The following is a 111,377-nucleotide window of genomic DNA, read 5'->3' as shown; positions in this document are numbered from 1 at the left end:
GGAGACGTGGCACCGATCTTAGAAACATACGAGCAGTTCGTGGGGGCTGTATGAAACGACAACATCTCTTCCGTCTTTCTCACCGACTGTACCGTAAAAGTCCGATGATTCTATTGACCTCAATCGGAAGCGTCATGATTTCGATTGGTCTCGTCTTAACGATGGTCATTTTTTTACTACATAATCAAGCCGCAATCGAAGCGGATCGTGAACAAAGATACGGTCAAGTCGATCTGACGGTCAAATATACACCTGAAGATGAGCAGGCGGATCAGTCCGTGTTTGAGCAACTTAAAAAGGATCACGATGTCTTGGACGCAGAGTCGATCTTACAGACGACAGCGCGCGTCGCTGGTCAAACGATGGCCGACGTGGAGACGATAGGAGTTCATTCGGATGCCCTGGCGAAAAGTCGGTATCATTTCACGAACGATTTGAAACAGGGAGAAGCGATCGTGTCAGCTCGACTCGCGACGTCGCTTGATCGTAGTGTCGGACAAACGCTTCGCGTTGGAGAAGCGATGTATCGAATCCGTGAGATTTTACCAAATACAAAAACATCTGAAGCTTCGCACGATCAAGTCTTGCTTTCGTATGCTGATCTGAAGAAGTATCATCCGATCGAAACGAAAGCCGTCTTGCTCAATCTAAAAAAAGAGGTGGATTTCGTCCACTATGCCGATACACTCGTCAAAGCGAATCCGAAGCTCCGGGTTGAACTTGCGGAGGGGCAAGCGCTCTCACCGGCGCTGAACGGCTACATCGGAATCTTTTCAGTACTGATCCTTGTCGTCTCCGGCTTCATCTTGATGGCGAACTTCGACTTGTATTTACGCAAACATGCTGTCCAATTTGCGATCATGCGGACGCTTGGAGCGACAACACGACAACTGTTCCAGCTGTTCTTCGTTCAATCTGGGTTGATTGTCTTAGCCGGAATGATGCTTACGATTCTAGGCAGTATTTGCTTACCGTTACTTGGTCAACTCGTATGGCCGACAGAGGGTAAAATGATCGTCTCCCTCATGATTGATCAGGGAGCGTTCTTGATGCTCGTAACGTTCGGTAGTGCCTTGTTAATTCTGCTGTTGCTCGCGAGTACGGCTTATCGAAAACGGGATGTGTTACCACTCCACGTTTTGCGAGAAAATCTGAAAACGGCGTCACGACCGACCCGGCGAAAACGTCTCGTCCTGTTCAGCAGTGGATTGACCGGCAGCTTAGTATTATTCGCTGAAGTGATTGCCAGTACGGGTGGGTCACGGGCGATCGCCTGGCTCGGTGCGACCGTCGCTTTTTTACTGACGATGTATCTCGCGACGCCGCTCCTCTTGAAAGGAGTGCTCCATCGAGCGGAACCGATCGTTCGTCGGTTAGCGGGACCGACGAGTTTCGTCGCCTTCCGGGGCGTGTTGCCGCAACTTCGGAAAAATGCCTGGTTGATGCTGATCGTTCAAGTCTTAATGATCATCGTCGTCATCGGATCGACGTTCCTTGAGACGGTGCAACAAAACGAGCGGAAGTACATCATCAGCCAATATCCGACGGAGGTCGTCTTAAAGAGTCGTTTAGATGAAGGATCGCAAGGAGACCCGCTACAATTGATTCGACGGATTGAAACCGAGTTACCTGGCGCAAAAGCGACCTTCCTATCGTCTCGAAGCTCCTTTGAATACCAGTTGCTTCAGGAAGATGTCTCAATCGAGTACGAAGTGACGGACTATCGTCGTCTTGACGTCTTAGAGGGAGAACAGACGAGTGACACAGACGGAATCATCATCTCACGTACCTTCGCTAAAAAACATAGTCTCCAAAAAGGCGATACGTTGCCGCTCGGCCGATGGGATGGGGAACAAGAGCGAAGCGTTTCGCTCGGTCAATTCCGAATCGTTGGAATCGAAAAGAAGATAGCACCAGACATCCTCGTGGATTGGCGGAATGAGGAGCTACGGCAACCAAGTGATCACATCTTGAATGTCTTTATCGACGTTCCATCCGAGTTAAAGAAGGCGCAAGTGACAAAAAAATTATCAGAGATCACGCAAAGTTATCCGACATTGCAAATGAATCGACTATCTGACGCGCTTCATGATGCGGAGCAACAAACGACGGAACGTTGGTTCGTCTTCATCATTGCGCTTGTCGTCATGAGTGGATCCGTCTGGTTCGGACTTGCAAACGCCTTACTCAGTTTCGTGAGTGGAAAACGAGGCGAGTATGCCTTGCTACGAACGATTGCGCTGACTCGAAACAGGCTGCGTCAATTGACACTCATTCAAATGCTCTTGTTCATTGGGAGCGGCATCATCTTTGGACTGATCAGTGGTCTTGGTGCGACAATCTTCGTGACACGGATTGATGATACAGGATCATTCTATCTCAACGTCCCGACGATTGCTGGAACTATTGCCGGTTTGGTGGTGCTTGTCCTAGCCATCGCTTGGTTCGTCACCCGACGGAAGCAGGAAAACCTCGTTCACGAATTGAAACAATAAGTATGGGCAAGTGAACCGGGGGGATCGAATTGCGAAAAACGATCGGGGCGATTTTATTACTTATAGTGATTGGCGGTGTTGGTTGGTGGATGATCGCAGATGAACGGGATGCAACCTATGAGCAGATTGTTGAAGTGCAAGTCGTTCGGCACGTAACGAAGCAGTTCGGGCGCGACAATATCGCGTCAGTCAAACCTTATTTCGTAGCGTCCGAATCATCAAAATCACGACGTCACCAGATTGCCGTTCAATTGAAATCGGCACCGACTGGAGAATACCGGATGTACCGCGTATTTCAGAATAAGGTCGAATACATCGGTCGATCACGAACCGTTCGATCAGATTAAACAGGTACGTTGAATCAGTTGGGGGATTTAAATGAAAACGAAAGCCGAACGTATCGCGTTCATTCAAGAAGAAAAACGTCAACTCGCTAAATCACGTTTGTACAGCTCGTTACTGTACGGCTTTAGCATCCTGTTGGTCGTCGCCAATCGGGACATGTACTGGCCACTATTTTTATTATTTGTAGCACTAGTCTGGATTGCGCGGATCCACTCGCAAGAAGTCGAACGTGATATGGCTTTAACGATAGAACCACAGATGAAGAAAATCATTCAATGGCAGTATGTAACGGATTTTCTGTTCGTCATTTTAATGGGATTATTCTTTCCAATACTAATCGTATTCGATTTACCATTTTTCCTAAGTTTTGCCGTCTACGTCGTGTTTGCTATCGCTTTGCTCGTATCAGATATGCTACTTGAACGAAACGGAAAACGTCTCGATGTCGAGCATCCGACGAAGAAGGAATTGCGGACGCATCCGAAGTCGTGGAAAAAGATTTAATTCGTGGAGCCGGTCGTTGAACCGGCTCCTTTTTGAGCATTCCGGTCGCTTCAGCGTGCGAGACTGCCGTATGATGAAAGGGCACATGAATAAGGAGGTCCTCGTATGCTTGCAATCATCATTGGATTTATCATCGGTTTGCTCGTACCGGTTCAAACGAGTGTCAATACGCGATTGCGGGGCGTCGTCGGTTCGCCATTCCTCGCTTCGCTGATTTCCTTTTCGATTGGCTCATTATTCTTATTAATTCTTGTGTTGCTGTTCGACGGGAACCTCACAGGTCTCACAGCTGCTGCCGATGAACCGTACTGGATCTGGGCTGGAGGGGTACTCGGTGTCATCTATTTGACCGGGAACATCTTGTTGTTTCCGCGACTCGGAGGCGTCCAAACGGTCATCATGCCGATTTTTGGTCAGGTCATCATGGGACTGTTGATTGATCATTTCGGATTGTTTGAAGCGAACGTCACGACACTTTCGTTAACGCGGATCATCGGTGCAACGCTTGTGTTACTCGGTGTCGTCGGAACGGTCGCGCTCGGTGACTATTTAGCACGGCGCCACAAGCAACAGATGGCATCAACAGAAAAATCGTTGTTTCTCTGGCGTGTGTTCGGGATTCTGACTGGTACGTTGGGTGCTGCTCAAACGGCTATCAATGGTCATCTTGGAAGTGTTCTCGGTTCAGCTGTGAAAGGTGCCTTGATTTCGTTCGTCATCGGAACGATCGCTTTGTTGTTGCTGAATCTGATTTTACGAACGAAGTGGCAAATTGATCGCTCGCAACCATTCCCCGCCTGGATTTGGATCGGTGGATTGATTGGTGCATTATTCGTTGCCGGCAATGCCTTCATCGTTCCGCTCGTCGGTACAGGTCTCGCTGTCGTGATCGTCACGATTGGTTTACTGACTGGCAGTCTGTTGATTGATCGTTTCGGCTGGTTCGGTGCAAAGAAACAACCGGTCACGGGTGTTCAAATCGTCAGTCTGCTTGTCATGCTTGGAGGTATCGTATTGATTCGGCTGTAAATCAAAGACATCTGCAATCCGTCGGTTGCAGATGTCTATTTTTATGTTGTTAAATGGAAATATGAGGTAAAATGAAAGGGTGATAAGGAGGAATAAGATGAGACGTATCATACAACATACATACGGAGAGGCTAACGTGCTTCAACAAGATGAATGTTTGGATTCAGTACTTAACCCTGGAGAGGTCTTGATTCGAGTTGCTTGGGCGGGTGTGAATTTTGCTGATATAAAACAACGCCTAGGAGGAAAAGCAACGGGTACATTTCCGGTCGTACTTGGTTTAGACGTAACCGGCATTGTAATAGCTTCTAACCCAAATTCGGCATTTCAAATAGGCGATCGTGTCATGGCATTTGCAAAAACCGGATCATATGCCGAAATCGTTCGAGCGGACGAGCGACTCGTATATCGAGTCCCACTATCGATCTCGTTGCGGGAAGCAATCTTATTTACTACAGTAGGAATTCTGAGCGAGATGTTATTGACTGAAATTGGTCAAGTGAAGCCGACGGACACAATCATTATTCATAGTGTAGCAGGTGGAGTAGGCACTGCATTGATTCAGCTTGCGTTACATAGAGGTGTGAAGCAACTCATCGCAACAGTAGGAAATCTTGAGAAAATAAAATACGTACAATCGTTTGGTGTGGAACATGTATTCACATATGATGATTTTGCCGAAAACGTCCTTTTGTTGACGAATGGGAAGGGAGCAGATGTCATTTTTGATTCTGTCGCAGGTCACGTAACGCGAAAAAGTCTTTATTGTCTCGCTAATTACGGGACACTCGTACAATTTGGTAACAGTAGCGGATCAGCAGGTGAACTCTCGACGACTGATGTCCATGCCAGTTGCCGGACGATTCGTGGATTTAGCCTTGGAACGACGCGTCAATTGGATCCAAATCGGATTAAACGGGCTGCATCCCATATCCTGCTTCTACTCGAAAATAAGAAATTGAAGATGCCGATGATTCACGAGTTTCAACTATCAGAAGTGCAAGAGGCACATCAGTTGATGGAATCCCGACAGTATCAAGGGAAAATAGTTCTACGAATCGGAGGAGATGAGTGTGGATCATAAAGAAATTGAACATCGATTACGAAACGATCATGAGTTACAAGAGATGCTAGCGTTGGTAGCGACACTCCACTTGCCTGATTGGTGGATCTGTGCCGGTGTCTTACGTTCGAAAATTTGGAACGTTGAACGACAGGCGACATCGGACATCGATATCGTCTATTTCGATCCTACTGATCTTTCGGAAGCCACGGAAAAACGTCATGAAGAACAGTTACGAAAATTATTGGATTTGCCGTGGTCTGTTAAAAATCAAACGCGAATGCATCTCGTCAATGGATTACCACCTTATCAGTCCGCAAAGGATGCGATTTCACAGTTTCCTGAGACCGTCACAGCAATCGGCGTGACGAGACGACCGGACTTTGAACTCTATCTTCCGTACGGGGCAGGTGACTTTAGGGATCGAATCATTCGCCCGACACCCCATTTTCAAATCGATACCGAGCGTCATTTGATTTTTCAGCGACGGGTGATCGAAAAAAGATGGCAAGACAACACAGGTCTACATATTTGTATATGAAACAGGAAGGAGCTTATGCCATGAAACGAATCAAACCTATAAAACAGATCACTCTATTCTTATTAGGACTTCTTTTTATCAGCGGATGCGCACCGGAAAAGAGTGTCGAGGTGAAAGAAAAAGTTCAAGTGGATGGCACGAGTTTGTTCGATGGTGGATCCTATCCGACTGCTGCAGAGACGGCCGAGCATCAATTTAAGTATGACTTGAGTGACAAGTCAACCTATACCTTAAAGAAAGACGATTTCCGAGTGAACGCGCGATTCGGCGACTATAGTCTACTGCTAGCAAGCGTGGTTGAAGGGCAATATGATTCGATGATGATCTACGAAAAAAAGTCGAACTGGATGTTAAGCAGTTCGATGGATCTCATTCGGGATCAATCCACGAAAGGCGAGTCGATCGAAGGGAGTCTAGCGTGGGAAGGAAACAAGAAAAAAATGACGACGAAACTTATCACGAGTCGTCATTACACGGTGATTGAGACACGACTGAAAAGTGAGCAGATTCCAACACGATTCGGAGAACGAACACGCACAATCAACGGGTTGAAAGTACATATTCAAAAGCAAGGGAAACAGCTCAATCTTGCCTACCAAAACGGAACGGACGTGATGTGGATCGTCAGTGATCGACCAGAAAAAGTTCTGCTTCGACTCATCACGGCATCTCCAGACAGTCCGATTTCGGAGCTATCCGATGACTTTTAGATCCGCCACGGTGGATCTTTTTTTTTAGGACCCAGTTGGAAATTGTACATGGTTGAGGTCGAGGGGCGTTTATCTGTGAAGCATAGCGGGAATCTTAATCATGCAATCATATGTTGAAAATAATGAAACGATCGATGGTCGTACAGGTGAGGTGAGTTGTTAATCGTAACGCATTCATAGAAAAGGAAGTGAGAACTTCATGCGATTCAGAAGGGAACATGTCAATGTCGTTGATCCGGCGCAAACGAAAAAGAGTGTCTATGCGACCGGAATCGGCAATGCGATGGAATGGTTTGATTTTGGGTTGTACTCCTACCTCGCCGTCATCATCAGTCAAAATTTCTTTAGTGGTGTAGAAAATGATGAACTGAAGCTGGTCTTTACGTTTGCGACGTTTGCGATCGCCTTTTTGATGCGACCACTCGGCGGATTGATCTTTGGACGAATGGGCGATCGTCTGGGACGAAAAGTCGTCTTGACGACGACGATCGTCATGATGGCATTTTCGACCTTGTTGATTGGTCTGCTGCCGACTTACGATCAAATCGGTGTCTGGGCACCGATTCTTTTACTGTTGGCAAGGATCTTGCAAGGCTTTTCGACTGGTGGTGAATATGCTGGTGCGATGGTCTATATCGCCGAGTCTTCACCCGATAAACACCGGAGCGCGTACGGTAGTGGTCTTGAAATTGGAACATTAGCTGGGTATATTCTTGCTTCCGTGTTAGCGACGATCTTGTTCGTCTCTCTATCAGACGATCAAATGTCATCTTGGGGATGGCGTATTCCCTTCATCTTAGGCGCACCACTCGGATTATTTGGTCTTTATCTTCGGCGACACTTGGATGAGTCACCGATTTTCGAGAATGAGATCGATGAGAGTGAACAGGAACAAGCGACGTTTCGGACGATCATCCAAGAACACCGGAAAGACATCATCGTCTGCTTTATCGCCGTTGCTTTCTATAACATCACGAACTATATGTTGTTATCCTATATGCCGTCTTATCTGGATGAAATCATCGGTCTACCGAGTGCAACGAGTACGATGTTAATCACCGGTGTCATGATCATCATGATTCCGCTCGCTTTCTCGTTCGGTCGCTTGAGCGATCGACGCGGCAATCGACGATTGGTACTGCTTGGATTGACGGGGTTAGCCTTAACATCGATCCTCTCATTCTTCCTAATCGGGCAAGACTGGTTGTTATTCGTCGGCATCGGGATCTTCGTTATTGGTTTCTTTTTGTCAATTTTCGAGGGAACAATGCCAAGTCTGTTGCCAAGTATTTTTTATTCAGATGTGCGGTACCGGACGCTTTCCGTTACCTTTAATATCGCAGTGTCGATCTTTGGTGGGACGACCCCACTCGTCTCGACCTGGCTTGTGCACACGACAGAAGATCCACTCGCTCCAGCCTATTACCTGACAGCCGTCAGCGTCATTGGCTTCATCACTTTCTTCTTTTTCTTTGAGAACACAGCAGGTAAGGCGCTCAAAGGATCACATCCGACGGTTGCTTCGGAACAGGAAGTACATGAAGTCGCAAAAAATCCGGAAGATGCGCTGTGGTGGAAAGAAGACGACAAAAAAGAATGACGATAATACGAACAGTCCTTTACTCGACGGAGTGAGGGACTGTTGCTTTTCATGAATTTGTGATGCAACGTTACGAACGTTTAGCGGACTGAAAGACATGTCTAAGAAAATCAGCAATCCGTTGCCACGCCTGAAGCGCCGCGTCGATGTCACCGTGGTGTGTAAAGGCATGAGCTTGACCGGCGAATTCCTGGTGCTCCACAGCGACACCTGCCGCTTGAAGACGTTTCGCATACTGCCGCGCTTCCTGCGCCAGCGAGTCGAGCTCCGCCGTCAGGACGAGCGTCTGCGGTAATGCTTCGAGTTGAGCCGCATAAAGTGGTGAAGCGAGATGATGGTACGCGTCTTCCGCGCGAGCGATGTACATCGCATTGAACTGACGTGCCAGTTCAGCTGGTATCGCTTCTTCGAAGAACGGTTTGTCCGCTGGGTCCGTTGCGAGATCGAGTGGAGGGTAGTCAAGGATTTGAGCGATGAGCGGAACCGGATGTGTCTGCTCGGCGTTCCATAACGATATGGCAGTCGCAAGATTCCCGCCGGCACTATGCCCTCCGATCGCAATGCGCGGCGCATCGAGATGTAGCGTCTCAGCATGTTGGAAAATCCATTGAACGACTTCGAAGGTGACGTGGACCGGAACAGGAAACGGATGCTCCGGTGCTAACGGGTACTCGACATTGAGAACATGACAGTTGGCGGTTTCAGCGAGAAACAGATTCCATGGTTCATCCATCTCTGGCGTTCCGGTGATGAAACCACCACCATGGAAACTGATGAATCCAGGTAACGGTTCTACTGCATCAATCGGTGAGTGGCGCAACACTCGGATATCTCCGACTGAAGTCGGCACTTGTAGCGTAGTCGTGGTCGCTTGCGGTGGATGAGGAGGTGTGACTTGAGGACGTTCCTCATCTGAGCGGATTTGTTTGGCAAGGTCAATCATCTCTTGGCGATTCATCGAATTCCTCCTTTAGGTCTATCTTCATCATACCGAACGGATTGGTGAATTTCTCTTCTGGATTCGTTTTCTCTAGTTGCAGGAAAAAGCAGCCAGAGTTTGATACACTTTTGAAAGAAACTAGAAATCGAAAGGATGGAACAGATGCCAACACTTTACATTACGCGTCATGGCGAGACGGAATGGAACTTAGAAAAACGAATGCAAGGCTGGGAAGACTCTCCCTTGACAGCAAAGGGCAGACAGAATGCGCGGGACCTTGGTCACCGCTTACGTGAAATTCATCTGGATCATCTCTATATCAGTCCGATTGGTCGCGTCCGAGAAACAGTTCGAATGATGGATCTTGATCCAGCGATTCCAGTCACCATCGACGATCGATTGCGTGAAATGCACATGGGAACCTGGGAAGGACGGACGGCGGCGGAAATTGAAGTCGCGCATCCGCTTGCTCATGCTGCATTTTGGCAAACGCCGCATACCTACATACCGGAGAGTGGAGAATCCTTTGACGCGGTCCGCGAGCGCATCCTATCGTTTTTGGAACGACTGGCAGACCATGAAGAAGACGAAAACATCTTAATCGTCACCCACGGCATCTTCCTTAACATCTTGCTGACATATCTTCAACGTAAGCCGTTCGCGACATTATGGGATCCGCCGTTCATTCATGGAACGAGTTTGACGATCGTCGAATACAGGGATGGGGAAGCCGTGATTCGATTAGAAGCTGACATGTCGCATGTCATAGCGGACTAAAAAAACGGCGGACTTTTTCTCGGTCCGCCGTTCTCCTTATCGTGATTTCATCAAATAGATCAAAATTGCGCCTTCTTGTTTTCTGACCTTTAGGTGAGGAGAGGATAACGTGTCGATCGAGCGACCGATGATCGATTCTCCTGTCGTATAGCGTTTGAGGAGTAAGGGATAGAACGAAGCATTCGTCTGTTTCTGATCATTGAATTGACCGCTGTCAGTCTGGACGTTTTGAGGTAAGGTATAGACCGTTTTCGTCTCAGGAATACCATTCTTCGTATCAAGCGAATAGGTGAAGGCATGCGAATCGTTGAGCAGGTTCAAATCATACGTCAATTGGAACGGTGTGCGATCATATGTACCGGCAGGAATCGATTTGTCGATCAGCACCTTTGGTGGTTCTGTATCGTCAAATTGGACCGCTTTGAGCTCGAGCGGGCGATCGAGTGCACCAGTTAAGAAAAATGTCCGCTGTTGCTGCGACTCGTCCTTTGCGGTAGAGGGTGTGATCGAAAAGGAAGACTTCTTGATCTTGACGGTCTCTTTTGGAAGGACGGTTGCTTCCGTTGTGCAACCAGCAAGCAAGAAGGGAAGGGTGAATAAGAGCGCGTATTTCATGACGTGTTCCTCTTTTCCATAGTCATAGTGAATCGGGATGAAATTGAAATATTCAAAAAATTAGAAATGATACCTAGATTATACCAACAATGTTCTTGCTAAATAAAGGAGGAAATCATGAAAGGCAAATGGTTATTAGCAACCGTCCTGCTCGTCGGTTGTACATCGACAGGGGAAGAGGCCGAATCGACGGCAAAATCGTTATACGTCGCACCGAACGGCAGTGATAAAAATACCGGCACGTTGAAGCATCCGTTTAAAACGATCCGACAGGCGACACTAAAAGCGACTGCGGGTACGACAGTCTACTTGCGAAAAGGAACGTATCACGAGAAGCTGAACGTTAGGCAAAGTGGAACGAAACAACATCCAATCGTCTTTCGGAATTATAAACAAGAACGAGTCGTCTTAAATGGGGAAAACATTAAAGATCGAGACGCAACCTTACCGATCATCCAGATTAAGGATCAAAAATATGTGACAATCCAAGGACTGACGATCGAAGCCGTTCAGTCGAAACGGTCGGACGCGACACCGATCGGCATTTTGGTCACGGGATCAGGATCACACATCACGTTGAAGGATAATACGGTTCGCCACATCAAGACGCTCGCGAAAGACGGAAATGCACACGGCATCGCCGTCTACGGAACGAGAGCGATTCGTCACCTGACGATCACCGGCAACCGAGTCGAGCAGAATCGTCTCGGTTTCAGTGAAGCCCTCGTCTTAAACGGGAACGTCAAACATTTCCGGGTGACGAAGAACGTCGTACGGGATAACGACAACATCGGTATTGATTTGATCGGACACGAAGGGATTGCTCAGTCGAAAAAAGACGACTACGTCCGTGAGGGCGTCGTGTCGGAAAATCGTGTCTACCGGACGTCGAGCTACGGCAATCCTGCTTACGGGAAGGAATACAGCGCAGCCGGTATCTATGTCGATGGTGGGAAGAATTTGACGATTGAGAAAAATCTCGTCGAAGCGAGTGATATCGGGATTGAAGTGACGAGTGAACATGCCGGACGGTACGCAGAAGATGTCATCCTCCGCCAGAATGATGTACGGCAAAATGTCTACACCGGAATTGCGATTGGTGGGTATGACACGAAGCGAGGCGGTACAAAACGTGTTCGGATCGAGCAAAATCAGCTGATCGGGAATGATACGAAAGGGCTCGAGGGTGGTCAATTGCTCGTCCAGCATGATGTCCATGACAACAAGATCATCAAAAACACATTCGATGGTACGTTAAGTGTCGCCCATTACTTCAAGACGAGTTCGGGAAATCAGTTTGAGAAAAATACGTTCAAGCATACAAAACGTTTCATGTGGCGCGACGCCTCCTATAAAACGGAAAAAAGCTTTCTGAAAGCGGTCCGAAAGGTGGAAGGAAGATGAAGTTATCGGAGCGACTCCTCGCTTACTGGATCCGGGTTCCGAAACGCTGGCGGCTTGCAGCATTGACCGCCTGTATGTTAACGATTTGGACGGTTGAAGGCGTTCGGTTTTTAACAAGTCCCGCGTTACGACTGCCGACCGTTACCGATGCAATCATCTGTCTCATTCCGGCGATTCTATTGTTCATGGTATGGAAAACAAAGCGTTCAAATTAACACCTGAATTAATCGAAAATAACAAGGAATTCATTTAATCGTCCTCGAAATAGGGAGGGAACTTCAATTAGTAAGGAGGAAAAAAGATGACGAAACTAACGATTCAAGCTGTGATTGACCGTCCAGTCGAGACGGTGTGGGAGATCTGGAACGCACCGGAAGACATCAAACGCTGGAACGCAGCGTCTGACGATTGGCATACGACGGCGTCAACGAATGATTTGACGGTCGGTGGTCAATTCACGAATCGAATGGAAGCAAAAGACGGTAGCATGGGATTTGATTTCACAGGTACATATGAAGCAATCGTTCCTTATGAACGCATTGCGTATGTCCTCGAGGATGGTCGTCAGGTGACGATCGACTTCACTCGAAACGGGGAACAGACCGAAGTCGTCGAATCGTTTGATGCCGAAACAATCAACCCGCCTGAGATGCAACAAGCGGGCTGGCAGGCGATCCTTGATCGGTTCAAGGCGTATGCTGAGTCGAAGTAAATCGTTCGCTTCGTAACTTCCGACCACGGCGATCCGTCAGGGCAGGAATACCGCCGCTCTCATAGCGCCGGACCCAGTTATACAATTGTTGATACGACACATCATGCCGTCCGGCGATGCGTTGGTAGTCCTTTGCGGCCGCCAAACAATCGAGGACGGCATTCATGCGTTGTTCAAGAGTGTTGGTGGACATGAACGTTTTCCTCCTCATTGAATCGCCCTGGATTCGTCCACGGCATTAAACTAGTGCACATACAATCGGTGGAAGCCATTGGATCAAAGAAAAATTGATGCGTCTCCTGTTGATTCGTTTTGACGATCAGTCGTTTTTCTAGCGTTGGTAAATGCACGAGAAACGAAATCTGATATTCCAAAGGCTGCGAGAGAATGGTGGTAGATCGTTTTTGTAAGTGGATCGTTGCTGAATTCGCAGTGATGTATAAGACGTGTCGATTCCATTCCTCTTCGTTGAAAAGTGAATCCATCATCGTGATAAATGCTTGACCGGAAATGAAGTTCATCGGACGACCTCCTTTCTTATAATGTGTATATCCTGTACATGTTTTTCGAAAACCTACATTTCAAATATTACAAAAAAACCACCTCCAAAAGAGAGGTGGTTAACGTTACCCTGCTAGTTCAAGCATTTGGACGAACGCGACGTCCGGATCCGTCGTCTCGAATCGGTTCAACCAATCCTTAAAGTCGCCTTCGTACAAAATACGACCTTGATGAAGGAAGATGACATGGGCATCGGTATGCAATAGATCGTGTAATTGATGCGTCGAGAAGAGGCACGTTTGACCGTTTGCTGTCATCTGCTCGAAGCGTCGCATGATATGAAGCCGTGTAGCCGGGTCGACCCCGCTCGTCGGCTCGTCAAAGATGTAGAGCGAACGTGGTACTGTCGTCAATAGGGTGACGAACAACCATTTCTTTTCGCCAGCGGACATCTTACCGATTTTCATCTCCCACAGATGAGCGAATAAATCGAGCTCTCGTGGCTGTTTCAGATGACGCGTATAGGTTTCTTGTTTGCGATATGCTTTCAAACGAGCGAGCCGACCGACGAAGACGGCGACATCCTTGCCCTTTAATTCATCCGAGTAATAGATGAATTGCGTCAAATAGAGAATGTCCGAGATATCGGGTAAGTCCAGTTCTCCGGACGTGATCGGTAAGGCACCGGTCATGCAATCAAACAGTGTCGTTTTCCCGGCACCGTTCATCCCGATCAAGACGTTCAGTTTCCCGGGAACAAGCGAAAAGGAGACATCGTGTAACAGATCAGGTGATTTCGGATAGTTGAAGCGTACGTGTTGAACGTGCATCTGAATCCTCCTATCGGGTCAGTAATGACATGAGATTAAAACGTTTGACAGAGAATAGACCAAGTAACAGATAAACGACGAGTACGACGGTCAAAATAAGGAACGATGCTCCCGTAACGTGCTCAGAGACAGCGAGACCAAGTGTTTTCATGACATAAAAAGGATTCAAGTAACTGTACCAGCGATCCGGTTGGCTATTCGCGAACAAGAACAGAGGATACATGACGATGTTGATTAATGTCGACATACTCGAAATCTTTGCCGGCAGCATCGTCAAAGCGATGCTCGCGAAGGCAAGCGGGATGCTGAGCACCAAGACGAGATAAGCGAGTAACAACGTCAAAGGTGAGAAGAGGCCGAATACGAGCATCAGGACTGTCGTAAAGACCGTCAAACTAACGGCTGCAAACACGAGCTGAACGAGAACGAGTGCGAGAATACAACCGATCTTGCTACCGGAAATCATGATATACGTCTTCATCAAACCATGCTCCCGCATCCGGGCAAGTTGAAGTCCGATACCGTTGACGTAAATCGAGAGCAAGATATAGCCCCAAAAGAGCGCGAGGAACGAGAGGAAACTGTTCTCGGTGAAGTCGAGTCGTGATTCGAAGACGAACGCGAGAATCAATGGGAAGATCAACGACCAAAAGACCGGAATCTTATCCGTCAGCATGATTTTTAAGTAAAGTATGAAGTAGCTAGGAATCGAATACATATGTGCCTCCCGTTCATAAAAATATGATGCTGTCTATTTTTATACGAATAAAATTGGATAAAAGTTCCTTAATAAAAGTGATTTGTTAATAAAAGTAAGCATATCAAAAACGCTTAAATATTGTAAACTGAAGCAAAGAACAGGAGGTGTCATGATGAAGTATCTATTAACTTCAGGTGGGATACAAAATGCATCGATTCATCAAGCGTTACTGGAGATGCTCGGAAAACCGATTGAAGAATGTCATGCAATTGCAATCACGACAGCGTCTTACGCACTAAAAAGGGGGATGGACCTCGCTGTCAACTTCATTCAAGGAAAAGATGAGGCACCAATGGTCGATGTAGGATGGAAGTCAGTCGGTCTGTTGGAATTATCAGCGGTTTCAGTGGTTGATCCAGAAATTTGGCAACCAGCGGTCGAACAAGCGGATGTCATCCTCGTCAATGGTGGGGATCCGCTATTTCTACATCACTGGTTCGTCGAATCGGGCTTTGATCGACTATTACCGCAACTGACCGGTGTTTATGTCGGGATGAGTGCCGGTAGCATGGTGCTCACTCCCCGTATCGGAACGGAGTTCGTCGAATGGCAAAAGACCCCGGAGCAATCGGACGCAACACTCGGTCTCGTTGATTTTTCGATCTTCCCGCATCTCGATCACCCGCAGTTACCAGATAATCATATGCAAGCAGCAAAAGAGTGGGCAAAGAGGCTGACGAATCCAGCGTACGCGATCGACGACGCGACAGCGATCCGTGTCATCGGTTCAAACGTCGAAGTGATATCTGAAGGAAATTGGGTCAAATTGCAATGACAACGATTTATTTCGTCTGACATTGTGAATCGGTCAAAACGGGGAGTGATCGTGAACGAGGTTTAACCGATGCAGGTCAACAGCAAGCGCAGAAACTAGTGGTGTTCTTTAGAACGATAACGATTGACGCCATTTATTCGAGTCCAATGCGACGGGCGATGGATTCCGTTCGCCCGCTTGCTGAGCAACGAGGTTTGCGAATCTACGAGGCAGCGTTTCAGGAACGGCGTTTTCAGGAAACAGACGAACGTTTATCGCCTGAACGGTTAGAAGAACTGTTGAAGCGATCATTTCAAAATGATGATTACGCGCAAAGTGGTGGAGAGTCGAATCAAATAGCACGTAATCGTGCTCTAACAGTCATCGATCAGCTACGTAAAACCCACCCGCACCACCGAGTGGTCGTCGCGACGCATGGTCTCGTGTTGGCGTTAGTGCTCGAACACTACACTGAACGACCGGCAAATGAGTGGCTGGGCGCGATGGGGAGTCCAGCAATCCATCAGCTGACATTCGATACAGGCGGGAAAACGTCTCATGAACAACTATTGTAAAATGATTAAATCTGCCCACTGAAGATGAAACCGAGAAAGAGCAGTAGTAACACACCAAGCGGAATGGCACAGGCGAGACTGACATATTTAAGAATCCCGGGCTCCCGTCGTCTGAAGGCGACGATCCCGAGACCGATTCCGAACAGATAAATGGCAAGTCCGATCGGAATCGTAATCATCGAGTTTGGACCGAATGGCCAGTTAATCGGTGGGAAAATCATATAAGCAATGAACAAGCCGAGTAGACTGAAGAAGATAGAGGCTTTAGCATATGTCATGTGAGAACTCCTTTTAGTTAAGTCTGTAAACAAGGAATTCGAATCACAGACACAAAATCCTGCTCTCACCAGTAAATTTCCAGTTTTTCTTTTGAATGAACGAGAACTATATCTAAAAGATAGTATTTTTTAGATATAGGAGGGACCGATGCCAAAAGAAAACATGACCCGTTATGCGATTCTCGGACTTCTTGCAAGCGGATGTACGTCTGGTTATGAGATGAAGCATACGATTGATACGAGCTTGAACCACTTTTGGAAAATCAGCTTCGAACAAGTATACCCGACGCTGAAACGGTTAGAAGCGGAAGGATTAATCGTGGAAGAGGTCACGGATGGGGAACGAAAACAATTCGCCCTGACGGAAAACGGACATGTGGAGCTCGAGCGTTGGGTCGCTGAACCATCCGTCGAGCTGCCGGTGCAACGAAACGACTTATTGTTGAAGCTTTATTTTGCCCGCCATGTTTCAAAAGACGTCACGATGTAGAAGATTCAGGAGCATGCACGCTTGCTCGAAGAGCGGCTCGAGACGTATCAAGCAATTGATGCGATGATTCGTTCTTATCCTGACTCAAACGACGCCGTTTATTGGTTGCTGACGCTTGATTATGGCATTCGGAAGACACGTGCGTTACTCGACTGGTGTGACGCTTCCCTTGAGGCCATTGAAGGAGGAAATTGACATGAAACGGATCATTGCGACTCCGAACAAAGACGTCGTCGTGTTCATCATCGGGTTACGGATCAATCGCCTACGTTCTGTCCGACAATGGTTACCGACGGTCCAAGCGATGGGACCGATGCTGCAAGAGTGTTATGCGAACGATGTCGGACTGATTTCGCATGAATCGCTTGTCGGTTGGCGTTCCTTGACGTTGATCCAGTATTGGCGTTCAACGGAAGAGTTGATGGCATATGCCCATGGTTCGCGCCATTTGACGGCGTGGAAACGATTCAATCAGAAGGTACGGGCATCAGAAGCGGTCGGGATCTTTCACGAGACGTTCGAAGTCAGCAATTATGAGTCGATGTATGTCAATCTTCCGACCCGGGGGCTTGCAAAAGCACTTGGCGAGTCGGCGATCAGATCGCATCAAGAACAAGCGAAAGGGCGCTTAGCCGAGCGGCAATCACAAGAGACGATCTGAATAGACAAAAGACGGGTGCCGAGGCATCCGTCTTTTTATGTAGTGACTGGCGTGGCGGGTTCGAGCAGCTCCCCACAGTTTTGGCAAATATGATCGAGTGTTTTTGTACACGGTTCGCAAAACGTACAAGCATGTGAACATTGATAGACCGTCGTTTCAATTGTTTCTTGGCACCGGACACAGGTTGGTTCCATGCGTATCACCTCCTATTAGTAGTATAAGAAATACTACTCGATGAACACAGCAGCAAAACAAAGTAAAAGGCTATATTTTCCTTTGATTCCATGTTAATTTGAAGAAAGTGGTTTTGAATCAGAAGGAGGATGGAATATGGACCAGATTGATCAACAAATCGTTCGGATATTGCAGAACGATGCCCGAATCCCATGGTCGGAACTCGGACGTCAGATCGGATTATCAGCTCCAGCCGTCATCGAACGGGTCCGAAAAATGGAGGACGCGGGAATCATCGAAGGATTTCGCGCTGTCATTAATCCAGAAGCACTCGCACAAGGGTTACTCGCGATCGTCATGTTTGAAGAGACGCGGTGTGCGGGTTTGATTGAATTTTGCAAAGGGCATCCGGAAGTCGTCGAGTGTCACCGACTGACCGGTAGCTATAACTTCATGGTCAAGTTGCAAACGGAGTCTGTTGCAACACTAGAACGTTTTCTCGATGACGCATCTGTCTTTGGTAAACCATCGACTTGGATTCGATTGTCGACACCGGTTCCGTTCACGGGATATACGGTATGACGGAGGAGACCCGTCTAAGCATCGAGCAAATGACGGGAACAATCGAGGACGTCGAAAAACTCGATGAGCAAGGGGGACATCGACGGTCTACCAGGTTAAAACGAAAACAGGAAAATACCTACTCAAGACTGCTACAAGAGCAAGATACCAAGAATGGCTCGCAGAAGAAGCAATCGTCTTAGAAGAATGGATGCAACGAGAATCAGGGTTCCTACCTGAGTACGTCGGCTTTTTCAAAGACAGAACAGCACCGCACAGTCATCTCTTGATGGGGTGGCGAGACGGGATGACGCTGACGACAGCGTTAAGACAGGCTACAAGCGAACAACGGATTCAGTTGTGGCAAGCGTTTGGAAACTATCTCTTCCATTTTCATCAGCGAGCGACAGTAGGAATGTCGGATGTTTGGTTAACGGAACGGTTCATGACGGCAGAACGTTATGTCGCGTCTGGTTGGGCGTCCGGAACGATGGATTTACTCGATCGTCTAAAAGAGACTCGTCCACAACCGATCGATGTATGCTGGATTCATGGTGACTGTACGACGGACAACCTGTTGGTCGCGACGAACGGAACGATGTCGTTCATCGATGTCGGAGCGATGAGACCAGGCGATCGACGGTATGATATCGCACTCGCCATCAGTCCGATCATCAATGATAGAAAAGCCCTTAATGCCTTTTATGAAGGCTATCGCTTTGAGCAACTGCCCAGATCAGAATTTGATTATTATGAACATGGACTGTACACCTTTTTCTAAAAAGACACTGCAAAGGAGAAATAAGATGAACCTCATGCTAATCGGTGGCGGACAACTGATTGCGCCGTCTCATCAAGTCATCAATCGTCATGTCTTTCAACTGACGTCACACGTACCGCATATCGTCTTCCTGCCGACGGCAAGTCGGGACGAGCGATTGTACCAACAACAATTTCGAGATACATATGAAGCGCTTGGAGCGACTGTCTCGATCGTCACATTGTTTGACGATAACCAAACGATTGATACACAACGACAACTATTACAGCATGCCGACATCATCTATGTCGGCGGAGGTAATTATCCGTTACTCGCTAAGACTCTTGAAGACACTGGAATGGATGTACTCCTCAAGCAAGCCATCGATCGCGGCGCCTGGTTTGTAGGTGTCAGTGCAGGCGCAATCTATCCGATGGAATCCGGGATTCGCACGACAGAAAGTGGTAACGATTACTGTCTTGATACAGGACAAAGCTGGCTGAGCGGTTGTCTCTGTCCTCATTTGAATCAGGAAAAACGAGCAGCTCGTTTTCAGGAATACCTGCCTCAAATGAATTATGCGATCGGATTACCTGACAATACGGCGTATATTCAATCTGAGACCGATCACTATCGATTAGGCGAAGGGTACGTGCTTTGTTTTAAATGATGATGAACGCTTCGAAAATCCGTTGTGTTTATCATCATGATATAAAGTAAATCAAAACAGTTGACGAAAAAAAATTGAGATGGTATATTTATCTCGAATTAAAGATATATGAATTAAAGATACAAAAGAGGTGAACGAAATGACACGACCGAACCCGAACTTGAAAGCATTAACGGTCATGGTGCGCGCAGTCGACGCGTTACATGAAGTCATCAAGAAGGACGTTGCGCAGTGGGGACTGAACCCGACGGATTTTTCGGTTCTTGAGTTGCTGTTTCACAGGGGCAGGCAACCGATTCAATTGATTGGGAAAAAAGTCTTGATTACGAGCAGTAGCATCACCTATGTCATTGATAAGCTCGAAAAAAAGAATTATGTCTTCCGTAAAGCATGTCCAGAAGATCGGCGCGTGACATTTGCGGAACTGACCTCTGAAGGGCAACAACTGATGGAAACGATTTTTCCGGAGCACGAGCAAGCGATTAATCAAGTATTTCAAGGGATAGACCCGTCTGATCTTGAAGCTTTCATCGAGACAGCCAAAACAATCGGTTATCAAGCAAAAGGTAAATAAATTTTTTTGGACTGATATCTCGAATTCGAGATAATAACGATTAGAGGAGCGATTATTCATGAATGAACTAAAAGGAATCCACCACGTGACGGCGATTACGAGCAGTGCCGAGAAAAACTATGACTTCTTTACCAATGTCTTAGGGATGCGATTGGTCAAAAAGACCGTCAATCAGGATGACATTCAGACGTATCACTTATTCTTCGCCGATGATAAAGGATCTGCCGGAACGGATATGACGTTTTTTGATTTCCCTGGTATCCAAAAAGGATCACACGGGACGAATGAAATCTTCAAGACGGCGTTCCGTGTCCCGACGGATGCCGCACTCGAGTACTGGATTAAACGGTTTGACAAATACGACGTCAAGCACCGTGGTATCAAAGAACAATTCGGCAAGCAGACGCTCTCGTTCGTCGATTTCGATGAGCAACAATACATGTTGATCTCTGACGAGCATAATCAAGGTGTCGCTTCCGGCACACCGTGGCAAAACGGTCCGGTGCCACTCGAGTTCGCAATCACGGGACTCGGTCCAATTCACATCCGGATCGCGGAATTCGACAATTTAAAAGCGGTACTCGAACAAGCGATGTTGATGCGCGAAGTCGATCAAGCTGGTTCCCTACACTTGTTCGAGATGGGTGAAGGCGGAAATGGTGCCCAAGTCATCGTCGAGCATAACGTCGTTCTACCAAGCGGACGTCAAGGATTCGGAACAGTGCACCACGTCGCCTTCCGCGTCGAAGATACGGCTGCCTTACAGGAATGGATCGAGCGGATGCAACAGCTACGCTTCAACACGTCCGGTTACGTCGATCGCTTCTTCTTCGAATCGCTCTACGCTCGTGTCGCGCGCGGCGTCTTGTTCGAATGGGCAACAGATGGTCCTGGTTTCATGGGTGATGAGCCATACGAAACGGTCGGCGAGAAATTGTCATTACCACCATTCCTCGAGCCACAACGAGCACAGATCGAACAAATGGTCCGTCCAATCGATACGGTCCGGAGTACGCGCAACATCGAAAAAGAATATCTTTAATAGGAAAGTGAACTGACAGCATCTAAATAAGAGGAGGAAATAAAAATGGAGAAATTAAACATTGGGATCATCTTAGGATCTACACGTGAAGGACGTCTCAGCCCACAAGTCGGGAACTGGGTCAAACAACTCGCGGATCAACGGGGGGATGCAAACTACACGATTCTTGATATCGCCGACTACAAATTACCGCTTCTAGGTGAAAAAGACGCGGATGCATCAGGTGCTGCTGCTTGGTCGAAGGATGTCGCAGCACAAGACGGATTCGTCTTCATCGTTCAGGAATACAACCACTCAATCGCAGCGTCACTCAAGAACGCGCTCGATTATCTACGGGTCGAATGGAACAATAAAGCAGCAGGGATCGTCTCTTACGGTTCTGTCGGTGGAGCTCGGGCGGCAGAACACTTGCGTGGCATCCTCGGTGAGTTATTGATTGCCGATGTCCGGGTGCATCCAGCGTTATCCTTGTTCACTGATTTCGAGAATGGATCGGTTTTAAAAGCGGCAGCCGTTCAAGAAACATCGGTCAACCAGATGCTCGATCAAGTCATTCCGTGGGCAACGGCATTAAAAACGATTCGCTAATTCGTGATTGATCAGAAAACCCCCTCATTTCGCTGAAATGAGGGGGTTTTCTATCGTTGTCATGTACAACACGACGTGACGCGGCGCAGATCCTTTTCTTGAATGTAAAGCGTGTGTTGGCGGACTTTATAAGGAATGTCAGCCGCTTGAAGACGTTCGAGATAGTGACCCGTCGGAGCGACCGTCCATTTCACATATGTTGTTGCGGCATTCGGTGAAGCAAGACAGATGAGTAGCAAAAGCGGAAGAATCCATTTTCGAATCTTCAATCGTATACCTCCTTCATTATTTCAAATACTGTATTAATGATTTTATTGTTTAAATCAAAAACTAAAAATCACGACTCACGTCAACAAAAAATAACTGACCATCAAGCCAACCAACAGACCACTAAAAGCAAGTCGATAGACGGGTGAACGATGGGTTCCTTTATTTCGTTTGACTTGATAGACGATGAAATAGGTCACACTGGTCACCATGACGAGGATCGCCAGTGTACTGAGTAAAGTAGACATCAGCATTCCTCCTTATTGTAAGATTTTAGCTAACGCTTTTCCTTTCGCCAACTCATCGACGAGTTTGTCGAGAATCCGGATGTTACGAATGTGCGGATCCGTTAGATTTTCCACACGAATCCCGCAGATGACGCCAGTGACTAAAAATCGGCGTTCGTTCAGGTCGGGTGCGTGCTCGAAAAAGGCTGCGACAGTTTGGGTTTGTATGGCTTGTTCAAGAGTTGATTGCGTGTGTCCGGTCAACCAGAACATAACTTCATCGAGCTCCTCTTGCGTCCGTTGCTTGCGCTCTACTTTTTGAAGGTATACGTTGTACAGCTGCTGCATCGGCATTTGAAATACTTTTTCGTAACTCATCTGAATCGCCTCCTTTCATGGTAACATATGGGAAAAGGTCTTGTGTCAAGGATTTTAAGTCGGTTTGGAGGTGCAGGATGAAATGAGACGTCGAATCATTGGAATGACTTTCATGACGTGCCTAGTACTATTTTTAGGCGTCGTAGGTGTTAAACTATCGTATCAGGCATTGATCGATCCACCGATTGATCAATCGACAGGAAACTGGGTACGTGTTCCGAGTACGATTTTACCGACTAAAAAGGTCATCTATGCGAAAAAAGAGCAAATCATCAAACAACTGGATTCTTCAAAAAGCGGGCACGAAGGATATCGGAAGGAACCTAAAAAGAAAAAACCGATTGAGCTTGGACGAGGTTTCTTGACGGATGCGATCAATCAAATCGTTCGTGTGATTCCTTGGATTGTCGCTTTAGTGATCATCTTCTATCTGTATCGTCGACAACGATTCAACCGCATGCAGTGGTCATTTCCACCAAGGCATCAACCAAAACGAACCGCTCTATCGCTAACGCTAACGCCTGAAGTCCAGTCCTCATCAGAAGACAGTATTCTTGATTCAAAAATTCGTGAAGCAGTGCGCGCGTTCAATCGGTCACTTGCTCCAGCGCAACAGCGACGGACACATGAGACGCTGACGGAGTGGTTAACACGTTTAGAGGTCACGGTTCCGTATGAGATTTATCAGCTCGTTCGGTATGCCGACGTGGCAGAACAGACACTAGATCCTTCTCGACGGACTGTTTTCCTTGAACAGCTTAAGCAAAATCAGACACGGCTCGTGTAATCAGCCGTGTCTTTTTTGGTGTCCGCGATATTTATTGAGAGCGAGCATGTTCAACAGGAACAACACTGCACCATAGAGGAATAATCCAAGCCAGTACGGCCAGATGCTTGACCAACCGTTGCCGTAGACGAGCACCTCCTTGATCGCGCTCGCTCCGTAGAAAATCGGGGTGATATATCCGATGTTACCGAGTCCATACGGGATTAAATCAAGAGGAATCAAGCCCGAGAAGAAAATCTGAGGAATGATCGTAAAGGGAATCAATTGAACGACTTGTAATTCAGACTGAGCAAAGATTGAAATCGTTGCGCCGAACAAGACTGCGACGACGGCAAGTCCAAGCATCGTCAGAAAGACCCAGATGATCGAGCCTTCAGATGGTAAGTCAAGAACGGTCGTCGCGTACAGGACGACAAGAATTGCCTGGATGGAAGCGAAGACGCTATAGCCGAGCGTATAGCCGAAGATGACGTCGGTTTGGCGAATTGGTGTCATCATCAATCGCTCGAGCGTGCCGCCACTGCGTTCCTTGACGAGTGCCATTGCCGATAAGATAAAGACGAAAAAGAAGGAGAACAAGGATAAAAAGACGAAACCAAGCGCATCAAAGGTCGATTGATCGACATTTCCGTACAGATAGTTCGTCTCGAGTTGCATCGTCGGCTGCAGGGTCGCCAGTCCAGCTTGAATCTCACGTAACGCTTTTGAACTTTTCGTTGAAGGTTCGCGGAGGTTCAAAGCTAGTTGGTCGTTTTTCATGTCTAAGACGACGTCAACCGTTTCATGATCTTTGAGATAGGCGTCCGCATCACTGCCGTTATACGTTTTAAGCGACAGATCCTGTTTTTCGATCGCTTGTGATACTGGAGTCGGTACATCTTGACTGATGGCGACGACAGGTGTGTAGTCATCGTTTCCAAGTAGGAAATAGATTAAGGTGAAGATTAACAATGGAGCAAGCAAAATCAGTCCGACGCTTCGTTTATCGTTCAACGTTTGACGGATGACCCGTCGTGCGAGATGCCACATTATGTCACGTCCTTTCCAGCGAGCAGGAATAGTTCCTCGACCTGACCGTTTTCAGTCTGTGCGAGCAAACGGTCGAGCGGATCGTAGGCGATGATTCGACCGTTATAGATCAATGCTGCCCGGTCACATTCATTGATTTCGTCCATGACATGGGTCGAGACGACAATCGTCGTGCCTTGCGCACGAATCGCTTGGAATTGATTCCAAATCTGGCGGCGTAACACGGGATCAATCCCGACGGTCGGTTCATCCAGGAATAGGACGCTCGGACGATGCAAGATTGAGATGGCGAGGGACAATCGTTTCTTCATCCCGCCGGAATAATGGCGAACGAGCTTTTTTTGATCATTCGTCAAATCGACGAGTGTCAAGACCTCCTCGATGCGTTTTGCTAAATCCTGACGGGACATGTTGTATAAGGAACCGAAAAATTGCAGGTTCGCAAGCCCCGATAAATCCTCATACAAAGCATCGTTTTGTGGCATGAAACCAATCTGCGATAACATCTTGAAGCTTGGCATCGAAGTGTCACCAATCTGAATCGAACCTGCGTCTGCCTGGATCGCGCCGATCATCAAGCGAATCAACGTCGTCTTACCGGAACCTGACGGACCAAGCAAACCACAAATCTCACCAGACGGAATCAAAAGATCAATTTTTTGGAGGACGTCCTGTTGATGAAACGATTTCGATACACCGTGTAGTTGTAAATCCATCGTATTCTCCCTCCTTTTTATAAAATAATTATTGAACAACGTGTTGATTAATTTCATTATAAAAGGGAGAGAAACTGGGAGCAATGACCAATTGAAGTCCATCTGTTGCTTAAGCGACACATCCCAACAAACTGTTGAAGAAAGAGGCGATTTCGATGAAAAAACAGGATTTACGCATCATTCGGACTGACCGCAGAATACGCGAAACGTTCCTTCAGTTGATCGACGAAGTCGGCTTTGACACCGTGACGATCAAGTTGTTGACGGAACGGGCGGAAGTCAATCGCGGGACGTTCTACCATCATTACGCGGATAAATACGAACTGCTCGAGCGGATGACGAATGAGGTTTTTGAAAAGATCGAAGCGACGTTCGAACGCGAGATTCCATTCGTCCTGATCAACAAAACGGAGGACTCACCATACCGACGAATCATCCCGTTTCTAACGTTTCTTTATGAACACCGGACGCTGATGCGGATCTTACTCAGTCCGACGAGTGACGGGATGTTTCGGAAGCGGGTCCGTGATTACATGCAACAGATTCTGTTCTCGGGACTACCGGAACAAGGAGAACGGCTCGTTCCAGAAAATTATCTCATTGCCTATCTCTCAGCCGCCCATCTTGGTGTCATCGAATCCTGGTTGAGCCACCCAAACGAGACATCACCGGATGAAATTGCGCGAATCATCTTTACGATTTCGATGGAAGGACCGTTTCGAGCAGCGGGGTTCCGGCGATGAGTCTTGAGCAAGTCTTAGAAAAAGTCGTCGCGTGTTTGCAGCAAGAACGGATTCATTTTGGTATCGGTGGTTCATTATTGTTGGCGCAGCATGGACTACCAGTTGTACCGCGCGACATCGATCTCGTCGTCGCGTTAGAGGACGCCGAACGAGCAGTCCAACTGTTAGCGGACATGGGGACTGTCGTCGAACAAGACAAGACGTCACTTTACGCGACGGAAGTGTTCCAGGAATTTATCATTGAAGGAATCGATATCGATTTGATGAGCGGACTGCAGATTCGTCATTGCGAGGGCGTGTTCATCTATCCGTTTGATGAACAATCAATCGATTCAGCTGGACGTCCGTTCATGTCACTCGTTGATTGGTATGTCATTTATCAACTGATTCCAGGACGAGAACAAAAGGTCACGATGATTGAAGACGTATTTACAAAACAGGAAGTGGACCGTAAGCGTCTCGAACAGCTGAGAAGCCTCGTTCTTCCGCAAATAGTAAAGAAGCGAATCAATCAGTGGCTGAAATGACATACAGGTCTTCGAGTAAGACGACCTCATTTGTTGCCGGTAAGTAAGCGTGGTTCGAGTCAAGCAAACCACAGAGAACATAGTGGTCAAGTGCCCGGTCGAAAACATAATACGGTTTCAATGTCAGGTAAGGCATGAGTGCGTGACGTATGACTTCTTCCGGAACGCTATCAGGCAATCCTTGTGTCGAGTCATGATAGAGGTCAATAAATGCTTCATTATCAACGATTAGGCTGACTTCAAAAGTATCTTCGATCAAAAGAATCGTTAAACGACGTTTGTAAGCGAGATTTATGTCGTGACGAGTCCGGCGTACTACTACGTTAATGAATGGAAAATTCCGATGGATTTCTTGAATCGTCCACGCTCCGGACTCCTCCGGATATTCGGCAGCGATGAGATCTACAGCAATCGACTGACATGTTTCCAGCATCTCGTCAGTCAACGGTCGGTAATCCGGATGTGGCGTTTGAGCTTCGGCATCCAGTGCCGTGACAGCGTCTCGCCGCTTAATCAATTTGCGCGTATAGGAGAAGGTGGACGGTTTGTCCCATGTCACGATCTCGTTCATGGCAACGGACGAAGTTTCGGGATTACTTAGAAGATACGTGCGCAAGCCGTCTTGAGAAACAAAGATTTCTTCAATTGCATGCGCTTGTATTGGTTGTTGCTCATCAGGTGCAAAAAAGAACCGTATTTGTTCTGATATGATTGGTGCGATTTGTATAGGTGACAATGTGAACGGTTCAGTCGAATACTTGTTACTCAGCGCGGGGGTTCCATAGACACTGAAAGAATCGAGCGCTCCTTCACTCGTTAGCTCAAGCGATATGAACAGACCAGGGGAGAGGCGAATTCCGTGATGACAGCTGACATACTGATACAGGGAATCTTGATGCGTAAGGAACATGAATTGCTGGTCGAATGTCATTCCTAATTCTTGCTCAAGCCAATCAATCCGGATGTCTGAATCACGTAAATCATTTGGAACCGAATGAATCGTGACATCACCATGTTTGTTGATTGATGTCGTTCGTCGTGTAGCTGTATCGACTTCGATCTCAATCGTACCGTCTGGATAACTCTCGTCTTCAGACCATGGACCGTGCAGAATTGGGAACCAACATGTCTCAAACGAATACTGAGTTTCTCCATGAATTTTTTCGCGGTGATAGAAGGATTCATGTAGGACATAATCGTTCAGTTGATATTTATTTTGGATATGGGAGATTAAATCTTTCGTTAATGGATGCAATGTGTTCACTCCTTTGTTATATGAATTCACTTTAAAGATCTCGTAATAAAATGACCTTATTTGTTGCGGGTAAGAAAACATGATTCGAGTTGAGCAAGCCACAAAGAACATAGTGACCTTTTGAAGCGTCAAATACATAACGCGGTGTGAGAGACAAGTACGGATGTAGTGCGTTGAAAATGATGTCTTGCTGATGATCTTCGAGCTCCGGTACGGTAACGGAATCAAACACGGTTTGGAGTTCCTGATTGTCGACCAAGTCAATCCAGTGAAGTGTTTTTGCGTCAAGGAGAATCGTGATGCGTCGATGCTGATCAACATAGGATGTCGGATGCGCGTGTGACAACGTGACAGCAAGGTAAGGGTGTTGCCGGTAGATATGACGAATCATCCATTGTCCGGATTCACTAGGGTAAACGTTTTGGACGATTTCTTGAATCGCGTTTCGACAGGCGTTCACCGTCTCTTGCTGGATCGGACGAAAATCAGGATGTTCGGTCTGCATGATCACATCCTCTGCTGTCACACTTGCTGCTGATTGGAAAGGATGGCGTTTGAGAATTGAAGTTGACGGATTTGCCCACGTTAAGATGTCATTTCGATCGAGTGATGACGTGAAATCCAGTTTACTAGGCAAAAGGATAGATCCTTCTTGCGTCACGATCGTCTCGACGACAGTATGCGCGTATTGATTTCCTGTTTTAGGGTAGGAAAACCATTTTATTTGTTGTTTGGTTAGCGATTCAATTTCCTCAAGTGTTAAGGTTAAAGATTTTGATTCCACTCGGTGATCAAGCGGATGAGGACCGTATATGAACAACTCGTCGAGTTGACCATTTTCCGTTAACGTCAGATGGATGAAGCAACCGGGAGACAGCCGGACTCCGTCGTAACAACTCACATAACTGAAAAAAGTTTCGTCGTCTTTTTCGAGTATGAAATGTGTACCATGGATCATGCTGGTTTCTGACTCGAGCCAAGCGATACGAGTGCTGATATCACGTAAGTCGTTCGGTACGGAATGAACCAGGATCTGACCGTGTAAGGATAACGTTGTCATTCGTTTCGTGACAGGATTTATCGCAATCTGCACCGTTCCTTCAGGAAGCATGGTGCCATCCTCTTCCTCGATGACCGATGTACCACGCGGAATCCAGAACGTTTCGAAAGAGTAACCGGTTTGGTCGTTCATTTTGTTTTGCGTGTAGGACGATTCATAGAGCACATAATCAGTTAAATGATATTTCTCGAGCATATAATCAGTCAGCTGTTTCGTTAAAGCATGCAACATATTCACCTCTATTTCGTACGTTCAGTGTAACGTGAATCTCCTTGTGATGAAGCGGAATTGAAAATTATTACATAATTGTAAGGCTTAGAATATAGATTAATGTATTATTATAGTAAAATAAATATAAGGACCATTGAAACGTAGGAGGAAACAAAAGTGTCAGATTTTAGTCTAGCAATGAATCTTTTATTTGGGAGTGTCCATCTCATTCTTATGGCGACGGCGATCCCATCGATCATCTATGCACTCTATCTATTACGAAAAATCGCTAACAAATGATTGCAGGAACTTTTTGGTAAGAACAAGAAGACAGTTTAAGTACCCTCGCATCATCAAAAGGAGGCGGTAGCATGTCATTTTGGACATGGTTTGCAATCTTATTTGTGTTAGCGAACAGTATCTTCCTAGCTTCTCAATCGAAACGTTCCAAGAAATAACAAAAGGCGCGACTTCCGTTTACGGAATTGCGCCTTTTCGTTTATTCAGTTTTGCTTGTCGAGCCAAGCGATTGCCTCTGCCAAGTCGTCGGCGATATAGTCGACGTTTGCTTGCTCTAATCGGTCGGCGTAATCGCGGATTGAGCTCTCTCCGGCACCTGTCCGGACTAAGATTTTGATACATCCGGCACGAGCAGCTGCCATCATATCACTCCATCGGTCCCCAATGACGACACATTGATCGAGTCGGAGATCGTGTTTTACTTGAGCTTGCCATAATAAATCTGGTGATGGTTTGCGACAGGAACAATGATCTTCCGCTGCATGCGGACAAATCAGTATGTCATCAATGCCGAAGTCCTGTAATTCTGTCCGGAACTCCTCTTCACGCGCGAGTCCTTTTGAAATACCAGGCTGATTCGTAAACGCAATCAATAACATACCTTGGTTACGTAAGCGTTCCATTAGTGAAGCGACGTGAGGGAATAACGTAAATGTTCCGGGATAGTGGACGGTGTTATCTCCACCAATCGTTCCGTCTCGGTCAAAAAATATTGCTTGAATAGAATTCATGTGTACAACTCCTTAGTTTACGAAGCATCTTTCAGTTCTTGGTACGGTTGAACACGTGCTGCCAATTGTGCTGGGATGAAGGCGGCGATGACACCGAACAAAATCGGTAAGGCAAGCGACACGCCTATCAATAACGGTTCATTCCATGGAACAAGATCGTACAAGACATAAATTGTCGTGTAGGCGACAATCAGCCCAATCACTCCAGAAATCAGACCAACAAGGAAACCTTCAAGGACAATCAATTGACGGATCGCACCGTTCGTCCAGCCGAGTGCTTTTAGGACGGCGAGTGAGGCGCGGCGATCGGTGACGTTTTGCCACATGATCTCACCCGTCGTCAAAATGGCGATTGTGATGGCAACACCCATCGTCACGTAATGCATCGGACCGACTTGCAGGGCAACGAATTGACCGAGCCATGACGTGTAAAGAACACCTTGTAGATGGAACGTCACGAACAAGAAGAACGTTAGTAGTGCCGTTGGTAGAGCGATCGAGAGGACGGACAAACTATTGCGTTTCCATTTCCCGATCAGTTCCTTTAGTGCGAGTGTCACCGTCGAACGAAGTTTCAGTCCGACACGAGCGGCTTTCGCGTATTCACCGGTCTTGATCGCTTCGTACGGTGAGATGCGGCGAATCGTCCACGCCGACCAGGCGGCGCCGGCGAGGTAGATGACAAGACTGAACAGTGCGATCCAGAGAAGGCTCCAGCCGTTCATCGCTTCATTACGGACATATGAGAAGATGCTTTCGACGATCAAGGCGATTGTTGAAACGAATCCAGCGAGTATCGCCGCCTCGATCAAAACGATTTTATAGAGATCCTTCGTCCGCCAGCCAAGTGCTAGTAAGACAGCGAATTCTTTCCGGCGAGCGAGCATCGAGACATAACTCGTCGCGAGGACATAGACAATCGCGACGGCAAGCATCGCGAAGATGACGCCTGAGAAACCGACACTCGTCTCGCGGAAGATTGTCATCGCAGCACCGATGTGGATCCATGGTTGTTCAATCCAACCGAGCGTCTTGCCGTCATCGACAACCTTCGTGACGACCGGTTGAGGAGAGGAACCCTTGGTGATCGTAGCGATAAGACCAGTCTCTTGTTCGATTTCCGACTTGATACGTTGTAAGGTTTTATCTGACTGTTCACCGACAGAAGAAGCACCCTTTACTTTTAACCGGATCGATGAAATCGATTGGTCGCCCATCACCTTTTGGACACTATCGATTGTCGTGAGAACGTTTGGAGAGTTCGTTAACAGACCAATTGGATTCCCGGTCGTGTTGATCGGTTGAGCAGGATTGACCGGTTCATTTTTTGAGTCAAGTACGATACTCGCAGCCGATGGTCGATAGGTCTCCATCGGTAATTCGTTCAATGGATCTTTGGACACATTGATCTTGTTCGGATCATACAAACCGACGACATTGAACGTCAGATAAGGATTCATTGACTTAAAATCAGATTGATCCGATTTTTTCATTTTTATTTCATAAGAATCTACGGTCCGGAAGCCGCGCTTCGGAAGATAAGTGGATGGTAATATAGCGTTTTTGAATGCAGTAGGTGCTGTATGCACTTCATAAGCATCCTTCCATCGTGTAGGGAACGGACTCTTCACCGTTTGATATGTCAAAGAGCCTGTCTGGGCGACGAGTTGAGCGTTAGTATATGCTTCTGCTTGCGGAAGTACCTTAGTTTTTTGACCGAGTAGAGAATCGAAATAAACGCTCTCGACTTTAGAGGCATCGACTTTAATGTCTTGGATGATCTTGCGTTTTTCTTGATCGAGAGGTTGAGGATCGTTCGATTTAGCTAGTCGTTGATAGAATGTATCACGTGCTTGTTTCGTTTTCAGATCGACGTTAACTTGTTCTAACTTGAATTGACTATATCCCGTATTGAAGGATTTTGGATTGATCAATACCGGAATGTTGAATGCGTTAGAACTCTCCTTGCTGGCTGAGGGAACATCCTCTTGATTGAAGTAACGAAACTTCTTCTGATTCAGGATGCTCTTATCCAAACCGACGAGTTGCGCTTCCGCCTCCGGATCGATTCCGACGATAAGACTATAGGTAAAGGGTTGTACGGATGAAAAATCTTGCGGATCTTGAAGACTGATCAATCGCGTGTTTGGAGGAACGAGCGGTTCTTCAATAGTTGAAAAGTAGGCACTATCCTGTGCAATGAGTTCTTTTGAAAATCCACCAGCACCATAATGTGAATTACTCAGTCGATAAATACCAGGCTTGTCCGGAAAGTGGATTTGATTTGGAATTGAGATGCCGATATTAGCGTATCCCATGACAGCAACCGGGGCTGCGATATCAATCGCATTCATTTGTTTGATTTGTTGGTATTGTTTAAACGAAATTCCACCATTGATCCCATTGAGATAATTCGGTTCGAGTAACTTATTTGATTCCGTTGTCATCTGACTGCCTTTCGGTCGCACTACGATATCATACGCAGACGACCATTTCTTTTGTAACGTCTGTTCGACCGTTCCTTGACTGGAGTCCGTCAAGTTGAACATTAAACTGAGCCCGGCACTGATGATCAGTGCACCGACAAGCGTCAGGATGAATTTCCCGCGCTGCCGGCGCCATTGATTTAAGACAAAACGGAGCATCGTCATTCCTCCTTTTATGGGGTAAAGGCTACGAAAAATGGATGAGATTGTTCATCTAAGATATGTAAGATTCGTTCGCTGAAGTTCGACCACGTCACGCGTCGTAACACTTCTTCGAGCGGGAAAAAACCGACTGCTAAACTTTCACTGCTCGTCTGCGGTTGACCACCAATCGCTTTTGCAAGCCAACAGGTTGCACAGACATTCGCCTCGAGGTTTTGATAGATGCCACAAAACTTCACGATTTCAATCTCAATTCCAGACTCTTCTTTGACTTCGCGAATGATACCGTCAGCTGCACTTTCTCCAGGCTCAACGATGCCACCCGGAAACTCCCAACCGCGATCGGGTCCTTGGATTAAAAGAATCTCGTTTTGGTCATTCAAGACGACCGCTCCTGCTGATAACGAATAAATCGATTTCGGTAACATAGACTTCCTCCTGTGAAGAGAGGGACAACGTCTGTTGCCCCTCCGCCAAATATTAAGATGCATCTTTCAGTTCTTGATACGGTTGAACACGTGCTGCCAGTTGAGCTGGGATGAAGGCCGCGATGACACCGAACAGAATCGGTAAGGCGAGCGATACGCCAATCAACAACGGCTCATTCCAGGGAACAAGATCGTATAGAACGTAAATCGTCGAGTAGGCAACAATCAGTCCAATGATTCCGGAAATCAGACCGACCAGGAAGCCTTCAAGGACAATCAACTGTCGGATCGCACCGTTCGTCCAGCCGAGCGCTTTCAAGACGGCGAGAGATGCACGGCGATCGGTGACGTTTTGCCACATGATTTCACCTGTCGTCAAAATAGCGATTGTGATTGCAACACCCATCGTCACGTAATGCATCGGACCGACTTGCAGGGCGACGAATTGACCGAGCCACGACGTGTAAAGGACACCCTGTAAATGGAATGTCACGAACAGGAAGAAGGTTAAGAGAGCAGTCGGTAAAGCAATCGAGAGGACGGACAGGCTATTGCGCTTCCATTTCCCGATCAGTTCCTTCAGTGCGAGTGTCACGGTCGAACGAAGTTTCAGTCCGACGCGAGCTGCTTTCGCGTATTCACCGGTCTTAATCGCTTCATAAGGTGAGATGCGACGGATCGTCCACGCCGACCAGGTCGCACCAGCCAGGTAAATAACGAGACTGAACAGCGCGATCCAAAGAAGACTCCAGCCGTTCATCGCTTCATTACGAACATATGAGAAGATCCCTTCGACAATTAAGGCAACCGTCGAGACAAATCCAGCGAGGATCGCAGCCTCGATCAAGACGATTTTATAAAGATCCTTCGTCCGCCAGCCGAGTGCGAGTAAAACAGCGAACTCTTTTCTGCGCGCGAGCATGGAGACATAGCTTGTCGCGAGGACATAGACGACGGCGACGGCGAGCATTGCGAAGATGACGCCTGAGAAACCGACGCTCGTCTCGCGGAAGATTGTTATCGCAGCACCGATGTGAATCCATGGTTGTTCGATCCAACCGAGCGTCTTACCTTCATCGACGACTTTTGTGACAACCGGTTGAGGAGATGAACCTTTTGTGATTGTAGCGATGAGACCGGTTTCTCGCTCGATTTGTTGTTTCACATCTTGGAGCAGTTGTTCTGATTCTTCGCTGACGGTCGTTGCACCTTTCACTTTCAGACGAATTGAGGAAATCGATTGTTCGCCATTGATTGCTCGTGCACTATCAATCGTCGTTAGGATGTTTGGAGAACTTGTCAACAATCCGACGGGATTACCAGATGTATCAATTGATTTTGCAGGATTGACAGGTTCGCTCTTCGCATCTAAAACAAGATCAGCAGACGAGGGACGATATGTTTCCATGGGTAACTCATTCAGTGGATCTTTTGAGACCTTGATGTTATTTGGATCGTATAGTCCGACGACATTGAATGCAAGGTATGGGAAGACGGTATCCAACTCACCTGGTTTTGGTTTTTTGATCTTACGTCCGACGGATTCAAGGGAACGGAAACCTTTTTTAGGGAAAAACTGTTTTCCGTATGTCCAATTTTTGATCTCAGTTGGCGAAGCCGATACTTCATAGGCAGTCTTCCAGCGACTTGGATATGGACTATTGGCTGGCTTAAACGAGAGTGGTCCAGATTTATATAGTAGTTGGGCTCCTTCAGCGCTTGTCATATCAACATACGTAGAATTTGTCTTTTCTATAAGTGTTTGAAGGTAGTTTTCTTCCACTTTAGATGCTGGAATTTCGAGATGCTGTATTTTTTTTGCAGGATACGTAGTTAACGCTGAACGAAGAACTGAACGCTTCGGTTGTTTTTTTACTAGACTATCAATCAGCTTCTGTTGATCCTGCTCTGTTTTAAAGGGGGCATCTAATTTTTCGATTGTATATTCATAGCTTCCTCTATTAAAGGAGTTTGGATTTATTAAGACAGGTATGATGTGTTCGTCCGAATAATTACCGGATTGATGTTGATCTGTGCTGTTGAAATATCGAGACTTTTTATTTAAGCGAACACTTTTATCTAATCCGACAAGTCGAGCTTCCTCGACAGGGTCGATTCCAACAATCAATACTGGGTTTCTTGCAATTGCATTTTTAAACGTTTCAATGGGTTCATTGAAAAAAGAAGCATTTTTCGGAACATTTACTTTCGTACCTTGAGAGATATGGATGACGCTATGCGATTGACGTTCTCTCGTAAAACCATTTTCGATAAAATTCGTTTCTGTTAGACGATACATACCGGGTTCGCTTGGAAACTTCAATACATTTTTAAACGAAGTAACAGCGTTTACATATCCCATAACAGCAACCGGAGCTGCAATATCAATCGCATTCATTTGTTTGATTTGTTGGTATTGTTCAAAGGAAATTCCACCATTGATACCATTTAAATAGTTCGGTTCGAGTAAATCATTCGACTCACTTGCAAGCTGACTGCCTTTCGGTCGTACGACGATGTCATACGCAGACGACCATTTCTTTTGTAATGTTTGTTCGACCGTTCCCTGACTGGAGTCGGTCAAGTTGAACATCAGACTGAGACCAGCGCTTATGATGAGCGCACCGACGAGCGTAAGGATGAATTTCCCGCGCTGCCGGCGCCATTGATTGATGACGAAACGAAGCATATGTAGTCTCCTTTGCTTGTTATTGGGAGATTTGCGTCTTTAAATAATGTGCAAGATCTTGTTCGAAATGGTGAATCGCTTGTGCATCGAGTGCTTCTACTTCTGCTTGCGCTGCGTAGCGGGTGACGAAGTAAGGAGAGAGTGGCGTCACCAGATGAATGCGCTCCGTCCAGTCTGTCAACGTCTCATGACTTCGCCGCTTGAGGGCACGTGGTAATCGTTGGTTAAAATCAAATAGCATCAGGCGTAATGATTCAATAGGAGGAGTAGGCATAGACTGAGTTGTTGTAGACGAAGTTTTATTCTTGAAAGAAAGATTTGATTGATCTTCCATAGTCTCCGTAATGTCTAAAGTATGTTTTCCTGTGAGTCGCTTTCGTTTTTTGATTACAAAATAAATGATGAAACTTCCGACGAGAAGCAACAAGAGAAGGATGATCGAAAAACTAGAGCCTGCCTTTTCTTCGGCTGATTCCAAAAAGCCTGGCGACTTGGTAGCATTGGCTTCTCCACGTGCTGTTCCATCCACTTTTTCCGTTTTACCTGTACTTATACCTAAAATTTCACCTTCAGAATTTTCGTCGATTGTGTTATCGAGTGTACAACTATTTTTTTTGAAAATAAGTTTTGATAAGTCATCATGATTACAATCTCGTACGATCGTCGTCTCCTGTTCCGAGAAGTCCGCATTCCGAAACGCTTTATATGCGGATTGCGTCGATACCGATAGCAACAGAAAAACGACAATCGAGCCGATGAAGCTCGTGATTAATTTGGCACGAAACGATTGCAACGCGGAACACCTCCCTATAAACAGTACTTAGACACTTTGCACCGTATGCTTCCGGCGATCTTCGACGATTCGTCCATCCTGCATGAAGAGAATCCGGTCAGCACGTTCGGCGAGTTCTAGGTCGTGTGTGACAAATAAAACGCCACATTTAGCTTCACGATGCAGCTCTAGTAACAACTCGAAGATTGCGTCACCGGTCACGGAATCGAGATTACCGGTCGGCTCGTCCGCGAGAATCCACTGCGGATGGTGAAGCAGGGCACGGGCGATCGCGACCCGTTGTTGTTGTCCACCGGATAATTGAGCAGGTAGAGCATTCCGTTTATCGTTGAGTCCAACCCGTTCGAGAAGCTCGAGAATCCGCTCCTCTTGATTGAAGGATGTCTTTTGCTTTAACAAGGCGACCTTTAAGTTCTCGGACACCGTCAGTGCCGGTAATAAGTGAAACTGCTGGAAGATGAAGCCGATCTCTTGCGAGCGGAATTGCGATAACCGTTTGTTCTTCCAAGACGTGATGTCCTGCCCGTCATAGAGGATTTGACCGGACGTCGGACGATCAAGCGAACCAAGGAGACTCAGGAACGTTGATTTTCCGGACCCGGACGGACCGACGAATGCCGTTACTTCCGATCGAAAAAATTGTCCGTTTAGTTGATGCAAGACATCGGTCCGGACACCGCTTCGCTCGAACGAGTGCGAAACATCTTGAAAGGTAATATTCATGTGACCACTCCTTTTACATAATTTGGTTAAATATAGTGTATTATTTTTAGAAAATTTTGTCTATTGTGTTTTTATTTTCGAAATCCTTACTCATTTATGTTTTTCTTATAACTTCTCTCTAAGATTGGATTAACCCCAATCTAGGGAGATATTTAAAATGAAACGAAGACGTAAGAAATGGCTATGCATTAGTAGAAGAATCATGCTGAAGCTCCTGTGAATTGATACCACCATCTTTATAGGACGATGAGAGGCGTAAGGAACGAAAAGAGTAGTGGAGTCGAAGACATTAAAAATATTCTTCTACTTCTCAGGAACGACAGTGGACGAAGAAATTACTTCGACTTGTCCTTGATTTACTTGGCGTGTCCGTCGATCTTCAAACGAATTATCGCTTCACCTGAAGATGAGGTAACGATTGAAAATCATCCGGATCAAGGAACTAGCATGACAATTATGTTGATGATGCACGAGCTTCAAGCATGATGACATAAAAAAGAAGCACGAACTCACACGAGTCATCGTGAAAAGCGGCGCTCCTTTTTTATGTTTCTAGTCTGATATGAATTGCTCGTAATTGTTTTTTCAAAGCCGTTCTCGCTAAAGGTTCACCCTTTCCTGTACCAGGCTCAAAGGCATAAGGGCTAAAGACTTTAGCACCTTCTTTGAGCCAGTTTGAGCGATACAAGTCATGTGTCTCACTTCTCGATAAAAAGATACCGTCCTCGATTTCGACATCATCCTCTACTCCGAACTGAAAGCCGCAGACGGAACATGTGTATTGCATGAAAGCACCTCATTGTTCAAGAATCTTTTGATACGTGTATCCTTTTAAGATATCTGCTTGATCCGTATAGGTCCAGTCAGCAATGGACTGATCTGGATGCGACTCAAAATAGTGATTGAGGATATCACGCCCTAACATGTAGTTACTCCAACGAGGAATCTCTTTTTGTTCGTTACCTACGACGAAGTCGAGTTGTGATACTTCATTGCTGTTGACCAGATGTATGACATGTTTCTTCGTTGCTTCATCCATTTCGACATTCCATGGAGGGGAGACGCCTTTGACGATTCGGTCGGCAAAGGCATCTGCCTTTCCTTCGACGATGACGGAATTAAGAGTCGTATTTAAACTAAAATCAGGTGTATCCTTGAGGACTAAGTGATGATATTCGTGTGCCGTCGAATATGCCAGGATGTCTTGATCGTAGTTTGTATCCAGGTAGAGAATGAATGCATCTTTATAGGCTGCTCCTGTAACACCTTTCATCGACTGAAGATCGAAAGAGGATTCAGGATTAACCGGAGCGACGATAATGGTACTTTTCTTTTTGGGAAGAATCTTATGAGAAGCGATGTAATTTTTTTTGATGATTTTTGTAATGCCATCTTGTTGTTTCATCAAGTTTTCGATTTTATCGAGTAGCTCTTGTTCGTACACGGTTGATTGCAACATCGGGAAACCTTTCAAGTCGGCTGTCGCAAACTGCTCCTTTTCCCCGATTTTGTCGATATAGCTTAAGACATATTTCGCATAATTCTTTTTATCTACTTCAAGATCATTGTTTTTTAAGGACGATTGTAGATATTGTTTATATGGTTCATAAAGAAAAACAATGTTCAATGTACTTTCGGCATCGATTTTTACAGATTCGGATTTTACTTTTGTACTCTTTGATAACATTTTAGTAGTGGGTTGTGTTGTCTTTTGCTCTTCTGTACAAGCAGATAAAAGCAGAAGGGGAGCAGTTAAAAGTAATATTAGTGTTTTTTTCAAGCTACGTTCATCCTCCTTTTTTTATGATGTAACAACTGCTGTTCAATCAATCCTCTTTCGCCACATGATCAATGACGATCGGATCGCTGTAGGACAAAATGTAAAAATCCTGTTCATGTGTCCTGATGGCAAATAAGTTCAAGTCTCCCCGTTCAGTATAGATTTCGTCCGTTTTCGTAAACTTCGCAGCAAAATCACCGAACATCGATTCTTTTGACTTCACGACTGGATACGGCTTCCGAAGTTTCTCGTCGATGATGCCATGCTCTTGTAACGTTCCTAGGAAGACGGCGTACTTTTCAAAACGCATCAAAAAGTAATCACGCGAAGGATCGTTGATTATAAGCTTGAACGCTTCGTCAGCCCCATAAAAATAGAAATCAATCGCATAATGATCATTTACCTTTAGCGACATCTTATCCAGTTCAAGTTCGTATTCTTCAGTCGTCAGTAAAAAATCAAGATCAATCGTTTTCACGGGAAATCACTCCTCTATGAAGATCACGGACATCTAACGTGAAAGATAAACTGTTATTTTTCTGATGAATCTTTATCGATGAACCATTTCGGACCATGTTCCGCGATGAAACGGTATTCCGCGCGGTAATGTGTGTCGTGACCTTCTTCTTTCATCTTGATGAATGCAGCATCACCGTCCGCAGCTCTTTGATCAATCAACAGATAGAGGGCTTCGACGCGTAACAATAATATGGATAGGAGTTCGGAACGCGGTCCTTCATAGCCATACGCATCAAGGAACCGACTCACTCGCTTGGCGAAACGTGTGTCATCTTGCTCTGGTGAATAAGCAAGAAAGGATCCGTCAGGTGCTTGTCGTCTGCTGCTAAGCGGAACGAACGTATAGAGCGTATAGACGATATCCCAAGCACGTGGACCGGGTGCCGCGAGGTCAAAGTCAATCACGCCACTCAGTTTTTGATCCTGAAAAATCGTATTGTAGACGGCAAAATCGTTGTGGCAGATGACTTCGTGTGGAGTCGGGGTATTGAGCAACGGTGCCCAGTCCGGTGAGACGTCGAAGTCGACTGTCGCGTCATGATACTGGCGCATCAGACGTGCGACATCGTCTAATACGTCGTCATGCCACATGTATGCTTTTAGGGGATAATCGGCCGTTTCACCAGGGAGGAAGGTCAGGATCTCTCGATTTTGTTCGTCGATACCGACGAAACGGGGAACACCGGATAGGCGTTTAGTCTCTAAGTGGCGCAATAACCGTTGGACGTTGTTGCTGTTCTCTTTTTGTGAGCGATAGACATGCTCACCTTTTTGATAGACAGCGGAGACATTTCCGCCAGTCAATCGTTGTTCTTCAGACATGAGTGTTCCTTCTTTCTTTTGTAATCGGTTACATATCGGCTAATCTTTTTTGTATGCGTTGATGAAGAAGCGGGTGCTTTACGCACGATTGTCATGTTCTTCAATCAGTCGACACCGCATCGAAGAGAGCATCAAGCGTCGGATTCGTGACATGATCGAGGAATGTGTCAATGTCTTCCGTCGAACGAAGACGAACGATTTGGTCCGCTTCACCTGTAACTGGAGGCTCGATTCGTTGCCGCTGATAGATGTCGTGGTACGACAAGTCGCCACGAATCTCTCGTCCATCGCGTTTGGAGTGAGTCAGTCGGTTTAAAAAAGTGGCTTCGGGTAAATCGAACCAGACGAGGATCGAGCGGAACGTCGAACGGGAGAATGGATCTAATAATTGTTTCCGACCAATCCGCGTGGTGTTGGCGTTACATAAGATGATCGTCTCGACGGAAGACGTGATTGCCTGTTCGATCAACCATCCCGTCAAGTCATGTTTGATCTGATTCGGTCCTTCTGTTGGAACGAGGTCCGAATAATGTTCGAGCAAAAAACGTGCTTGAAGATCCTGATCGATGACAAGGCTTGCTGGTAGACGTTGAGCAAGCTGTCGTGCGAACGTCGTTTTCCCGGCATGGGTCGGTCCAATCGTCAACAGGACGGTCCTCATGACGTCAGTTGTTCTTCCGGTAAGCGATCGGCGAGAATCTGCGCGAGCCAGTCTTCTTTCGTTCCGAAGCAAGGAGTCGTCCGTCCGATATGATAAAACGTACTGGCCAATGGTCCGGTGAAGTAGGTCGCATCCGGCATACATAAGTAAATCGGGCGATTCGTTGCGAGCGCAATCCCGAGTTCGACGTGACTACTTTTTCCTGCTGGTAACACGAGGACGAAGGCGTCCGCTTGCTTGACAGCTTCGAATTCCGCAAGACCAATTTTTCTTAATGCTTCAGAATCTTCTGCCCGGTCGTTCTTCGTCCAGTCGTATGTTAAATCGTGACCACGCAAGCGGAGTTCATCCCGGAGCCAGCGGACGGTCAAAATGTGGTCAAAGCGAGAAGCGATATAGAGTTTCATTCGTCGTACATCCTCCTTTTTTATCTTTCTGTGTCCCATCCTATCGAATTCATTCACTTAAGAAAAGGGAATTATAAGAAAAATTTGAAAAAAATGAAACTTTTTAAATGTGTTGCGTATCTAATAAGGGAGTGATTGCAAAAAAGGAGGATGCCGATGTGTTTCGAAAGTCAGGTGCAGCATTATCCGATGCTGCTTTTGAAGCAGCTTTATTCGCAGAAGAAGACTATGTGTACCGTATTTCCTTCATTTATCTGAAAGAGGAGACGGCAGCGCTTGAGAACGTCCAAGAGGTCGCGTACCGGGCATGGCGTGGGCGAAAGAGTTTACGGGATGCTTCGTATTTTAAGACATGGTTGACGCGCATCACGATGAATTGCGCTTTCCAGCAACATCGAGCGTCGTTTCAGCCGCTCGCGATCGAACCGAGTCAAACGACGTCGTTTGAAGAGCGTCTCGTCGATCGCTTGTACTTGGATGATTTACTGGATGTCCTTGAGCCGACCGAGCGCTCGATCGTCTACTTCCGGTATGAAGAAGATTTGCCATTGCAAGAGATTGCGCAAACCTTTAATGTGCCACTGAGTACGATCAAAAGTACGTTGTACCGCGCACTCGAGAAAGTACGACGACAGAAGGGGATGAGTCTATGAAGCACGAGCCAAAATTCTTGATCGACGTACCGTCATCCGTCAGGCAACGAACAATTCAGGGTATCCGCAAAGCGAAACGGCGCCGGCGCTCGGTACAAGCTGTTTGCCTCGCAGCAGGTCTGACGATCATCGGCTTTAGTTCCTTGCATGAGACCGTTCCCGAGCAATCGTCGCAATCGATGGTGGTCGGCATGTATTATGATGAACAGTTATACACGGTAGCCAAAAAAATTACGGATACAGACTGGCAACAGCTGAAAGGGAAGCGACTCGGCGTCACGGATGATGTCTTGACCGATACGCAACTGGAACAGGACACATCTGATTTTGCGTCGAACCTTGATGCGTTTACCGTCTATCAAATCAAGGACGATCCGGTATCTGAGCACGTACTGGTCGTCGGTGAGGTAGAGGGTCGAGAACGGGTGATGATTCTGTCGCCCACACGATAAGGGGGGGGAGAAATATGACCATCCGGTCTTGGAAAGAAGACGATCTACCGCAATTGGTCGGATTGATGACGCACCTTGGTTATCCGGCAAGCGAGGACGTTTTACGCGAACGATTTTCGCGGATCACTCGTCATCCGGATTATGAATTGCTTGTGCTAGAAGACGACGATATGCTTCTCGGCTGCGTCGGTCTATTTCAGGCGCAAGCGTTCGAGCATGATACGACCTATGTCCGAATCGTCGCGTTCGTCGTCAGTGCGAAACATCGTCGGCGGGGAATCGGTCGCCGCTTGATCCAAGCAGCGGAAGACTGGGCACACGAAAGAGGAGCGACTGCTGTCTTGCTGAACAGTGGCAATCGATTGGAACGCGAAGCAGCCCATCACTTTTATCAAGCAATGTGCTACAGCGTAACGAGCACGAGTTATTCGAAATCACTCGCTTCATCGTGATTTACGGAAACCATGGAAAGCACGAAATCCTTGTTGTTCATAAAAGGAAGCAGATTGACGGGTTGCCAGGAGATCGATCCGCGTCGGATAGGTGAGTTGCAAGTGATCGAGCAACTGTTGTCCGAACCCACGCTTGCGTGCCTCGCGGCTTACGAGGAGCTCACAGACGAACGTCGTCACTGAACCGTCCGTTAAAGCGCGGACATAGGCAAGGATTTGTCCGTCAGACTCAAGGACGAAAGCGGCATTTGTATTCATCCACGCGTTGCGGGTCCGCTCTTGATCAGCAACGAGATCCTGCCACCCTTCTAATGCGTTCAAGCGATGAATCTGCTCAAAATCGTCAGGTTGGAAACGGCGAATCTGTTCCGTCATGGCTGGTTCTCCTTTCGTATCAGATCTTGGAGTGGAGCAGGTAACTGGCGCCAGTCCGAAAATTGCGTGTCGGTCAACGGAACATCGCCTGTGCGCTTCCAAATCGCCTGCATGCCGAGGGCGCGCGCCGGTAAGATGTCGTGGTCGTAATGGTCGCCAACATAAAGGACTTCGTCCGGGCGAACACCTAAACGGTCCGTTAAGCGCAAGAAAAATGCCGGATCCGGTTTACGTAAGCCTTCTTGCTCCGAGATTCCGATCTGCGTAAAGGCAGAAGTGAGTCCAATCGCGTCAAGGACGGCACGTTGAAACGTCGTCCGACCGTTCGAGAGCAAACCAATTGGTAGCTCGGGCGGTAATTGCGCAAAAAAGGTAGTAACGCCAGGGAAGCTCCGTGCGAAGATCGGGTAACGCGTCACGTAGTCGTGTAGCAGTACTTCAATAGAAAGCGACAACTGGAAGAGCCGAATCATCTCGGCATAGACGACGTCCTTCCAGACCCGGCCGTCTTGATCAAGCTCTAAGAAGACGCTGACGTATTCGTCTAGCGCAATAGGCGAGATTCGAGCTGAAAAACGCTCATATTGGTTCTCGAGAAAGGAGGGAAGAGACCCGCTCCGGTCATGTAATGTCTCGTCTAAATCAAACAATAGCGCACGAATCAAGATCAACAACACCTTTCATACTATAGAGGAGTGATTTCATTGGAACGAATGATTCAGCAACAAGAGAAACAAGTGACGTATTATGATAACAGTTCGACAGGTCGACCGTTGTTACTCCTACCCTCGCTCGGTGGGACGTATCAGGACTGGGCGGACATTCTGACGAAACTGACACCGGACTACCGGGTCGTCAGCTTTCATCCGCACGAATGGTCGGACGATTACATCGACGGGACGACCGGCATCTTACGGCAAATCAATCAGTTTCTTAACGCAACGAAGATTACGACTCCGGTCACAATCGTCGGTCATTCTTACGGTGGTCTTGTCGCGCAAGCTTTTGCTCTACATCATCCAGAACGTGTCGCCGGTCTCGTTCTCGTGGATGCGACGTCCGTTGATTTAGCAGAACTTGATCAGCTGGATACACCGATGCTCGACCGAGAAGGGGATGACGCCGTCTGGATCGATCGGTTCGAAGAACTATCAAAAGCAACTGATTTACGTGACCGTTTCCCGGACGGGGATGACCGCACGGATTGGAACCCGGCGTATTACCTGGCGATGCATGCGATCATTTCAAAGTGGAAGAGTGATGCGAAGGCGCTTCAGCCACTCATGCGTGACCTTGGGTTCCCGCTGACCGTTCTCGGTCGGGATAAAACGAACTCAATCCAGACGATGATAACAGCTGGTTTTCCGGAAGATGAACTCGAACGAATGGAAAATAAATGGCAGGAATTAATATGGCGACAGGCGAATCTATCCTATCAGGCGAACGTGACGTTCGTTCCGGGCACATCTCACCTGATGCATCGCGATCGTCCGGACGTCGTCGTAAGCGCGATATTAACACTACATCAACCGAAGGAGTTTACCGTATGACACGCATGTACGTACTGCATGGGTTAATGGGAACGGCAGCGACACACTTTGCGCCACAACTATCCGCTCTAGCGGATGATTTTACATTCATTCCGATTGATCTACCTGGTCACGGAATGACGACGGAACCGGCAACGGAGGATTACTTACAACAAGCAACACGTGCCATCCGCGAACGGATGGCACAGGAAGGTCCAGGATGGATTCTCGGGTTGTCGCTCGGCGCGACGCTTGCGATGCAACTGGCACTCGACCCACCGGACGAACTCGAAGGTGTATGTATCACGGGTTTTTCGCCATTCATTCCTAAAGCGATGGAACCGCTGATGCGCGAACAACGAGAGTTTTTCCTTAACATCGATCAGCAAGCACCGGAAATTGCCGACCAATTTGAACAGTTGCATGGTCCTGCCTGGAAAACGACAGCACGGGCAGTCCTCGATTTGATGACGTTCCGTTTCCCGGCACTGACGGAAATGATGTTGCAGTCGATCACCTTGCCGGTCGTCATCCTAAACGGAACGAATGAAACGTACGAAGTCGACGCAACCGCGTTCGTTGCGGAACACGTGCCGAACGTCATCGTCTTACCGGTCGAGGAAGCAGGGCATACAGCGAATCTCGATCAACCAGAACGCTTCAACGCCTTATTGCTTCAAGCCCATCAATCCATGCTGACGACTTAACATCTTCTCTTGATACATCCGTGCATCTGCCTCATGCAAGACGTCGTCGATCCGGCGTCCTGTTGTCGCATGAACGGCACCGATCGCGAGTCCAATCTCGTGCGTCGCGAACGTCGAGCGGACGTGTTCGACGAATGCCTCAAACGTGTCAATCGACGGACTATCGTCAATCAAGACGAATTCATCACCACCGATCCGGTAACCATGATCTGTTAAGCGGCGGATGCAAAGTCCTGTTTGTTCAAGCAAGGCGTCACCGACCGCGTGACCGAACCGGTCGTTAAGATCCTTTAGTTCATTCAAGTCAAGCAGAATCAATCCATACGTCGCCTTCTCTTGATCGAGATCGCGGACAGCCTCGTTGAAGGCATGGCGATTCCCAAGCCGTGTCAAGGCATCGATACGGTATTGATCGAGCAGTGCCTGTTGTGATTTCAACTGCTCGTCAATGTTACGGATCACCCCTTGGATGGCAACAATCTGTCCGTTTTCGCGAATCGGTGTCGCATATTCTTCGAACCAGACGTACGTCCCGTCATTTGTCCGCCAGCGTTGCCGAAATGGTTGATCGTAATCACAATCGCCCGAAATCTTCGACATCAAGACTTCGATGTCTTCCGGATGAATCCGCGCGAAACACTGGTCCGGATCCATATAGCTGGCTGCTGCCACTCCCTTGCCGATATGGTCATCGAGGGACGGACTAATATATCGGAATCGATATTCCGGATGGACTTCAAACACATAGAAGATATCTTTACATAACGCAATTGTATCCGGTTGTTGCTGGTGGAATAACCGGAAACTGAGCAACATTAAAAGACTACCTATAATCAATCCCAATACAAATATGACGTCCACCTCCTGTACTCAACGTCCATCATATCACGATTGGGTATTATTTCCTATTATTGTAAAAAACCGCTTCGTTTAGACTACGAAGCGGTTTTTGGTTTATTCCAATTCAAGTAAAACACGGAATCCACGGCTCGCATAATAGGAATCCACTCCGTTGTGATAGATGAATGTCGTCTCATAACGACGATCTCCAAACAAAGCGCCACCTTTTTGACGAATCACGTCTGGTGTTGCGAGCCAACTGGAGGTCTTTTCGTCAAACGAAAACTGTGTCTGAAGTTTTTGATATTGTTCTGGTGTCAACAGGTCGAGTTCGAGTGCTTCAATCATTGACTCGACGCTAGCTCCGGGCGCATTTTTCTTTCGACCGAGTCGAGCGACTTCGTCAAAACAAACGCTTCGTCGACCAGCTGGACTCTCTTTGACCGTATCGATGATGACGAATCGTCCATCAAGGTTTACGATATTCGGTTCTCCTCCTGTTTGTTCCATCCAAGCGAGTGCTGCTCGTTTTGAAGGTGTCAGGCGTGACTCGACCTCAATAAACGAAAGACCATCGTGGTAATCAGGTGTAGCTTCAAAGCGATCACGAAACACCGTTAATTGTTCATCCATCGATAAAACCTCACTTTCTTATTCACTTTTTTCATTATTCTATGAATTCGCTCTCATTGCAATCGTACATAGACTGAATAAGTTAATCTGAAGATAATTGACAAATGAAATCGAACTACCTACACTAATTGTACATATTTGGTTTCTGTCACGATCGCGTGTACAGGAATAACATTCAGGAGAGGAGCCAACCGTATGCGCTGGATCAGTTATGCGGCTGTTGTGACGATTCTTTCGTTCTTAGCGTTCACGGCGTATTCGTTCCTGACAACGATTGATTTTGAGATCGTCTATCAGTTCGGGACGTTTGCGATGACGTTATCCTATTTTATCTTTGGGTTACCGATGTTATGGATTGTCCGACATTATCCATTGACCCTTCGGTTGCTTATCTACGTGACGACGAGTAGCGTCGTTCTGTTTTTGTTCATTGGTCTATATGAAGTATGGCACGAAGCATCGCTGTCTCCACTACCACCAATCGGTAGCATGATTCAGTTCACGACTCTTGCATGTATATTGTTCGTCTTACCGTATGAGATCGTCTATCGTAAAAATTTCGTTTCTATTCAACCAAGAGTTTCCTGACAGTATTCTTGTTCCATAAGAGTACTGTTTTTTATTTCCTTTCATTTAGAAGGAATTACCAATCTATTCTTGAATAGTACGTTATCAAGAATAATGGAGGGGTACATATGGAAGGAACATTTCAATGCAAACAGATGGGAAAATCATTTTCAGGAGACGGTGTCGAGACACAAGCGTTACAAGACATCGACGTGACACTTGAGGCGGGCGACTTCATTTCGATCATCGGACCTTCGGGATCTGGAAAATCAACGTTACTCAGTCTAATCGGCACGCTCGATCGACCGACGAGTGGGGAGTTGCATTATGACGGGAAACCAATCAACAAATTGAACAGTAAAGAATTATCCGACTTTCGCTTCGAAAACATCGGCTTCATCTTCCAGCAGTTTCATTTGATTCCGACGCTGACGGCGCTTGAAAATGTCATGGCGCCACTGTTCGGTCGGAAAGTACCGTATGATAAAAAAGAACGCGCCGAGCAGTTACTCGCGCAAGTCGGTCTCGCCGATAAAGCAGGCAGTTTGCCGTCGCAACTTTCCGGTGGACAACAACAACGGGTCGCCGTTGCCCGAGCACTCGTTCATGAACCGAAATGGTTGCTTGCCGATGAGCCAACAGGGAACCTCGATACAGATACGGGAGAAATCATCTTCAATCTTTTACGGTCATTAAACGAAGAGAAAGGGTGTGGCGTCTTGTTTGTCACCCACGACCCGGCACTTGCGGAACGGGCGAATCGAACGATCGAGATGCGAGACGGCGTTATTATCGAAGATCGTCTCGTCCGTGTCTGAGCCTCGTTTTTGAACTCCGTTCCTCCACCCTTTACACTTAAGAGGGTAGAGGAGGAATGCGTGATGCGACTAGGAATACTGGATCAAGTACCATTGCATGAGGATGATACGGTCGAAGCGACGATGGAAGCGACGGAACGACTCGTCTTAGAAGCCGAGCGACTCGGTTACGAACGGTACTGGTTCGCAGAACACCATAATACGAACGGTTTGCTCAGTGCATCACCGGAGTTGTTCATTGCCCGAATGGGTGCGCAGACTTCAAAAATCAAACTTGGTTCAGGTGGAGTGTTGTTACCGCAATATCATCCGCTAAAAGTGGCCGAGAGTTTTGCAACACTCGACGCCTTTTATCCGGGACGGATCGAACTTGGGATCGGCAATTCGCCAGGTGGAAGTGAGCGGACACGACTTGCTTTGACAGATGGTGAAAAAAATCGAGCAGCTGAGTTTAGTCGACTCGTTCAGGAAACGGCTGGATTCTTGACAGATAGTCTATCGAATCGACACCCATACCGGATCGTCAAGACGACACCGCGTGATCGACAAGCGTCTCCGATCTCAATCCTTGGTCTGTCGCCACGTAGTGCGCAAATTGCTGCAGAACAAGACCGTGGTCTCGTTTTTGGTCACTTTATCAATCCGGATCGTTGGGAAGAGACACTTTCCACTTATCGTGAGGCAGGAGGAACAGACGTCATCGTCTGCGTTTTCGTCATCTGTGCCCCGACGCAAGAAGAAGCAGAACGTCTCGCTCGAACTCAAGATGCCTGGATTCAAGGCGTTCGACTCGGCAATTCAATCGTTCCGTCGTTTGCCTCGACTGAAGCAAAAATCTGGAATGACGTTCAAGCGGAACGGATCCGTAAAGATCGACGGCGAGCGATTGTCGGTACACCGGACGTTGTTGCGCAGGAGCTTGAAGCATTAGCAACGCGTTATCAAACAGATCAGTTTTTACTCATCAACAATGCCTTTGATCAAGAAAAGCGATTGCAGTCGTACCAGCTCATCGCGGAGCGACTTCTTTAAACAGAACAGGACCCCTCAATAGCTGTTTTGCTAATGAGGGGTCCTGTCTACACTTCTACATTCAATTAACGTTGCGCTGTCGGACGAATTAAGATCTCGTTGACCGCGACATCTTCTGGTTCGTTGACAGCATATGCGATGGCACGCGCAATCGCGCTCGCATCAATGGCTTTCAAGTCACCAATTCCTTGTTTGATCTCTTCATCCGAGATATGGTCCTTCAATTCCGTATCGACCGCTCCCGGTGAGATGATTGTTGCACGGATGTGATTGTCGACCGATTCTTCCTTACGAAGACCTTCCGTGATGGCGCGCACCGCGAATTTCGTACCGCTGTAGACGGCGCTCGACGGCATGACTTCATGACCGGCGACAGAAGAGATGTTGATGACATGTCCGCTTTTTTGTTCGCGCATATACGGCAGGACTGCTCCGATTCCATGGAGGACGCCTTTAATGTTGACATCGACCATCGTGTTCCATTCGTCCTGCTGATTCTTATGGAGGTGCGATAGTGGCATTAATCCAGCGTTGTTGACGATGACATCAACAGAACCAAACTTGTCTTTCGCAAGTTTTGCGAGCGCATCAACTTGCTCACGATCGGTAACATCCGTCACTTGATAAACGGCTTGACCACCTTCAGCTTCAACCGCTTTGACAAGCTCTTGCAAACGATCTTCTCGACGTGCCGCAAGAACGAGTTTTGCTCCTTGTTTCGCAAGCTCTTTCGCGGTTGCTTCCCCGATACCGCTTGATGCCCCTGTAATGATGACGACTTTATCTTGAATCATCTGAACTCCTCCTTCTGAATAACGTACTCCTTGAGAGATATTGCCGCTTTTGTTGATTTAAAAACATCACGTAGGAGGTTTGTCTATGAAACGTTTTCTATTTATTGGATTGATTATGATTGCGATTGCAGTCGGATGTTTTTTTTCAAGTGATCCATTTCGACATCAACCACCAGAACCTACCGTGACAATCGAAAACCGTGAAGTAAAGGTATATAGAGGTACCTATAGTTGGTCAGGCATGTTTCGCGGAGAAACAGCTGATGCAAAGGCCGAAGCCGTCGATTTAGTAAAAAGTGATCCGAGTACGCGAGCCAATCCTGAAGATCGATTGACGATTCGTTTTGAAGACGGACCAGCTCCGAAGTCCGTCGCGATGGTCTTATGGTCGGTCAAAGATCATAAAGAGATGAAAACATATAAGAAGATTGAGCGGATTACCGTTCCTTCGACTCCCGGAAAGTATGTCTATCAGATTAAAGCCGATTGGAAAGAAGGTAATGGCGATTTTGCCTTTCCAATTGATGTGAAATGAAAAACAGAAAAAACATATTGACAGGATATATGTTTAATGATAAATAAATCGAATACTGACCTCTTCTTAAGTTGGAAGAGGTTTTTTTCGTGAAATATAGTAAATAAAGCACTAGTTTTGATTGATTTAGTCTGAATAATCAGAATATATGAACATTTTAACGAAAGTGTATTTAGATGTTTCGGGTTCTAATGAACGGGAATAGACACACCATACACATAATATTTCATGTGTTGAATCACCTAGGTGAAAGAAGTTAATAATCGTAAAGGAGAGGTGCAGATGAATGGGTTCAATCGATTCTTACTCGTCATCATAGGCATACTCGGACTAATCAGTGTCGGGCTGCTTGTGCTCGGTGTGTATGATGTTCCACGGCTTAGTTCGTTAATCGAGCAGTGGCAGGATCAGCAATGGTATAGCTATACCGTTCTATCCATTGGAGGATTTTTAGCATTCGTATTCGTCATTCTATTATTCACAGGATTATTTAGCCGCTCGAAAGGTCAACGACTGTTGATTCAAACGGGTGACGGAACGATTACGATTTCGAAGGAGACGATCGAACGGACGGCTTTAGAGTCGATTCGTGGGATCGGTGGTGTACGGACACCGCGTGTCCATGCCGATATCCATTCGAAAAAAGAAACGGTCGCTTTAAAAGTCGACTGCTCGGTCTTTGGACAAGATGGGTTACCGACGATTGCGAAGGATATTCAAGAACGAGCTAAACAAGCTGTCGAATCCTTACTTGAGTTGCCAGTAACGAGTACGAAAGTCACGATCAGTGACACGAAAACGAAAACATCGGAACGTGTCGTCTAAAGGAGGAGAGGGAACATGAAGACAAGAGAAGCACTCTATCCGTATCGGTTCCGACTGATCGGGGGACTTGCCGGTCTGATCCTCGCCATCTTATTCCTGACGATTGGCTTTGGTCCGACAATCCTTATCGTTGCCTTCGCAGCAATTGGATTTTTAATTGGAAAATGGCGCGATGGTGCGCTCGACATTGAAGGGTGGATTCAGTTCTTTCAAAAGGACTGATTCATATATAACTTACTAAACATTTAAAAGGAGAGATTTCAAATGGCAAACGAAGTAAACCCAACAACTGAAAACGAAGTGGTACGCGAGAATAAATTGACATTCGAAGATCAAGTCATCAAAAAAATTGCTGGGATCGCGTCGAACGAAGTGACAGGCATCTTGTCAATGAGTGGTGGATTCATGAGTGGACTGACGGATCGTCTCCGGAGCACGGAAGATATCACAAAAGGAATTGGCGCTGAAGTGGGAGAACGTCAAGTTGCACTTGATTTGAAAGTCATCGTCGAATACGGCAAAAATATTCCGTCAATTTTCCAAGAGACGGTCGCTAAAATCAAAAAATCAATCAGTGACATGACAGGTCTTGAAGTCGTTGAAGTCAATATGCATGTCGAGGACGTCATGACACGTGCCGAGTTCGAAGCTAAAAATAAATCAAACAACGAACAAGAAGAAAAAAGCCGCGAACTGCAATAAGCAAGTCGAAAGACCCGACAAACTCGTCGGGTCTTTTTTTCATGGAATCGACATGACGTTTGATACATTTGATGATGAGAACGGGAATAGATTAGTATCATGATAGACGAAAGGATGATTCAAGATGCGACTAACAGGAAAAACGATCATCGTCACCGGAGCCGGCTCAGGAATGGGTGAAGCCATGGCAAAATTGTTTGCACAAGAAGGCGCACGAATCGTCGCAGCGGACATTCGGTTGGAAACCGTTGAACGGGTCGTCTCTGACATCAAGGAAGCGGGCGGAGAAGCGATGGCTGTTGCGAGTGATATCGCACAACAAAAGGCAGCAGGACAACTCATCAAACAAGCAATCGACGCTTTCGGTAAACTGGACGTTCTCGTCAATAATGCCGGGATCATGGACGGGATGGAGGGCGTGGCAGACATCTCAGATGAACGTTGGGATCATATCCTTGCAGTCAATACGACAGGAACGATGCGTCTGATGCGCGAAGCGGTCAAACACTTTAAAGAAGTCGGAGGTGGCGTGATTCTGAACAACATCTCGATTGGCGGTCTGAACGGTGCCCGAGCAGGAGCAGCCTATACGGCTTCCAAACATGCTGTCATCGGTCTGACGAAGAATACCGCCTTCTTTTATGCCGGAGATGGTATTCGCTGTAACGGAATCGCACCTGGCGCTGTCGAAACGAACATTGGACAATCGATGTCGAACCTGAATGAATTCGGGATGGGGCGCGCGATGCTTGGCATGGGTCTCAATCCACGAGCCGGTCAGCCGAATGAAATCGCAAATTTGGCATTATTTCTCGTGTCCGACGAGGCGAGTTTCATCAACGGGGCAATCGTCGTCGCAGATGGGGGATGGAGTGCGTATTAAATTGAATACTTTATTTACTAGATTTTAATTTAAAATAGCAGGAACTTGTCGATATAAGGGATAATATGACAATAGGTAAAACATGAACTTAGTTTGAATGCAGGGAGGAATCGGCATGTCGATGCGTGAGCAAGTAACACAGGTCACCGACACACAAGTCATCCGGGCAATCGAACAAAATCTAGCCATCATTCGTTTTGACGATCGACGCAAAGTCGCATACGTAAATGAGTTGTTTGCCCGGACGATGGGGTACGAAGTGGAAGAGTTAATCGGTAAATACCATCGTGATCTCTGTTTTCCGGCTTTCGTTAATAGTCCAGAGTACGAGTTGTTTTGGCGAAAATTGATGCAAGGCATCACGTATCAGGATAAGATTGAACGCCGGGCTGCTGACGGACAACAGAAGTGGCTCGAAGCGACATATATGCCGATTTACTCGGATGACGGACGTCGGGTCGTCGGGGTCTCGAAAATTGCATCGGACATCACGATTCGCCAGCAGGACGTTTTACGAATGGCGGCCGAACTCAACGAGACATCAGCCTTCTTGACGGTCAAATCGGAAAGTGGTCGACAAGACGGTTTGAACGTTCTTGCGACTGTCCAACAAATCGAGTCGGAATCCGTCGAGAACTTATCGAGTCTTGTCGCCTTGCGTAAAGATGCAAACTCGATCACTGACATCGTCAAGACGATCCGTGAAATTGCCGCGCAGACGAATCTACTCGCCTTGAATGCGGCCATTGAGGCAGCACGTGCTGGAGAACATGGACGCGGATTCGATGTCGTCGCGACCGAAGTCCGAAACCTGTCGAATAAAGTCTCGCATTCGATCGGAGAAATCAAGGAGAATATCGAAGGGATCGTTGAGCGGATCAAGGAGGTCTCGCACAGTATCGAACGGATTTCAAGCAAGGTAAAGGACAGTACCGGTCAGCTTGAACATACGGTGAGTGAGTTCGATCAGTTGGCTGATTCTGCGAAACAACTGGAGCACCAGGCCAAACAATTCGTCGATGTCTTATGAACGAGTGACACTATTTAAATAGACTTAAGAAGTCAGACCCTAGGTCCGGCTTCTTTTTATGCATTTACAAAAAAATATGGCAAACAATTAGCAATGCAATGCTGTTACAGAGGTAGAAAAAGAATACGAAAAGATCGCAAATAAAGAAAATATCACACTATTTATTTCACTTACCAAATTTATTCTTGTAAAATTAGATACAGCATGAAGTTTAATCTATACAATTGGTTCATGCTACTAAAACCATAGTGTTTAGAAAAAGAGTTTGATATCCTTAGGGCTTACATACCTTGTATGTTCGAAAATTATTTTGAAGGGATGTGAACCAATGATTTTTGAACCAACTACTACATCATTCGTCTTACATATGAAGGTCCAACTAGTATGGTGAGTACTCAACCGAACCACAAAACGTTTTGGTTACTTGCCTATCCGCTCATTCTCTCAAGTATTGCGACACCGTTGCTTGGTGTGACCGATACCGTCGTCATCGGTCAATCGGGTGATCCGCGCGCGATCGGTGGCATTGCTGTTGGTGCCGTCTTCTTCAATACAATCTACTGGTTGTTCGGCTTTTTAAAAGTCAGTACGACAGGATTCAGTGCTCAGGCAAGCGGCGCGAATGACGCCCATGCCTTACGGATTTCGCTCTACCGACCGCTGTTCCTAGCAGCTTGTATCGGTTTGCTCATTTTGTTATTCCGCCAGCCGCTTGAACAGATTGGACTCTATTTACTTGCGCCACCCGCTGATTTGCTGGATGCAGTCAAGACATACATCTCGTACCGGATGATTGGCGCACCGTTCGTCTTGATGGGTTATGCGTTACTTGGCTGGTTAATCGGAACGGGACAAGTTAAACATGCTTTATTCGTCCAATTATTCAGTATCGGGGTCAACGTCGTACTCGATATTGGATTCGTCTACGGATTGAACACCGGTGTTGCTGGAATTGCGCTTGCGACCGTCATCGCGGAAATCAGCATTGTCGCCTGCAGTCTCTATCTGATTCGGAGTCATTTGTCGATGACGCGCGACGAACTGCGTGCCTTGACGGATTGGCACGCCTACCGTCAATTCTTTCGTGTCAATCGAGATTTATTCATTCGAACGATTTTCCTGTTACTCGTTACCGGCTGGTTTACACGATCGGGAGGACAATTCGGACCAGATATCCTTGCAGCCAATGCGATCCTACTGCAGATTCAGTATCTGATCTCTTATTGGTTCGGTGGACTCGGTCATGCGTCAACCGTTCTTGTCGGTCGGGCGAGAGGGCATCAAGATCAGGAAGCATACCGGACGAGTGTCCGTTTGGCACGGACGTTCGGATTCTACTCAGTCGTGTTCTGGTCACTTGTGCTCCTATTCCTTGAAACACCGCTGCTTCAGTTGTTCACTTCAGAAGAAGCGATCCTAGACGCGGCGCGCGACTATTATCTCTGGATCATCATCCTACCGCTGATTGCCGGGTGGGCGATGATTTACGAAGGAATTTTTGCTGGTCGTGTCGAGGCAACTCCAGTCCGGAACTCGATGATTCAAGCAGGGATCGGTTTTGCGATTGTGCTGCTGTCGACATCAAGTTTTGACAATCAGGGAGTCTGGGCAGCATTTCTGACGTTCTTTTTAATCCGCTCCTTATCGTTGATCCTCGTAGAAGTGAAACAATGAATAACCCGAAGTTCCCTCATGCAGATGAAGGAACTTCGGGTTATTTGTCGTCGATCGCTAAAGGACGGACGAATAGGGCATTCAAGTGATGGACAAGGACATGACGCAATCGTTCTTTCGGGAGACGTTCTGGTCGAAACAGCGCATGAAAGGCTAATCCATCAACGAGTGCTGCGAGACGTTCGCTCTCAAGCTCGATGTCTATATCTGCTCGGAACGTACCGTCCGGAATCCGTGTCAGTAATACCAGACACATGTGGTAAATATCGTCTGGATTCTCTGTTGATTGAGACGCATATGCAGACATCATGAATTGGAACCAGACCTGCATCTCAAGCTGATGCTCAGGTGCATACGGCAAGACTTCTAGTAAGACGTTGCATAACGTCTCTTCTGGTGTTCCTCCTCTCTCGAAAATGGTTGTAATGCGTTCTTGGACCCGTTCTTGAACGAGTTGCATCGAGAAACGGAGCAATTCTTCTTGGGTCGTGAAGTAATACCGTAAGGCACCAAGGGACAGACCTGCTTCCTTGGCGATCGTCCGGACGCTAGCTTGTTCGATACCGACATTAGAAATCGTGCGCCACGTTGCTTTTGCGATGAGGCGTTTTCGTTCTTCGTGATTGACTTGTTTTGGCATACATTAAGTATATCAGCTTTTTTAGCACGAATGTATTAAAAAGACTAGTCAAGTGACGAATGTGATGTTATCTTTATAATACAGTCGTATTAAAAAAGGAGAGGATCACGATGCAACTCGTCGCTTGGGCAATCGTTTGTTGTGAAATTCTATTTTGGGTATTCATCGTCGCAGGACTGATCGTGCGTTATGGATTCAGACGAGAGAAGCTCGGTTTTCGATTGATGGCGATGTCACCCGTGATTGATATCGTCTTACTGGTCTTAACATTGTTTGACTTAAGTCGCGGTAGCACAGCAACGCTTGCACACGGACTTGCTGCGATTTACATCGGCGTATCGCTCGCATTTGGGAAGCAGATGATTGCTTGGGCGGATGGGGTGTATCGCCGGGTGATCCTCAGGGAACAAGTAGCAAAAGAACGCATATCGCGTGCGCGACGGGAACGCAACGGATTCTATCGGCACATCCTGGCATTCTTGATTGGTGGTGCCTTACTCGGAGCAATGATTCTCTGGCTCGGAAATACCGAACAAACCGAAAGCCTCTTGCGGACGTTACAACTGTGGGGACTCGTTCTTGTGATTGATGGCGTCATCTCGATGAGTTATACCGTTTTTCCAGCTCGCTCTAAATAAAAACGAACCTTGGCTGTCAGCGGTCGACAGTGAAGGTTCGTTCCCGAATCGTATTCGTATGTACTTCTTTCCGGGCGTCGATTGAATCCAGAATATGGATGATGTAGCGACGTCCTTTTTTATATCCAGTACGCGGTGGTTTGATTCGGATTTCTTTGCCGTCTAGGACTTCAATCTCCGTTTGCATCCGTTCACCATTTGAATCCGTCACGGTAACCGTACGGTTTGAGACTTGTTCCTTTCGTAGTCCTTTCGCGTATTCGATGTCGAAAGTATGATACGAGGAGATGGAGCGGGCACGTGATTTGAAGTGTGGCTCGTCCGTCCGTTCGTCGAGAGTGCAGTAGCAACCCGTGAACAAGAGGCTCGCCGAGAGGAGTATCGAAAATAGATGTTTCACGAAAACGCTCCTTTATGTATTTGGTAATTTTAGTATAAGACAAATTTTGGGTTACGACAATCCTTCTTGAGACCGAGTCGTTGACATCTATTAAAATTGAACAGGTCCATGCTATAATCGACCGAGAGAAAGGAAGCGATACACCATGCCAGTACAACCAGACCAACGTGAAATCATCGTCTCGATTCGGACGAGTTATGACTTTAAAGCTGATACAGGACGCGCAATCCGTGTCATCGAGTTTCACGGACGCCGGACGACACTGTTCGATACGTTCGAAGCGTCTTCACCAAAACGAATGATTTTGATCGAGATGATCCGCGCCGTCCAATCTTTCAAGGAACCCTTCCACATCATCTTCAACGTCGAGTGTAACTTTGGCTTCAAGTATTTGACGGATCAGCGGAAATGGGAAAACCGGGACGTCGGGAATACGTTCCTCGACTTGATTGAACAAGGCGGTCATACGTATGAATTACGGGATTGTTCGTTCTATGAAGGCGGTAAAGCCCTCCAAAAATGGCTCGGCAACACATTAAAGCAAAATAGCTGACAAAAAAGGCTGATTCCACAATGGAGTCAGCCTTTATCCGTTGCATCGATCGTCTCGCTTTCGAGATACCGGTATAACGTACTTTTACTAATACCGGTCTGTTCTCGGATATCAGCGAGCGAATACTCTTTGCTTTGATACATCGCAATCGCGCGGCGGACATTTTCATCGGGTTTCCGCGGTCGACCGGTCTGTTTTCCTTGCTCTTTTGCTTTTGAGAGTCCGGCGCGCGTTGACATGCTGATGACATCACTTTGTAACTGGACCAGGTGGCGGGCCGTTTCAAGGAACGACAAAGATGTCCGTTCGCTCGTGCGAATCTGTTCGCGGAGCGACCACAGTGTCGCGCCACGGGTCTCCATGTGCTCGAGCATCTCAATCAAGTGCCGCGTCGAGTCTGCTAAGACATAGAGATGCGTGACGATGACTTCGTCTCCCGCTTGCAGCGCCTCAAGCATCTGTTCAAGTTCCGTCCGGCGTTTGGCCGAATCATGGGTCTCAACGACACGTACCGTCACATCAATCTGATTCGCCTCTGCTTGTTGCGCAGAACAGTCTGGATCATCCGGATAGGGTCTCATATAGAAATATTGCATGGATGGAGCTCCTCTCTGTCGATCACGATCGACGTCAGTTCCTCATCAGTATACCGTATTCTCACCTTCGTGCCGTAGAAAACCGAAAACATGCCTTTCTTCTCATGTTCGGATCGACTAATTTGTGGTAAATTGAGTGGAAGTAAGTTTCTCGGACTCATCCTTATACCATTCATTCTTTTTAAATGAGGTGCTCATCATGAACAAAGAAGATCATCAACTCGCCCGTCAGCTTTTGACGACCTATTTCATCGGAACACAATTGGCGACGGTTCATGTCGCAGGCTACGTCACGCTCGAATTCATCAATTTGTTCGATACGACAGCGCCTGAACTGCGACTTCGGATCGAGACGGACCGTCTATTTTATGGTGATGTCGAGACGACACAGAATTGGGTCGTTCGCCATGCAACAAAGGAAGAGATGCTACACTTGATCGTCTCATTGCACGCGGAACGGATCACGGGTGTCCGGATCGGCAAGACGGCACCACATTTATTCTTGACCTTCAGTAACGGACAAACGCTCGTCCTGAACGGATCGGATACATATTACGAATCGTGGGCGATCGATATCGGTCTCGCGCCACACCGAGCCGACGCGACGATCGTTGCCGTACCGGGTGACGAACTAGCCGTCTTCTCCGGGATTGGTGAACAAGTTGAAGACTAAGTGGACACGCATGGAGTGGTGTGATTGGATCATGCCGCTCGTCGCGTCACGTTATCCGGATCATTGTGCCGTCTTACTTGCCGGTAGTCATACGCGAGGACAAGCGACCGTACAATCAGATGTCGATTTAATCATCTTTGAAGCAAGGCGACGGCAGGCATATCGGGAATCGTTTACCTATGACGGTGTCCCGATCGAAGCATTCGTCCATTCCTTTGAGACGATCGCGCATTTTTTCGAGAGCGACCGGGAACGTGGTCGCCCGTCCTTGCAACGCATGATTGCTGACAGCTGGACGATCGAGGATCATCCACACCTTGCCTCTATCCGCAAGGAAGCCGTTCAACAATTGGCGGATGGACCTGTTGCGTGGTCGAATCCGGAGCAACAACGCGCGCGTTATTTTTTAAGTGACTTGCTCGACGACTTCGAGAGTGTGACGAACCGCGCAGAAGGTCTAGCGATTGCGTCACGTTTATATGAACAGAGCATCGAATTCGTCCTTCGTGCCAATCAACGCTACATCGGACAAGGGAAGTGGACAATTCGTGCTCTTGCGGAGTTTGACGAAGAATATGCCAGTCGACACACAATGGCTTTTGAGTTGTATTATCAGTCGAATGACCGCCGAGTCGTCATCGTGTTAGTCGACGATTATCTCACACCGTTTGGCGGGCGTTATTTTGACGGCTTTATGCTCGGCAAAAGATAACAAGCATACAAAAAGAGACACGTTTTCGGTCGATGATCCGAAAACGTGTCTCTTTATCGTTCGCTTCTGTTTAACGCCAATGGGACGGACGGAGCAAACGCGGCGGTAACTGTGTCGCCGCGTTGCCGATCGCGGCATTGATTTGTGCTTGTGTCAAAAAGAGCGCGTCTGTCAAATCGGCGTCTTTGACGTTACAATCTCGCAGATCAGCCCCGAGAAAGTTGACACCGCACAAACGGCTATTCGACAAGTTCGTCGCCAGCAACCACTGGTTCTGAACGCTGGCACCTGAAAAATCTCGTCCTTGTAGCTGTTTTCCGACCCAGTCGCGTGGTGTCTGGTCGCGTCTTCCGCTATACTGAACTTGAACACGAGAAGCGATCATTTCAAGGAGGGGTCGGACGGTTTGACGGATTGACATCAGGTCAAGCCGTGCAAATTGATCCGCCGGTAAGGCAGCGTATCGGTTCAATGCGGCAAGCATCTCATCGAGTTGATTGTGCATGTCACGCGTGACATCACGTTTTCCGTCCGTTACGTACCACATCATCTCAAACAAGTGAACCATCTTCGGGAAGGCAGCATAAATCGCTTGGCGTCGCTTTGGTGCATCATCGCCTTGAAACGTCCGCTGTGACAAATGTTGCCCGGCACCAAAACAATCATAGACGGTACAGCCTTTGTAGCCGCTATCGCGTAACCGATCATGGATGCGGCAGCTGTAATCCGCGTCAAGATTGCGACACGGTGTCGCTTCCGGTTTATCATGACCGAAATCACTGGATTTCGAAAAAGCGAGTGCCGTACAACATAAACCAAAACAATTTGTACAATCAATTTGGAATGTAGGTTCCATCGTATTCACCTCCACTACTACTATAGCAAGAAAGGAGTCCGGATATGCTGCAATTTCAACTCAATGAAAATGAAGACGGACAAGATTGGATCAGACAACAGGTGCGACGCTATAACGTCGAGACTTCGCCGTTTCATGCCATAAAACGGTCAAATGGAACACAAGCCGTCACTCTACTTGCGAAGCGAAACGATCAACCGATCGGTGGCATCACAGGAGATGCGTATTGGGGCTGGTTACATATTGAATGGTTCTTTGTCGTCAAGGAGGAGCGGGGAAGTGGACTCGGCACGACGTTATTTCATCGATTGGAAACATGGGCACGAGAAGCAGGAATCGACCGAATCCGTGTCGAGACCTTTTCATTTCAAGCGCTCTCGTTTTATGAACGAAAGGGATTCATCGAAGTCGGGCGAATCGATGATTATCCACCGGGTGCTAGCTATCACCTGCTCGTCAAGCAGGTCGACCGATGAAACGCCAACTTCTTTTTATCTTAGTTATTGGATTAGTACTCGGAGCATTGACGGGGATGTACCAGCGTCCAGAGACCCCTTCCTTCACTGCAAAAACGGTCACGAAGTTATATAAACAAATGACGAACACGTCGATCGAATCGCGTGATGTCTACTTCGTCGAACGATTGTCTGAACATTATGCCGTCGCATATCTTGAAGCGAAACATGATCGCTTGTTTCTGCTCCTGCAACAAACCGATGAGGCACAACGAATCGATCGAATCATTCGCACCAAGCAGACGACGGAGGCGGATTGGTTCGAGGGACGGTTACTTGCGACACCGGAAGGTCGGTATCTCGTCGCCTACGGCATGAATGGCTCAAAACAAATGAAAACGATTCGGTTCGAGCCGTATAAGATGACGGCTGATGGGGAAGTACCATTACGTCCGATGCAGCGCTCGTTAACCGTCGCGGGTCAGGAACGTTTCCATACCATCCAACCGTTACCGGATGCCTTCCCGCATTCGCTCTACTTCGAAATGATCGCGACGCGTATGGATGGAAAAGAGACGATCCAACGCTTGACGTCATTAAGCGAAAACGCATCTGCGTTTTCTATGACCCGTGACTTTTAGTATACTGAAGACGAAAAAAAGGGGGAAAAGAACATGTGGATCGTCATGAATCAGCTACACGTCGTGAAGGGCGCAGCAGATCAAGTCGCAGCGCGTTTTAAGACGACGAAGGGAATCGAACGGATGGAGGGGTTCCACCGGATGCAAGTCCTCGTCGATATTAGTCAGGAAGAAGAAGACATCGTCACGATCATGACGACATGGTCGAATCAAGCGGCGTTTCATGCATGGCAGGAGAGTCAAGCGTATAAAGGGGTTCACCATAAACGAGATAACGGAACGTCCGAAGTCAAACCGCTCGTGACGTCGAATACCGTCACGGAATATGCGATCGTCGCCGACCATAGCGCTGCAACCGAATAAACACAAGACCCCTGAGAGGATTCTTCTCGGGGGTCTTGTGTGTAATAATACATTAGATTTTTTTACCGTAATCTGGGTATATTCTAACAAACTAGATGAAACGAGGTGGCATCGCATGGTCTATCGTAAACCTGTCGTCTCTAGCCTATCCGTCCTCGGTGGTATGATCCTGCTCTTCGGTTTCTTGACGAGCGGTGGCTTCATTTATCTCTACTTCTTCGTCTTACTGTTTGCTTGCGTCTCCTTCTTACGTGAACCGTTGACACGTAAAGAGTGGTTGCGAGAGGGGATCGCCTTCATCTGCTGGTATTCCTTGATTTATTTACTGCAGCACTTCGTCTTCATGACATAAGTCATTTTTCATACTGCTCGAATAAAGGGAGGATGATGTCACGACCCGTTGCTGATAAGTGGATCGACACGTCACGTTTCGGATCCTTTAAGTAGATGTCAGTCTTTTTGACGCGTTTATCAAGATAGACTTCGTACTGTTGACCAGTCACGCCTTTTCGGAACGTCAAGTATTTCCACTTCGCCCTCTTGCCCCGCACATCAGCCTGTTCACTCGTCTTGATCGCTTTTTTTAATTTCCCGGATTCATCACTTGTCATCATGATCATGTTTTCCCAATCAATATCTTTTTCCGAAAAATGATTTCCTCGATCATCTTCTTCAAAACGGATATGCGAAAACTGTTTTTGATGGAACAGTGTCTCGTTTTGGTTTTCCGCAACGTCGTCGTCTGTTGTTCGATCCGGTCCTTGGACTTGGAGTTCAGTCGGTTGTTGCATCGTATGGCGAATCGATAATTGGTAGCGGAATTCGCGTCCGTTTTTCTCCGTTGCGATGACCGTTCCATAATGTTCCGGCGTGCCGTCACCCGGAACGAATCGGACCTTTCCTGGTTGTTTCATTGAATGGATCGGGTGTTCCGCACGGCGTCCACCATACAACTGCGGTATACGAACCGAAACGTCGTATGTCGAATCGTATTGTTGATTGTAGACGAGATAGAGATTGACATCACGGGTGAACGGTGTCAAAGAATTCGCGTATGCGAAAGTCGTCGTCCGTGCATCTTTTTTTGTGACATCCGTTGCCTCGATGACGAGGTAACCTGATCCTGGAAGTTCTAATTTTCGAGCAGAATGGTCTGCGATCTTCTCATCAGGATTGAACCAGTCGTCTTTTTTTAATACAACAGGCTTCATGCTAAAGTTCTTCCGTTGTGGAGTCAGAGTAGTCTTCTTGAAGATGTCTTCTTTCTTTGGTAACGGATAATACCCATCTTTAGACGATGTCTGACAATATAAATACGTCTTTTTCCCAGCTTTCACGTAACGAACGGTTTGACTATCATAATCTTCGAACGGATTCGTCATCATGACGGAATAGATGTTACCGACAGCGTAATTGACGGGCGCATCGCTCGCTTTAGATGCGCATGTTTTTTGGATGACGGTTCGCTCTTTAGCTGACAAAGTGCGAGATTCTTTTTCGTTGAATTGCCCTCCATCATACATTTGTGATAAGTAATCCCATTTAAAATTCGGGGCGTCACTTTGGCAACCGCTTAATGCTAGCGTCGCTCCAAGTGTTAGTCCGATCCAGTAACGTTTATTCATTGTTTGAGCACCTCACTAAGTGCTTCACTTGTCGTACCTGACAGCTTCGCACCTTTCTTTGATCCCGGTTTGACCACATAGATTTCAAGCTTTTTAGCTCGTTTGCGTTCGAATAGTTCGAACGTTTGACTTTTTCCTTTGCGGATCAAGGTCAATTTTTTCTGTTTCAGCTTTGTTCCTTGTGGCTCCATCACATCGGTCTCTTTTAATTCTTGAGCCATTTTTTTTGCTAGTTTATCCGGAATGGCCGAGATGAATTTAAAATCGTTATCGACGAGCTGCTTTGGTGAGTCGTGAATGTAACCGACATATGTGGTTGGTGATGCATCAAGAAAGCCATATTTGTAATTCGCAGGTTTTTTGTAGGTCTGATTGAGACGCATATATAGCGATGTTTCTTGAACGATTTTGCCTCCTTCTTTCTTCCAAACAGTCGCAAAAGGAACCGTCTGTCCCACTGAAAGCGTATCAGGAAGTTGTTTTCGCTTGATTTGATACGATTGCCCCATTACATGGTCTTGAATGACGGATGGAATTCCGATACGATCACCACTGGTCATGAGTTCGATCGATGTGTGCTGCAAACCACTATTCGGAATGACACGAAAAGCTAAATTCAATTCGGAACCGGCTCGGGACTCGGTCGTCTCAAAGAGTGTTTGTTCTTTATCCTTATTTTTGTCTTTCATGAAGAGAACGAATTGTCCTTCCGATGGTAAGGACAATTGATACGATGGGAAAAGGTAACGACCAAGTCCTTTCGTGTCTTTACTTTCTTCATTTTCTTGTTTTTGTTGATCCATCACTTCTTTTGGGACAGGTTTAAAGCGAACGTCTGTCGATTTATCTTTAAGCGGTTGGTTCGACCAATCGACGAATGGGTAATCACTGCGCTTGATTTGGTGGATCGCATAATCCGCGTGGCGAATCGGCTGACACGCCAGATAGTCCTTTTTTTCGTCTGACAGGAAACGGACGTGTTGGAACTCGCGCCCTTGGACACTCGGAGGCAGGAAGTATAAATCAAATCCTTCGTGTTGCACATATCGATCAGGTAAGTGCTTCATGTCTGGTTTTTGCTGACAAGCCTTCAACAAAGCCGCCGTTTGTTTTTTCGGGAGATCCGGTATCTCTTGACCATCAAAGGTAGTCGAGATACCGCCCCAGTAATTAGCATCATATGTAAGATCTAAGTATTGTTCTTTTCCGCATCCGGCAAGAAGAACTGCTCCTGCGAGAATACCAGTATGTATATAGCGTCTCATGAAAAACCTCCTCTATACGATTGTCTGTATTTTACCATATTTTCTATAATAGACAGAATTTTCTATAACGTTTCAACATCAAGATGTTTGACATCCCTCGACTCGGGAATAATAGATGCATGCATGGTCAATCTATTACTATGGGGGTTTTATGATGGGTACATTCATTCAAGCAGTTGATGGCACGAAGATTTACGTTGAGGATGTCGGATCGGGTCAACCGGTCGTCTTTTTACACGGCTGGCCAGCAAACAACAACATGTTCGAGTATCAAAAGAATCTGCTCGTCGAAGAAGGGTACCGTTACGTTGGAATCGATTATCGTGGTTATGGCAAATCAGATGCGCCGGCAACGGGATATGACTATAAGACGATGGCGTCCGACGTTAACGAAGTCATCGAACAGCTGAAATTAACGAATGTCACGTTGCTCGGCTTCTCGATGGGAGGAGGAATCGCCTTGTCCTATCTCTTGCAATACGGGGACTCAAAAGTCAGTAAACTTGTTCTCGCTGGAGCTGCGGCACCTGTCTTTACACAACGCGACGGCTATCCATACGGAATGACGAAAGAAGAAGTCGATGCTTTGATTGCCGATACGAAACAGGATCGTCCGTCGATGCTCAAAGGATTCGGTGAAATCTTCTTTGCGAAGGAACATCCAGAACCGCTGCAACAATGGTTCCATGGTCTTAGCATCGCCGCTTCATCCCACGGAACGATTCAGTCAGCAATCGCCTTGCGTGACGAAGACTTACGTGGAAAACTCGAAAACATCAAAGTCGATACGTTAATCATCCACGGTAAAAAAGACCAAGTCTGTCCGTTCGAGTTTGCGGAAGAGATGCAAAAAGAAATCCCACATGCACGACTCGAAGTCTTCGAAGAGAGTGGTCACGGGATGTTGCTTGACGAACAAGAGAAGTTCAACGAGACATTACTGACGTACGTTAAAGGAAATCAAACCGTCTAATTTAACAAGCCATGGACACTCGTCCATGGCTTGTTTTTGTGTACAGAAAAAGCGTGCGCCGGCGCACGCTTTTAAGAGCGATACTTCCGCATGAACCGTTGATCGATCCAGCGCTTCAGGTACCAACCGAACGGGTGAGTCGAATAATGACGACCATATAGGGAAACGGCATGACGCGGTCCCATCGATAAAATCGTCAAATAATTCGTTTGCGGACGATAAGTTTGCAGTGCTTCTTCCTGGAGGTATCGTAAAAGGTTCGTAAGCAAAATTGGCGCTTGTCGGACAGCTGTGACACCATTCTTCGGAATGTCGGGGTAGGCGACGAGGGTCGCCGCGTCACCCGCAGCAAACAAACTTGGATGATCGAGCGCTTGTAACTGTTCATTGACGAGTAAAAATCCGTCTTCCGTGAAGAGATTGCTGTCTGCAAACAATGCCGGAGCTTTGGCACCCGTCAAGCGGACGATTGCATCTGACTCGATTGGTGGGTGTTGCGTAAAGCGGAGTGGTAGTTCGTCATCTATAGGACGTTCCCGGATCCAGTACACTTCGAGTTCTTTTAACCGTCTCGTAATGGCTTCCGCTGCTGGATGACGAGAAAGGATATCTGGATCCGTGATCAATGTGATCGGTACACCCGCCGCTTTCAAGGACGCCGCCATCTCGACGGCAGCTGCTCCGCTCCCAATCACGACCGGACGCTTTGCTTGTTGCAGTCGCTTTAATGTATCCGGTAACCGGTAGTTCGGTTTAATCGATAATCGCGTCGTATCTTCCGACCAGTCGAATGAACCGATATTCGTTGAGACGACGTCATAGGTGTAACGTCTGCCGGATGCACCGAAGACGACCTTTTCAACAGGGTCGACTTTGATGACGGTCTCCTTGATGAATGGTTTATCATAGGCACGACATAAGGCGGCGACGTCAATACGCATCTCATCCATGTCGTATGTTCCGTCAGCAAGTCCAGAGTACATGCCCGAGTAATATTGGTACGTCGAGGCGTTCAGGACCAGCCACTCGACGTCTTCTGTTGGTCCGTGTGTAATGCAATGCAGGTGAGCGTGACCTGCACCAATCAAGAGGATACGTTTCATGTCGTTCTCCTTCAATCTGTCTTGCTAGAGTGTACCCGGATACGGGTGGCGGTAATCATAGCCAAAAGACAAGACTGATGAATAGGAGGATGATCACGAGATAAATAATATCCTGACGCTGAACGACCGGTACCTCGTAATACGTTCGCTCTGCTGAAAAGTGACGGGCTTCGAGAGCAATCGCCATCCGTTCTGCCCGCTGGATCGATCGTGAGAAGAGCGGTAAGCCAATTGAAAGAAATCCATCACCAGGAAAGCGACTGTGCACATTGCGAATCATCCGGACTTGCCGCAAAACGCGGACTTCTTCGACCAGTTGCGGCAGAAAGCGAATCCCGGCAAGGAATCCGTAAGCAAAGCGGGGTGATAACTTCGCCTGATGGATCAAGCTCATTACGAAACGGGTCGCGTCGGTCGTCGTGACGAAAGCGAGGCTCAAGCAGACGAACGTGGCCATCCGCAAGGCAAGTAACCAGCCGTGCGCGACGCTTTCCGACGTGACATGAAACCAACCAAACGACCAAAGAGTATTCGTTCCTTTGCCGAAAGCCGCCATCATCCAGAACGTCAATAAGAATAATAGACTATACGGCGCAAGTCGCTTCAAGAAATCAAAAGGACCCCATCCGGAGAGGAGTAGCATTGCGATAGCAAAACTCAGAAATACTAACGTTTTGACCCAGTCATTCGTTGCAATCAAGGCAAACATGATCAAAAACAATCCGCCTCCCTTAATGACGGGATTGAGTTTAGCGAACGGGGACAAGTTCGTTTGCATCACGTTTCACCTCCTGGAATTGGTACGAAAGTGGACGTTGTAGCTGACAGCGCTCGAGTAATGGAACGTCAGCGAATAACTCGCTTGGGCGACCGTCAAAAGCAATCCGTCCTTGCTCCATGACGAGGACACGATCCGCATACCGGGCGACGAGCTCCATATCATGCGTCGCCATGACGAGTGTCGTACCGTTCTGTTGTTCCATCTGTAACTGTTCCATTAAGCGTCGTGTCGTCAATCCATCTTGTCCGAAGGTCGGTTCATCGAGCAACAATAAGTCTTTCGTTTGTCCGAGCATCGTTGCGACGCTGAGCCGTCGTTGTTGCCCCGTACTAAGAGCAAGTGGTGACTGCTGTTTGACAGATGTCAGTTCCAGCCGTTCGAGCAACGCCGCGCGCTTAACGTTCGTCGCTGCCCGGTGGCTCCAGTCGATTTCCGCTTCGACCGTCAGCTTAAGAAACTGCAGATCCGGTTGTTGAAAGACATAGCCAACGTGCTCATAAAAGCGACGCCGGGAGTAACGATGAACCGGACGTCCCTGGAGCTGATACGTTCCACGATTGGGAAGCAACCGCCCGAGTGTCGCAAGCAATGTACTTTTCCCGGATCCATTTGCCCCAAGCAGCATCACCCATTCTCCTGTCTGCAGGGAAAATGTCGCATCGGTCAGCGGATATGGTGCTTTCGTCGATAATGCAGCGACGTGTAACAAAGAGCGACCAGCTGTAGCGTCGGGGGAAGGCACATGAAGTCGCGCCGCTTGCGGTCCATCTATGGGTAATGTCTCTAACGTATACGGATACAAAGAGGGAACGGCAATACCTTTCGTTTGAAGCTCTTTGTAATCCTGGGGGAACAGATCCCGTGGATCTGCTGTCGCAGTAATCGATCCGTCCTCAAGCAAGACGACCTGGTCGACGTACGACAAACAGACATCGAGTTGGTGTTCGATCAAGACGATCGTTAAATCGTGTTCTTTTTGAATCCGAAAAATCAACGCCATCAGCTCATGTTGTCCGATTGGATCAATCTGAGCCGTTGGTTCATCGAGTAATAAGATCGTCGGCTCAAGTGCTAGGACCGCTGCGAGCGCGAGACGCTGTTTCATTCCACCGGATAGACTCGCGATCGGTGTCGAGAAGGGGAGGGGGAGACCGACGAGTGCGAGTAAGCGTTCAATTCGTTCATCCATCTCCACGCGCGGAATCGAGCGATTTTCTAAACTAAAAGCGATTTCGCGTCCGATCGTCTCCATGCAGAACTGTTCTTCTGGATTTTGAAACAAGATTCCGACCGAACCGGACCGGGTAACGGTACCAGTCTGTTCGACTTCAATCGTTTCCGGTGTCAGTCCGGCAAGGGCATGAAGTAATGTCGTCTTGCCACTCCCACTTCGTCCGAGCAGAAGGGTCGTCCCTTGCTCAATCGTCAGCGATACATGATTGAGCACCGATTTCATCTGACCGGGATAGCGGATGCTGAGGTCGTCGACAGTAATCATGCGATTTCTCGTTTCGTACGTCCTGCCGCAAACCCGTTCAAGACACCAGTCGCAACAAGGCGACGGACGAGAATGGCTGCAAGCAAGCCACCGAGTAATGCGCCGCTGATCAATTGTAAGCCAGTTGTCGCAAGCAACGTCGTCGTTGTGTAGTAACCGAATCCGTTCGCGATTAGACTATAAACGATGCTACCAATCGCGGCTCCGACACCCGATAACATCAAGGTCCATGTGTCATAACGACGGTAACGCGTCATCGCGAAGACGAGTTCCGCACCAAGTCCTTGGCAGACTCCGATCAGAAGAGCGGATAAACCAAAATGACTTCCCGTGAACAGTTCGACGGCTGCCGCGACGACTTCCGCAATTAAAGCGGCACCTGGCTTTTGAATGATTGCTGCGACGAGCGGACTCGCAATGATCCAAATGCCAAACATCCAGTTGGCACCGACAGGACCGAAGATCGCTGAGATCGGCAACCAGAGTGTTGACCAACCAAGATAGATGACGCCGCAAGCGACGGCGAGCATCATCATGACCATGATTTCTTTCATTTTCCAGTGTTGCATTAGATACGTCCTCCTTTGAATGGGGGAGACGCCAAAAAAGACCGCCCTCCGTAAAAAAGAGAGCGGTCCTCAGAAAAACTGCGCGCAGCAGGAGTCATTGGATGTGATCGCTCCACTTTCCTACGCTAGTATGAACTAGATCAGGTTCGAAGGGTCCGAAGTGAATCGTCTCAGCCAATTGGGCTCCCCTAGTGGATATGGTAATAGGTGATACGCTGTTCACTTTAGGCAATCCAGCGTCTGTTGTCAAGACACAAAAAAACGATACGCCGCAAAGGGCGTATCGTTAAACGACTTATTTATTGTCTTCGTTCTCTTCAGCTGTTTCTTCTGAAGACGCTTCTGTTGCTTCCGCTTCGTTGTCTTCGCCAGCTTCTGCTTGTGCCTCTGCTTCCTCGATTTCTTCAAGATCCTGCTCGAGTGTCGATTCGACGACAGCTGCGACTTGAATATCGCCTTCTGTAACGATGCGGAAATCTTTTTGTTCTGGAAGATCGGCTACAGAAATCGAATCGCCGATTTCGAGGTTCGTGACGTCGACTTCGACGTTCTCTGGTAATTTATCTGGTGTAGCGGCGACTGTTACTTTAAAGAGTGTTTGTGATAGGAAGCCACCAACTTTTGCACCGGCTGCTTCGCCAACGAGTACAACGTCTGCTTCGACTTCTGTTTCTTCATCCATTTTCACGGCGATGAATTCAACGTGATCGACTGTTGGTGTGAAGACATCCATATCACGGCAATTGATCAAGACGTTAATATTTTTGCCGTCGAGTTTGAGTGAAATCAAGACGTTTTCACCGTTTTCTCGGACGATTTTAAGCAATTCTTTTTCTTCAAATGCGATTGGTGTACTTTCCACTTTGTAACCATACACGACGCCAAGAGCTTTTCCTTCATGACGCAATTGTTTACGGAGTGAGCGTGGACGTACCTCGCGTTTTTCGGCTGTTAAATTAACTGACATGTTCATTTCCCCCTTGAATTTGGTATAGCCCTCAAAAGGTAATGAATGTAGGAGCAGGACGAATCCTGAACAATATGAATCATGCTAAGACAATCGGTTTCAGACTCTCATGAATCTGACGCTTTCGTGACTTTGCATTTCTCTCCCAGGTCATTACGCTGATATTGAGAAACATGTGTGAGTAAGTCACCGGTTTGATGCGGTGCTAATGAGTTTATACCCCTATGTTTTAAATCCATAAACCTCTTTTTTTATCTTTTTGAAGTCGAAAGACCTCCAAACCGCTTGAAATCAGGGGTTGAGAGGTCTTTCGTTTTTTTCATTCTTTATGATGATTCGTTGATTTTCACGAACTAAAACACGAACGAGGCGTTCAATTTGCCGCATCGTCGTCTGTCCCATCGTCGAAATTTGCAGCCACTGATTGTAAACGAGATAGTCGCTTTCGTACTGGACGTGATACCCCTGAATGCGCAGAGCGTCGCCTAAATCAGTTGCGGACGGATGAACGATCGTCAGTATTCCCGGCGCTTGTGCTTCTTGTTGTGCGAGGAGTTGGAATCCAGTTGCGCGGACGGCTTGTTCGAGATAGGTCATCTTGATTGCTGCTTGATTAAGATCGAGGGCATCAAGCGCTGCCTGACAGGCAAGCAACAGGTTCGACGAGCCGGAAAAGGCAACCCCTTCCGCATAGAGTCCTAAATCCAGATAACGGGGAATACAGAGAGAAGGTAGGACGCGATCTGCGTGACCAATGAACGCAAGACCCGGTAAACCACCAATCGCTTTCCCGGAAACAGTCGTGACGAAAGTGCAGCCATCGTATGAGAAATGTCCGGTTCCAACAGCGCTGATCGCATCGACGACGAGTGCGGTTCGTTGATCTAACAGCACTTTTACTGCATCAAGATCATAGAGAACACCCGTTGACGTCTCACAATGCGTCAACCAGATCCAGTTGTATGCCGTTTGCCTCAATTGATGAGCGAGTTGCTTCAAGTCGATCGGGTGACCGGGGGGAAGCGTATGGACATCAAAGGACTTGCCGGCACGTGCCGCGTGATCAATCAAGCGTTGACCGAACTCGCCGCCGTTCAGGATCAATCCATGTCCAGTGAGTTGTTGCGCGACAATATCATTGGCGAGCGTACCGCTGCCGACGGCCATCGAGACATGTGGCAAATCCAGCAACTGACACATTCGGCCACGTAAATCTTGATCGAGCTGCCGCATCGAGGCCGTCCGGTGTGGACGCGGTGCTTGTTGCGCCGCTTGACGGACCGTCGGCGCAACCTCGACCGGACCGGCTAGAAAATGCAGGGGACGTAAGACATCCGCGATGACGGATCGTTCGTATGTTGCGCGCGACAACAACATCGGTACAAACTGGGCGTCACCACTACCAAGCGTAGCTGCAATCGGTGTGAAGCCGAACCGCGCGTATAGTTTTGCTTCCCGCGTCGTACCACTGATATAAACATGATCAATCGTCTCCCGCTCGAGGTAGACCATTAAAAAGCGCATCAATTGCATGAACGTACGACTATTGCGGTATTCGGGACGAACGCTAAGTAAGCGGATTTCCGCTGGGTCCGTCAGTGTCTCTTCTAGCGTCACGCCCTTTTCCTCAAGCGAAAAGGGACGATGCTTTCGAATGGCGATCATCGCGACGAGTCGATCGTCTTCCTTACCGATCAAGTAAGTGTTCTGATCATGAAACCGGTCAATTCGTTTCCGTTCGATGTTCGGTTGATGTTGCGGAATCTCTTCTGTAAAGGTGAGGTAGTTCAATTCATGGATTGCTTCCGCGTCGTCCGCAGTTGCAATGGAAAAGTCGATCATGGAGACGTCCTCCTTATGTAATGGCTGGCTTGTGGAGTGCATCATGAGCCCACAGGACAAGTAGACTTACGGCAACGGTACACAAGATATTGACTGACCCTGCGTCTAAGAAGACGGGTAGTAACGGAAGTAAAACGACCGGAATAAGTCCCGCTTTGACACTATCTTTCGTTACGAGATAAGACAAACCGAGTATACCTAATCCGGCAAGATATGCCCATGGCGTGATAGCGAAGACGATTCCGGAAAATACAGCGTACCCTTTACCGCCGCGTCGTGGGTGAAACAACGGAAACAAGTGACCGATGAGCACGGCGAGGGCGACCGGATAAAACGTGTCAGTGATCTGCAACGCAAAGACTGTCTTCGTGGCATCAAACAGATAAACGAATAAAAAAGCCGGAAGCCCACCGGCACGATGGGCATTGCGGGCACCGATGTTTCCGGAACCGACCTGTGCCAAATCGGTACGACTAATGTACTTAAAGAGCGTACCACCTAAAATGCTACCGATGAGATAACCAAGCAGGAGATCAAGGATCACCGTTGTTCCTCCTTTGTCGTTACGAGATGAACGAGTTCCTTGACGGTCAAGGCGTCACTGTCTGGAGCCGTCAGGACGGCATCGACCATTTTGGCTTTTCGATCTTGTAATTCCGTCATCTTCTCTTCGATCGTTCCGCGTGTCAGCAATTTGATGACCGTCACGTCAGACTGTTGTCCAAGCCGATGGGCGCGATCAGCTGCCTGTTGTTCGACGGCCGGATTCCACCAGCTGTCAAACAGGATGACGGTATCAGCGGAGGCGAGGTTGAGTCCCGTTCCGCCAGCTTTCAGCGAAATCAAGAAGAGATCGACTTCACCGTCATTGAACCGGTCGCATAACGCGACCCGGTCTTCGAGCGGTGTCTCACCCGTCAATAGGAAGTGGGGGAGGTGACGTTGCGCGAGATCCGAACGAATGCGCTCGAGCATTTGCGTATACTGTGAGAAGATCAAGATCCGTTTTCCGGCTGCTCGTTTTTCTGCAATCAGTGAGAGCAGACGCGTTCGTTTCGTTGCTTCCCCTGTGTACCCCTCGACGAATAATCCCGGATCGTTGCAAATTTGCCGCAACCGCGTTAAGCCCGCCAGTAACTTCAAACGATCTTCACGTTTCGTTTCGTCTAAATGCTGCAGCGTCTCGAGTTGCAATTTGGCGAGATACGACGCATATAACCGTTTTTGATTCGGTCCGAGCTCGACATAATGATGCTCGATCTGCTTCTTTGGTAAGTCCTGTAAGACATTATTTTTCTCACGCCGTAATAAAAATGGTTGAATGAATTGTTGCATGTCATCAAACGACCATTTCTCAAACGTCGCTAAATCCGGCAGTAATTCCGGAAACAAGACATGGAAAATCGACCAGATATCGCGCGGTCGATTCTCAAGTGGAGTTCCCGTCAAGGCGAACCGGCGTTTTGCTTGCAGATGTCGCAGTTGACTGACCGTTTGTGACTGCGGATTCTTCAAGTGCTGTGCTTCATCAAAGAAAACGACGTCATATACAGGGTGGCGACGGACGTCGGTCCGAAGCGTCGTGTAGGAGACGATCGTCACTGTGTTTTCAGCCAAGTACTCCAGTTCGGAAAGTCGGCTAGTTTGAGAACCCGTCACGACATGAACCGGTCGACCGGGTAAAAAGCGCTTCAGTTCCGCCTCCCAGTTGCGGAGCAGTGATGCTGGTGCGACGATCAGTGCACGACTATCCGAAATCGTTGCTATATAACCAATCGCTTGAATTGTCTTTCCAAGCCCCATCTCATCGGCCAAGATGCCGTGACATCGGTGCGCGTCCAAATTCTTTAGAAATTGAATGCCCGTCCGTTGATACGGATAGAGTTGTGACTCTAATGAATTCGGCAAGTCGAGCCGGAATCCTTGTCCGGATTTCAATTCGAACCATTTCTCGAGCAAATCGGCATGGAGATGCAGGATGGAGGCACCGATCAGATGCTTCATGTTCCGGACGGCAGGTAAGACGAGTCGCCCGTCGTGTAAGTCGCGTTCACTCGCTTCCATCTGGGCGAGAACCCGTTGCAACTGCTGAAAGGCCCGTGTCTCTAAAGATACGAACTGTCCGGATTTCAAGCGATGATAGCGTTTTTGTAAGACGAGCGACTTCAGGACACGTTTCAGCTCGTCTTCTGGAATTCCGTCCATCGAAAAGTTGAATACGAGCCAGTCGAGGCGGTCTGTCACGTCGACTTCGATCCGCGGATGAAAGGGTCCTTTTGGTAACGTCGTTCGGATGGCTTGCGTTGCAAATAACTCCAGTTGACCGAGCGCAACCCGTTCGTCAAGCAGACTCCGCAAAAAAGCATACTGCGCGGCGTCACTGGTGATGACATAGTGCGAATTCGATGGTGTCGCTTGGAATTCACGTAAATAGCGTAAGACACTTTGCTCCGTTACTTGATCCCGTCCAGCATAAATCGTCTCGTCGAGTGGATTCAGCTGAATCCCTTGATAATCAAACGACACGCGGACTTCAACTTTCTGAGCCGTTCGATCGAGATGGAGCTTAGCGATCGGTGTACCGGAAACGATCCGTTCCTGTAAATCAGGACTGAACGAAACATCCGCAACCCGCTGCAAATACTCTGTCTGTCCAAGCAAACGATCGAAGTAGGGCAGGGACAGTTGATGCTGCTGTTTATCCGTCAATCGTTTGAGCGTCACGACGGGTCCAGTCAGTTCGAAATGAATCGTCACCCGACGATCAGGTGTGAGACTGCGTAAATAGTTGCGCGCGCCTGCGTCGTCGACTTGAATTGCCGTAAAAGGGCGGATTTGCGGCGAGAGCGGTGTTGGTGTGCCGTGTGCCTGCACATGATGCATCGCCAGCAAAACAGCGACGATGTGTCCACAAAATGACGTATCCATCGCAAGCGACGGACAGTTACAGCCAGCGTCGACGCCGTGCGCCTTGACGCGGACCGTCACCGTGAATCGTTCCTCACCGTCTACGCTCGCTTCAATTAGCTCGTCACCCATCCGGTAATTGTGTAACGTGACCTTTCGGGCAGCGACATACTTCTTTCCCCGTCGAAAGGCATAGGCATCAGACATCTGTTTGATTTTACGTTCACTGAGTCCGTAATTCATGAAATCCCTCCTTTAGTTAACATAATATTATTATCGTTCACCATCAAATAAATCGACGGCGCGTTTTTTCTCCGAATCACCGATATGGGCATAGACCTGCGTTGTTGCGACGGATTCGTGACCGAGTAACTGCTGGATCGTCAGGACGTCGACCCCGCCGGTCGCAAGTCGTGTCGCAAACGTATGTCGTAGTTTATGTGGCGTAATTTTTTTGCGCTCTAAAAAGGGGAGGACTGGCTTCAGTCGTTCCGTGTGCCGCTGCAAAATATGCTGGACTGCCCGTGGGCTGAGTGGTTTCCCGTGTTTTTGGAAGACAGGTACGGCGCCGCTCGTTGGCATCTGATAATGGATCGCGTATTTGCGTAAGGCAATTCGTGCTGGTTTCGCAAGTGGAATCAATCGTTCTTTATTGCCTTTCCCGATGACGCGGAGCGTATTTTCGTGGAAATCGACATCGTTCCAGACGAGTTGCGTCATCTCACTTAAACGCATCCCGCTATAGCCAAGTAATTGGAATAACGTCACGTCGCGGACACGATCCCGTTCATAATGCGACGCTTCACGGGCATTCATCTCAACGTTTGACGGTAATAACTGAATCAATTCGTCCCATTCGCGTTTTGTCAGATAAACCGGTTCCCGTTTCGCTTGTTTCGGTCGATTGACTTTGGCGACCGGGTTTTCCGACAACTGACCGGTATCGACCAAATAACGAAACAGTGACTGTAACGCTGATAACTTCCGGTTGATGACGCTCGGTGCATTTTGTTTCGTTAAGGCAAGGTATTCGGCGTAGGCTTCGATTCCTGCTGCATCGATCTCGACGAATGCTTCAAGCGGAATATCTCGCGCTGTTACCTCTTCACCTGACGCCGCAGCGACGAATTGGAAGAACGCTTCATAGTCATAGACGTACCGACGCATCGTTGCTAATGAGAAATGTTTGGCTGCTAACTGATCCAAATAGGACTGAATGAAGCGTGGCATCCGCTCATAACCGGGAATCGCTGGTGCTGTAGCCGAAACGGTCGTTTTATGTATTGTTTTTCCTAGGTTTTTAAATAAACTCATCCGACAATCACCCCTCTAGTAGTAGTATACCAAACGTTGATACGTCAGGCACTTGTTTGCGTGAAATAGTTATTTCACGCAATGTTAAATTGTCAGACAGGGAGCGCTCAGTTGCATCGACAATGCATCGGATGGGTCGTTGGTCAACTCGATGCACGTGAGAATTTAACCTATTTTTAGAGATTTAAGGGTTGTAGAGTCTCTTTAATAACAATAATAGTATTATGTCACCTAAATAACTAAAAAAGAATGAATAGTCAATTTCGCTCTCAGTTGCATCGAGAAGACGTCTGATGGGTCATTGGTCGACTCATTTGATTTCAAGACGCTTTCTGAAAAACGTCGAAAACGTGCTCGATTTCGCATACTTCATCTTGGTTCGGGTATAGAGTGTTAGGTAAGAGTTATTTTCATAAGGGGGAGTTCTAAATGATTACCGATCAACAAGCACGTCAGTATTTGAAGGATGCGAAACGAATTGCGGTCGTCGGTGTCTCAAGTGATTCTGGGAAGACGGCGAACTGGATTGCTGACTACTTGGTTCAACACGGGTACGAAGTCATTCCGGTCAATCCAACGTTAAACGAGTGGAACGGTCAAAAAGTCTATCCAAGTGTTGCAAGCGTTCCAGGACACATCGATATCGTTGACGTTTTCCGTCGGTCTGAGTTTTTGGCGGATGTCGCGAAAGATGCTATCGCTCACGGTGACGTCGGGATGATCTGGAATCAACTTGGTCTCTCAAGTGTCGAAGCAGAGAGTCTGGCGCTCGGCGCTGGCATTCCATATATTGAGAATCGTTGCATCAAAATCGAACATCAATACCTGTAAGTCATCGCACGACTTTAGGCATCTTCACCCGTTCGTGAAGGTGTCTTTTTTCATGCCCATTACAGGTTATGCTTGTCAGGAAGCAAGAAGATGCCTACAATTAGAGACAGACTACTTGAAATAACGAACGAACGTTTGTAAAAACGACGTCGTAATTTCGAATTTTGAGGTGAATTGAATGGCGACAGACTTAAATAACTACAATGATGATGCCATACAGGTGCTCGAAGGACTCGAAGCAGTCCGGAAGCGCCCAGGTATGTATATCGGTTCTACCGATCACCGTGGACTTCACCATCTCGTCTACGAGATCGTTGATAACGCAATCGATGAGGCACTTGCAGGATTCGGGGAACAAATTGATGTCACGATCCATAAAGATAATGCGATCACGGTCCGTGACCATGGACGTGGGATGCCGACGGGGATGCATGCATCGGGAAAACCGACTGCTGAAGTCATCTTCACGGTCCTTCACGCCGGTGGTAAGTTCGGTCAAGGTGGATATAAGACGTCCGGTGGCTTACACGGCGTCGGGGCATCGGTCGTTAACGCCTTATCAACGGATTTGAAAGTAACGATCTTCCGTGACGGGAAACAATATGAGCAAACGTTTGAAAACGGCGGGATTCCGAAGACGACGTTGCTTGAAACGGGTACGACGCGTCAAAAAGGAACGAGCGTCTACTTTAAACCAGATGGCTCGATCTTCAGTACGTTGACATACAACTACGATACGCTTGCGGAACGCTTACGCGAATCAGCCTTCTTGCTAAAAGGTCTGAAGATTACGTTGACGGACGAACGGTCCGACAAACAGGATATCTTCCAGTACCAAGACGGTGTCAGCGAATTCGTTCAGTACTTGAACGATGATAAAGATACGCTTCATCCGACAGTTGCATTCGAAGGAACGGAAAACGAGATCGAAGTCGATATCGCCTTTCAGTTCACGGATGCGTACTCGGAAAACGTCCTTTCGTTCGTCAACAACGTCCGGACACGCGACGGTGGCACACATGAAGTCGGGGCAAAAACAGCAATGACACGGGTCATGAATGAATATGCCCGGAAAAACACGCTTTTGAAGGAAAAGGATAAGAACCTTGACGGAAATGATATCCGCGAAGGGTTGACGATGATCGTCTCGATCCGGATCCCAGAAGAATTCCTCCAGTTCGAAGGGCAAACGAAGTCGAAACTCGGCTCACCGGAAGCGCGGACGAGCTGTGACGCTGTCATCAGTCGTCGTCTCTCGACGTACTTGGAAGAGAATCCACAAACGGCGACGCTGTTGATCAAAAAAGCAATTCGCGCTGCGCAAGCCCGGGAAGCGGCACGGAAAGCGCGCGAAGAAGCACGAAACGGGAAAAAGAAAAAACGTTCGAGCATCTTGAACGGAAAACTGACACCTGCGGCTTCAAAAAACGCGGACAAGAATGAATTGTTCCTCGTCGAGGGTGATTCTGCTGGTGGTTCTGCAAAACAAGGACGAAACCGGACGTTCCAAGCGATCCTTCCACTTCGTGGTAAGGTCTTGAACACAGAGAAAGCGAAACTTGCCGATATCATGAAGAATGAAGAGATCAACACGATCATTCACGCGATTGGCGGCGGTGTCGGAGCTGATTTCGACTTGTCAGATTGTAATTTCGACAAAGTCATCATCATGACCGATGCCGATACCGATGGCGCGCATATCCAAGTCTTATTGCTGACTTTCTTCTTCCGCTACATGCGCCCATTGATTGACGCTGGGAAGGTCTTCGTTGCTTTACCACCGCTCTACCGTGTCTCAAAAGGGAAAGGCAAATCGGAGAAGTTCGAATACGTCTGGGATGAAGAGACACTTAAGAAAACGACGAAGAAATTCGGTAAAGGTTATATGATCCAGCGTTACAAAGGACTTGGGGAGATGAACGCACCGCAACTCTGGGAAACGACGATGGATCCCGAGACACGGACATTGATCCGGGTTACGATCGACGATGCTGCCGTAGCGGAAAAACGCGTCTCTGTCCTGATGGGAGATAACGTCGGACACCGCCGGACGTGGATCGAGGACAATGTCGCCTTCGGTCTCGCAGAAGACCTCTCGATCATCGAGAATGAGCACGTGACGAAAGAGAGTGTGAACGAACATGTCTAATCTACAAAACATCCTGAACCTGTCGCTCGAGCAAGTCGTCGGCGACCGGTTTGGTCGTTATTCGAAATATATCATTCAAGATCGTGCCTTACCGGATGCCCGTGATGGTCTGAAACCAGTACAACGCCGGATCTTGTATGCGATGCATACGGAAGGAAACCTGTTCGACCGTGCTTACCGGAAATCGGCGAAGACGGTCGGCGTCGTCATCGGTAACTACCATCCGCATGGTGACTCATCGGTCTATGAAGCAATGGTCCGCTTGAGCCAAGAGTGGAAGCTCCGTTATCCGTTGATCGATATGCAAGGAAACAATGGATCAATCGACGGCGATAGCGCGGCAGCGATGCGGTATACGGAAGCCCGTCTTTCGAAAGTCTCGAGTCTCATTCTCGACGGGATCAATAAACAGACTGTCGATTACACGCTCAACTTCGATGATACGACGGAGGAACCACTCGTCTTACCATCATTACTACCGAACCTGCTGATGAACGGTTCGACGGGGATTTCCGCCGGTTACGCAACCGAGATTCCACCGCACCACGCGGGGGAAGTCCTTGATGCTGCGATCGGTCGGATCTCCGGTACGGTTCAGAACGTCGATGACTTATTGACGCACATGCAAGGCCCTGATTTCCCAACTGGTGGTGTCGTCCAAGGTCTTGACGGCATCAAAAAGGCGTTCGAGACAGGACGTGGGAAAGTTATCATCCGTTCGCGTTCAACGATTGAGACATTGCGGGGCGGTCGCCAGCAAATCGTTATCACTGAGCTCCCGTATGAGGTCAATAAAGCCAATCTCGTCAAACGAATGGAAGAACTCCGTCTTGATAAAAAGGTTGAAGGTGTCGCCGAAGTCCGTGATGAGACTGATCGTGACGGTTTACGGGTCGTCATCGAGTTGAAAAAGGAAGCGGACGCGGAAGGTGTCTTACACTTCTATCTCAAACAAACGGATCTACAAATTGCCTATAACTACAATATGGTCGCGATCCACGAGCGGACACCGCGGCAAATGGGCGTCTTGACGCTCCTCGATGCGTATCTCGCACACGTCAAGGAAGTCGTCATCCGTCGGACAGCATTTGATCTTGAGCAAGCGAAACGCCGCCAGGAAGTCGTCTCCGCCTTGATGACAGCGATCTCTGTCCTCGATGAGACACTTGCCTTGATCCGTTCTGCATCGAATAAAGCAGATGCGAAGGACAAGCTGATTGCGCGGTTCAACTTCACCGACCGTCAAGCGGAAGCCGTCGTCATGCTTCAACTCTACCGGTTAACGAATACCGATATCGTCGAGTTGCAGGAAGAAGCGGCAAAACTCGAGAAGGAGATCGCTCGTCTTGAGAAGATCCTCAACGATGAAAAGACACGTAATCGTCTCATCATCAAGGAGTTGACGGTCTTGAAGGAACAAGTCGCGGATAAACGTCGCTCGACGATCGAAGCGGAAGTAGAAGAACTGAAGCTGAAGACGGAAGTCATGATTGCTGTCGAGGAAACGATGGTCTTCCTGTCGAAGAACGGTTACGTCAAACGTTCATCACTCCGTTCATTCGGTGCCTCGAACGACTTACCGGACTTGAAGGAACAGGATCGTCCGTTGCTCCAAGGGCAAGCGATGACGACCAATCACTTGATTGTCTGGACCGTTCGCGGAAACTACTTGCTGATTCCGGTCCACCAATTGCCGGATACGAAATGGAAAGATGGCGGTCAACACGTCGCGAACCTCGTCCCTCTCGAACCGGGTGACCGGGTTCTCTCAGCGGATCTCGTCCGCTCGTTCGATGAAGCCCATCACTGCTTGTTCGTTACCCGTCAAGGGATGGTCAAACGCTCGAAACTGAGTGATTACAATGCACAGCGGAAGTCAAAACCACTCCAAGGCGTCCGTCTGAAGGCAGACGACGAAGTCTTGTACGCTCAGGTCTCGACGGGTCAAACGGACCTGTTCCTTGCGACACAGAACGGTTTCGGGCTCTGGTTCACGGAAGATGACGTCCCGGTCGTCGGTGTCCGGGCTGCCGGTGTCAAGGCAATCAACCTGAAGGATCAGGACGTCGTCGCGGGTGCGATCGGCTTCAAGGAAGCGCCGCAGATCGTTCTTTTGACGCAACGGGGTGCCTTGAAGAAGATGCGTCTCGCGGATCAGTTCCAAGTCTCGAGCCGTGCGCTCCGTGGCTTACAGTTACTGCGTGATTTGAAGTCAAAGCCACACCGGGTCGCAGCATTGATCGATGTCACGCAAGCAAAGGAATTAGTTCTCAGCGGGAAAGAGCAGGAGAAAACGATCCAAATCGGTTCGTTATCGTTCCTCGACCGCTTATCGAACGGTTCATTCGCCTATGATGAAGAGAAATTCGGTCCATTGCTCGACTGGTATACACGATGAGATAAGGCTCCTCCGGATAACGGGGGAGCTTTTTTAGATTTAGCAGGGCAGGAGAGGGAATTTTGAGACGAATGCTCGGAATTTTGAGATTTATCGCTAGAAATATCGTTTACAAATTGAAACACTGACCAATAACGGCTACAATAGAAGAAATAGTCAGGTCACGATTCGTCACGAACAAGCGTCGGGTCACGCGTCTCCGCAGCTTTGCTTATAGCGTCAATTGATCAAGCAGCTACGGGACCGTCCCTTTAGCTGCTTGTTGTGCAATCTGCCGACCTTGGAGAGGTGATGAAGATGAAATTCAGACGTCGCGAAAAAGTAGCAATCTATATCACTCGGGAAAAACCTAACGGATGGGAACTACTTGTTTTTCATCCACAATCGGCTCCTGAGAGTGATTGGCAGATTCCTGCAGGTACGATCGAAGATGCTGAAATCGCAAAAGAAGCGGCTGTCCGTGAGACGCTTGAGGAAAGTGGTCTCTCGTTAGCATCCGTCCAGTACATCGGCGAAGAAGAGATGCGTTATCCGGAGCGAATGCGGGTGCATTACACGTATTTCTATCATGCGCACATTGAATGCCAAGAGAACCGCTGGACGCATTGTGTTGCTGGTGACGGTCAGGATTGCGGTGATTTCTTTGATTTCGCGTGGTTGCCGCTTGAACGGATCACGCAACTCGAACGCCGCCATCATATATTCTTGGATCGTTTGATTCATCGATTGGAACGGACACGTCCGTATGATTGTCGAAAACACGGTTAATCCCGTGTTTTTTTGTTTTGTCTCACTATCTTAAGTTTACCTTGATTATGAGACGAATTCTTATAACTATTGATAATATATGTTATGTTAACTTAAATAAAAAAATGATATTTTAGTCAGATTCATTTATCCTCCCTGCCATTTAAAAATCGGTCTATCGTCCTGTTGGTCTTCTTACTTATTCTTTGTTACTCTAATAACAGTAACACTGCAAATGTTACCTTTTTAACGGTAACAAATTAAATGTTTCCATGATTGTGGTAACAAATGAATTGGAGGAATCGTCATGCAAGCTGTTGCTTTGTCGTTTGATGTCAAAGGCTCCCGCGATTATCCGAGCAAAGAAGCGTTACTTCAAGCGCTTCGTGTACTCGCGAACGATTTGAATACAGCATTTCCATTGAGTATTGTTCCGTTTCAAATCAAATCCGGCGATAGTTTACTAGCGGTATTCGCGGATTATCCGGTCAGTTATCCGGTCATTCTGCACTTATTGAATCAAGAATTGCCAGGTTACATCGGGATCGGATTTGGTCAATATGAGACGATTTCGACGACACGGGCTGAAGAAGCCAATGGTAGTGCGATCATTCATGCATTCGAAGCACAGGAATTAGCGAAGACGCTTCCATCGCGGATTGCCTTTGCTGGACCGCCCTACTTACCGACTGCCTTGCTAAACGGTTATCTCGAAATGCTGTATCCGGCTTACTTCGGGAAGACGGACCGTCAGATTGAACTGCACCGGTTGATGGATCGATATCCGGATGATACGTATGAGGAGATCGGACTGAAGATGGGCTTCAAGGAACAAGATGCCCGCGTAAATGTCGCAAAACTCGTCTCCCGCTCGCAGCGTAAGCAACGGAAGCGACTTGAAGCTGCCTTGACCCAGGCACTGGAGCAATTCCAAGTCTGGGAGGCGATTCGGTGACCGTCTTACTCAGTCTTTTACTTGTCCATCTACTTGCTGATTTTCCATTACAGACGAAACGAATGGCGCAACTGAAACATCGACACCAACGCATCTTACTCCAACATCTTGCCGTTCATGCGGCTCTGATGCTACTTGTGCTTGCGTTCTTCGTCATCCAAGGGGAATTGACCATCGACATCGCCGGATGGCTTGGAGGCAGCATTCTCGTGTTTCACGCCCTACTCGATGCTTCCCCGCTCAAACGCCGCGTCAAACAAGCAGTGGCATACTGGATTGATCAAGCGTTACATATCGTTGCCATCATCGCTTTGACATGGGTGTTCGTTCCGATCGATTGGTCGTTGTCGTTCTCGCGACCGGAGCAGATCCTGTGGATTCTTTGCTTTAGTTTAGTGACGACGGAGTTACTCGGTCACGGAATCGCCTTGATGCTCGCACCATTCGCGCCGCGGTTGATTGAAGCGCATTTTGAGCGGAAAGTGACACGCAAAGAGCAATTAGATGGCATCTCGCGGACCGTCACGCACGAAGTCGAAGATTCTGCGCGCAGTTATACGACGGAATTAATCGGGATCGGACGTTATATCGGTCTCGTCGAACGAGCAATCATCACCCTGCTCGTTGTCACGAATGCAACTGGAGCCATTGGCTTCATCATTGCCTTGAAGGCATTGGCTCGTTTTAAACAGTTTGAAGATCGCCGCTTTGCGGAATATTACATCATCGGGAGCTTGCTCAGTATCTTAGGAGCGATTTTATGTGGACTGGCAATCCGTGTCGCTTTATAAACGATGAATGAAAGTGAGGGAGACGGTGTAATCCGTCGTACGACATATGAAACAAATTGGATTAGTCAGGCATCACCGGGTGACGGAAGGATATCCGACGAAAGGCTGGATTAGCGCTAGCGATATTGAAAAATGGATTGAACGGTATGATACGTCAGAGATCGATATTCAACCGGTCGAGCTCGGTCAGATTGACTGGACAGTCTGTTATGCCAGTAGCATGCCGCGTGCCGTTCAGACGGCGCAAAGCGTTTATGATCAAGAAATCATCGTGACGGATCTGCTGCGTGAAGTGCCGTTTCCGACGATTCGGTCGAATCTCCGATTACCGTTCCTCGGCTGGGCGGTTCTCGGTCGATTCGCAGCCCCGTTCAGTAAACGAATTCAAGCCGAAATCAAGGATGCGAATGAACGGATTGAAGTGCTCTTAAATCAATTAATGTTCGAAGACGACGAACGGGTTCTACTCGTCGGTCACGGCGGCATGATGATTCTGATGCGCGCTGCCTTAAAACGACGCGGTTACAGCGGACCACGGTTCGGTCATCCGCGCAATGGCATGCTGTATCTGTTCGAGAAAGAGGAACCGACATGTTGAAATGGGGATCAACGATTCTATTAGCACTCTGTTTAATCGTCATCTTCTATACGACACGGGACGAAGAACCCCCTGCCCCGACGGCAGGACAGATGGAAATCTATGGTTTTGACGTCGGTCAAGGAGATAGCACGTTCATCCGAACGAAGGAAGATGCGATCTTGATTGATGGTGGGAATAACGGCAAAGGCGAAGATGTCGTCCGCTACCTGCAAAAATTGGGTATCAAACGCTTAACAGCGGTCATTGCGACACATCCGGACGCCGATCATATCGGTGGACTCGATACCGTCCTCGATGCCTTTCCAGTCGACAGCGTCTATGCCCCGCGAGTCACGCATACGACGGAGACGTATCGCGATTTCCTCCTTGCCGTCAAACGCGAAGGAGTGACGATCAAGTCAGTTAAAGCAGGTCTTAAAATACCGAGTGAAGCCGCACGCTTTACGTTCCTTGCTCCTCTAACAGACGGGACACAGGATCTTAACAGCTGGAGTGCCGTCCTCCGGGTCGAACATGGACAAGACCGCTTCCTCTTCATGGGCGACGCGCCGATCCGAACTGAACAACAATTACTCGAGTCAAACACCGATGTACGTGCTGATGTCTTAAAGCTTGGACATCACGGGGCAGACACATCGTCCTCCCTGCCCTTCCTACAAGCTGTATCACCAAAACGTGCCTTGATCTCAGCCGGAAAGGACAATGCTTATCGTCACCCACGTCCTTCCGTCTTACAAGAACTGAAGGCAGAACGGATTACGATTGACCGAACCGATCAAAGTGGAACGATTCAGTATATCTCGACTGGTGACGGTATCAAGGAATCGAACCGGCCTGATTTACGACCGGAATAACTAGACGCGGAGGTGTATCAGATGCGATTGACCGTAGCTGATTTTGAAGATGATCTAGCAATTTGTGAGACCGACGACCGTGAGACGATCACGTTACCGAAAAGTCGTTTACCGCGCCAAGCGACGATTGGCGACCGACTCGATTGGAGCGGACGCTCGATTCGGATCTTACGCAACGAGACGAACGAGCGTAAAAAAGAGATCACCGAGCTGATGGATGATCTCTTTGAAGAATGATGGGATTCCCTCGGTGCGCTGAGGGAGTCTTTTTTAATCAAGTAGACTGATGATGAGTCCAGTGAGGATGCTTGCTGTGAATAAGAAACCAAGCGTATACGTAAGCAAACGTAATGCGATTGGGAGTCGACCGATCGCGGCAAAGGCACGACGATTCGGGGGACCTCCGGAAACGACGCGTTGGTAATCATCGAGCGGACTATGGACGACGTCATGTTGAACGACTGGAGTGGTATCGGATTCCGTAGTGTATTGTTTCATGAGTCCATTCCTCCTTATCTTAGCAACCCTAAATACATTATTCGATAAATGACTTTCTAATCCTGTTTCAATGTTTTTGATATTTTACGAAACTTTTGGATGAAAATGGTAGTATAAAAGGTAGACGTATTTCTAGACCAATCGTTTTAGGAAAATTACTAGCGGTTTTTTCTGAATTTTCGTACACTTTAGAAATACGATGTATCTTAAAGGGGGAATCATCCATGTTTCAAACGTTACGGACATCACTCAAACAATCTGTCCTTGGTCAGGACGATGTGATTGATCATTTATTGATGGGTTTGCTCGCGGAAGGCCATGTGTTGCTCGAAGACCGTCCGGGGACTGGTAAGACGACACTAGCAAAAGCGCTGGCGCAGACACTCGAAGCGAAGTTCTCACGTATTCAATGTACAGCGGATACGTTACCTACTGATCTACTTGGGATGGAGCTGTTCAACCCGCTGACAGGATCGTTTGAACAACGGTTTGGTCCGCTGTTTGCCAACATTGTCCTCGTTGATGAGATCAACCGAACGACTCCACGGACCCAGTCCGCTCTCCTTGAAGCCATGGCAGAGGCGCAAGTGACAATTGGTGATATGTCGTATACGCTACCCCAACACTTTCTTGTCATCGCGACACAAAATCCGTTTGATGGACACGGTACATTCCCGCTGCCGCATGCCCAACTCGACCGTTTCTTGTTCAAGTTGTCGTTCGCTCCGCTGACACGTCAGGCGGAGAAGGCATTATTACGTGGAGCGCACTTAACAGCAGCCGAACTACAGATTCCGCTCGAACAACTCAATGACTGGAAAGAGGAAGTGGTTGCTGTCACGATTGAGGACAGCGTCGAAAATTACTTACTTGATGTCTGTGACGCACTCCGCGCCCATCGTGACGTTGAGATTGGACCAAGTCCACGAGCGACACTCGCCCTTTTAAAGGCAGCAAAAGCGCGTGCTTGGATGCAAGAGCGGACGTACGTCACACCAGAGGACGTCAAACACTTAGCAACGCCGCTTCTCGCTCACCGACTCGTCCTAACACTCGAAGCGACGCTGAAGTTGTCGAACGAACGTCTCGTTCAGCAGGTTCTCGATTCACTCACCGTTCCGACTGAGGTGTAATCATGCAATTGATCACACCAAAAGCCTTTAACCTCATCATTCTCACCATGACGGGCGCAAGTGGGATCATCGTCGGACTCTATGGTCCTGTTTGGATGGCGGCCTTGTTATTTGCCTATACGATATACGGCTGGGTGATGCCCTATTATCTTGAATATGTCGCGAAGCGGATCCACGTCCGTCTCCTTGAGACAGTCCGTGCTTTCCGGGAAGAAGCGATCCAGATTCCGTTCGAGCTGACGAATCCGACGAAGTTACCGCTTGGACGGATTACGATTTCCGGTCTACTCGGGGATCAAATCAAGCTTCCTGACGCGAATAGTCAGTTTTGGCGTCAACACATGTATGTCGGTAAACAGACGATCGTCCCGTTTTCAATCGATGTCATCGCCGCACAGCGAGGAACGATTCGGATTCAATCGTTTGACATCATGATCTCGGATCCGTTTCATCTGATGACGATCTATATCACGCTCGACATCCAGGAACTTGGGCATGTCTTCCCGGACTTCGCACCAGCGTCCGTCGAGTGGAACGAGCGGATGATTCCGGGTGAGACGATTGATCGTTCGAGTCCGTTTTCGGATCGTTCGAGTTTTCATTCAGTCGTTCCCTATTCCGGAGATGCGAAATCGATCTATTGGTCTGCCTATGCAAAGACAAACGAACTGTATTCGTATCAATATGATCGGAAACGTAATCATGATTATGCCGTGATCGTCGATGGTCTGTCAGCAGACGGGCTCGCCCTCCGCTCTGACTTCGAGAAACTCTTATCGCGTGCCGCAACAATCATCCGCGAACTCGAAAAACAAGGCGCTTCCTACAGTCTTTGGATCTCGATGGTCAATCGAACGGGTCAGTGGTATCATGTCCCGTCCGGTACGGGGAAACATCAGTTCCTGCGGACGATGGAATGTCTTGCCCGGATCTCGGAATATGACTTACCACTCGAGCGCCGCTATTTCACGAAACGCTTACAACGGAGCGTTCCGTCAACGACGGCAGAGATCCATCTCGGTCATCGGCAGAAAGGGGTGAGCGCATGATTCTCTGGTGGATTTTCCTAGCGAGTCTGTTACCCGTTCCGTTCTATCTAGCACTCGTTTTCCCGGCACTTGCCTTCGTGCCGCACCGCTCGCTTCGGATTGGACTACAGCTACTCGCAGCGGGATTATTGTTCATTCTATCTCCGGTTGCTTGTATTTTAGCTCTTATCTTCGTCGCCTGGACCGCATTTCTTGATACGGTCGAGTCAGCTTGGCGTTACGCCGCAAGTGGACTGATCGTCGGTGGCGTGATGATTCTATTCCCAGGTGTGACTCCACCGCTTGGTGCCTTTTTGCTCCTCTTCCTTGTCGTCGCGTATCCATTCGTCGTCACCTATATGACAGAATGGCGACGTATATTCTCAACAGTTGGTCTGATGTTGACGTTAGGGCTCCTTTTAGCCGGTCTTTTTCGATTGACGAAGGAAGTACTCGTAGGGTCCGTGACGAATTCGATCCGACCGCTGTTTGAAGCATTTGGCTCCCTCTTCCTTTGGACGGAGCCACTCGGACGAAAAGCGGACAACATGACGAACCGTGCGATGGGACTTGAAAACATCAAAAGCGTGGAAGACGTCAAACAAGCAACGGTCCAAGCGGGAACGTCACATTGGATTTGGATCGTGACGGCAATCGTGACTGTATTGTTCGTTGCAATCACGCTGTACGTCATCCGGAAGCGAAAAGTCATTCCGATTGAAATGGAACAGACTGTCAAACGTTCCAAACAGGTACGAACGCATGCTCCAAAACGTTATAGTCATCACCCGTTGCTGAAGATTGCTTCGCAACTTGAACAAGCCTTCCCAAGACGTCATGAGGAGACGACGCTTGAGTGGTTGATGCGGATTGAGTTCCCGGATGCGTCATCCAATGCGCGTTTAATCGACGGGATTGAATTCAGTACAAGCGAACCCGCCTATGATATCCAAACGTTCCGGCGTCAAGTACGCGAACAAATCGAACGTTAACAAAAAGCCTTTGCTCGTGGAGCAAGGGCTTTTTGTCGCATTAAGTGCGCATCAATTGATTGCGTAGTGTCGTCGCAAGTCACCAGTCGCAGAGATGGTTTGATCCACCATCGTGCCACCACAACATGTCAATATCCGGGAAATCGTCTTAGCGCCAACAAAACATTTCGATGGACGAAAAACAGACCGAAGCGAAAAGAAATGAGTACACTTTCGGTCTAGTTTCCTTCAAGCGTTAATTTTCCAGGTGGCTCTGTTCAATTGTTTGAAAAATCGATTGATAGATCCTCAGTTGCTCCGAACGATTCGGTCGTTCGATCCCCTCTCCGAACAACCAGGTCGTCTCTTGCGTATCGTCATAGAGCATACCAGCTGCAAACGTCGGATTCGGCACCGAGATGCTTCCCTCATATGAGAGACTCGGATCAAGAAACGGTTCGATGGATTTTTGAGAGCCGATGAAGAAAAATGGAATATGTGCTTTCCGGTAGACGGAGGCATAGTCACGTCCTGCTGCCTTATGTAAGTACTCCGGCATGATCATGACGGCGTCATATTGACGTAAATCTCCTTTGATTTCCTGAAGATCAATTGAGTGGAAGTCCGGAGATTGTGTAAGAACTGGAGCCGTTCCGACGACAGCGATGGTGAGATCGATGGTACTAGCTTTTGGCGTCAACGTCGATTTTTTCAACATACACACGGTAAGCAGTAGACTGAGTGCAAGTAAAGTCATGACGGTTCTTTGTCTCATCTGTCCCTCCATGATTTCCTGATATTAGGTCTTTCACCTAGTTTCTTTATACCATAAAAATGTGTGGCGTTATGTTTTCGAACAATAGGGAAATCACAAGAATAAAGTGTCAACGGAATCCGATAAAAAAAGACTCCCTAGTTGGAGTCTTCTTACTTTTCAGCATCGATTTTTGAAGCCTTACGCGCAATGACGACAATAAAGACGATGGCACCGACAGGAATCACGAGCGGCATCCAGTCGAGGATATACTGTGCGTTCATCGTATCCCCCCTTACCTAGCAAGCTATAAGCGTAGCATATGCCAATTGCTGGGGAGTTGCAAGTCACAGTCGGGGTAGAAGCGCGTAGGCAACTGAATAATAGATCAAAACACTTGTTGAAAGCATATACCCGATGAATAAAAGGGGGGTAAATTTAGGTTTCATGCGCCGTTCGATCAAACGTAGCGATCCGATGGTGACAACAAGAGCGATAACCGGACTGAATCCGAACGCGACGATGTCGAGTGATGTCATGACATCTTCTGGTAACACGAAATGAAAGACAAAAAGTGAGAATAAGTACCAAGATGTATAGGATAAACAAACGAAGAACAGGAAAGCACCTAATTTCCGCATCCCGTTTGATCGGCTTTTTTCCATCTGTTGCATGTCGTTCCTCCTACATAAGTATCAGATACCTATAATAGTAACTGGAACTATTCGCTTAAAATATTCAAATATGAATATCCGACAAAAAACGACATTTTTTTATTCTGTAATTAAAAAAGCAAGATCCATGGTCAAATGAACCTTGCTTTCCCGCTTAAAGAGCAGGTGTTTCGACTTGGTACATCGTCGCAAGACCCGCTACTTTATTCTTGAATGTCTCTCGGCGTTCGACAGGTGCGATGATTTCTGCTTGGTTGCCGAACTGGATCAGCCACATCATGAAGCCGTCAGAAAAGAGCGCATCGACCTTAACCTCGAACCAGAGGTCATCGAGACGACGACAACGGATATCGGTCCCGAACCGGTCAACGACGGTCGGCATCAGACTCTCCTGGAATTTAAGCGTCAATTGCTCGTTCTCTCCTCCATACATGTTGAACATATTACTTAAGTAACTTGGCTCGACATAGACCGGTTCTTCCATCGGTTCGAATGCTTTACAATCAACGATTCGATCGACCCGATACGTTCGAACCTCTTTGATCCGTTCGTCTCTTCCGATCAAATAGTAATTTCCGTTATCCATCAATAGATGTGCTGGTGAAACGAGATAATGCTCGCCATCCTTGCGTAACTCGAACTTTCGCGTCCGTTCGTTGAATTTCCCTTGGTACTGGAAGCTGATGACGAAACCTTCACTGATTGCTTTCTGAATCGTATCGATTGAGCGGGACGTCATCCCTTTTGGTTTTTTGACAGTATGTAGGACCGGCTGAAGTGACTCCGCCATCTTATCACTCGTCAGGGATTGAAGCGTCTTGACGAGAGCTGTTGTCTCACTTTCCGAGATGAACTTCGCACTAGCGATGGCATCGACGAGCAATCGGAGCTGATGATGTTCAAAAGGACGACTGACGAGATGATACGGAATGGCAAGTCCATTCTTCGTCTCTTCCGCCACGACGTCGAAGCCTGATTTAGCAAGTGCTGCAATATCATCCTTTAACGATTTTCGGGATAGCTTCTCGATTAAGCCTCGTTTTGAGAGTTCCATGCTTAATTCCTCAAGCGTCAACGTATGATCTTCATCCGACTGACGTTCGAAGATTTCTCGTACAGCAAGTAAGCGGTCACGGTTTGTTAATTTTTCGTTTGACACTACGCATCCTCATTTCCTAAGTCACAATGGTTTGGTTATACTTTACAGTATACATGAAAAAGAAAATTAGATTAACAATAAAATGGTAAATATTAAGAGATAGGAGAATTTGGATGCATTGTATCGCAGAATGGAACGGGCAGCGCTTTGATTACCGGGATAGCGGAAGCGGTCCCGTCATTCTTTTAATTCATGGGACGCAGTCGGACTATCGGGAAATCTACCATGTCGAGAAATTGATTGCTGCAGGGTATCGTGTCATCGTACCATCGCGTCCGGGGTATGGGCGAACACCACTTCAACTCGCAGATAATCCAGAGGCGCTCGCGACATTTTACGCCGGGTGGCTCGCATCTCGTCAAATCGAACACTATACCGTTTACGGCATCTCAGCCGGAGGACCGACGGCGATCGCCCTTGCCGGAATGGATACGGGCGTTCATGCCCTCGTCTTAGCATGTGCGATGACGCATCGAATTTCACTTCCTTATCATCGCCTACTCATCCAACCGGTCTTGCAGCGTCCCTTGCAGTTCATTCAATTGGGGATTTGGGCGTATGTGAAGGATAAAATCCGGAAGTTTCCTGAAGAAGCGGCAGTCCGGATGGTCGAGATGACGAGTCTCTTACCACGCGAAACAATCCGTACTCACATCAGTGAGACGGATGCTTCGTTGTTATATGAGGTCGGTCTTCAAAATGGTCCAGGACGGGGTGTGTTATTCGATATTACGCAAGACTTAGGACAAGAGCGACTCGAAGCCGTCACGTGTCCGGTTTTGATCGTCCATTCAAAGTCAGACCGTGCTGTTCCGTTCGAACACGCGGAATACGCTCGACGAAGCATTCCGCATGCACAGTTCATCGAATCGAAGAGCCCCGGTCATCTCATTTGGATTGGTCCATCCGCACGTCGGGATGAACGCATGATTGAACGCTTCATCGCTTTCAATCAGATGACTTGAAGCCGAAGCCGCATCTTCAACTTCTCGTCGTCCTCTTCGATCGCAACCAGTCCCCGGTTCTTCAGTTCACCGATCGCACGACGTGTTCGATCTTGATTGAGGCGGGCACAGCGGGCGATCTCGGCGATCCCCATTCGGCACGATAATTGATTGGCCTTGATTTTTGATGAAGGCTTCGCGACGGAACGTTGTAAAAGTCGCCAAAAGACGTGTCGGGCATCTTCCGACAAGGCGTAGGCGTTCTTCTCGATCACCGGTGGCATATAGCGGACATCTTCTCGAATTCGGCGAATCAGATAAAGACTGAGCCATTCTTCGAGTTCCGCTAGAATCCGTGAGAATTCGAACCACCAGAGCTGCTCGAGTACCTCTTCTTCTTTCGTCGCCAGTTGCCAATTAGCAGGAATCTCATCAAATTCTTCTTCGAGCCAATCTTCGTAATCGAGAGCCGTCTCATATAAGACTTGTGACGGAACCTGTTCGAGCGACGTCCGATGTTTATAGATATCAAAGCTCATCCGCCGAAAATGTTCGACGGATGCAGCCACTTGGCTCAAATGAATCAATTGTTTCGTAATCAGCCGCGCCAGTCCATCCATTTCGAGGTGGATGGCATATAAGTGTTTTTCTAGCGCAATGAGCGTACTTCTCTCCATTCGACTGTTCCTCCCCTATTTGTTTTTCGTCTTCTTGTCTTTTTCCGCAAAACCCTTATTCAAAACCAATTGTGAGCATATCGATGTATTGACAGTGAAGTTTGGAATAGAATAAAACAATCGAATTCAAAAGGAGATGCACGATATGTATACGATTTATGGTAGCTCACGTAAAGGAAACAGTGAATGGCTAGGTGAACAAGCGTTGAAAGGCATCCGTCATGTGGCTGTCGATTTGGCGAACGTCTCGATTCAGCCGATTGAAGACCGCCGTCATCATGGTGGCTTTTTGCCGATCGGTGATGATTATCGCCGAATCGTCGAAGCGATGCTTGAACACGATGACATCCTGTTCATCACACCGATTTACTGGTACTCGATGTCGACGAAGATGAAATTATTCATCGACCGCTTCAGCGAGTCACTTCGCGACGAAGAGCTCGACTTCAAAAGCCGAATGGCAGGGAAACGATTCCACTTGATTGCCGTCGGTGGAGACGATCCGCGCATCAAAGGACAGGCACTCGTCACGCAGTTCAAGCATATCGCGTCGTTCCTCGGTGCGACGCTTGAGACAACGATTCTTGCCGAAGGGAATGCACCGGGTGAGGTCGAACACGATCAAGAAGCAATTGTGGCCATCGAGGCGTTTCGCGAAAAAATGTCAGGTGCACGTGTTTAAGCACGGATCTTGAAGGGAATTATCTGAAGCAGAGCGCACGACTGTCTAGCGTACGACTCAATTCAGGAGGTGGTCAGCCATGTTCGCATCTAAAAAACGATCGAATCGCAAGTGGAAACAACTGACTTCACGCCAGCATATCCTTCATCTTGAACATTTGTATCAATCTCGCGAAGAGACGATTGTTCGTGATCGCCTCTCCTTGCAACACATCATGGAACGTGCAGTCCGGACCGGACAGACGGTCCACGTCCGATTGAAACAACTGGATATGGTATCCGGTTCAATCCAAGCGATTTTTCATGACCGTGGAACGATTGAACTCGTCACATCGACAGGTATGCGCCGAATGGTACGAGCGTCAGACGTCATCGATATCAAGTGGAAGGCAACCTAACAGCATTCAACCCCTTCTCGATGAGAGAAGGGGTTTTGATTTATATGAGTCCTTTGCCACCGAGCGGTTGATCTTCCAGTACACGTTCAACATGTTCAAGTAACGGACGCGCTTGCGTAATCAAGTGCTGCGTCACCGGTAAAGTTAAGGATGCTTGATGAGTAGCCGAATCCGTCCAAATTTCGCGAACATGCAAAACATCTGGCTCGTCAGAACGGCTGATGATGTAGTGCAGGCAGCCCGGATGCGTCGCAAGAGAAGCCGCAGCTTCAAGCAACAGGGCAATGACGTTGTCGCGTTGTCCGTTTTGAGTCGTAAATGTCGTCCATAATCCATACATCATGAGGTACCTGATAACGGTCGAACTTCCGCTCGCCAACCGTAAGATTCCCCTTCTGCGACTTGAGTCGTCGGATGAAGGAAAGCTAGTTCCATCGCATGATCTAAATCACGTGCTTCAAAGACGATCAAACTGCCGATTTGCTCCCCACTCGAGCGATCTGGTTCATCATTCGTCTGCACGACACCATCTCGCCAGTAAAATGCTTGTGTCGCTAGACCCGGGTGCCAGTCTGATAAAACGTTCACTTGTTTATTAAAGGTGTTCATCAACGCATCACAACGCGACATCAAGGCGTCAATCTCTTCCTTCGATAAAGCATCCATCTGGTCTGCATCGTAATAGCCAACATATAAGAATTGCATCATCTTTCCTCCTTTCATCCTTTCCATTCCCTTCCAAGAGAAGGTTAAACAAAAGCCTCCTTGTCTCTATACTGAGAAACAGGAGGCTTACGTATCATTCATCTTTTAATTTGACATTTTGATCGGCTGGTAATGTTGTTGTCGTTTCCTCATCTTCGAGTTTCGGGACGCCAGCACCATAATCGGTTGCTTCATCCGCCACATACGATGCCGCAAACGCTGGATTCAGTAAATCAGACTTCGAACCGACGATGACAATCCGACCGTGTCGGACTTCATCTTCTAGGTCCTCGGCGACATCCTTCGTCATACCAAGCTCGGACAACTGAGCGATCCGGTCTTTCCGGTTACTCCGGACGGCTGATAATAAGGTCTCGAAGAACGACTTCTTCGTCACGCGATACGGTAACGTCTGCGTATCGTTCGCGATGCGTTCCGCGAGTTCTTCGTCTTTCGCAAAGATGTAGATCTGTTTATTCGAATAACCACTTGATTTAAGGCTCGTCACTTCTGCGTCGACAGCGGTCATGTTTCGTACGATGCGCGTTTCAAGCATAAAAATCCCTCTCCTTCATGCAGCAAGCTGCTGATAAGAAGTTATACCCGAAACATAATAGTTAAAACCTGAAATTGAAAAATGGATTAAGCAGCCGTCTGGATTGCTGCTGTGCGTCGTTTTTGCCAGATCGTAAACATCGTAATCAAAATCATCAGGACGACTTGCGGGATGAGTGTCTCGATCGTCGGATAGAAGCCGATCCAGCCGGCGGTTCCGAGTCCATTGATCGGATGGATCGGTAAGACGTTTGTCAGCTGCAACGCGTGCAGACTCGTACCAAGAATCTTGAATGCCATCAGATAAATTAACCAGGATGCGACTTGGAACAAACGATGGATCGGTAAACGAACACCGATCTGGATGACCGCATACGAGACGAGTCCGATGATGACGATTGCAAGACCAATCCCGGACAACAAGGCAGTCTTCGTCATCGCTGGTGCCATTCCGATGTAGAATAACAACGTCTCGGCACCTTCCCGGAAGATCGTCAAGAAACTGACGAAGAACAAGGACGTCGTTGAGAGCGTCGACAAAAAGTGTTTGCGTTTCGCGACGGCGCTTTTCGAGTGCAACCAGTAGCCGACGAACAGCATGACGACGACCGCGACGATTCCCGTATAGCCCTCGATTTGTTCGCGACCTGTTGCTGCGAATGAGGCTTGAAAGACTGTCTGCAGGATGAGGGCTAACAGACCACTTGCGATCAGACCAAGCCCGGCACCTGCCCAGACCTTACCTTCTTGTTTGGTTCGGCTTTTCCGTGCAAAGGCAACAAGTGCACTGACGATTAATAATGCTTCCAAACCTTCCCGGAGCATTACGAGCATCGCGTCGATGAACGTATAATGTGTCTTTGTTTGTAATTGTGCAATAGCATTCTCGAACGACTGGAGTTCTTGTGCCGTCTTTTGCTGAGTTTCCGGCGTCAGCCGAGCAAGTAGCAAGGGTACGTCTGATTCAAGCTGGGAATAGAGACCTTCATTTCGTGTCCGGACCTCGCCTTCGGCTCGCGGCCAGGTCTTCAGAAACGATTCGAGTGCCAGCTTCGCTTGCGGCAAATCACTTGCTGCAAGCGCGGTCTGCGCCTCTTCAAGCGGTGTCAGCAGTGACTGCAGTCCTGTTTTCTTCGCTTGGACTTGTTCTCCGGCGAGGAAGGACTGGACTGCATTGTCGAATTGATCAAGTGCCGCCTTCCACTCCTTCGTATCCGCAGGCTTTCGCGCCGCAGCGATCCGAATCGACGCAAGCGCCATCTCGATGTTGCCATAGTGACCGATACTGTCATTACGGACAAGACTTTCGTGCGTTGCCCAAGCGGTCAACAATCGTTGTTCCGCTGCCGGACGATCGCTCGCTTTGACTTGACGCATCTCTTTTGTCAACGAAAGCAATTGCTTCACCTTTGCTTTCGCAACCGGATCTGTCTTCGGTTTCGTGGCTTCTTCCTGCTTCCGGACGGCAGCAGAGAGTGCCGTCAGTTGCTCGCGGACTTCAGGAAACGCTGCCGATCGTTTTGCATCGACCTGTTTGACGGCTTTCCTGATTGCCGCTTGTTGATCAGGTAAATCTTGAGCAGCTTGCCCTAATTCATCGATGGCTTGATTCAGTGCCGCGCGATCTTCACTTGCGACGGCAGACAGGGCTTGTCCGATTGCGACATAGAGATCATCCGTCGAAGCAGCATGGACAGGCACCGCGTGTTGACCAGCTACAAGGAGTACAAGTAAAAGGACAAGATTACGCAAATAACGCATCACCGATGTAGCCTCCTTTCGAGATCCCACCGAAGCAGGCGAAAATGGCACTTCCACGGTGCGTGATGTATTCATTCAGTCGATCCTGCGCGGCAAGACGGCGCTGAATCGCGATGAATTGTTTTGGCGAACGCTGATACGATAAAAAGAGTAGTCCAGCATCGAGGGCACCTGTCTTCTCATCAATGCCGTCTTGATAAGAGTAGGAACGGCGTAGGATCGCTGTCTTCCCGTCTCCATGCGCGACAGCGGTATGCGAGTCAACCGGTAAGGCAGCTTCGCCACGAGCTTGTCGTTTCGCTGGGGTGACGGAAGCGAACTCGTCTGTTGAGCCGAGCGGTGCCCCGGAAGCACGTTCGCGTCCGAAAGTCCGTTCCTGTTCCTTCAGGATCGTCCGGTCCCAAACCTCGAGATGCATCTGAATGCGGCGGACGACGAGGAACGAGCCGTTCGTTAACCACGGCGTCCCGTCCTGCCACTGACAAAAGAGCGATTCTTTCCGGACTTGTTGCTTCGAGACGTCGGGATTTCCCGTGCCATCCTTGAAGCCGAATAAATTGCGCGGCGTCCCGCCAGAGGCATCTGCTGCTTTACTGCGCTGGAAGCCAGCTTGCGACCATCGCATCGCGACCGTTCCGCGCCCAACACGGACGAGGTTACGAATTGCATGGAAGACGACTTGCGCATCATCACCGCAAACTTGAACGACAAGATCACCTCCGCCCCATTTTTCATCTAAACGATCGAGATCGAACGTCGGCAACGGTTTAAGCGCCTCCGGTCGTTTATGCTGAATACCAAAGCGACCGTCAAATAGACTTGGACCGCACCCGAACGTAAACGTCAAATGACCGGCAGATAATCCGTCCGCTTCCCCCGTATCTTCCGGTGGGATGTAACGGGAGTCGGAATCGCCATATGGTAACCCAGCCGCAAGTCGGGCACATAACCGTGTCCAGCGTTTTAATAAATCAACGAGTTCATCGCGTCGCTCCGTCTTGATATCAAACGCTACGACTTGGACGTGGTTTTGTGGTGGTGTCAAAATGCCTGCTTGATACGTCCCGTAGAACGGCTCTTGATCACTTGCTTCAACAGTTAATGTCCGCGGAAGAAACTTCTCAAGACCACTGGCATACAGGGCGGCCCCGAGACTCGTCAAGCCTGCGACCTTCAGGACATCCCGTCGCGTGACGCCTTCTTGTATTGGTTTCATGCTTATCCCTCCAGTACGATGCCCATCTTCGAGAGCGGTTCCGCGAGTTCATTGATTGCGACACTCATCTGTTTGACGTCTTGTTTCGAGAGACTCGTGTAGAGGACATACCCGTCACCCTTTTTCTTCGCGTCAAGTAATGCATGGACATCCTTGAAGCGAGCAGCGATCTCTTTTGATAACGTCGCATCTTGTTTCTTCAGCGCCGGGTTCAACAAGTCATAGATTTTTTCAGCCCCCTCGACGTTTGCTGCGAAGTCATATAAGTCCGTATGCGAATAACGGTCTTCTTCGCCTGTCACTTTTGACGTCGAGACTTCGTTTAATAGATCCGTCGCCCCCGTGACGAGTAATTCCGGTGTCACCTCGACCGTCTCGACCTTCGCCCGTAGTAAATGAACGTCTTTCATCAATTGCTTCGCGTACGCTTCATAGCCTCTTGTCGTTCCCTTTTCAAACAACCCTTGTTCGATCCGGTGGTAGCCACCCCACTCCGACGCTTTGACATCGCCTGCTCGCGCATCGATTTTCGGATCGAGATCACCGAACACTTCCGCGATCGGTTCCGCGCGTTCGTAATACATCCGCGTCGGTGCGTACAATGCTTTCGCTTCTTCCAGTTTGCCCGCTTGAACGGCATCGGTGAATTTTTCTGTCTCACGAACGAACGTATCGATTTCATTGATTGCATACGTCCGGTAATCGGTGACGACCTGATCGAAATTCTCCTTTTTCGGTGCTGGTTTCTCCGCTTGTTTGGCTTCACTACAACCCGCTAAGACGACCGCGAGTGCGCCTGTCATCAACAATGCTTGTTTCATCTATCGTTCCCCCTGTAAATGGTTAAGTCAGTTCCTTCATCAGTATAGACGACAATGATAATCGTTATCAATAAAAATTTTTGCGTAATAAAAAAAGCTTGAATTAGTCATTTTTGACCAATCCAAGCGCTTTGTCAGGTATTTTTTTTTCGTTTTTTGAAATAGGTCCGTGAAATAATGAACGTGACAATCCCAAAGCCAATGAAGACGAACGCTTTTTGGAACAAGGTGAGGAATGACAAGTCAAACAATAAAAGCTTGACGGCACTGATCGTCAGGAGCAACAACCCGGATAACCGCCATGTCGACGACGTCCGCATCCGACCGATCGCGACGAGCACGAGGGCAAGGACGATATAAGCCGCGGATAACGTCGTACTACGCGCTGTCTCTTCAAGACCGCGATAGAACGGTAACTCCATGATGATCAACGTGTAGGTCGTAAAAACACCGATCGCCGCTAGGACAAGTACGAGTTGCCACGACCCTTTCCAACCCGGATCACGATGTGTCTGAACGAGGAGTAAGACGAACGCCGTCGAAGCTAGGACCATCGCTAGAACGGTCAAGGCGTAGGATAAACCTAGGTTTTGATAGGTTTCATAGTCAACGACAGCCGAGAAGATGAAGACGACATACAATCCGACGTTAAATAACCGTTGGTGTGGCATCCGCGCTCGTGGAACGAACCAGAATGCAGCGATTAATCCAGCAATCAAAAAGTAGCGCAGTTGATACGTCCAGCTGAGGGCATCTGCCGGAATCAAGAGGACGGCGACGAGTAAGGCGACGTGACCGACACCGTTTTGAGCGGAATCCTTCAATCGTTCAGCGAGCAGGTAGGCAGTGCCAGCGAACAGAATCGCGATCAGCGTACCGAACGACCAGTCAAGGATCAGTAACGTCAGTAAGACGACACCCCCAGCGAGCCAACTTGGGACGTTCTTCTCAAACTGAATCCGTTTTCCGACGAAGGAAGTCGCACCGTAGCCGAAGAATGTCGCAAGTAAGAGAGACCATTCATCAAGTCGTGGTACCTGTTCATCAAGCCAGTAGAGCTCTAACGAGAGTAGACCGAACGCGAGTGCGATCGTAAAGATCACCCAAGCGAAGACGAACGCTTTTTTGGCCTTCAGTCGGTCAACCGCAAAGAAGATCGCTGCGAACAAGACGACTTCGTACAATAAGAAGAGCGGTAAGTTCGGGTCGTCCGATAATTGTAGATACGGTAATAAGAAACCGGTGATGGATACGAGGACGAGCAAGGCTTGCGATCGCATCCAGAGCATCAGACCGTACACGATGAAGACGACGACGAGCTCAAGTAAGAAGGCTAAAGACGGTGGATAGAATTGATATAAGGCCATTCCGGCGAACAGTGCTGCCAAGGCGACGATCGTACCGGTCGCGACGAGTCCGACCCCGAGCTCACGTCGTTTCTTCTCATACTGGTATTCTCCAAGGGCGATGACGAGTAAACCGATCAATACCCCACTTCCGATGCGGACAGGCGGACTGATCAGACCGGCAACCGAGGCGTAGGAAAAGAGGAACAAAGCCCCAAGTGCGGCGAATATGGCTCCAATTCGGGGTAACCAGACAGTTGCGATGACCTGTTCCCAGTCTTCGCGGGAGCGCTTTTCCTTAAATGTTGGTTGAGGAACAACCGGCTTTCGTTTCGTAAAGGCAGGACGCGGGGCTGGGCGAGCGACCGTGCTCACTTCTGGTTCGCTCGGTTCAGGGGCGACAGGCGAAGTGTGCTGTCCTTCAAGGGCAGCCACTCGTTGTCGTAACGCCGCGACCTCCTGCTCGAGACGCGTGATCCGTGGATCTTCCATCTCTTCACTTCCTTTCATGGATACATTGTCATTCTTTTACACACCTAGCAGGTGAACTCCTTCATTTTACAGTAGTTTTCGTATCAATATGCCTGAAAATGACAAAAATCCGGTCGCGTCGGGGCGACCGGATGAGGATTTAACGAACAGATAACGCATATTGTCCTGTCTGATTGAAGACGGACGTGAACTGCGAACGACTGACACTATACTTGCCACGATATGGATCTGAAACGTAGAACGAACCGCTCGAGACACCCGTCACAAGCATGACATGATAATTACGGTACCCTGTGAATGTTTTACCGTCTGGTTTAATCCAAGAGAAGTAACCGTATGGATTTTTGAAATCGACCGTTGCCCAGACGATGACCGGGTTACCGCTACGGATCTCACTCTCAATTTTCGAGACGCCTTGTTTTGAGATATCAACGGCACCACTGCGGTATTTTTTCGCAAGTGGTAGGATCCCTTTCGGATAGATGCCCCAGTTCTTGTAGTAGTCGAGCGTTCCGGCTGGATTACCTGTGAACATCTTTTGTGGATCTGCCCAGTAATACTTCCCGTTCTTATACGTCGCGTTCTTCATGCTTTTCGGCATTTGATTATAGAGTGACGCAGCAGAAACGGCTTTTTTCTTGTATTCGAGTGCCATCTTCAGTGAGACGAACTCACAACCAGACGGATATCCGAGTGAATATTGATTGTAGTATGGGACGTTCAGCTTCTTCGTCGTCGTCGATGGTTTTGACTTCGAAACGTACTGCGTCGAGATATAGCGGTAGCTTCCCTTGTAGAGAATCCGTGTCCAGCTCCCTGACGTGCCGTATGTCGCAACGGCAACCCCTTTATTCAGCTGTCCTACGACTTTATACTTCGTTCCAGCACCCGTCCGGACGTTGAGTGTGCCGACCGTCGTATACTTCGTTCCTGTCGACGTATATTTCGACGAAGACGATTTGACGTAGTTCTTGTGTATGTAGCCTGTGCGGGATTTGTAGCTGATTTTATACCAGCTGCCGGACGTTCCCTTTGATGTGTAGACGTTCCCTTTGTAGACATTACCGAGAATCTTACTCGATGTCGACGGTTTCTCGCGGACGCGTAAGACATCCGTCGTCACGGTCAACTTCGTCGCGGCCTCAGCGATCAACGAAGGGCTGAGTACGCCAACGATGACAACCGCTACGAGCAATGCGGATAAGAATCGTTTCATGATAGACCCCCTATGTTTAAATTTGGTGAGACATTCCCTTATTCCCAACTTTTTGAAAAAATAATCAACATTTCTTTAGAAAAATCTGAAAAATAAGGAATGCACCTGTTCTTTATATCAAAAAAACCCGACCATGCCTATGGGCACAGTCGAGTTGTCATCAACCTGCAATCAAATTAAAATTTAATTTTGGATCGTCAAGATATAAGGTGACGGTTGCGCAAAAGCTTGTTCGAGCAGATGGGCAACAAACAAGGTATCTTCTTCTTTCACCGGAAGCGGTGCATCTTCGACGATACTGCGGTAAAAGGCACGGTACAGCTTGCCGTAATCACCGACGGGACTCGGTATCCGGACGTCTTGTAAGTGACCGTGTTCATCATGATAAATCAAACGCCCATAATCGTCTTCTGAATCCTCACCGAACCCCTCTTCTCCCGGGAAGTAGTTCGCTTTCAGGTCGAGCTCTTGCCGGTCGACGTGTTGTTTGATGAACGTGCCGTTCGTGCCGTGTAACATCCACCGGGGTGCCGGGGCAAGTGCGACATGACTCGTCCGGACGCTGACTTTCAGCTCCGGATAATAGAGATCAATCGCAAACGCATCATCGGGATTGTGCGGCAGTCGAACACTACGCACATCAAAGGCAACCTTGTCCGGTTTTCCGAATAAGGCGATGATTTGGTCAAGCGTATGAACACCAAGTCCGTAGAGTGCGCCGTTCTCATGGCGCGCATCAGCTGACGCTGCTTCGGGACGAAACAAATCAAACTGCGAGACGACTTCGACAAGTCGTCCGAGTTTTCCGGAACGGATGATTTGGGCGACGACTTGGAAGTCGCTGTCGTAACGGCGGTTTTGATAAGCGAGAATTTTGACGCCTTGCGCATGTGCTTCCGCAAATAAACGCTTCGTCTCCTCTTCAGTCACGGTAAACGGCTTTTCGACGAGAACATGCTTTTGATGTTGCAAGGCGAGCAACGCGTATTCGAAATGGGTAGCCGGTGGTGTATTGATGACGACGACATCAAGTGCCGGGTCAGCGAGCATCTCAGACACATCCGTCGTAAAACGGGCATCCGGCAGTCGATCCTGATAGGATGCGAACAGCTCCGGTTTTTCCTTCCGATTGTAAATCCAGGTGACGTGATAGTTGTCCTCGATCATCACGTACGGTAAATGGTAACGGGTCGTACTTTTGCCAAAGCCGATGAAGCCGATATTCAATCGCATCCGATCACTCCTTGAACCGTTCTTTTTCTCTTACCATACCAAACGAAACGACCGTTGTCTTGATTGAACCGCTTCAAGCCGTCGCTTCGATGCGTTCATACTCATAAATCGAGAAGCCGTCCCGTGTTCCTTGATGGACGAATCCGAAAGACGTGTAATACGCGTTGAGAAACTCGTTTGAAGCGACACAGTCGAGTCGTAGGATTTCTCCTTCGTCCTCTGTCACTGCAATCGCATGTTCCAGCAGTTTCCGACCGACTCCACGTCCTTTTGCGCGGTCGCTGACGACGATTCGATGGATATACAGACCTTCTACATCATCCCACAAGGATTGATCCCATTCGAGCGAAGGAAGCAGGGCAACGGAACCAAGCAGCTCGTTCTGATCCTCAAAGACATACAGGCGGCCGGCTTCTAAATCTCGCGCGACGAGTTGTTCGATGTCTTGCTCAAGATAAGCAGACCACTGGCTACTGCCACCGGCTTTAAGGGAGAGCGCTTTTTGCTCAAGTAGGGTTGCGATGTTTCGAACGTCTTTTGATGTAGCTTGTCGTATCATGTTATTCCTCCTGTTACAAAAAAATTCTTCTCTATCCTAACGAATGCGAAGCGAGAAGAAAACCTTTTTGCTTCAAGATTTCATGTTTGCCCATTATTTTGTGATTTTTTTCATATTCCACAATTTTATTTCGATGTAACGTATTCTTTAGGAGTGATCTGACCCCCAGTCGTCACAACGGTAAACGACCGGCTTCCCACGAGCCGGTCGTTTTTTTGGCGTTCAGGATAATTCGACCCAGCGGCGCGACAAATTCCGTGCTTGTGCCCGGTACTCGTCATCTTCGACGATCGGATTGCTGAGTCGAGGAGCGGAATCCGCATAATAGCCGCCGTTGTCAAGTGGATCGTCGGTTGTTGCGAGATAGAGCGCCGTCTTCGCACCGTATTCCGGTGTATAAAGTTTTCCGGTCCAGTATCCGACTTGCGCGACTGGTTTGAGTAACGTCTTCATCACTTTGCCGTACTTGCCGCGATAGAACAGATCCGTATTGACGATCCCCGGGTGGACGCTGACGAACGTGATCCGGTCGCCGTGCTTTTCAGCTAGCTCACGCATATGAATCATTTGCAGGAGCTTCGATTCGCGGTAAGAACGCATCGGGCTGTAATGTTCTTTTTTGACGTGCGCGATCGCCTCAAGTTCGACGTCGGTCCGGATCAAGCCGCCTTCACCGGCGAGAGAGGAAATCGAGATGACGCGCGGATCTTGTCCTTTTTCGAGTAAAGGTAACAATCGCTCGATCAAGTAGAAGTGACTCAAGTAATTGACTTGGAATTGCGATTCAAAACCGTCCTTCGTGACATGATACGGCGGTACCATGACTCCAGCATTTAGGATCAAACGGTCGATTCGACCCACCATGTCGAACAGGCGATCCGCAAAACGACGGACGGAGTCAAGTTGATCCAGTTGCACAATCTCGATTTCCAGTTGTGTATGCGATACACCGTTTTCCCGCAACAGTTGAACGAGTGCCGTCGCTTTTTTCTGAGACCGGACGGTCGCGATGACACGATCTCCCCGCTCCAGTAATTCTTGAATCGTGACCATTCCCATACCAGAATTGGCACCCGTGACGATACAGATGTTCATCCCTCTTCCTCCTTGATGTTCCATTTTGAACGCACTAGTCCTGCTTCTAGTTTTCCTTTTTCTATTCGTTTATACACCTTATTTTGGTGTTATTTTTCGAAATTTTCGAAAAATAACGTATACTAAGAAGAGAGCATGTCATCAAGAAAGAGGTGGTGGGATGGAAGAAGGTACGATTTTGTTCGTCGCAGGCACACTATTACTGATTGCAATCATCACGACGAAGTTCGCTGTCCGGTTAAATGTACCGACGTTGATTCTATTCGTCGTTGTCGGTATCGTCGCAGGGTCCGACGTTTCAGGAATCATCAACTTCGGTGATTTTGAACAAGCGCGTCTCTATGGGACAATGGCGCTCGTCTTGATTCTATTTGACGGCGGCTTGCATACAAAATGGACACATTTCCGAAAGATTCTCCCCGCCGCCCTGTCGCTCGCGACCATCGGAGTCCTCGCAACGACAGGAATCATCGCTTTCGTCGCACATTATCTGCTTGATTTTTCTTGGCCGGTCGCGTTACTGATCGGCGCACTCGTCGGCTCAACCGATGCGGCGGCTGTCTTTTCTCTGTTAAGTGGACGACCGGTCGATGCTAAGGTCAAACATACGCTTGAAGCGGAGTCTGGAACGAATGACCCGATGGCTGTCTTTCTCACGATCTTATTCACATCGTTTGCATTGGCACCGGAAACGTTCTCGATTGGTGCCGGCATCCTTTCCTTCCTCTATGAGATGGGACTCGGGACACTAGTTGGTCTTGCGATCGGGTATCTCGTCACGCAACTGCTGAACCGGATCGAGTTGCCATCGTCCGCCCTTTATCCGACGCTTCTGTTCAGTGGGGCGCTCTTCTCGTATGGTCTCGCGACGATTTTGCACGCCAGTGGGTTTCTCGCCGTCTATCTGACCGGAATCTGGATCAACAATCATGATATGATCTACCGTGAGACGCTCAAACGATTTAGTGGTAGCTTGTCGCATCTAGCAGAGATCGGCATGTTCATCATGCTCGGACTGCTCGTCTTTCCAAAACAATTACTCGATCCTCGGACCTTGTTCGTTTCGGCCGTCATCGTCCTGACGTTAATCCTGCTCGCTCGTCCACTTGCCGTCGTCTTGTCGTTGCTTCCGTTTCGGTACACGGTCAAAGAACAGAGTGTCATCACGGCAGCCGGATTACGGGGCGCCGTTCCGATCATTCTCGCGACCTATCCGCTTTCGAGTGGTCTTTCTGAAGCGCCGCTTCTTTTCAATATCGTCTTCTTCACCGTCATGACGTCTGCTCTTTTGCAAGGAACGGCCTTGCCGTGGATCGTCCGGCGAATGGGGCTAGAGACACAGCCCGACACGACGGTCGAACCATTCCTGAAATTCATGACCGTCACCCATCCGCAAGCGGAGATCATCGAGGTCAGGGTCTCGACAAACAGTGTGATTGCCGGAAGAACGTTACAGGATATCGAGATGCCCCAGGATGTGCTCGTCGTTGCGATCATTCGTGAAGATGAAATCCTGACGCCGCGTGGTCAGACACGTGTCCTCGTAGACGATCAACTGTTGATTTTAACACCTAAACAAGCGGATCAGGACGTGCGACGGTTGATTGCGTCACTCGGAATATAGATCAAAAAACACATCCTCCAGTAGGGTGTGTTTTTTGATGTAGATTGATATACTCAAAAAGGAAAATAAAGGAGGAACCTTGATGTTAAACCGATTACTTGCCGTCATCTTGACCACCACGCTCGTTTGCACCGTCCTAGCATACATATCCTATACACCGCTCCGAGATCGGACATCGGATACGATGTATGAATCATTCGGTTCAACATTTTTGTTTTACGTCTTAGCGACCTTGCCGATCATCTTGCTGTCCGGCTTCTTACTCGACTTCCTTATCGGCATGATCATCAACCGGTCATCGACGACATTAGCGTATGTGCCGACAGTCCTCGGTTACGGAGTGTACGGTATCGTGATCGCGAGTCTCCTGATTCTCTTGACGACGAAGGACGCATTTGACCTGCCGCTTTCTTTTACGATCGCTGCTCTGACAGCAATGATCTATTACAGTCTGTCCGTCGTCTTTAATCGATTGTCACAGCACGCGCACTAAAAAAACGAACAGACACGTCTGCTTACTCGCGGACGTGCCTGTTCGTGTTATTCTGCTTCCGTTCGTTCAATCGTGATGACACCCGGTGGACGATGCGGGAAGGTCAACGTCAGACCGGCAAAGCGACAAATATCATCTTCGTTCGGTGCCCGGTGCACCCACTCGATCGTCTCTTGCCTTGCTAGCGCGTGGCGGATCCGGTTATCGGCTTGTGTACGCGAGATGCCGCGGCAATCAACGTTCGTGATATACGTTGCTTCGTCCGACTCGATCTGTTGCCAAATCCCGAGGATCAGTTGACCAATCGGACTGACGGATTGACCATCCGGTTCTTCACTGCTGACGGCAGCATCGAGCATTTCGATGACAGCGTCACAAGTCTCACCGGAAGCAAGCAATCGCGTCGATCCTTGTTGTAGAATCCGGTAACGCGTCACGCCGTTCTCGAGCCACAAGCGCTGTGCGAATGGATTGACCGGAACACCGTGGAAAAATGTCTGCGTCCCGCGCCAAGCAAAACCAAATGATGGGTCGTACGCCCGAATCGTCGCCATGGCACGATCATGGAACTTAGCGATCGTCTGTCGTTCCGTTTCCAGTAAGTTTCGGATCGCCTCTTCATCCTCTAACGGTACCGACTTTGGTGTCACAGTAAATAATTCCGATTCCGGTAAGCGGTGTGGGGACAAAATCGTTCCGTCGAAACGATAATCGTTCGCCGGACGTCCAGTACGCCCGACGGATAAGCGCCACGTCCGTTCTTCCGGCATGAAGGCATAACTTTGATGGGCAAAAGGTGGTGCGACGAACAGTCCCGGAAACGGATCGAATGTGTCGACTCGCAGGACGTCACCGTCATACCAGCACTCTTCGATCAGACGGACGAGCCGTCCGACGGGTGCATTACGGTCCGTCAGGTAACGACCGGTATTCGCATGAAATCCGAGTAAGAACTCGCGCTCTTCTTCTTGGAACGTCACCATCAAGAGTTGGAACAACGAGGCAATCTGCTGCTCGACGAGTTGCGGATCCTCCCCCGTCTCTGCCTCAAACGCGACCATCTTCCAGCCGGACCGTTCATAGAGATGAATCGTCACCGGGAAGAACAGGAAGGCACCATGTGTCGCTTCGAGTTTGACCATGTCTTGCATCGCTAGGCGTTCCGTCAGTAAGGAAAATCCCATTCGTTCGAAATGATCTTGCAACCGTCGTTTCCAATGTGTGAACTCCACGCAACCATCCCCTCTCGCGAATTATGCGCCGCGTTTTCGTAACGGATTCTTTGACCAGTAGATGTAGAGACCAACGAGTCCCGCGATGCCGATGAGATAAGACGGCATTCCGCTGACTTGAATCAAGACGTCCGGTGCCGGGAAGACCGTCACGAGCAGTGCCTTATAGGTTGAGAATAAAATGAAACTGATGACGAATTGAATCCACACCCGCGGTTTGACTTGTTTGATCTTAGGTGCCGTGATGACTTGTGACATCGCATCGATCAAGAAAAGAGCGATGATTGAGAAGAATAAGTAATCGATCAGGGCGAATTGGAACAATCCGTCGATCCCTTCGATGAAGATGAACATCAGAATTGAGGAGACATAGTTTCGTGTCCAGCGTTTTTGCGTCTCCATCCGATGTCGTTGTGGTAACTCAGCGATCATCTGATCGAGGCGTGCTTCGACGGATCGACCGTGAATCTCTTCGAATGGACGCTGCTTCCGCTGGGCTTCGTAGATATCTGCCCGCAGACGGTCTTCAATTTCCGTCCGGTCCGGTTCTGCAACGTTCAGATTCAATCGTGGTAAAACGGTTTCTAATAAACGTGTGTTGGCTTTCGTTAATTTCAATCGATTTCCCCCTTTTTCATGTTTAAGTATACTGGGTTTTTGGGAAGAATACGTAGTGGAAGTAAAAGATTGCTTGACGAAACGATGAAAAATGTTCAGAATTATTAAAATATAGTGTCGGAATCAGATAGAAAGGACGTGTCGAACCATGCGTCAAACATTGACGAGCGCCGCCTTGATCACCTTACTGACAAGTGCGGGCATCGCCTTCCCGTTGGCTGAAGCGAAGCCACCCGTTGACCAAGAACCGGTCGAACTCGATCAGCAACAGGAACAAACGCCTGAAACAGAATAACAATAACCCGCGCTCAAGCAGGAGCGCGGGTTATTTCATGTATCACTTGGTTGGGTGACGCGTTCGTCAATCGTGACGGTCCACGTGACGACCGTCGTGCTGTCACGAACGCCCTGTACTTCGATCGTCGAGAGGAGTTCAGCAATACCACCTGATCGTAAAGTGTCCTCCATCTGCTTCGGTTCAGCATACGGTGTTCCCGGGCATTCGAGCAAACCATCCGTCGTCACGAACAATCGGTTGTCACCTTGACGCAATTCGCGGATCCCACGCGCGTAACTTGGTACCGGTAAGGCAAACGTATTTGCACGACCGATCCATTCATAGAATTGACGCTGGTTTAAAGCA

134 protein-coding genes, 2 pseudogenes and 1 riboswitch (2 of these 137 running past the window's edge) are annotated in these 111,377 nt (G+C 48.1%); of the genes and pseudogenes, 70 read left to right on the top strand and 66 right to left on the bottom strand.

Annotated features, from left to right (window positions below):
- The 9 genes from B3S86_RS06750 to B3S86_RS06710 all read left to right on the top strand — a co-directional run.
- On the top strand, positions 1-54 hold the end of the coding sequence (locus B3S86_RS06750) for an ABC transporter ATP-binding protein (RefSeq protein WP_414651169.1). 693 nt of this gene lie to the left of the window's left edge; the window shows 54 of its 747 coding nt (coding positions 694-747); its start codon lies off the left edge, out of view; it ends in the stop codon at positions 52-54.
- Complete coding sequence (locus B3S86_RS06745; RefSeq protein ID WP_290750718.1) at positions 51-2,495, top strand: ABC transporter permease; 2,445 nt, start codon at positions 51-53, stop codon at positions 2,493-2,495. Before B3S86_RS06750 ends, B3S86_RS06745 begins: the two co-directional genes overlap by 4 nt.
- Before the next feature lie 29 nt (positions 2,496-2,524).
- Positions 2,525-2,842, top strand: coding sequence for a hypothetical protein (locus B3S86_RS06740; protein ID WP_290750715.1), 318 nt, complete (start codon positions 2,525-2,527; stop codon positions 2,840-2,842).
- Positions 2,843-2,873: 31 nt separating this feature from the next.
- Entirely contained in the window at positions 2,874-3,344 is a 471-nt protein-coding gene (locus B3S86_RS06735; protein ID WP_214729392.1) for a hypothetical protein, read from the top strand.
- A gap of 105 nt (positions 3,345-3,449) precedes the next feature.
- Entirely contained in the window at positions 3,450-4,373 is a 924-nt protein-coding gene (locus tag B3S86_RS06730; protein ID WP_290750710.1) for a DMT family transporter, read from the top strand.
- A gap of 97 nt (positions 4,374-4,470) precedes the next feature.
- A complete protein-coding gene (locus tag B3S86_RS06725) occupies positions 4,471-5,457 on the top strand; it encodes a quinone oxidoreductase family protein (RefSeq protein ID WP_290750707.1) in 987 nt (328 codons plus the stop codon).
- The gene (locus tag B3S86_RS06720; RefSeq protein WP_290750703.1) at positions 5,447-5,977 is read left to right on the top strand and encodes a nucleotidyltransferase family protein; all 531 of its coding nucleotides are present in this window, start codon (positions 5,447-5,449) and stop codon (positions 5,975-5,977) included. Before B3S86_RS06725 ends, B3S86_RS06720 begins: the two co-directional genes overlap by 11 nt.
- Positions 5,978-5,997: 20 nt before the next feature.
- Entirely contained in the window at positions 5,998-6,687 is a 690-nt protein-coding gene (locus B3S86_RS06715) for a hypothetical protein (RefSeq protein WP_290750700.1), read from the top strand.
- Between the two features lie 199 nt (positions 6,688-6,886).
- Positions 6,887-8,287 (top strand): MFS transporter, encoded by a 1,401-nt coding sequence (locus tag B3S86_RS06710; protein ID WP_290750697.1) that lies wholly within the window; start codon positions 6,887-6,889, stop codon positions 8,285-8,287.
- A gap of 70 nt (positions 8,288-8,357) precedes the next feature.
- Here B3S86_RS06710 and B3S86_RS06705 read toward each other — a convergent pair whose 3' ends face one another.
- Entirely contained in the window at positions 8,358-9,245 is an 888-nt protein-coding gene (locus B3S86_RS06705) for an alpha/beta hydrolase (RefSeq protein ID WP_290750693.1), read from the bottom strand.
- A gap of 144 nt (positions 9,246-9,389) precedes the next feature.
- Between B3S86_RS06705 and B3S86_RS06700 the strand changes: the two genes are divergently transcribed.
- Positions 9,390-10,004: a histidine phosphatase family protein gene (locus B3S86_RS06700; protein ID WP_023468438.1), complete on the top strand. Its 615-nt coding sequence runs from the start codon at positions 9,390-9,392 to the stop codon at positions 10,002-10,004.
- Between the two features lie 36 nt (positions 10,005-10,040).
- On the opposite strand, the gene B3S86_RS06695 is transcribed toward B3S86_RS06700, so the two are convergent.
- Positions 10,041-10,619, bottom strand: a complete 579-nt coding sequence (locus tag B3S86_RS06695) for a hypothetical protein (RefSeq protein WP_290750690.1) — start codon at positions 10,617-10,619, stop codon at positions 10,041-10,043.
- Positions 10,620-10,736: 117 nt separating this feature from the next.
- Here B3S86_RS06695 and B3S86_RS06690 point away from each other — a divergent pair, with 117 nt between their 5' ends.
- The 3 genes from B3S86_RS06690 to B3S86_RS06680 all read left to right on the top strand — a co-directional run bounded on the left by B3S86_RS06690 (position 10,737) and on the right by B3S86_RS06680 (position 12,735).
- Positions 10,737-12,023 carry a right-handed parallel beta-helix repeat-containing protein gene (locus B3S86_RS06690; RefSeq protein ID WP_290750687.1) on the top strand — a complete coding sequence of 429 codons (1,287 nt, stop codon included), beginning with the start codon at positions 10,737-10,739 and terminating at the stop codon, positions 12,021-12,023.
- The gene (locus B3S86_RS06685) at positions 12,020-12,238 is read left to right on the top strand and encodes a hypothetical protein (protein ID WP_290750684.1); all 219 of its coding nucleotides are present in this window, start codon (positions 12,020-12,022) and stop codon (positions 12,236-12,238) included. Before B3S86_RS06690 ends, B3S86_RS06685 begins: the two co-directional genes overlap by 4 nt.
- A gap of 86 nt (positions 12,239-12,324) precedes the next feature.
- Entirely contained in the window at positions 12,325-12,735 is a 411-nt protein-coding gene (locus B3S86_RS06680) for an SRPBCC family protein (RefSeq protein WP_290750681.1), read from the top strand.
- On the opposite strand, the gene B3S86_RS06675 is transcribed toward B3S86_RS06680, so the two are convergent.
- From B3S86_RS06675 to B3S86_RS06660, 4 genes are all read right to left on the bottom strand, one after another.
- Positions 12,710-12,928: a helix-turn-helix domain-containing protein gene (locus B3S86_RS06675; RefSeq protein WP_223040385.1), complete on the bottom strand. Its 219-nt coding sequence runs from the start codon at positions 12,926-12,928 to the stop codon at positions 12,710-12,712. The two genes, B3S86_RS06680 and B3S86_RS06675, sit on opposite strands and share 26 nt — an antisense overlap.
- The gene (locus B3S86_RS06670; RefSeq protein WP_290750675.1) at positions 12,909-13,256 is read right to left on the bottom strand and encodes a hypothetical protein; all 348 of its coding nucleotides are present in this window, start codon (positions 13,254-13,256) and stop codon (positions 12,909-12,911) included. Before B3S86_RS06670 ends, B3S86_RS06675 begins: the two co-directional genes overlap by 20 nt.
- A 105-nt stretch (positions 13,257-13,361) precedes the next feature.
- Positions 13,362-14,066 (bottom strand): ABC transporter ATP-binding protein, encoded by a 705-nt coding sequence (locus B3S86_RS06665; RefSeq protein WP_023468433.1) that lies wholly within the window; start codon positions 14,064-14,066, stop codon positions 13,362-13,364.
- Between the two features lie 10 nt (positions 14,067-14,076).
- A complete protein-coding gene (locus B3S86_RS06660) occupies positions 14,077-14,784 on the bottom strand; it encodes a hypothetical protein (RefSeq protein ID WP_290750672.1) in 708 nt (235 codons plus the stop codon).
- Positions 14,785-14,938: 154 nt separating this feature from the next.
- Here B3S86_RS06660 and B3S86_RS06655 point away from each other — a divergent pair, with 154 nt between their 5' ends.
- Both B3S86_RS06655 and B3S86_RS06650 read left to right on the top strand, forming a co-directional pair.
- On the top strand, positions 14,939-15,601 hold the full coding sequence (locus tag B3S86_RS06655; RefSeq protein ID WP_290750669.1) for a Type 1 glutamine amidotransferase-like domain-containing protein: 663 nt from the start codon (positions 14,939-14,941) through the stop codon (positions 15,599-15,601).
- 68 nt (positions 15,602-15,669) lie between these two features.
- Positions 15,670-16,155, top strand: a pseudogene (locus B3S86_RS06650) (histidine phosphatase family protein); the annotation flags it as partial.
- Positions 16,156-16,160: 5 nt separating this feature from the next.
- On the opposite strand, the gene B3S86_RS06645 reads toward B3S86_RS06650, so the two are convergent.
- Positions 16,161-16,433, bottom strand: a complete 273-nt coding sequence (locus B3S86_RS06645) for a hypothetical protein (RefSeq protein WP_290750664.1) — start codon at positions 16,431-16,433, stop codon at positions 16,161-16,163.
- Between the two features lie 148 nt (positions 16,434-16,581).
- Between B3S86_RS06645 and B3S86_RS06640 the strand changes: the two genes are divergently transcribed.
- Genes B3S86_RS06640 through B3S86_RS06630 form a run of 3 tightly spaced genes read left to right on the top strand, consistent with a single transcriptional unit; the run spans position 16,582 to position 17,584 of the window.
- On the top strand, positions 16,582-16,923 hold the full coding sequence (locus B3S86_RS06640; RefSeq protein WP_290750661.1) for a PadR family transcriptional regulator: 342 nt from the start codon (positions 16,582-16,584) through the stop codon (positions 16,921-16,923).
- Positions 16,924-16,926: 3 nt separating this feature from the next.
- Complete coding sequence (locus B3S86_RS06635) at positions 16,927-17,118, top strand: hypothetical protein (protein ID WP_290753229.1); 192 nt, start codon at positions 16,927-16,929, stop codon at positions 17,116-17,118.
- 1 nt (position 17,119) lies between these two features.
- Positions 17,120-17,584 (top strand): DUF4188 domain-containing protein, encoded by a 465-nt coding sequence (locus B3S86_RS06630; RefSeq protein ID WP_290750659.1) that lies wholly within the window; start codon positions 17,120-17,122, stop codon positions 17,582-17,584.
- A 35-nt stretch (positions 17,585-17,619) separates the two neighbouring features.
- Here B3S86_RS06630 and B3S86_RS06625 read toward each other — a convergent pair whose 3' ends face one another.
- The gene (locus B3S86_RS06625; protein WP_081780359.1) at positions 17,620-17,778 is read right to left on the bottom strand and encodes a DUF1272 domain-containing protein; all 159 of its coding nucleotides are present in this window, start codon (positions 17,776-17,778) and stop codon (positions 17,620-17,622) included.
- A 136-nt stretch (positions 17,779-17,914) separates the two neighbouring features.
- On the opposite strand from B3S86_RS06625, the gene B3S86_RS06620 reads away from it, so the two are divergent.
- The 6 genes and pseudogenes from B3S86_RS06620 to B3S86_RS06595 all read left to right on the top strand — a co-directional run bounded on the left by B3S86_RS06620 (position 17,915) and on the right by B3S86_RS06595 (position 21,953).
- Positions 17,915-18,340: an Lrp/AsnC family transcriptional regulator gene (locus B3S86_RS06620; protein ID WP_290750655.1), complete on the top strand. Its 426-nt coding sequence runs from the start codon at positions 17,915-17,917 to the stop codon at positions 18,338-18,340.
- A gap of 88 nt (positions 18,341-18,428) precedes the next feature.
- Positions 18,429-19,100, top strand: a pseudogene (locus B3S86_RS06615) (aminoglycoside phosphotransferase family protein); the annotation flags it as partial.
- 25 nt (positions 19,101-19,125) lie between these two features.
- Entirely contained in the window at positions 19,126-19,749 is a 624-nt protein-coding gene (locus tag B3S86_RS06610; RefSeq protein ID WP_290750653.1) for a Type 1 glutamine amidotransferase-like domain-containing protein, read from the top strand.
- A 139-nt stretch (positions 19,750-19,888) separates the two neighbouring features.
- The gene (locus B3S86_RS06605) at positions 19,889-20,323 is read left to right on the top strand and encodes a MarR family winged helix-turn-helix transcriptional regulator (RefSeq protein ID WP_035407758.1); all 435 of its coding nucleotides are present in this window, start codon (positions 19,889-19,891) and stop codon (positions 20,321-20,323) included.
- 58 nt (positions 20,324-20,381) lie between these two features.
- Positions 20,382-21,365: a ring-cleaving dioxygenase gene (locus tag B3S86_RS06600; protein WP_214860083.1), complete on the top strand. Its 984-nt coding sequence runs from the start codon at positions 20,382-20,384 to the stop codon at positions 21,363-21,365.
- Between the two features lie 45 nt (positions 21,366-21,410).
- Complete coding sequence (locus B3S86_RS06595; protein ID WP_290750649.1) at positions 21,411-21,953, top strand: NADPH-dependent FMN reductase; 543 nt, start codon at positions 21,411-21,413, stop codon at positions 21,951-21,953.
- 59 nt (positions 21,954-22,012) lie between these two features.
- On the opposite strand, the gene B3S86_RS06590 is transcribed toward B3S86_RS06595, so the two are convergent.
- From B3S86_RS06590 to B3S86_RS06580, 3 genes are all read right to left on the bottom strand, one after another.
- Complete coding sequence (locus B3S86_RS06590; RefSeq protein WP_029341800.1) at positions 22,013-22,222, bottom strand: hypothetical protein; 210 nt, start codon at positions 22,220-22,222, stop codon at positions 22,013-22,015.
- 75 nt (positions 22,223-22,297) lie between these two features.
- Entirely contained in the window at positions 22,298-22,468 is a 171-nt protein-coding gene (locus B3S86_RS06585) for a hypothetical protein (RefSeq protein ID WP_023468416.1), read from the bottom strand.
- 12 nt (positions 22,469-22,480) lie between these two features.
- On the bottom strand, positions 22,481-22,825 hold the full coding sequence (locus B3S86_RS06580) for a DUF2200 domain-containing protein (protein ID WP_290750638.1): 345 nt from the start codon (positions 22,823-22,825) through the stop codon (positions 22,481-22,483).
- 82 nt (positions 22,826-22,907) lie between these two features.
- On the opposite strand from B3S86_RS06580, the gene B3S86_RS06575 reads away from it, so the two are divergent.
- Positions 22,908-23,612: a hypothetical protein gene (locus B3S86_RS06575; protein ID WP_290750634.1), complete on the top strand. Its 705-nt coding sequence runs from the start codon at positions 22,908-22,910 to the stop codon at positions 23,610-23,612.
- Here the strand turns inward: B3S86_RS06575 and B3S86_RS06570 are convergent, their stop codons facing one another.
- Both B3S86_RS06570 and B3S86_RS06565 read right to left on the bottom strand, forming a co-directional pair.
- Complete coding sequence (locus B3S86_RS06570; protein ID WP_290750631.1) at positions 23,613-24,641, bottom strand: ABC transporter permease; 1,029 nt, start codon at positions 24,639-24,641, stop codon at positions 23,613-23,615.
- Complete coding sequence (locus B3S86_RS06565) at positions 24,641-25,357, bottom strand: ABC transporter ATP-binding protein (protein ID WP_290750628.1); 717 nt, start codon at positions 25,355-25,357, stop codon at positions 24,641-24,643. Before B3S86_RS06565 ends, B3S86_RS06570 begins: the two co-directional genes overlap by 1 nt.
- A gap of 155 nt (positions 25,358-25,512) precedes the next feature.
- On the opposite strand from B3S86_RS06565, the gene B3S86_RS06560 reads away from it, so the two are divergent.
- Both B3S86_RS06560 and B3S86_RS06555 read left to right on the top strand, forming a co-directional pair.
- A complete protein-coding gene (locus B3S86_RS06560) occupies positions 25,513-26,100 on the top strand; it encodes a TetR/AcrR family transcriptional regulator (RefSeq protein ID WP_290750624.1) in 588 nt (195 codons plus the stop codon).
- Positions 26,097-26,627, top strand: coding sequence for a nucleotidyltransferase domain-containing protein (locus B3S86_RS06555; RefSeq protein WP_290750621.1), 531 nt, complete (start codon positions 26,097-26,099; stop codon positions 26,625-26,627). The genes B3S86_RS06560 and B3S86_RS06555 overlap by 4 nt, the downstream gene beginning before the upstream one ends.
- Here the strand turns inward: B3S86_RS06555 and B3S86_RS06550 are convergent.
- Together B3S86_RS06550 and B3S86_RS06545 are read right to left on the bottom strand one after the other, a co-directional pair.
- Positions 26,608-27,882, bottom strand: a complete 1,275-nt coding sequence (locus tag B3S86_RS06550; protein WP_290750618.1) for a hypothetical protein — start codon at positions 27,880-27,882, stop codon at positions 26,608-26,610. The two genes, B3S86_RS06555 and B3S86_RS06550, sit on opposite strands and share 20 nt — an antisense overlap.
- Before the next feature lie 31 nt (positions 27,883-27,913).
- Positions 27,914-29,173: a hypothetical protein gene (locus tag B3S86_RS06545; RefSeq protein WP_290750614.1), complete on the bottom strand. Its 1,260-nt coding sequence runs from the start codon at positions 29,171-29,173 to the stop codon at positions 27,914-27,916.
- 156 nt (positions 29,174-29,329) lie between these two features.
- Here B3S86_RS06545 and B3S86_RS06540 point away from each other — a divergent pair, with 156 nt between their 5' ends.
- Positions 29,330-29,452, top strand: coding sequence for a hypothetical protein (locus B3S86_RS06540; protein WP_290750611.1), 123 nt, complete (start codon positions 29,330-29,332; stop codon positions 29,450-29,452).
- A 203-nt stretch (positions 29,453-29,655) separates the two neighbouring features.
- On the opposite strand, the gene B3S86_RS06535 is transcribed toward B3S86_RS06540, so the two are convergent.
- From B3S86_RS06535 to B3S86_RS06480, 12 genes are all read right to left on the bottom strand, one after another.
- A complete protein-coding gene (locus tag B3S86_RS06535; protein WP_290750608.1) occupies positions 29,656-30,183 on the bottom strand; it encodes an HAD-IIIA family hydrolase in 528 nt (175 codons plus the stop codon).
- Positions 30,184-30,200: 17 nt separating this feature from the next.
- A complete protein-coding gene (locus tag B3S86_RS06530) occupies positions 30,201-32,828 on the bottom strand; it encodes an ABC transporter permease (RefSeq protein ID WP_290750605.1) in 2,628 nt (875 codons plus the stop codon).
- A 14-nt stretch (positions 32,829-32,842) separates the two neighbouring features.
- Positions 32,843-33,259, bottom strand: coding sequence for an NUDIX hydrolase (locus tag B3S86_RS06525; RefSeq protein ID WP_290750602.1), 417 nt, complete (start codon positions 33,257-33,259; stop codon positions 32,843-32,845).
- A gap of 52 nt (positions 33,260-33,311) precedes the next feature.
- Positions 33,312-35,948, bottom strand: a complete 2,637-nt coding sequence (locus B3S86_RS06520) for an ABC transporter permease (protein WP_290750599.1) — start codon at positions 35,946-35,948, stop codon at positions 33,312-33,314.
- Between the two features lie 19 nt (positions 35,949-35,967).
- Positions 35,968-36,741 carry a hypothetical protein gene (locus B3S86_RS06515; RefSeq protein WP_290750596.1) on the bottom strand — a complete coding sequence of 258 codons (774 nt, stop codon included), beginning with the start codon at positions 36,739-36,741 and terminating at the stop codon, positions 35,968-35,970.
- A gap of 27 nt (positions 36,742-36,768) precedes the next feature.
- A complete protein-coding gene (locus tag B3S86_RS06510) occupies positions 36,769-37,464 on the bottom strand; it encodes an ABC transporter ATP-binding protein (protein WP_290750593.1) in 696 nt (231 codons plus the stop codon).
- A 544-nt stretch (positions 37,465-38,008) separates the two neighbouring features.
- The gene (locus B3S86_RS06505) at positions 38,009-38,251 is read right to left on the bottom strand and encodes a hypothetical protein (RefSeq protein WP_290750591.1); all 243 of its coding nucleotides are present in this window, start codon (positions 38,249-38,251) and stop codon (positions 38,009-38,011) included.
- A gap of 9 nt (positions 38,252-38,260) precedes the next feature.
- Positions 38,261-39,244, bottom strand: a complete 984-nt coding sequence (locus tag B3S86_RS06500) for a DUF2268 domain-containing protein (protein WP_290750586.1) — start codon at positions 39,242-39,244, stop codon at positions 38,261-38,263.
- A 46-nt stretch (positions 39,245-39,290) separates the two neighbouring features.
- Positions 39,291-39,722: a hypothetical protein gene (locus tag B3S86_RS06495; protein ID WP_290750583.1), complete on the bottom strand. Its 432-nt coding sequence runs from the start codon at positions 39,720-39,722 to the stop codon at positions 39,291-39,293.
- A 53-nt stretch (positions 39,723-39,775) separates the two neighbouring features.
- Positions 39,776-40,585 carry a phosphotransferase gene (locus B3S86_RS06490; protein ID WP_290750580.1) on the bottom strand — a complete coding sequence of 270 codons (810 nt, stop codon included), beginning with the start codon at positions 40,583-40,585 and terminating at the stop codon, positions 39,776-39,778.
- Positions 40,586-40,685: 100 nt separating this feature from the next.
- On the bottom strand, positions 40,686-41,246 hold the full coding sequence (locus B3S86_RS06485; RefSeq protein WP_290750577.1) for an AAA family ATPase: 561 nt from the start codon (positions 41,244-41,246) through the stop codon (positions 40,686-40,688).
- Entirely contained in the window at positions 41,243-41,653 is a 411-nt protein-coding gene (locus tag B3S86_RS06480; protein WP_290750574.1) for a group-specific protein, read from the bottom strand. The genes B3S86_RS06485 and B3S86_RS06480 overlap by 4 nt, the downstream gene beginning before the upstream one ends.
- A gap of 158 nt (positions 41,654-41,811) precedes the next feature.
- On the opposite strand from B3S86_RS06480, the gene B3S86_RS06475 reads away from it, so the two are divergent.
- Genes B3S86_RS06475 through B3S86_RS06465 form a run of 3 tightly spaced genes read left to right on the top strand, consistent with a single transcriptional unit; the run spans position 41,812 to position 43,210 of the window.
- Complete coding sequence (locus tag B3S86_RS06475; RefSeq protein WP_290750571.1) at positions 41,812-42,306, top strand: sigma-70 family RNA polymerase sigma factor; 495 nt, start codon at positions 41,812-41,814, stop codon at positions 42,304-42,306.
- Positions 42,303-42,758 (top strand): hypothetical protein, encoded by a 456-nt coding sequence (locus B3S86_RS06470; protein ID WP_290750567.1) that lies wholly within the window; start codon positions 42,303-42,305, stop codon positions 42,756-42,758. The genes B3S86_RS06475 and B3S86_RS06470 overlap by 4 nt, the downstream gene beginning before the upstream one ends.
- Positions 42,759-42,772: 14 nt before the next feature.
- Positions 42,773-43,210, top strand: a complete 438-nt coding sequence (locus B3S86_RS06465) for a GNAT family N-acetyltransferase (protein ID WP_290750564.1) — start codon at positions 42,773-42,775, stop codon at positions 43,208-43,210.
- Here the strand turns inward: B3S86_RS06465 and B3S86_RS06460 are convergent.
- A complete protein-coding gene (locus tag B3S86_RS06460) occupies positions 43,202-43,585 on the bottom strand; it encodes a GNAT family N-acetyltransferase (RefSeq protein ID WP_290750561.1) in 384 nt (127 codons plus the stop codon). The two genes, B3S86_RS06465 and B3S86_RS06460, sit on opposite strands and share 9 nt — an antisense overlap.
- The gene (locus B3S86_RS06455) at positions 43,582-44,250 is read right to left on the bottom strand and encodes an HAD family hydrolase (protein WP_290750558.1); all 669 of its coding nucleotides are present in this window, start codon (positions 44,248-44,250) and stop codon (positions 43,582-43,584) included. The genes B3S86_RS06460 and B3S86_RS06455 overlap by 4 nt, the downstream gene beginning before the upstream one ends.
- Positions 44,251-44,298: 48 nt before the next feature.
- Here B3S86_RS06455 and B3S86_RS06450 point away from each other — a divergent pair, with 48 nt between their 5' ends.
- Together B3S86_RS06450 and B3S86_RS06445 are read left to right on the top strand one after the other, a co-directional pair.
- The gene (locus tag B3S86_RS06450; RefSeq protein WP_290753226.1) at positions 44,299-45,135 is read left to right on the top strand and encodes an alpha/beta fold hydrolase; all 837 of its coding nucleotides are present in this window, start codon (positions 44,299-44,301) and stop codon (positions 45,133-45,135) included.
- Positions 45,132-45,821 carry an alpha/beta fold hydrolase gene (locus B3S86_RS06445; protein WP_290750553.1) on the top strand — a complete coding sequence of 230 codons (690 nt, stop codon included), beginning with the start codon at positions 45,132-45,134 and terminating at the stop codon, positions 45,819-45,821. The genes B3S86_RS06450 and B3S86_RS06445 overlap by 4 nt, the downstream gene beginning before the upstream one ends.
- Here B3S86_RS06445 and B3S86_RS06440 read toward each other — a convergent pair.
- Both B3S86_RS06440 and B3S86_RS06435 read right to left on the bottom strand, forming a co-directional pair.
- Positions 45,783-46,637, bottom strand: a complete 855-nt coding sequence (locus B3S86_RS06440) for a sensor domain-containing diguanylate cyclase (protein ID WP_290750550.1) — start codon at positions 46,635-46,637, stop codon at positions 45,783-45,785. The two genes, B3S86_RS06445 and B3S86_RS06440, sit on opposite strands and share 39 nt — an antisense overlap.
- 138 nt (positions 46,638-46,775) lie before the next feature.
- Positions 46,776-47,294, bottom strand: coding sequence for a DUF4256 domain-containing protein (locus tag B3S86_RS06435; protein WP_035407838.1), 519 nt, complete (start codon positions 47,292-47,294; stop codon positions 46,776-46,778).
- 195 nt (positions 47,295-47,489) lie between these two features.
- Here B3S86_RS06435 and B3S86_RS06430 point away from each other — a divergent pair, with 195 nt between their 5' ends.
- The 3 genes from B3S86_RS06430 (at position 47,490) to B3S86_RS06420 (ending at position 49,711) form a co-directional block, all read left to right on the top strand.
- On the top strand, positions 47,490-47,882 hold the full coding sequence (locus tag B3S86_RS06430) for a hypothetical protein (protein WP_290750545.1): 393 nt from the start codon (positions 47,490-47,492) through the stop codon (positions 47,880-47,882).
- A 107-nt stretch (positions 47,883-47,989) separates the two neighbouring features.
- Positions 47,990-48,679: an ABC transporter ATP-binding protein gene (locus B3S86_RS06425; protein ID WP_052019014.1), complete on the top strand. Its 690-nt coding sequence runs from the start codon at positions 47,990-47,992 to the stop codon at positions 48,677-48,679.
- Between the two features lie 63 nt (positions 48,680-48,742).
- A complete protein-coding gene (locus B3S86_RS06420; RefSeq protein WP_290750538.1) occupies positions 48,743-49,711 on the top strand; it encodes an LLM class flavin-dependent oxidoreductase in 969 nt (322 codons plus the stop codon).
- Positions 49,712-49,776: 65 nt separating this feature from the next.
- On the opposite strand, the gene B3S86_RS06415 is transcribed toward B3S86_RS06420, so the two are convergent.
- Entirely contained in the window at positions 49,777-50,505 is a 729-nt protein-coding gene (locus B3S86_RS06415; protein ID WP_035407846.1) for an SDR family oxidoreductase, read from the bottom strand.
- 85 nt (positions 50,506-50,590) lie between these two features.
- On the opposite strand from B3S86_RS06415, the gene B3S86_RS06410 reads away from it, so the two are divergent.
- From B3S86_RS06410 to B3S86_RS06380, 7 genes are all read left to right on the top strand, one after another.
- Positions 50,591-51,040, top strand: coding sequence for a hypothetical protein (locus B3S86_RS06410; RefSeq protein ID WP_290750533.1), 450 nt, complete (start codon positions 50,591-50,593; stop codon positions 51,038-51,040).
- A 282-nt stretch (positions 51,041-51,322) separates the two neighbouring features.
- A complete protein-coding gene (gene amaP, locus B3S86_RS06405) occupies positions 51,323-51,865 on the top strand; it encodes an alkaline shock response membrane anchor protein AmaP (protein ID WP_290750529.1) in 543 nt (180 codons plus the stop codon).
- A gap of 15 nt (positions 51,866-51,880) precedes the next feature.
- A complete protein-coding gene (locus B3S86_RS06400; protein WP_290750526.1) occupies positions 51,881-52,087 on the top strand; it encodes a DUF2273 domain-containing protein in 207 nt (68 codons plus the stop codon).
- A gap of 42 nt (positions 52,088-52,129) precedes the next feature.
- Positions 52,130-52,567 (top strand): Asp23/Gls24 family envelope stress response protein, encoded by a 438-nt coding sequence (locus tag B3S86_RS06395; protein WP_035407860.1) that lies wholly within the window; start codon positions 52,130-52,132, stop codon positions 52,565-52,567.
- 124 nt (positions 52,568-52,691) lie between these two features.
- Positions 52,692-53,450 carry a glucose 1-dehydrogenase gene (locus tag B3S86_RS06390; RefSeq protein WP_035407863.1) on the top strand — a complete coding sequence of 253 codons (759 nt, stop codon included), beginning with the start codon at positions 52,692-52,694 and terminating at the stop codon, positions 53,448-53,450.
- 115 nt (positions 53,451-53,565) lie between these two features.
- Positions 53,566-54,480, top strand: a complete 915-nt coding sequence (locus tag B3S86_RS06385; RefSeq protein WP_290750521.1) for a methyl-accepting chemotaxis protein — start codon at positions 53,566-53,568, stop codon at positions 54,478-54,480.
- Positions 54,481-54,864: 384 nt separating this feature from the next.
- Positions 54,865-56,154 carry an MATE family efflux transporter gene (locus B3S86_RS06380; RefSeq protein WP_290750518.1) on the top strand — a complete coding sequence of 430 codons (1,290 nt, stop codon included), beginning with the start codon at positions 54,865-54,867 and terminating at the stop codon, positions 56,152-56,154.
- Between the two features lie 40 nt (positions 56,155-56,194).
- Here B3S86_RS06380 and B3S86_RS06375 read toward each other — a convergent pair whose 3' ends face one another.
- Positions 56,195-56,794: a TetR/AcrR family transcriptional regulator gene (locus B3S86_RS06375; protein ID WP_035407868.1), complete on the bottom strand. Its 600-nt coding sequence runs from the start codon at positions 56,792-56,794 to the stop codon at positions 56,195-56,197.
- 110 nt (positions 56,795-56,904) lie between these two features.
- On the opposite strand from B3S86_RS06375, the gene B3S86_RS06370 reads away from it, so the two are divergent.
- Positions 56,905-57,432: a hypothetical protein gene (locus tag B3S86_RS06370; RefSeq protein WP_290750514.1), complete on the top strand. Its 528-nt coding sequence runs from the start codon at positions 56,905-56,907 to the stop codon at positions 57,430-57,432.
- A 16-nt stretch (positions 57,433-57,448) separates the two neighbouring features.
- Here B3S86_RS06370 and B3S86_RS06365 read toward each other — a convergent pair whose 3' ends face one another.
- Positions 57,449-57,832 carry a hypothetical protein gene (locus B3S86_RS06365; RefSeq protein ID WP_035407873.1) on the bottom strand — a complete coding sequence of 128 codons (384 nt, stop codon included), beginning with the start codon at positions 57,830-57,832 and terminating at the stop codon, positions 57,449-57,451.
- A gap of 145 nt (positions 57,833-57,977) precedes the next feature.
- On the opposite strand from B3S86_RS06365, the gene B3S86_RS06360 reads away from it, so the two are divergent.
- Complete coding sequence (locus B3S86_RS06360; RefSeq protein ID WP_035407875.1) at positions 57,978-58,385, top strand: hypothetical protein; 408 nt, start codon at positions 57,978-57,980, stop codon at positions 58,383-58,385.
- A gap of 26 nt (positions 58,386-58,411) precedes the next feature.
- On the opposite strand, the gene B3S86_RS06355 is transcribed toward B3S86_RS06360, so the two are convergent.
- Positions 58,412-58,981 (bottom strand): recombinase family protein, encoded by a 570-nt coding sequence (locus B3S86_RS06355; RefSeq protein ID WP_290750509.1) that lies wholly within the window; start codon positions 58,979-58,981, stop codon positions 58,412-58,414.
- Between the two features lie 199 nt (positions 58,982-59,180).
- On the opposite strand from B3S86_RS06355, the gene B3S86_RS06350 reads away from it, so the two are divergent.
- Positions 59,181-59,654, top strand: a complete 474-nt coding sequence (locus B3S86_RS06350; RefSeq protein ID WP_035407879.1) for a hypothetical protein — start codon at positions 59,181-59,183, stop codon at positions 59,652-59,654.
- Between the two features lie 10 nt (positions 59,655-59,664).
- On the top strand, positions 59,665-60,366 hold the full coding sequence (locus tag B3S86_RS06345) for a nucleotidyltransferase domain-containing protein (protein WP_290750505.1): 702 nt from the start codon (positions 59,665-59,667) through the stop codon (positions 60,364-60,366).
- 70 nt (positions 60,367-60,436) lie between these two features.
- Here B3S86_RS06345 and B3S86_RS06340 read toward each other — a convergent pair whose 3' ends face one another.
- Complete coding sequence (locus B3S86_RS06340) at positions 60,437-61,222, bottom strand: pentapeptide repeat-containing protein (RefSeq protein ID WP_290750501.1); 786 nt, start codon at positions 61,220-61,222, stop codon at positions 60,437-60,439.
- A 44-nt stretch (positions 61,223-61,266) separates the two neighbouring features.
- Here B3S86_RS06340 and B3S86_RS06335 point away from each other — a divergent pair, with 44 nt between their 5' ends.
- The 4 genes from B3S86_RS06335 to B3S86_RS06320 all read left to right on the top strand — a co-directional run bounded on the left by B3S86_RS06335 (position 61,267) and on the right by B3S86_RS06320 (position 63,033).
- A complete protein-coding gene (locus B3S86_RS06335) occupies positions 61,267-61,698 on the top strand; it encodes a GNAT family N-acetyltransferase (protein WP_290750498.1) in 432 nt (143 codons plus the stop codon).
- A complete protein-coding gene (locus B3S86_RS06330; RefSeq protein WP_056061491.1) occupies positions 61,695-62,318 on the top strand; it encodes a hypothetical protein in 624 nt (207 codons plus the stop codon). Before B3S86_RS06335 ends, B3S86_RS06330 begins: the two co-directional genes overlap by 4 nt.
- Positions 62,319-62,351: 33 nt before the next feature.
- Positions 62,352-62,681, top strand: a complete 330-nt coding sequence (locus tag B3S86_RS06325; RefSeq protein WP_035407890.1) for an antibiotic biosynthesis monooxygenase — start codon at positions 62,352-62,354, stop codon at positions 62,679-62,681.
- A 115-nt stretch (positions 62,682-62,796) separates the two neighbouring features.
- Positions 62,797-63,033 carry a hypothetical protein gene (locus B3S86_RS06320; RefSeq protein WP_290750491.1) on the top strand — a complete coding sequence of 79 codons (237 nt, stop codon included), beginning with the start codon at positions 62,797-62,799 and terminating at the stop codon, positions 63,031-63,033.
- Between the two features lies 1 nt (position 63,034).
- Here B3S86_RS06320 and B3S86_RS06315 read toward each other — a convergent pair whose 3' ends face one another.
- Positions 63,035-64,306 carry a hypothetical protein gene (locus B3S86_RS06315; RefSeq protein WP_290750488.1) on the bottom strand — a complete coding sequence of 424 codons (1,272 nt, stop codon included), beginning with the start codon at positions 64,304-64,306 and terminating at the stop codon, positions 63,035-63,037.
- Positions 64,303-65,571, bottom strand: coding sequence for a hypothetical protein (locus B3S86_RS06310; protein WP_290750485.1), 1,269 nt, complete (start codon positions 65,569-65,571; stop codon positions 64,303-64,305). The genes B3S86_RS06315 and B3S86_RS06310 overlap by 4 nt, the downstream gene beginning before the upstream one ends.
- A 154-nt stretch (positions 65,572-65,725) precedes the next feature.
- Here B3S86_RS06310 and B3S86_RS06305 point away from each other — a divergent pair, with 154 nt between their 5' ends.
- Entirely contained in the window at positions 65,726-66,544 is an 819-nt protein-coding gene (locus B3S86_RS06305; protein ID WP_290750481.1) for an alpha/beta fold hydrolase, read from the top strand.
- 71 nt (positions 66,545-66,615) lie between these two features.
- Here the strand turns inward: B3S86_RS06305 and B3S86_RS06300 are convergent, their stop codons facing one another.
- From B3S86_RS06300 to B3S86_RS06260, 9 genes are all read right to left on the bottom strand, one after another.
- On the bottom strand, positions 66,616-67,647 hold the full coding sequence (locus tag B3S86_RS06300) for an NAD(P)/FAD-dependent oxidoreductase (protein WP_290750475.1): 1,032 nt from the start codon (positions 67,645-67,647) through the stop codon (positions 66,616-66,618).
- 55 nt (positions 67,648-67,702) lie between these two features.
- Entirely contained in the window at positions 67,703-68,425 is a 723-nt protein-coding gene (locus B3S86_RS06295; protein WP_290750471.1) for an energy-coupling factor transporter transmembrane component T family protein, read from the bottom strand.
- Positions 68,397-69,926, bottom strand: a complete 1,530-nt coding sequence (locus tag B3S86_RS06290) for an ABC transporter ATP-binding protein (protein ID WP_290750468.1) — start codon at positions 69,924-69,926, stop codon at positions 68,397-68,399. The genes B3S86_RS06295 and B3S86_RS06290 overlap by 29 nt, the downstream gene beginning before the upstream one ends.
- Positions 69,923-70,495: an ECF transporter S component gene (locus B3S86_RS06285; protein ID WP_290750465.1), complete on the bottom strand. Its 573-nt coding sequence runs from the start codon at positions 70,493-70,495 to the stop codon at positions 69,923-69,925. The genes B3S86_RS06290 and B3S86_RS06285 overlap by 4 nt, the downstream gene beginning before the upstream one ends.
- 100 nt (positions 70,496-70,595) lie before the next feature.
- Positions 70,596-70,695: riboswitch (TPP riboswitch) on the bottom strand.
- A gap of 95 nt (positions 70,696-70,790) precedes the next feature.
- Positions 70,791-71,462 (bottom strand): 50S ribosomal protein L25/general stress protein Ctc, encoded by a 672-nt coding sequence (locus B3S86_RS06280; RefSeq protein WP_290750462.1) that lies wholly within the window; start codon positions 71,460-71,462, stop codon positions 70,791-70,793.
- A gap of 291 nt (positions 71,463-71,753) precedes the next feature.
- Positions 71,754-73,304, bottom strand: coding sequence for a GNAT family N-acetyltransferase (locus tag B3S86_RS06275; protein ID WP_056061463.1), 1,551 nt, complete (start codon positions 73,302-73,304; stop codon positions 71,754-71,756).
- Positions 73,305-73,317: 13 nt separating this feature from the next.
- Positions 73,318-73,848, bottom strand: a complete 531-nt coding sequence (locus B3S86_RS06270; RefSeq protein ID WP_290750455.1) for a glycerol-3-phosphate acyltransferase — start codon at positions 73,846-73,848, stop codon at positions 73,318-73,320.
- A complete protein-coding gene (locus B3S86_RS06265; RefSeq protein WP_290750451.1) occupies positions 73,845-76,454 on the bottom strand; it encodes a DEAD/DEAH box helicase in 2,610 nt (869 codons plus the stop codon). The genes B3S86_RS06270 and B3S86_RS06265 overlap by 4 nt, the downstream gene beginning before the upstream one ends.
- 30 nt (positions 76,455-76,484) lie before the next feature.
- Positions 76,485-77,525: a tyrosine-type recombinase/integrase gene (locus tag B3S86_RS06260; RefSeq protein ID WP_290750448.1), complete on the bottom strand. Its 1,041-nt coding sequence runs from the start codon at positions 77,523-77,525 to the stop codon at positions 76,485-76,487.
- 429 nt (positions 77,526-77,954) lie between these two features.
- Here B3S86_RS06260 and B3S86_RS06255 point away from each other — a divergent pair, with 429 nt between their 5' ends.
- The 9 genes from B3S86_RS06255 to B3S86_RS06215 all read left to right on the top strand — a co-directional run bounded on the left by B3S86_RS06255 (position 77,955) and on the right by B3S86_RS06215 (position 87,088).
- Positions 77,955-78,356, top strand: coding sequence for a CoA-binding protein (locus tag B3S86_RS06255; protein ID WP_290750444.1), 402 nt, complete (start codon positions 77,955-77,957; stop codon positions 78,354-78,356).
- 178 nt (positions 78,357-78,534) lie between these two features.
- Positions 78,535-80,505 carry a DNA topoisomerase IV subunit B gene (gene parE, locus B3S86_RS06250; protein ID WP_035407952.1) on the top strand — a complete coding sequence of 657 codons (1,971 nt, stop codon included), beginning with the start codon at positions 78,535-78,537 and terminating at the stop codon, positions 80,503-80,505.
- Entirely contained in the window at positions 80,498-82,903 is a 2,406-nt protein-coding gene (parC, locus tag B3S86_RS06245; protein ID WP_290750437.1) for a DNA topoisomerase IV subunit A, read from the top strand. Before parE ends, parC begins: the two co-directional genes overlap by 8 nt.
- A gap of 297 nt (positions 82,904-83,200) precedes the next feature.
- Positions 83,201-83,671, top strand: coding sequence for an NUDIX domain-containing protein (locus tag B3S86_RS06240; protein ID WP_230088538.1), 471 nt, complete (start codon positions 83,201-83,203; stop codon positions 83,669-83,671).
- 286 nt (positions 83,672-83,957) lie between these two features.
- Entirely contained in the window at positions 83,958-84,605 is a 648-nt protein-coding gene (locus B3S86_RS06235; RefSeq protein ID WP_035407956.1) for a hypothetical protein, read from the top strand.
- Positions 84,602-85,396, top strand: a complete 795-nt coding sequence (locus tag B3S86_RS06230; RefSeq protein WP_290750431.1) for a DUF3307 domain-containing protein — start codon at positions 84,602-84,604, stop codon at positions 85,394-85,396. The genes B3S86_RS06235 and B3S86_RS06230 overlap by 4 nt, the downstream gene beginning before the upstream one ends.
- A gap of 46 nt (positions 85,397-85,442) precedes the next feature.
- Entirely contained in the window at positions 85,443-85,994 is a 552-nt protein-coding gene (locus B3S86_RS06225; protein WP_035407960.1) for a histidine phosphatase family protein, read from the top strand.
- Positions 85,991-86,851, top strand: a complete 861-nt coding sequence (locus B3S86_RS06220) for a ComEC/Rec2 family competence protein (protein ID WP_414651178.1) — start codon at positions 85,991-85,993, stop codon at positions 86,849-86,851. Before B3S86_RS06225 ends, B3S86_RS06220 begins: the two co-directional genes overlap by 4 nt.
- Before the next feature lie 21 nt (positions 86,852-86,872).
- Complete coding sequence (locus B3S86_RS06215) at positions 86,873-87,088, top strand: DUF3006 domain-containing protein (RefSeq protein WP_290750423.1); 216 nt, start codon at positions 86,873-86,875, stop codon at positions 87,086-87,088.
- Between the two features lie 33 nt (positions 87,089-87,121).
- On the opposite strand, the gene B3S86_RS06210 is transcribed toward B3S86_RS06215, so the two are convergent.
- Entirely contained in the window at positions 87,122-87,349 is a 228-nt protein-coding gene (locus B3S86_RS06210) for a hypothetical protein (protein ID WP_290750421.1), read from the bottom strand.
- Positions 87,350-87,573: 224 nt separating this feature from the next.
- Here B3S86_RS06210 and B3S86_RS06205 point away from each other — a divergent pair, with 224 nt between their 5' ends.
- From B3S86_RS06205 to B3S86_RS06195, 3 genes are read left to right on the top strand one after another with little or no spacing between them, the layout of a single operon-like run.
- Complete coding sequence (locus B3S86_RS06205) at positions 87,574-88,482, top strand: AAA family ATPase (protein WP_290750418.1); 909 nt, start codon at positions 87,574-87,576, stop codon at positions 88,480-88,482.
- A gap of 2 nt (positions 88,483-88,484) precedes the next feature.
- Positions 88,485-89,531, top strand: a complete 1,047-nt coding sequence (locus B3S86_RS06200; protein WP_035407969.1) for a DUF58 domain-containing protein — start codon at positions 88,485-88,487, stop codon at positions 89,529-89,531.
- A complete protein-coding gene (locus B3S86_RS06195; RefSeq protein WP_035407970.1) occupies positions 89,528-90,502 on the top strand; it encodes a hypothetical protein in 975 nt (324 codons plus the stop codon). Before B3S86_RS06200 ends, B3S86_RS06195 begins: the two co-directional genes overlap by 4 nt.
- 235 nt (positions 90,503-90,737) lie before the next feature.
- Here the strand turns inward: B3S86_RS06195 and B3S86_RS06190 are convergent, their stop codons facing one another.
- From B3S86_RS06190 to B3S86_RS06180, 3 genes are all read right to left on the bottom strand, one after another.
- Positions 90,738-91,256, bottom strand: a complete 519-nt coding sequence (locus B3S86_RS06190) for a hypothetical protein (protein WP_290750411.1) — start codon at positions 91,254-91,256, stop codon at positions 90,738-90,740.
- A gap of 326 nt (positions 91,257-91,582) precedes the next feature.
- Entirely contained in the window at positions 91,583-91,909 is a 327-nt protein-coding gene (locus B3S86_RS06185) for a hypothetical protein (protein WP_290750408.1), read from the bottom strand.
- 154 nt (positions 91,910-92,063) lie between these two features.
- The gene (locus B3S86_RS06180) at positions 92,064-93,068 is read right to left on the bottom strand and encodes a helix-turn-helix transcriptional regulator (RefSeq protein ID WP_290750405.1); all 1,005 of its coding nucleotides are present in this window, start codon (positions 93,066-93,068) and stop codon (positions 92,064-92,066) included.
- 113 nt (positions 93,069-93,181) lie between these two features.
- On the opposite strand from B3S86_RS06180, the gene B3S86_RS06175 reads away from it, so the two are divergent.
- Positions 93,182-94,033: an alpha/beta fold hydrolase gene (locus B3S86_RS06175; protein WP_290750402.1), complete on the top strand. Its 852-nt coding sequence runs from the start codon at positions 93,182-93,184 to the stop codon at positions 94,031-94,033.
- Here B3S86_RS06175 and B3S86_RS06170 read toward each other — a convergent pair.
- Positions 94,021-94,689 carry a hypothetical protein gene (locus B3S86_RS06170; RefSeq protein WP_214853785.1) on the bottom strand — a complete coding sequence of 223 codons (669 nt, stop codon included), beginning with the start codon at positions 94,687-94,689 and terminating at the stop codon, positions 94,021-94,023. The two genes, B3S86_RS06175 and B3S86_RS06170, sit on opposite strands and share 13 nt — an antisense overlap.
- 145 nt (positions 94,690-94,834) lie before the next feature.
- Here B3S86_RS06170 and B3S86_RS06165 point away from each other — a divergent pair, with 145 nt between their 5' ends.
- Together B3S86_RS06165 and B3S86_RS06160 are read left to right on the top strand one after the other, a co-directional pair.
- The gene (locus B3S86_RS06165) at positions 94,835-95,371 is read left to right on the top strand and encodes a flavodoxin family protein (RefSeq protein ID WP_290750396.1); all 537 of its coding nucleotides are present in this window, start codon (positions 94,835-94,837) and stop codon (positions 95,369-95,371) included.
- A gap of 79 nt (positions 95,372-95,450) precedes the next feature.
- A complete protein-coding gene (locus tag B3S86_RS06160; RefSeq protein ID WP_290750393.1) occupies positions 95,451-95,768 on the top strand; it encodes a hypothetical protein in 318 nt (105 codons plus the stop codon).
- 40 nt (positions 95,769-95,808) lie between these two features.
- On the opposite strand, the gene B3S86_RS06155 is transcribed toward B3S86_RS06160, so the two are convergent.
- The 11 genes from B3S86_RS06155 to B3S86_RS06105 all read right to left on the bottom strand — a co-directional run bounded on the left by B3S86_RS06155 (position 95,809) and on the right by B3S86_RS06105 (position 106,767).
- A complete protein-coding gene (locus B3S86_RS06155; RefSeq protein WP_214853777.1) occupies positions 95,809-96,111 on the bottom strand; it encodes a putative quinol monooxygenase in 303 nt (100 codons plus the stop codon).
- The gene (locus tag B3S86_RS06150) at positions 96,108-96,473 is read right to left on the bottom strand and encodes a YciI family protein (protein WP_035407990.1); all 366 of its coding nucleotides are present in this window, start codon (positions 96,471-96,473) and stop codon (positions 96,108-96,110) included. The genes B3S86_RS06155 and B3S86_RS06150 overlap by 4 nt, the downstream gene beginning before the upstream one ends.
- Positions 96,474-96,567: 94 nt before the next feature.
- Positions 96,568-97,029 carry a general stress protein gene (locus tag B3S86_RS06145; RefSeq protein WP_035407992.1) on the bottom strand — a complete coding sequence of 154 codons (462 nt, stop codon included), beginning with the start codon at positions 97,027-97,029 and terminating at the stop codon, positions 96,568-96,570.
- 86 nt (positions 97,030-97,115) lie between these two features.
- Positions 97,116-98,789, bottom strand: coding sequence for an FTR1 family iron permease (locus B3S86_RS06140; protein ID WP_290753224.1), 1,674 nt, complete (start codon positions 98,787-98,789; stop codon positions 97,116-97,118).
- Complete coding sequence (gene efeB, locus B3S86_RS06135; RefSeq protein WP_414651168.1) at positions 98,773-100,005, bottom strand: iron uptake transporter deferrochelatase/peroxidase subunit; 1,233 nt, start codon at positions 100,003-100,005, stop codon at positions 98,773-98,775. The genes B3S86_RS06140 and efeB overlap by 17 nt, the downstream gene beginning before the upstream one ends.
- 2 nt (positions 100,006-100,007) lie before the next feature.
- A complete protein-coding gene (efeO, locus tag B3S86_RS06130) occupies positions 100,008-100,826 on the bottom strand; it encodes an iron uptake system protein EfeO (RefSeq protein WP_290750385.1) in 819 nt (272 codons plus the stop codon).
- Between the two features lie 134 nt (positions 100,827-100,960).
- The gene (locus B3S86_RS06125; protein WP_290750382.1) at positions 100,961-102,664 is read right to left on the bottom strand and encodes a DUF2339 domain-containing protein; all 1,704 of its coding nucleotides are present in this window, start codon (positions 102,662-102,664) and stop codon (positions 100,961-100,963) included.
- A 139-nt stretch (positions 102,665-102,803) separates the two neighbouring features.
- Positions 102,804-103,880, bottom strand: coding sequence for a C39 family peptidase (locus tag B3S86_RS06120; RefSeq protein ID WP_290750378.1), 1,077 nt, complete (start codon positions 103,878-103,880; stop codon positions 102,804-102,806).
- Positions 103,881-104,063: 183 nt separating this feature from the next.
- Entirely contained in the window at positions 104,064-105,113 is a 1,050-nt protein-coding gene (locus tag B3S86_RS06115; protein ID WP_056061392.1) for an oxidoreductase, read from the bottom strand.
- A 73-nt stretch (positions 105,114-105,186) separates the two neighbouring features.
- Positions 105,187-105,672: a GNAT family N-acetyltransferase gene (locus B3S86_RS06110; RefSeq protein ID WP_290750373.1), complete on the bottom strand. Its 486-nt coding sequence runs from the start codon at positions 105,670-105,672 to the stop codon at positions 105,187-105,189.
- Between the two features lie 222 nt (positions 105,673-105,894).
- A complete protein-coding gene (locus B3S86_RS06105; protein WP_035408008.1) occupies positions 105,895-106,767 on the bottom strand; it encodes an SDR family NAD(P)-dependent oxidoreductase in 873 nt (290 codons plus the stop codon).
- 160 nt (positions 106,768-106,927) lie between these two features.
- On the opposite strand from B3S86_RS06105, the gene B3S86_RS06100 reads away from it, so the two are divergent.
- Entirely contained in the window at positions 106,928-108,391 is a 1,464-nt protein-coding gene (locus tag B3S86_RS06100) for a potassium/proton antiporter (RefSeq protein WP_290750368.1), read from the top strand.
- Positions 108,392-108,473: 82 nt separating this feature from the next.
- The gene (locus B3S86_RS06095; protein WP_056061383.1) at positions 108,474-108,884 is read left to right on the top strand and encodes a hypothetical protein; all 411 of its coding nucleotides are present in this window, start codon (positions 108,474-108,476) and stop codon (positions 108,882-108,884) included.
- Positions 108,885-108,931: 47 nt separating this feature from the next.
- Here the strand turns inward: B3S86_RS06095 and B3S86_RS06090 are convergent, their stop codons facing one another.
- Both B3S86_RS06090 and B3S86_RS06085 read right to left on the bottom strand, forming a co-directional pair.
- Positions 108,932-110,116, bottom strand: coding sequence for a hypothetical protein (locus tag B3S86_RS06090; RefSeq protein WP_035408013.1), 1,185 nt, complete (start codon positions 110,114-110,116; stop codon positions 108,932-108,934).
- Between the two features lie 21 nt (positions 110,117-110,137).
- Positions 110,138-110,734: a DUF1129 family protein gene (locus tag B3S86_RS06085; protein WP_214812949.1), complete on the bottom strand. Its 597-nt coding sequence runs from the start codon at positions 110,732-110,734 to the stop codon at positions 110,138-110,140.
- A 148-nt stretch (positions 110,735-110,882) separates the two neighbouring features.
- On the opposite strand from B3S86_RS06085, the gene B3S86_RS06080 reads away from it, so the two are divergent.
- Positions 110,883-111,029 (top strand): hypothetical protein, encoded by a 147-nt coding sequence (locus B3S86_RS06080; protein WP_023468299.1) that lies wholly within the window; start codon positions 110,883-110,885, stop codon positions 111,027-111,029.
- Positions 111,030-111,064: 35 nt separating this feature from the next.
- Here the strand turns inward: B3S86_RS06080 and B3S86_RS06075 are convergent, their stop codons facing one another.
- Positions 111,065-111,377: the final stretch of a protein phosphatase 2C domain-containing protein gene (locus tag B3S86_RS06075; RefSeq protein ID WP_290750355.1), read on the bottom strand. 479 nt of this gene lie beyond the right edge of the window; 313 of the gene's 792 nt are visible here — the last part of the coding sequence; its start codon lies off the right edge, out of view — the gene reads right to left on this strand; the stop codon is at positions 111,065-111,067.

This window comes from Exiguobacterium sp. UBA3968, from assembly GCF_002385115.1.
GTDB lineage: Bacteria > Bacillota > Bacilli > Exiguobacteriales > Exiguobacteriaceae > Exiguobacterium_A.
This window is presented reverse-complemented; position numbering and strand designations above follow the sequence as displayed.

Coding starts and splice junctions, on each gene's coding strand:
- B3S86_RS06745 (WP_290750718.1), top strand. CDS start 51: ATGAAACGACAACATCTCTTCCGTCTTTCTCACCGACTGTACCGTAAA.
- B3S86_RS06735 (WP_214729392.1), top strand. CDS start 2,874: ATGAAAACGAAAGCCGAACGTATCGCGTTCATTCAAGAAGAAAAACGT.
- B3S86_RS06730 (WP_290750710.1), top strand. CDS start 3,450: ATGCTTGCAATCATCATTGGATTTATCATCGGTTTGCTCGTACCGGTT.
- B3S86_RS06725 (WP_290750707.1), top strand. CDS start 4,471: ATGAGACGTATCATACAACATACATACGGAGAGGCTAACGTGCTTCAA.
- B3S86_RS06715 (WP_290750700.1), top strand. CDS start 5,998: ATGAAACGAATCAAACCTATAAAACAGATCACTCTATTCTTATTAGGA.
- B3S86_RS06710 (WP_290750697.1), top strand. CDS start 6,887: ATGCGATTCAGAAGGGAACATGTCAATGTCGTTGATCCGGCGCAAACG.
- B3S86_RS06705 (WP_290750693.1), bottom strand. CDS start 9,245: ATGAATCGCCAAGAGATGATTGACCTTGCCAAACAAATCCGCTCAGAT.
- B3S86_RS06700 (WP_023468438.1), top strand. CDS start 9,390: ATGCCAACACTTTACATTACGCGTCATGGCGAGACGGAATGGAACTTA.
- B3S86_RS06695 (WP_290750690.1), bottom strand. CDS start 10,619: ATGAAATACGCGCTCTTATTCACCCTTCCCTTCTTGCTTGCTGGTTGC.
- B3S86_RS06690 (WP_290750687.1), top strand. CDS start 10,737: ATGAAAGGCAAATGGTTATTAGCAACCGTCCTGCTCGTCGGTTGTACA.
- B3S86_RS06685 (WP_290750684.1), top strand. CDS start 12,020: ATGAAGTTATCGGAGCGACTCCTCGCTTACTGGATCCGGGTTCCGAAA.
- B3S86_RS06680 (WP_290750681.1), top strand. CDS start 12,325: ATGACGAAACTAACGATTCAAGCTGTGATTGACCGTCCAGTCGAGACG.
- B3S86_RS06675 (WP_223040385.1), bottom strand. CDS start 12,928: ATGTCCACCAACACTCTTGAACAACGCATGAATGCCGTCCTCGATTGT.
- B3S86_RS06670 (WP_290750675.1), bottom strand. CDS start 13,256: ATGAACTTCATTTCCGGTCAAGCATTTATCACGATGATGGATTCACTT.
- B3S86_RS06665 (WP_023468433.1), bottom strand. CDS start 14,066: ATGCACGTTCAACACGTACGCTTCAACTATCCGAAATCACCTGATCTG.
- B3S86_RS06660 (WP_290750672.1), bottom strand. CDS start 14,784: ATGTATTCGATTCCTAGCTACTTCATACTTTACTTAAAAATCATGCTG.
- B3S86_RS06655 (WP_290750669.1), top strand. CDS start 14,939: ATGAAGTATCTATTAACTTCAGGTGGGATACAAAATGCATCGATTCAT.
- B3S86_RS06645 (WP_290750664.1), bottom strand. CDS start 16,433: ATGACATATGCTAAAGCCTCTATCTTCTTCAGTCTACTCGGCTTGTTC.
- B3S86_RS06640 (WP_290750661.1), top strand. CDS start 16,582: ATGCCAAAAGAAAACATGACCCGTTATGCGATTCTCGGACTTCTTGCA.
- B3S86_RS06630 (WP_290750659.1), top strand. CDS start 17,120: ATGAAACGGATCATTGCGACTCCGAACAAAGACGTCGTCGTGTTCATC.
- B3S86_RS06625 (WP_081780359.1), bottom strand. CDS start 17,778: ATGGAACCAACCTGTGTCCGGTGCCAAGAAACAATTGAAACGACGGTC.
- B3S86_RS06620 (WP_290750655.1), top strand. CDS start 17,915: ATGGACCAGATTGATCAACAAATCGTTCGGATATTGCAGAACGATGCC.
- B3S86_RS06610 (WP_290750653.1), top strand. CDS start 19,126: ATGAACCTCATGCTAATCGGTGGCGGACAACTGATTGCGCCGTCTCAT.
- B3S86_RS06605 (WP_035407758.1), top strand. CDS start 19,889: ATGACACGACCGAACCCGAACTTGAAAGCATTAACGGTCATGGTGCGC.
- B3S86_RS06600 (WP_214860083.1), top strand. CDS start 20,382: ATGAATGAACTAAAAGGAATCCACCACGTGACGGCGATTACGAGCAGT.
- B3S86_RS06595 (WP_290750649.1), top strand. CDS start 21,411: ATGGAGAAATTAAACATTGGGATCATCTTAGGATCTACACGTGAAGGA.
- B3S86_RS06585 (WP_023468416.1), bottom strand. CDS start 22,468: ATGTCTACTTTACTCAGTACACTGGCGATCCTCGTCATGGTGACCAGT.
- B3S86_RS06580 (WP_290750638.1), bottom strand. CDS start 22,825: ATGAGTTACGAAAAAGTATTTCAAATGCCGATGCAGCAGCTGTACAAC.
- B3S86_RS06575 (WP_290750634.1), top strand. CDS start 22,908: ATGAGACGTCGAATCATTGGAATGACTTTCATGACGTGCCTAGTACTA.
- B3S86_RS06570 (WP_290750631.1), bottom strand. CDS start 24,641: ATGTGGCATCTCGCACGACGGGTCATCCGTCAAACGTTGAACGATAAA.
- B3S86_RS06565 (WP_290750628.1), bottom strand. CDS start 25,357: ATGGATTTACAACTACACGGTGTATCGAAATCGTTTCATCAACAGGAC.
- B3S86_RS06560 (WP_290750624.1), top strand. CDS start 25,513: ATGAAAAAACAGGATTTACGCATCATTCGGACTGACCGCAGAATACGC.
- B3S86_RS06555 (WP_290750621.1), top strand. CDS start 26,097: ATGAGTCTTGAGCAAGTCTTAGAAAAAGTCGTCGCGTGTTTGCAGCAA.
- B3S86_RS06545 (WP_290750614.1), bottom strand. CDS start 29,173: ATGTTGCATGCTTTAACGAAACAGCTGACTGATTATATGCTCGAGAAA.
- B3S86_RS06535 (WP_290750608.1), bottom strand. CDS start 30,183: ATGAATTCTATTCAAGCAATATTTTTTGACCGAGACGGAACGATTGGT.
- B3S86_RS06530 (WP_290750605.1), bottom strand. CDS start 32,828: ATGCTCCGTTTTGTCTTAAATCAATGGCGCCGGCAGCGCGGGAAATTC.
- B3S86_RS06525 (WP_290750602.1), bottom strand. CDS start 33,259: ATGTTACCGAAATCGATTTATTCGTTATCAGCAGGAGCGGTCGTCTTG.
- B3S86_RS06520 (WP_290750599.1), bottom strand. CDS start 35,948: ATGCTTCGTTTCGTCATCAATCAATGGCGCCGGCAGCGCGGGAAATTC.
- B3S86_RS06510 (WP_290750593.1), bottom strand. CDS start 37,464: ATGAATATTACCTTTCAAGATGTTTCGCACTCGTTCGAGCGAAGCGGT.
- B3S86_RS06505 (WP_290750591.1), bottom strand. CDS start 38,251: ATGCAATACACATGTTCCGTCTGCGGCTTTCAGTTCGGAGTAGAGGAT.
- B3S86_RS06490 (WP_290750580.1), bottom strand. CDS start 40,585: ATGTCTGAAGAACAACGATTGACTGGCGGAAATGTCTCCGCTGTCTAT.
- B3S86_RS06485 (WP_290750577.1), bottom strand. CDS start 41,246: ATGAGGACCGTCCTGTTGACGATTGGACCGACCCATGCCGGGAAAACG.
- B3S86_RS06480 (WP_290750574.1), bottom strand. CDS start 41,653: ATGAAACTCTATATCGCTTCTCGCTTTGACCACATTTTGACCGTCCGC.
- B3S86_RS06470 (WP_290750567.1), top strand. CDS start 42,303: ATGAAGCACGAGCCAAAATTCTTGATCGACGTACCGTCATCCGTCAGG.
- B3S86_RS06465 (WP_290750564.1), top strand. CDS start 42,773: ATGACCATCCGGTCTTGGAAAGAAGACGATCTACCGCAATTGGTCGGA.
- B3S86_RS06460 (WP_290750561.1), bottom strand. CDS start 43,585: ATGACGGAACAGATTCGCCGTTTCCAACCTGACGATTTTGAGCAGATT.
- B3S86_RS06450 (WP_290753226.1), top strand. CDS start 44,299: ATGATTCAGCAACAAGAGAAACAAGTGACGTATTATGATAACAGTTCG.
- B3S86_RS06445 (WP_290750553.1), top strand. CDS start 45,132: ATGACACGCATGTACGTACTGCATGGGTTAATGGGAACGGCAGCGACA.
- B3S86_RS06440 (WP_290750550.1), bottom strand. CDS start 46,637: ATGTTGCTCAGTTTCCGGTTATTCCACCAGCAACAACCGGATACAATT.
- B3S86_RS06435 (WP_035407838.1), bottom strand. CDS start 47,294: ATGGATGAACAATTAACGGTGTTTCGTGATCGCTTTGAAGCTACACCT.
- B3S86_RS06430 (WP_290750545.1), top strand. CDS start 47,490: ATGCGCTGGATCAGTTATGCGGCTGTTGTGACGATTCTTTCGTTCTTA.
- B3S86_RS06425 (WP_052019014.1), top strand. CDS start 47,990: ATGGAAGGAACATTTCAATGCAAACAGATGGGAAAATCATTTTCAGGA.
- B3S86_RS06420 (WP_290750538.1), top strand. CDS start 48,743: ATGCGACTAGGAATACTGGATCAAGTACCATTGCATGAGGATGATACG.
- B3S86_RS06415 (WP_035407846.1), bottom strand. CDS start 50,505: ATGATTCAAGATAAAGTCGTCATCATTACAGGGGCATCAAGCGGTATC.
- B3S86_RS06410 (WP_290750533.1), top strand. CDS start 50,591: ATGAAACGTTTTCTATTTATTGGATTGATTATGATTGCGATTGCAGTC.
- amaP (WP_290750529.1), top strand. CDS start 51,323: ATGAATGGGTTCAATCGATTCTTACTCGTCATCATAGGCATACTCGGA.
- B3S86_RS06400 (WP_290750526.1), top strand. CDS start 51,881: ATGAAGACAAGAGAAGCACTCTATCCGTATCGGTTCCGACTGATCGGG.
- B3S86_RS06395 (WP_035407860.1), top strand. CDS start 52,130: ATGGCAAACGAAGTAAACCCAACAACTGAAAACGAAGTGGTACGCGAG.
- B3S86_RS06390 (WP_035407863.1), top strand. CDS start 52,692: ATGCGACTAACAGGAAAAACGATCATCGTCACCGGAGCCGGCTCAGGA.
- B3S86_RS06385 (WP_290750521.1), top strand. CDS start 53,566: ATGTCGATGCGTGAGCAAGTAACACAGGTCACCGACACACAAGTCATC.
- B3S86_RS06380 (WP_290750518.1), top strand. CDS start 54,865: ATGGTGAGTACTCAACCGAACCACAAAACGTTTTGGTTACTTGCCTAT.
- B3S86_RS06375 (WP_035407868.1), bottom strand. CDS start 56,794: ATGCCAAAACAAGTCAATCACGAAGAACGAAAACGCCTCATCGCAAAA.
- B3S86_RS06370 (WP_290750514.1), top strand. CDS start 56,905: ATGCAACTCGTCGCTTGGGCAATCGTTTGTTGTGAAATTCTATTTTGG.
- B3S86_RS06360 (WP_035407875.1), top strand. CDS start 57,978: ATGCCAGTACAACCAGACCAACGTGAAATCATCGTCTCGATTCGGACG.
- B3S86_RS06355 (WP_290750509.1), bottom strand. CDS start 58,981: ATGCAATATTTCTATATGAGACCCTATCCGGATGATCCAGACTGTTCT.
- B3S86_RS06350 (WP_035407879.1), top strand. CDS start 59,181: ATGAACAAAGAAGATCATCAACTCGCCCGTCAGCTTTTGACGACCTAT.
- B3S86_RS06345 (WP_290750505.1), top strand. CDS start 59,665: ATGGAGTGGTGTGATTGGATCATGCCGCTCGTCGCGTCACGTTATCCG.
- B3S86_RS06340 (WP_290750501.1), bottom strand. CDS start 61,222: ATGGAACCTACATTCCAAATTGATTGTACAAATTGTTTTGGTTTATGT.
- B3S86_RS06335 (WP_290750498.1), top strand. CDS start 61,267: ATGCTGCAATTTCAACTCAATGAAAATGAAGACGGACAAGATTGGATC.
- B3S86_RS06330 (WP_056061491.1), top strand. CDS start 61,695: ATGAAACGCCAACTTCTTTTTATCTTAGTTATTGGATTAGTACTCGGA.
- B3S86_RS06325 (WP_035407890.1), top strand. CDS start 62,352: ATGTGGATCGTCATGAATCAGCTACACGTCGTGAAGGGCGCAGCAGAT.
- B3S86_RS06320 (WP_290750491.1), top strand. CDS start 62,797: ATGGTCTATCGTAAACCTGTCGTCTCTAGCCTATCCGTCCTCGGTGGT.
- B3S86_RS06315 (WP_290750488.1), bottom strand. CDS start 64,306: ATGAATAAACGTTACTGGATCGGACTAACACTTGGAGCGACGCTAGCA.
- B3S86_RS06310 (WP_290750485.1), bottom strand. CDS start 65,571: ATGAGACGCTATATACATACTGGTATTCTCGCAGGAGCAGTTCTTCTT.
- B3S86_RS06305 (WP_290750481.1), top strand. CDS start 65,726: ATGGGTACATTCATTCAAGCAGTTGATGGCACGAAGATTTACGTTGAG.
- B3S86_RS06300 (WP_290750475.1), bottom strand. CDS start 67,647: ATGAAACGTATCCTCTTGATTGGTGCAGGTCACGCTCACCTGCATTGC.
- B3S86_RS06295 (WP_290750471.1), bottom strand. CDS start 68,425: ATGCAAACGAACTTGTCCCCGTTCGCTAAACTCAATCCCGTCATTAAG.
- B3S86_RS06290 (WP_290750468.1), bottom strand. CDS start 69,926: ATGATTACTGTCGACGACCTCAGCATCCGCTATCCCGGTCAGATGAAA.
- B3S86_RS06285 (WP_290750465.1), bottom strand. CDS start 70,495: ATGCAACACTGGAAAATGAAAGAAATCATGGTCATGATGATGCTCGCC.
- B3S86_RS06280 (WP_290750462.1), bottom strand. CDS start 71,462: ATGTCAGTTAATTTAACAGCCGAAAAACGCGAGGTACGTCCACGCTCA.
- B3S86_RS06275 (WP_056061463.1), bottom strand. CDS start 73,304: ATGATCGACTTTTCCATTGCAACTGCGGACGACGCGGAAGCAATCCAT.
- B3S86_RS06265 (WP_290750451.1), bottom strand. CDS start 76,454: ATGAATTACGGACTCAGTGAACGTAAAATCAAACAGATGTCTGATGCC.
- B3S86_RS06260 (WP_290750448.1), bottom strand. CDS start 77,525: ATGAGTTTATTTAAAAACCTAGGAAAAACAATACATAAAACGACCGTT.
- B3S86_RS06255 (WP_290750444.1), top strand. CDS start 77,955: ATGATTACCGATCAACAAGCACGTCAGTATTTGAAGGATGCGAAACGA.
- parE (WP_035407952.1), top strand. CDS start 78,535: ATGGCGACAGACTTAAATAACTACAATGATGATGCCATACAGGTGCTC.
- parC (WP_290750437.1), top strand. CDS start 80,498: ATGTCTAATCTACAAAACATCCTGAACCTGTCGCTCGAGCAAGTCGTC.
- B3S86_RS06240 (WP_230088538.1), top strand. CDS start 83,201: ATGAAATTCAGACGTCGCGAAAAAGTAGCAATCTATATCACTCGGGAA.
- B3S86_RS06235 (WP_035407956.1), top strand. CDS start 83,958: ATGCAAGCTGTTGCTTTGTCGTTTGATGTCAAAGGCTCCCGCGATTAT.
- B3S86_RS06225 (WP_035407960.1), top strand. CDS start 85,443: ATGAAACAAATTGGATTAGTCAGGCATCACCGGGTGACGGAAGGATAT.
- B3S86_RS06215 (WP_290750423.1), top strand. CDS start 86,873: ATGCGATTGACCGTAGCTGATTTTGAAGATGATCTAGCAATTTGTGAG.
- B3S86_RS06210 (WP_290750421.1), bottom strand. CDS start 87,349: ATGAAACAATACACTACGGAATCCGATACCACTCCAGTCGTTCAACAT.
- B3S86_RS06205 (WP_290750418.1), top strand. CDS start 87,574: ATGTTTCAAACGTTACGGACATCACTCAAACAATCTGTCCTTGGTCAG.
- B3S86_RS06200 (WP_035407969.1), top strand. CDS start 88,485: ATGCAATTGATCACACCAAAAGCCTTTAACCTCATCATTCTCACCATG.
- B3S86_RS06195 (WP_035407970.1), top strand. CDS start 89,528: ATGATTCTCTGGTGGATTTTCCTAGCGAGTCTGTTACCCGTTCCGTTC.
- B3S86_RS06190 (WP_290750411.1), bottom strand. CDS start 91,256: ATGAGACAAAGAACCGTCATGACTTTACTTGCACTCAGTCTACTGCTT.
- B3S86_RS06185 (WP_290750408.1), bottom strand. CDS start 91,909: ATGCAACAGATGGAAAAAAGCCGATCAAACGGGATGCGGAAATTAGGT.
- B3S86_RS06175 (WP_290750402.1), top strand. CDS start 93,182: ATGCATTGTATCGCAGAATGGAACGGGCAGCGCTTTGATTACCGGGAT.
- B3S86_RS06170 (WP_214853785.1), bottom strand. CDS start 94,689: ATGGAGAGAAGTACGCTCATTGCGCTAGAAAAACACTTATATGCCATC.
- B3S86_RS06165 (WP_290750396.1), top strand. CDS start 94,835: ATGTATACGATTTATGGTAGCTCACGTAAAGGAAACAGTGAATGGCTA.
- B3S86_RS06160 (WP_290750393.1), top strand. CDS start 95,451: ATGTTCGCATCTAAAAAACGATCGAATCGCAAGTGGAAACAACTGACT.
- B3S86_RS06155 (WP_214853777.1), bottom strand. CDS start 96,111: ATGATGTATGGATTATGGACGACATTTACGACTCAAAACGGACAACGC.
- B3S86_RS06150 (WP_035407990.1), bottom strand. CDS start 96,473: ATGCAATTCTTATATGTTGGCTATTACGATGCAGACCAGATGGATGCT.
- B3S86_RS06145 (WP_035407992.1), bottom strand. CDS start 97,029: ATGCTTGAAACGCGCATCGTACGAAACATGACCGCTGTCGACGCAGAA.
- B3S86_RS06140 (WP_290753224.1), bottom strand. CDS start 98,789: ATGCGTTATTTGCGTAATCTTGTCCTTTTACTTGTACTCCTTGTAGCT.
- efeB (WP_414651168.1), bottom strand. CDS start 100,005: ATGAAACCAATACAAGAAGGCGTCACGCGACGGGATGTCCTGAAGGTC.
- efeO (WP_290750385.1), bottom strand. CDS start 100,826: ATGAAACAAGCATTGTTGATGACAGGCGCACTCGCGGTCGTCTTAGCG.
- B3S86_RS06125 (WP_290750382.1), bottom strand. CDS start 102,664: ATGGAAGATCCACGGATCACGCGTCTCGAGCAGGAGGTCGCGGCGTTA.
- B3S86_RS06120 (WP_290750378.1), bottom strand. CDS start 103,880: ATGAAACGATTCTTATCCGCATTGCTCGTAGCGGTTGTCATCGTTGGC.
- B3S86_RS06115 (WP_056061392.1), bottom strand. CDS start 105,113: ATGCGATTGAATATCGGCTTCATCGGCTTTGGCAAAAGTACGACCCGT.
- B3S86_RS06110 (WP_290750373.1), bottom strand. CDS start 105,672: ATGATACGACAAGCTACATCAAAAGACGTTCGAAACATCGCAACCCTA.
- B3S86_RS06105 (WP_035408008.1), bottom strand. CDS start 106,767: ATGAACATCTGTATCGTCACGGGTGCCAATTCTGGTATGGGAATGGTC.
- B3S86_RS06100 (WP_290750368.1), top strand. CDS start 106,928: ATGGAAGAAGGTACGATTTTGTTCGTCGCAGGCACACTATTACTGATT.
- B3S86_RS06095 (WP_056061383.1), top strand. CDS start 108,474: ATGTTAAACCGATTACTTGCCGTCATCTTGACCACCACGCTCGTTTGC.
- B3S86_RS06080 (WP_023468299.1), top strand. CDS start 110,883: ATGCGTCAAACATTGACGAGCGCCGCCTTGATCACCTTACTGACAAGT.